95 protein-coding genes, 2 pseudogenes and 3 CRISPR repeat arrays (2 of these 100 only partly in view) are annotated in these 115,343 nt (G+C 43.4%); of the genes and pseudogenes, 80 read left to right on the plus strand and 17 right to left on the minus strand.

The window, feature by feature from the left end; genetic code table 11:
* The 7 genes from tsaB to BN6539_RS07490 form a co-directional block, all read left to right on the plus strand.
* Positions 1 to 684, plus strand: partial view of a tRNA (adenosine(37)-N6)-threonylcarbamoyltransferase complex dimerization subunit type 1 TsaB gene (gene tsaB, locus BN6539_RS07460; RefSeq protein ID WP_067536011.1) — the 3' portion only. 111 nt of this gene lie to the left of the window's left edge; 684 of the gene's 795 nt are visible here — the last part of the coding sequence; its start codon lies beyond the left edge, outside the window; its stop codon occupies positions 682 to 684.
* Positions 685 to 688: 4 nt separating this feature from the next.
* Entirely contained in the window at positions 689 to 1,132 is a 444-nt protein-coding gene (rimI, locus tag BN6539_RS07465; RefSeq protein ID WP_067536014.1) for a ribosomal protein S18-alanine N-acetyltransferase, read from the plus strand.
* Between the two features lie 97 nt (positions 1,133 to 1,229).
* Entirely contained in the window at positions 1,230 to 1,409 is a 180-nt protein-coding gene (locus BN6539_RS07470; protein ID WP_067536016.1) for a hypothetical protein, read from the plus strand.
* Between the two features lie 2 nt (positions 1,410 to 1,411).
* Complete coding sequence (gene tsaD, locus BN6539_RS07475; protein ID WP_067536019.1) at positions 1,412 to 2,428, plus strand: tRNA (adenosine(37)-N6)-threonylcarbamoyltransferase complex transferase subunit TsaD; 1,017 nt, start codon at positions 1,412 to 1,414, stop codon at positions 2,426 to 2,428.
* A 17-nt stretch (positions 2,429 to 2,445) separates the two neighbouring features.
* On the plus strand, positions 2,446 to 4,395 hold the full coding sequence (gene abc-f, locus BN6539_RS07480; protein WP_067536023.1) for a ribosomal protection-like ABC-F family protein: 1,950 nt from the start codon (positions 2,446 to 2,448) through the stop codon (positions 4,393 to 4,395).
* Between the two features lie 96 nt (positions 4,396 to 4,491).
* Positions 4,492 to 4,728, plus strand: coding sequence for an acyl carrier protein (acpP, locus tag BN6539_RS07485; protein WP_067536026.1), 237 nt, complete (start codon positions 4,492 to 4,494; stop codon positions 4,726 to 4,728).
* Between the two features lie 109 nt (positions 4,729 to 4,837).
* Positions 4,838 to 5,506: a redox-sensing transcriptional repressor Rex gene (locus BN6539_RS07490; protein ID WP_067536030.1), complete on the plus strand. Its 669-nt coding sequence runs from the start codon at positions 4,838 to 4,840 to the stop codon at positions 5,504 to 5,506.
* Between the two features lie 92 nt (positions 5,507 to 5,598).
* Here BN6539_RS07490 and BN6539_RS07495 read toward each other — a convergent pair whose 3' ends face one another.
* Positions 5,599 to 5,769 carry a DUF362 domain-containing protein gene (locus tag BN6539_RS07495; protein WP_067536032.1) on the minus strand — a complete coding sequence of 57 codons (171 nt, stop codon included), beginning with the start codon at positions 5,767 to 5,769 and terminating at the stop codon, positions 5,599 to 5,601.
* Positions 5,770 to 5,839: 70 nt separating this feature from the next.
* Between BN6539_RS07495 and BN6539_RS07500 the strand changes: the two genes are divergently transcribed.
* The 24 genes and pseudogenes from BN6539_RS07500 (at position 5,840) to BN6539_RS07610 (ending at position 33,996) form a co-directional block, all read left to right on the plus strand.
* On the plus strand, positions 5,840 to 6,664 hold the full coding sequence (locus tag BN6539_RS07500; RefSeq protein ID WP_067536035.1) for an Asp23/Gls24 family envelope stress response protein: 825 nt from the start codon (positions 5,840 to 5,842) through the stop codon (positions 6,662 to 6,664).
* A 96-nt stretch (positions 6,665 to 6,760) separates the two neighbouring features.
* Entirely contained in the window at positions 6,761 to 7,612 is an 852-nt protein-coding gene (locus tag BN6539_RS07505; protein ID WP_067536036.1) for a DNA-3-methyladenine glycosylase family protein, read from the plus strand.
* Between the two features lie 299 nt (positions 7,613 to 7,911).
* Positions 7,912 to 8,190: a co-chaperone GroES gene (locus BN6539_RS07510; RefSeq protein WP_067536044.1), complete on the plus strand. Its 279-nt coding sequence runs from the start codon at positions 7,912 to 7,914 to the stop codon at positions 8,188 to 8,190.
* A gap of 22 nt (positions 8,191 to 8,212) precedes the next feature.
* Positions 8,213 to 9,859, plus strand: coding sequence for a chaperonin GroEL (gene groL / locus BN6539_RS07515; protein ID WP_067536048.1), 1,647 nt, complete (start codon positions 8,213 to 8,215; stop codon positions 9,857 to 9,859).
* A gap of 238 nt (positions 9,860 to 10,097) precedes the next feature.
* Entirely contained in the window at positions 10,098 to 13,202 is a 3,105-nt protein-coding gene (locus BN6539_RS07520; RefSeq protein ID WP_067536051.1) for an ATP-binding protein, read from the plus strand.
* Between the two features lie 466 nt (positions 13,203 to 13,668).
* The gene (locus BN6539_RS07525; protein WP_067536056.1) at positions 13,669 to 16,281 is read left to right on the plus strand and encodes a hypothetical protein; all 2,613 of its coding nucleotides are present in this window, start codon (positions 13,669 to 13,671) and stop codon (positions 16,279 to 16,281) included.
* 383 nt (positions 16,282 to 16,664) lie between these two features.
* On the plus strand, positions 16,665 to 19,709 hold the full coding sequence (locus BN6539_RS07530; RefSeq protein WP_009273766.1) for an SrtB-anchored collagen-binding adhesin: 3,045 nt from the start codon (positions 16,665 to 16,667) through the stop codon (positions 19,707 to 19,709).
* A 234-nt stretch (positions 19,710 to 19,943) separates the two neighbouring features.
* Positions 19,944 to 20,270 carry a YdcP family protein gene (locus BN6539_RS07535; protein ID WP_004843348.1) on the plus strand — a complete coding sequence of 109 codons (327 nt, stop codon included), beginning with the start codon at positions 19,944 to 19,946 and terminating at the stop codon, positions 20,268 to 20,270.
* Between the two features lie 15 nt (positions 20,271 to 20,285).
* Complete coding sequence (locus tag BN6539_RS07540; RefSeq protein ID WP_004843349.1) at positions 20,286 to 20,669, plus strand: YdcP family protein; 384 nt, start codon at positions 20,286 to 20,288, stop codon at positions 20,667 to 20,669.
* Positions 20,670 to 20,755: 86 nt separating this feature from the next.
* On the plus strand, positions 20,756 to 21,241 hold the full coding sequence (locus BN6539_RS07545) for a DUF6560 family protein (RefSeq protein WP_004843350.1): 486 nt from the start codon (positions 20,756 to 20,758) through the stop codon (positions 21,239 to 21,241).
* A 91-nt stretch (positions 21,242 to 21,332) separates the two neighbouring features.
* Positions 21,333 to 22,724 carry an FtsK/SpoIIIE domain-containing protein gene (locus BN6539_RS07550; protein WP_004843351.1) on the plus strand — a complete coding sequence of 464 codons (1,392 nt, stop codon included), beginning with the start codon at positions 21,333 to 21,335 and terminating at the stop codon, positions 22,722 to 22,724.
* Positions 22,717 to 23,208 carry a hypothetical protein gene (locus BN6539_RS07555; RefSeq protein ID WP_009905022.1) on the plus strand — a complete coding sequence of 164 codons (492 nt, stop codon included), beginning with the start codon at positions 22,717 to 22,719 and terminating at the stop codon, positions 23,206 to 23,208. Before BN6539_RS07550 ends, BN6539_RS07555 begins: the two co-directional genes overlap by 8 nt.
* A gap of 149 nt (positions 23,209 to 23,357) precedes the next feature.
* Entirely contained in the window at positions 23,358 to 24,554 is a 1,197-nt protein-coding gene (gene mobT, locus BN6539_RS07560) for a MobT family relaxase (RefSeq protein WP_025489600.1), read from the plus strand.
* Between the two features lie 33 nt (positions 24,555 to 24,587).
* A pseudogene (locus BN6539_RS07565) lies at positions 24,588 to 24,701 on the plus strand (DUF3789 domain-containing protein); the annotation flags it as partial.
* Positions 24,702 to 24,923, plus strand: a complete 222-nt coding sequence (locus BN6539_RS07570; protein WP_002323342.1) for a hypothetical protein — start codon at positions 24,702 to 24,704, stop codon at positions 24,921 to 24,923.
* A 70-nt stretch (positions 24,924 to 24,993) separates the two neighbouring features.
* Complete coding sequence (locus BN6539_RS07575) at positions 24,994 to 25,620, plus strand: alpha/beta fold hydrolase (protein ID WP_067536058.1); 627 nt, start codon at positions 24,994 to 24,996, stop codon at positions 25,618 to 25,620.
* Between the two features lie 88 nt (positions 25,621 to 25,708).
* Positions 25,709 to 26,005, plus strand: a complete 297-nt coding sequence (locus BN6539_RS21800; protein ID WP_074038079.1) for a conjugal transfer protein — start codon at positions 25,709 to 25,711, stop codon at positions 26,003 to 26,005.
* Positions 25,924 to 26,427 (plus strand): antirestriction protein ArdA, encoded by a 504-nt coding sequence (locus BN6539_RS07580; protein WP_025489601.1) that lies wholly within the window; start codon positions 25,924 to 25,926, stop codon positions 26,425 to 26,427. Before BN6539_RS21800 ends, BN6539_RS07580 begins: the two co-directional genes overlap by 82 nt.
* Positions 26,428 to 26,444: 17 nt before the next feature.
* Positions 26,445 to 26,948, plus strand: a complete 504-nt coding sequence (locus BN6539_RS07585; RefSeq protein WP_067536062.1) for an antirestriction protein ArdA — start codon at positions 26,445 to 26,447, stop codon at positions 26,946 to 26,948.
* Between the two features lie 108 nt (positions 26,949 to 27,056).
* Positions 27,057 to 27,455 (plus strand): conjugal transfer protein, encoded by a 399-nt coding sequence (locus tag BN6539_RS07590; RefSeq protein ID WP_003061368.1) that lies wholly within the window; start codon positions 27,057 to 27,059, stop codon positions 27,453 to 27,455.
* Entirely contained in the window at positions 27,433 to 29,883 is a 2,451-nt protein-coding gene (tcpF, locus tag BN6539_RS07595) for a conjugal transfer ATPase TcpF (protein ID WP_025489602.1), read from the plus strand. Before BN6539_RS07590 ends, tcpF begins: the two co-directional genes overlap by 23 nt.
* Positions 29,883 to 32,072 (plus strand): CD3337/EF1877 family mobilome membrane protein, encoded by a 2,190-nt coding sequence (locus BN6539_RS07600; RefSeq protein ID WP_025489603.1) that lies wholly within the window; start codon positions 29,883 to 29,885, stop codon positions 32,070 to 32,072. Before tcpF ends, BN6539_RS07600 begins: the two co-directional genes overlap by 1 nt.
* A complete protein-coding gene (locus BN6539_RS07605) occupies positions 32,069 to 33,076 on the plus strand; it encodes a bifunctional lytic transglycosylase/C40 family peptidase (RefSeq protein ID WP_025489604.1) in 1,008 nt (335 codons plus the stop codon). Before BN6539_RS07600 ends, BN6539_RS07605 begins: the two co-directional genes overlap by 4 nt.
* Before the next feature lie 17 nt (positions 33,077 to 33,093).
* Positions 33,094 to 33,996 carry a conjugal transfer protein gene (locus tag BN6539_RS07610; RefSeq protein WP_025489605.1) on the plus strand — a complete coding sequence of 301 codons (903 nt, stop codon included), beginning with the start codon at positions 33,094 to 33,096 and terminating at the stop codon, positions 33,994 to 33,996.
* Positions 33,997 to 34,042: 46 nt separating this feature from the next.
* On the opposite strand, the gene BN6539_RS07615 is transcribed toward BN6539_RS07610, so the two are convergent.
* Positions 34,043 to 34,600: a TetR/AcrR family transcriptional regulator gene (locus BN6539_RS07615; RefSeq protein WP_005946872.1), complete on the minus strand. Its 558-nt coding sequence runs from the start codon at positions 34,598 to 34,600 to the stop codon at positions 34,043 to 34,045.
* Between the two features lie 179 nt (positions 34,601 to 34,779).
* Here BN6539_RS07615 and BN6539_RS07620 point away from each other — a divergent pair, with 179 nt between their 5' ends.
* From BN6539_RS07620 to BN6539_RS21805, 3 genes are all read left to right on the plus strand, one after another.
* Positions 34,780 to 34,863: a 23S rRNA methyltransferase attenuation leader peptide gene (locus BN6539_RS07620; RefSeq protein ID WP_001814874.1), complete on the plus strand. Its 84-nt coding sequence runs from the start codon at positions 34,780 to 34,782 to the stop codon at positions 34,861 to 34,863.
* Positions 34,864 to 34,987: 124 nt separating this feature from the next.
* Positions 34,988 to 35,725 carry a 23S rRNA (adenine(2058)-N(6))-methyltransferase Erm(B) gene (erm(B), locus tag BN6539_RS07625; RefSeq protein ID WP_002292226.1) on the plus strand — a complete coding sequence of 246 codons (738 nt, stop codon included), beginning with the start codon at positions 34,988 to 34,990 and terminating at the stop codon, positions 35,723 to 35,725.
* A 145-nt stretch (positions 35,726 to 35,870) separates the two neighbouring features.
* Positions 35,871 to 36,155, plus strand: coding sequence for a topoisomerase C-terminal repeat-containing protein (locus BN6539_RS21805; protein ID WP_002326770.1), 285 nt, complete (start codon positions 35,871 to 35,873; stop codon positions 36,153 to 36,155).
* A 235-nt stretch (positions 36,156 to 36,390) separates the two neighbouring features.
* On the opposite strand, the gene BN6539_RS22285 is transcribed toward BN6539_RS21805, so the two are convergent.
* Positions 36,391 to 36,540 carry a hypothetical protein gene (locus BN6539_RS22285; RefSeq protein WP_156524169.1) on the minus strand — a complete coding sequence of 50 codons (150 nt, stop codon included), beginning with the start codon at positions 36,538 to 36,540 and terminating at the stop codon, positions 36,391 to 36,393.
* A gap of 378 nt (positions 36,541 to 36,918) precedes the next feature.
* On the opposite strand from BN6539_RS22285, the gene BN6539_RS07630 reads away from it, so the two are divergent.
* From BN6539_RS07630 to BN6539_RS07655, 6 genes are all read left to right on the plus strand, one after another.
* Positions 36,919 to 37,554: an ABC transporter ATP-binding protein gene (locus BN6539_RS07630; protein ID WP_003431891.1), complete on the plus strand. Its 636-nt coding sequence runs from the start codon at positions 36,919 to 36,921 to the stop codon at positions 37,552 to 37,554.
* 274 nt (positions 37,555 to 37,828) lie between these two features.
* Entirely contained in the window at positions 37,829 to 38,269 is a 441-nt protein-coding gene (locus BN6539_RS07635; protein ID WP_003431889.1) for an RNA polymerase sigma factor, read from the plus strand.
* Positions 38,254 to 38,487: a helix-turn-helix domain-containing protein gene (locus BN6539_RS07640; RefSeq protein ID WP_003431885.1), complete on the plus strand. Its 234-nt coding sequence runs from the start codon at positions 38,254 to 38,256 to the stop codon at positions 38,485 to 38,487. The genes BN6539_RS07635 and BN6539_RS07640 overlap by 16 nt, the downstream gene beginning before the upstream one ends.
* 314 nt (positions 38,488 to 38,801) lie before the next feature.
* Positions 38,802 to 39,005 (plus strand): excisionase, encoded by a 204-nt coding sequence (locus tag BN6539_RS07645; protein ID WP_002347229.1) that lies wholly within the window; start codon positions 38,802 to 38,804, stop codon positions 39,003 to 39,005.
* 77 nt (positions 39,006 to 39,082) lie between these two features.
* On the plus strand, positions 39,083 to 40,273 hold the full coding sequence (locus BN6539_RS07650; protein WP_025489609.1) for a site-specific integrase: 1,191 nt from the start codon (positions 39,083 to 39,085) through the stop codon (positions 40,271 to 40,273).
* A 461-nt stretch (positions 40,274 to 40,734) separates the two neighbouring features.
* A complete protein-coding gene (locus tag BN6539_RS07655) occupies positions 40,735 to 41,814 on the plus strand; it encodes a site-specific integrase (protein WP_067536063.1) in 1,080 nt (359 codons plus the stop codon).
* Between the two features lie 472 nt (positions 41,815 to 42,286).
* On the opposite strand, the gene BN6539_RS07660 is transcribed toward BN6539_RS07655, so the two are convergent.
* Positions 42,287 to 44,887, minus strand: a complete 2,601-nt coding sequence (locus tag BN6539_RS07660) for a fibronectin type III domain-containing protein (protein WP_067536066.1) — start codon at positions 44,885 to 44,887, stop codon at positions 42,287 to 42,289.
* Between the two features lie 280 nt (positions 44,888 to 45,167).
* Between BN6539_RS07660 and BN6539_RS07665 the strand changes: the two genes are divergently transcribed.
* On the plus strand, positions 45,168 to 46,454 hold the full coding sequence (locus tag BN6539_RS07665; protein WP_067536069.1) for an ATP-binding protein: 1,287 nt from the start codon (positions 45,168 to 45,170) through the stop codon (positions 46,452 to 46,454).
* Between the two features lie 59 nt (positions 46,455 to 46,513).
* Here BN6539_RS07665 and BN6539_RS22290 read toward each other — a convergent pair whose 3' ends face one another.
* The 3 genes from BN6539_RS22290 to BN6539_RS07675 form a co-directional block, all read right to left on the minus strand.
* Positions 46,514 to 46,663: a hypothetical protein gene (locus tag BN6539_RS22290; protein WP_156524170.1), complete on the minus strand. Its 150-nt coding sequence runs from the start codon at positions 46,661 to 46,663 to the stop codon at positions 46,514 to 46,516.
* 225 nt (positions 46,664 to 46,888) lie between these two features.
* Positions 46,889 to 47,467: a hypothetical protein gene (locus BN6539_RS07670; RefSeq protein ID WP_148484462.1), complete on the minus strand. Its 579-nt coding sequence runs from the start codon at positions 47,465 to 47,467 to the stop codon at positions 46,889 to 46,891.
* Between the two features lie 246 nt (positions 47,468 to 47,713).
* On the minus strand, positions 47,714 to 50,707 hold the full coding sequence (locus tag BN6539_RS07675) for a hypothetical protein (protein WP_067536071.1): 2,994 nt from the start codon (positions 50,705 to 50,707) through the stop codon (positions 47,714 to 47,716).
* Positions 50,708 to 50,922: 215 nt separating this feature from the next.
* Here BN6539_RS07675 and BN6539_RS22720 point away from each other — a divergent pair, with 215 nt between their 5' ends.
* Together BN6539_RS22720 and BN6539_RS07685 are read left to right on the plus strand one after the other, a co-directional pair.
* Complete coding sequence (locus BN6539_RS22720) at positions 50,923 to 51,105, plus strand: hypothetical protein (RefSeq protein ID WP_067536074.1); 183 nt, start codon at positions 50,923 to 50,925, stop codon at positions 51,103 to 51,105.
* Between the two features lie 378 nt (positions 51,106 to 51,483).
* Positions 51,484 to 51,778: a CRISPR direct-repeat array (repeat unit 32 nt; unit sequence GTCGCATCCTCATGGATGCGTGGATTGAAATA).
* A gap of 184 nt (positions 51,779 to 51,962) precedes the next feature.
* Positions 51,963 to 53,087 carry a hypothetical protein gene (locus BN6539_RS07685; protein ID WP_067536075.1) on the plus strand — a complete coding sequence of 375 codons (1,125 nt, stop codon included), beginning with the start codon at positions 51,963 to 51,965 and terminating at the stop codon, positions 53,085 to 53,087.
* A gap of 56 nt (positions 53,088 to 53,143) precedes the next feature.
* Here the strand turns inward: BN6539_RS07685 and BN6539_RS07690 are convergent, their stop codons facing one another.
* A complete protein-coding gene (locus tag BN6539_RS07690) occupies positions 53,144 to 55,735 on the minus strand; it encodes a hypothetical protein (protein WP_067536078.1) in 2,592 nt (863 codons plus the stop codon).
* A 215-nt stretch (positions 55,736 to 55,950) separates the two neighbouring features.
* Here BN6539_RS07690 and BN6539_RS22725 point away from each other — a divergent pair, with 215 nt between their 5' ends.
* The 5 genes from BN6539_RS22725 to guaA all read left to right on the plus strand — a co-directional run bounded on the left by BN6539_RS22725 (position 55,951) and on the right by guaA (position 63,096).
* Entirely contained in the window at positions 55,951 to 56,133 is a 183-nt protein-coding gene (locus BN6539_RS22725; protein ID WP_067536080.1) for a hypothetical protein, read from the plus strand.
* Between the two features lie 50 nt (positions 56,134 to 56,183).
* Positions 56,184 to 56,803: a CRISPR direct-repeat array (repeat unit 31 nt; unit sequence GTCGCATCCTCATGGATGCGTGGATTGAAAT).
* Between the two features lie 395 nt (positions 56,804 to 57,198).
* Complete coding sequence (locus tag BN6539_RS07700; RefSeq protein ID WP_067536081.1) at positions 57,199 to 58,992, plus strand: Ig-like domain-containing protein; 1,794 nt, start codon at positions 57,199 to 57,201, stop codon at positions 58,990 to 58,992.
* Positions 58,993 to 59,143: 151 nt separating this feature from the next.
* Positions 59,144 to 59,683: a DUF4352 domain-containing protein gene (locus tag BN6539_RS07705; RefSeq protein WP_067536084.1), complete on the plus strand. Its 540-nt coding sequence runs from the start codon at positions 59,144 to 59,146 to the stop codon at positions 59,681 to 59,683.
* Positions 59,684 to 59,890: 207 nt separating this feature from the next.
* Positions 59,891 to 61,399 carry an IMP dehydrogenase gene (locus BN6539_RS07710; RefSeq protein ID WP_067536091.1) on the plus strand — a complete coding sequence of 503 codons (1,509 nt, stop codon included), beginning with the start codon at positions 59,891 to 59,893 and terminating at the stop codon, positions 61,397 to 61,399.
* Positions 61,400 to 61,554: 155 nt separating this feature from the next.
* Positions 61,555 to 63,096: a glutamine-hydrolyzing GMP synthase gene (guaA, locus tag BN6539_RS07715; RefSeq protein WP_067536095.1), complete on the plus strand. Its 1,542-nt coding sequence runs from the start codon at positions 61,555 to 61,557 to the stop codon at positions 63,094 to 63,096.
* 105 nt (positions 63,097 to 63,201) lie between these two features.
* On the opposite strand, the gene BN6539_RS07720 is transcribed toward guaA, so the two are convergent.
* The gene (locus BN6539_RS07720) at positions 63,202 to 65,064 is read right to left on the minus strand and encodes a helix-turn-helix domain-containing protein (RefSeq protein WP_067536097.1); all 1,863 of its coding nucleotides are present in this window, start codon (positions 65,062 to 65,064) and stop codon (positions 63,202 to 63,204) included.
* Between the two features lie 377 nt (positions 65,065 to 65,441).
* On the opposite strand from BN6539_RS07720, the gene BN6539_RS07725 reads away from it, so the two are divergent.
* Genes BN6539_RS07725 through BN6539_RS07735 form a run of 3 tightly spaced genes read left to right on the plus strand, consistent with a single transcriptional unit; the run spans position 65,442 to position 70,228 of the window.
* A complete protein-coding gene (locus BN6539_RS07725; RefSeq protein WP_067536098.1) occupies positions 65,442 to 67,820 on the plus strand; it encodes a glycyl radical protein in 2,379 nt (792 codons plus the stop codon).
* A 21-nt stretch (positions 67,821 to 67,841) separates the two neighbouring features.
* Positions 67,842 to 68,777 (plus strand): glycyl-radical enzyme activating protein, encoded by a 936-nt coding sequence (locus BN6539_RS07730; protein ID WP_067536102.1) that lies wholly within the window; start codon positions 67,842 to 67,844, stop codon positions 68,775 to 68,777.
* A 38-nt stretch (positions 68,778 to 68,815) separates the two neighbouring features.
* Entirely contained in the window at positions 68,816 to 70,228 is a 1,413-nt protein-coding gene (locus BN6539_RS07735) for a Na+/H+ antiporter NhaC family protein (protein WP_067536104.1), read from the plus strand.
* Between the two features lie 100 nt (positions 70,229 to 70,328).
* On the opposite strand, the gene BN6539_RS07740 is transcribed toward BN6539_RS07735, so the two are convergent.
* Together BN6539_RS07740 and BN6539_RS07745 are read right to left on the minus strand one after the other, a co-directional pair.
* Positions 70,329 to 72,308, minus strand: coding sequence for a PAS domain-containing hybrid sensor histidine kinase/response regulator (locus BN6539_RS07740; RefSeq protein WP_067536107.1), 1,980 nt, complete (start codon positions 72,306 to 72,308; stop codon positions 70,329 to 70,331).
* 29 nt (positions 72,309 to 72,337) lie between these two features.
* Positions 72,338 to 75,022, minus strand: coding sequence for a sensor domain-containing phosphodiesterase (locus tag BN6539_RS07745; RefSeq protein WP_067536110.1), 2,685 nt, complete (start codon positions 75,020 to 75,022; stop codon positions 72,338 to 72,340).
* Positions 75,023 to 75,284: 262 nt separating this feature from the next.
* Here BN6539_RS07745 and BN6539_RS07750 point away from each other — a divergent pair, with 262 nt between their 5' ends.
* Both BN6539_RS07750 and BN6539_RS07755 read left to right on the plus strand, forming a co-directional pair.
* On the plus strand, positions 75,285 to 75,794 hold the full coding sequence (locus tag BN6539_RS07750) for a pyridoxamine 5'-phosphate oxidase family protein (RefSeq protein ID WP_227142718.1): 510 nt from the start codon (positions 75,285 to 75,287) through the stop codon (positions 75,792 to 75,794).
* 15 nt (positions 75,795 to 75,809) lie between these two features.
* On the plus strand, positions 75,810 to 76,394 hold the full coding sequence (locus BN6539_RS07755) for a DNA-3-methyladenine glycosylase I (RefSeq protein ID WP_067536113.1): 585 nt from the start codon (positions 75,810 to 75,812) through the stop codon (positions 76,392 to 76,394).
* A gap of 362 nt (positions 76,395 to 76,756) precedes the next feature.
* On the opposite strand, the gene BN6539_RS07760 is transcribed toward BN6539_RS07755, so the two are convergent.
* From BN6539_RS07760 to BN6539_RS07770, 3 genes are all read right to left on the minus strand, one after another.
* Positions 76,757 to 79,873: an ABC transporter permease gene (locus BN6539_RS07760; protein WP_067536115.1), complete on the minus strand. Its 3,117-nt coding sequence runs from the start codon at positions 79,871 to 79,873 to the stop codon at positions 76,757 to 76,759.
* A 12-nt stretch (positions 79,874 to 79,885) separates the two neighbouring features.
* Complete coding sequence (locus BN6539_RS07765; RefSeq protein WP_330385061.1) at positions 79,886 to 80,587, minus strand: ATP-binding cassette domain-containing protein; 702 nt, start codon at positions 80,585 to 80,587, stop codon at positions 79,886 to 79,888.
* Positions 80,588 to 80,661: 74 nt separating this feature from the next.
* Positions 80,662 to 81,297 (minus strand): TetR/AcrR family transcriptional regulator, encoded by a 636-nt coding sequence (locus tag BN6539_RS07770; RefSeq protein ID WP_067536120.1) that lies wholly within the window; start codon positions 81,295 to 81,297, stop codon positions 80,662 to 80,664.
* A 160-nt stretch (positions 81,298 to 81,457) separates the two neighbouring features.
* Here BN6539_RS07770 and BN6539_RS07775 point away from each other — a divergent pair, with 160 nt between their 5' ends.
* From BN6539_RS07775 to BN6539_RS07785, 3 genes are read left to right on the plus strand one after another with little or no spacing between them, the layout of a single operon-like run.
* Positions 81,458 to 83,269 carry an N-6 DNA methylase gene (locus BN6539_RS07775; RefSeq protein WP_067536124.1) on the plus strand — a complete coding sequence of 604 codons (1,812 nt, stop codon included), beginning with the start codon at positions 81,458 to 81,460 and terminating at the stop codon, positions 83,267 to 83,269.
* 3 nt (positions 83,270 to 83,272) lie between these two features.
* Entirely contained in the window at positions 83,273 to 83,770 is a 498-nt protein-coding gene (locus BN6539_RS07780) for a toll/interleukin-1 receptor domain-containing protein (protein ID WP_067536127.1), read from the plus strand.
* A 55-nt stretch (positions 83,771 to 83,825) separates the two neighbouring features.
* A complete protein-coding gene (locus BN6539_RS07785; RefSeq protein WP_067538163.1) occupies positions 83,826 to 84,182 on the plus strand; it encodes a molecular chaperone Hsp90 in 357 nt (118 codons plus the stop codon).
* Between the two features lie 149 nt (positions 84,183 to 84,331).
* Here the strand turns inward: BN6539_RS07785 and BN6539_RS07790 are convergent, their stop codons facing one another.
* Positions 84,332 to 85,015 (minus strand): helix-turn-helix domain-containing protein, encoded by a 684-nt coding sequence (locus BN6539_RS07790; protein WP_067536129.1) that lies wholly within the window; start codon positions 85,013 to 85,015, stop codon positions 84,332 to 84,334.
* Positions 85,016 to 85,317: 302 nt separating this feature from the next.
* Between BN6539_RS07790 and BN6539_RS07795 the strand changes: the two genes are divergently transcribed.
* From BN6539_RS07795 to BN6539_RS07850, 12 genes are all read left to right on the plus strand, one after another.
* Positions 85,318 to 86,586 (plus strand): MFS transporter, encoded by a 1,269-nt coding sequence (locus tag BN6539_RS07795; RefSeq protein WP_067536132.1) that lies wholly within the window; start codon positions 85,318 to 85,320, stop codon positions 86,584 to 86,586.
* Positions 86,587 to 86,651: 65 nt separating this feature from the next.
* Positions 86,652 to 87,839: a metal-dependent hydrolase family protein gene (locus BN6539_RS07800; RefSeq protein ID WP_067536135.1), complete on the plus strand. Its 1,188-nt coding sequence runs from the start codon at positions 86,652 to 86,654 to the stop codon at positions 87,837 to 87,839.
* A 264-nt stretch (positions 87,840 to 88,103) separates the two neighbouring features.
* The gene (locus BN6539_RS07805; protein WP_067536138.1) at positions 88,104 to 88,895 is read left to right on the plus strand and encodes an SDR family oxidoreductase; all 792 of its coding nucleotides are present in this window, start codon (positions 88,104 to 88,106) and stop codon (positions 88,893 to 88,895) included.
* Positions 88,896 to 88,916: 21 nt separating this feature from the next.
* Positions 88,917 to 89,807 (plus strand): LysR family transcriptional regulator, encoded by an 891-nt coding sequence (locus BN6539_RS07810; protein WP_067536140.1) that lies wholly within the window; start codon positions 88,917 to 88,919, stop codon positions 89,805 to 89,807.
* A 648-nt stretch (positions 89,808 to 90,455) separates the two neighbouring features.
* On the plus strand, positions 90,456 to 91,682 hold the full coding sequence (locus BN6539_RS07815) for an aminotransferase-like domain-containing protein (protein ID WP_067536143.1): 1,227 nt from the start codon (positions 90,456 to 90,458) through the stop codon (positions 91,680 to 91,682).
* The gene (locus tag BN6539_RS07820) at positions 91,676 to 92,449 is read left to right on the plus strand and encodes an HpcH/HpaI aldolase family protein (RefSeq protein WP_067536146.1); all 774 of its coding nucleotides are present in this window, start codon (positions 91,676 to 91,678) and stop codon (positions 92,447 to 92,449) included. The genes BN6539_RS07815 and BN6539_RS07820 overlap by 7 nt, the downstream gene beginning before the upstream one ends.
* Before the next feature lie 21 nt (positions 92,450 to 92,470).
* Positions 92,471 to 93,928, plus strand: a complete 1,458-nt coding sequence (locus BN6539_RS07825; RefSeq protein WP_067536149.1) for a Na+/H+ antiporter NhaC family protein — start codon at positions 92,471 to 92,473, stop codon at positions 93,926 to 93,928.
* Between the two features lie 145 nt (positions 93,929 to 94,073).
* Positions 94,074 to 95,213, plus strand: coding sequence for an exonuclease SbcCD subunit D (locus tag BN6539_RS07830; RefSeq protein WP_067536151.1), 1,140 nt, complete (start codon positions 94,074 to 94,076; stop codon positions 95,211 to 95,213).
* The gene (locus BN6539_RS07835; protein WP_067536154.1) at positions 95,210 to 97,972 is read left to right on the plus strand and encodes an AAA family ATPase; all 2,763 of its coding nucleotides are present in this window, start codon (positions 95,210 to 95,212) and stop codon (positions 97,970 to 97,972) included. Before BN6539_RS07830 ends, BN6539_RS07835 begins: the two co-directional genes overlap by 4 nt.
* Before the next feature lie 76 nt (positions 97,973 to 98,048).
* Entirely contained in the window at positions 98,049 to 98,654 is a 606-nt protein-coding gene (locus BN6539_RS07840; RefSeq protein ID WP_067536157.1) for a class I SAM-dependent methyltransferase, read from the plus strand.
* A gap of 77 nt (positions 98,655 to 98,731) precedes the next feature.
* A complete protein-coding gene (locus tag BN6539_RS07845) occupies positions 98,732 to 99,760 on the plus strand; it encodes an HNH endonuclease domain-containing protein (RefSeq protein WP_074038080.1) in 1,029 nt (342 codons plus the stop codon).
* A 47-nt stretch (positions 99,761 to 99,807) separates the two neighbouring features.
* Positions 99,808 to 100,662, plus strand: a complete 855-nt coding sequence (locus BN6539_RS07850) for a hypothetical protein (protein ID WP_067536159.1) — start codon at positions 99,808 to 99,810, stop codon at positions 100,660 to 100,662.
* Between the two features lie 424 nt (positions 100,663 to 101,086).
* On the opposite strand, the pseudogene BN6539_RS07855 reads toward BN6539_RS07850, so the two are convergent.
* Together BN6539_RS07855 and BN6539_RS07860 are read right to left on the minus strand one after the other, a co-directional pair.
* Positions 101,087 to 101,430: pseudogene (locus BN6539_RS07855) on the minus strand (DNA polymerase beta superfamily protein).
* A 188-nt stretch (positions 101,431 to 101,618) separates the two neighbouring features.
* Complete coding sequence (locus tag BN6539_RS07860) at positions 101,619 to 102,017, minus strand: hypothetical protein (RefSeq protein ID WP_067536162.1); 399 nt, start codon at positions 102,015 to 102,017, stop codon at positions 101,619 to 101,621.
* A 287-nt stretch (positions 102,018 to 102,304) separates the two neighbouring features.
* Here BN6539_RS07860 and BN6539_RS07865 point away from each other — a divergent pair, with 287 nt between their 5' ends.
* The 12 genes from BN6539_RS07865 to BN6539_RS07920 all read left to right on the plus strand — a co-directional run.
* On the plus strand, positions 102,305 to 105,343 hold the full coding sequence (locus BN6539_RS07865; protein WP_067536165.1) for an AAA domain-containing protein: 3,039 nt from the start codon (positions 102,305 to 102,307) through the stop codon (positions 105,341 to 105,343).
* Between the two features lie 196 nt (positions 105,344 to 105,539).
* A CRISPR array of direct repeats spans positions 105,540 to 105,843; the repeat unit is 33 nt; unit sequence GTCTTGCTCCGCATGGAGCAAGTGGATTGAAAT.
* A gap of 86 nt (positions 105,844 to 105,929) precedes the next feature.
* Positions 105,930 to 106,571 (plus strand): hypothetical protein, encoded by a 642-nt coding sequence (locus BN6539_RS07870; RefSeq protein ID WP_067536168.1) that lies wholly within the window; start codon positions 105,930 to 105,932, stop codon positions 106,569 to 106,571.
* 56 nt (positions 106,572 to 106,627) lie between these two features.
* Positions 106,628 to 106,945, plus strand: coding sequence for a nucleotide pyrophosphohydrolase (locus tag BN6539_RS07875; RefSeq protein ID WP_067536170.1), 318 nt, complete (start codon positions 106,628 to 106,630; stop codon positions 106,943 to 106,945).
* Positions 106,946 to 106,963: 18 nt separating this feature from the next.
* Complete coding sequence (locus BN6539_RS07880; RefSeq protein WP_067536173.1) at positions 106,964 to 107,482, plus strand: DUF6933 domain-containing protein; 519 nt, start codon at positions 106,964 to 106,966, stop codon at positions 107,480 to 107,482.
* Complete coding sequence (locus BN6539_RS07885) at positions 107,479 to 108,954, plus strand: sensor histidine kinase (protein ID WP_067536176.1); 1,476 nt, start codon at positions 107,479 to 107,481, stop codon at positions 108,952 to 108,954. Before BN6539_RS07880 ends, BN6539_RS07885 begins: the two co-directional genes overlap by 4 nt.
* Entirely contained in the window at positions 108,954 to 109,661 is a 708-nt protein-coding gene (locus BN6539_RS07890; protein WP_067536179.1) for a response regulator transcription factor, read from the plus strand. Before BN6539_RS07885 ends, BN6539_RS07890 begins: the two co-directional genes overlap by 1 nt.
* Positions 109,662 to 109,765: 104 nt before the next feature.
* Complete coding sequence (locus BN6539_RS07895; RefSeq protein WP_067536182.1) at positions 109,766 to 110,167, plus strand: hypothetical protein; 402 nt, start codon at positions 109,766 to 109,768, stop codon at positions 110,165 to 110,167.
* Positions 110,168 to 110,942: 775 nt separating this feature from the next.
* The gene (locus tag BN6539_RS07900; RefSeq protein WP_067536185.1) at positions 110,943 to 111,554 is read left to right on the plus strand and encodes a response regulator transcription factor; all 612 of its coding nucleotides are present in this window, start codon (positions 110,943 to 110,945) and stop codon (positions 111,552 to 111,554) included.
* Positions 111,551 to 112,528, plus strand: coding sequence for a sensor histidine kinase (locus BN6539_RS07905; RefSeq protein WP_067536188.1), 978 nt, complete (start codon positions 111,551 to 111,553; stop codon positions 112,526 to 112,528). The genes BN6539_RS07900 and BN6539_RS07905 overlap by 4 nt, the downstream gene beginning before the upstream one ends.
* A gap of 77 nt (positions 112,529 to 112,605) precedes the next feature.
* Positions 112,606 to 113,370, plus strand: a complete 765-nt coding sequence (locus tag BN6539_RS07910; protein ID WP_067536191.1) for an ABC transporter ATP-binding protein — start codon at positions 112,606 to 112,608, stop codon at positions 113,368 to 113,370.
* Entirely contained in the window at positions 113,360 to 115,336 is a 1,977-nt protein-coding gene (locus BN6539_RS07915) for an ABC transporter permease (RefSeq protein WP_067536194.1), read from the plus strand. Before BN6539_RS07910 ends, BN6539_RS07915 begins: the two co-directional genes overlap by 11 nt.
* Positions 115,337 to 115,341: 5 nt before the next feature.
* Positions 115,342 to 115,343, plus strand: a 2-nt sliver of a protein-coding gene (locus BN6539_RS07920; RefSeq protein ID WP_067536197.1) for an ABC transporter permease. It continues 1,987 nt past the right edge of the window; only 2 of the gene's 1,989 nt are visible here; its start codon straddles the right edge of the window (only 2 of its three bases are visible, at positions 115,342 to 115,343); the stop codon falls past the right edge of the window.

The following is a 115,343-nucleotide window of genomic DNA, read 5'->3' on the forward strand; positions in this document are numbered from 1 at the left end:
GATTTGATGCCCATGGCGCAGCAGCTGATGGACGAGTGGAAACTTGCCAAAAGTGATCTGTCAGCAGTGGCTGCATCAATCGGGCCAGGTTCTTTCACGGGTATCAGGATTGGCGTATCAACGGCTCGCGCCGTGGCGCAGGCTCTGAATCTGCCGGCCATCTCTGTTCCTACGTTGGATATGTTTAAACAGAGATGTGATGGTATGTCTCTGATTGTGCCAATTTTTAACGCACGCAGAGGACAGGTCTACGGCGGTGTTTTTGGTGAAGCTGGCGATGATATTTTGCGGAGCGGCCCTTACTTACTGACGGAGGTCTTTGAGGCAGTCGAGGCCCACTTGGAAGACGTGCGGTCAGAAATGCCCTGCGGCATGCTGCAGGCCGCTTCGGTAAAATTCTATGGAGACGGCGTAGACGCTTATGCGCAAGAATTGGCTGACTTCAAGGAAAAAATGCTGAAGCTGGAAGGCTGCCGCGTTTTGAATGCGCCAAAGGATGAGCGATATCAGGACGCTGGTATGACAGCACGCGCGGCTGTGAAGAAATATCGCAATGGAGAGCTGATTTCTGCAGATCAGCTGCTGCCTGATTACATGAGAGTGACTGAGGCGGAACAGAAGTTAAAAGACGGCAGCCTGGCAAGAGAAAGGGCTGCTAAAATGGCCAGATTTAAAGCGAGATAGGCTTATGATAAAATTAGTGATCAGAAGAGGACGGTTAGAAGATCTGGATGGCATTGCTGCCTTGGAGCAGGTGTGTTTTGCTTCGCCCTGGTCCAGAGAATCGCTCTATCGTGACATGGCAGAAAATCAGATGGCGATGTATTTCGTGGCTGAACTTGATGAAGAAGTGGTGGGTTACTTGGGCATATGGCTCGTCTCTGAAGAGGGGCATATTAATAATGTGGCTGTATCGCCGTCACATCGCAGACGGCGAATCGGGTCAGCTTTGATCGAGGCCATGCTGGAAGCTACGCAGGCGGAAGGAATTATTGCCCATACCCTGGAAGTACGCACAGGTAACGAGGCGGCTAAGAGACTTTATGAAAAATTCGGTTTTAAAGAAGCTGGCCTGCGAAAAGGTTATTATGAAGATAACGGAGAGGACGCCGTCATCATGTGGCGGTACTAAAAACCGCAGACAGGCAGTAAAATTGTAAAATGCATAATCCCAGGCAAATTAGACCAAAATAGCCTTAAACAACTAGACCGATTGGGAGGATTATGCGATGGAAATGGAAAAACGACCTTACGACGATATAGAAAGATACGGCGGTTTGATGGAGATTTGTACCCATTGTAATCGTTTTGAAAGGAGATATGACTTTGACACCTTTACGATGTCAGACTATCAATCCTGTGAAAACTGCAGGCATTGGGGGCCTGACGACCGGTGCTTAGTGAAATAAATATGAAAGATCAAAAGTTTTTGACGATGGCAATTGAATCCAGTTGTGATGAGACTTCCGTGGCGGTGCTTGCTGATGGCAGGACTGTTCTGAGTAACGTCATCTCGTCTCAGATTGCGATTCATACCGCCTTCGGCGGAGTGGTGCCGGAAATCGCCTCCCGCCATCATCTTGAGAATATGAATAGGGTAGTGGAGCAGAGCCTGACGGAAGCCGGCGTCACCTTGGATGACATCGATCTTTTAGGCGTTACCTACGGTCCAGGCCTTGTAGGCGCGCTGCTGATGGGCGTCGCTACGGCAAAAGCAATGGCCTTTGCCAAAGACATCCCTCTCGTAGGGGTCAATCATATGCACGGCCATATCAGTGCCAACTTCATACAGTATCCTGACCTTAAGCCGCCTTTTATGAGCCTGATCGTTTCAGGCGGCCATACCAACATCGTTGAAATGACGGATTACGGGCAATGCAATGTCCTAGGCGGAACACGCGACGATGCAGTGGGCGAGGCCTATGACAAGGTGGCGAGAGTGATTGGGCTGGGTTATCCCGGCGGTCCTAAAATCGATATAGCTGCGAAGGAGGGAAATTCGCAGGCAATTCACTTTAAACGAGTATTTCTGGAAAAAGGCAGCTTGGACTTCAGCTTCAGCGGTTTAAAGACAGCAGTACTCAATTACTTAAATACAGAGAAACAGGCAGGCAGGGAAATCAGCGTGCCAGACGTAGCGGCCAGCTTTCAGGCGGCGGTTATAGAAGTGATTGTCAAAAAGGCCATTGAAGCGGCCTTAGACAAAAGACAGGACAAACTAGTCCTGGCAGGAGGCGTAGCGGCCAATTCCAAGCTGCGCTGTGATTTACAGGCGGAATGTGATAAGCACGGAATCAGACTCTACGTGCCGGATCCTGTTTTGTGTACAGATAATGCGGCGATGATCGCCTGTGCAGCCTATTACAAATATCAGACGCTAGGGGCAGACGATCTTTATCTGGATGCTTACCCAAGCCTGGCGATATAACATACAGGGAGATTTACATGGTAATTTTATCAGCAAAAGATATAACGAAAACCTATGGCGTGGACACGATTTTAGAAAACGTGTCCTTTCACGTCAATGAGGGAGACCGTATCGGTATTGTCGGCGCCAATGGAGCAGGGAAGACTACTCTGCTCAACATTCTCTCAGGCCAGCTTGCGGCGGACGGCGGAAATTTTTTCATGTCGCAGAATCAAGTCATAGGTTACTTAAAACAGAAGGATAACTTTGACAGAGAGAATACAGTTCTGGAAGAAATCCACAAGATATTCAAACCTCTTGAAGAAATGGAAAAAGAGCTGACGGCGCTTTCTCTTAAAATCAGCGAGCTGGGCGCTGAAGCCGGCTGTGAAATGAACCGCTATGCAGCCTTGACAGAGACTTTTAAAAATGAAGGCGGTTATTCTTACAAAAGCGAGATTTCTGGTATTCTAAACAGCATGGCTTTTGGAGAAGAGTATTATGACAAGAAGATCAGCACCCTCAGCGGCGGTGAAAGAACCAGACTGGCGCTGGCCTGTCTGCTTCTGGAAAAACCGGATATTTTGTTCCTGGACGAGCCGACCAACCATCTTGACATCGGCACGCTGAAATGGCTGGAGCAGTATCTAAAGAGCTATAAGGGCACAATCATCATGGTATCCCATGACCGATATTTCCTCGATCAGATGACAAATCGAATTTTTGAAGTGGAGCACCACAAACTGAAATGTTATGAAGGAAATTACAGTGCTTTTGCTGAGAAGAAGCGGGCCCTTCGAGAAGCCGAAATGCGGGCTTACAATAAACAGCAGACGGAGATTAAGAGGCAAGAGGATCTGATCAGACGCTTTAAGGAGCGGGGCACGGAGAAGCTGGCGAAACGAGCCGCATCCAGAGAAAAACGATTGGATCATATCGACCGGCTGGATCGGCCCGAATCGGAACTGGGCAAGGTAAAAATTCACTTTCGTCAAGAATATCAAAGCGGCAACGACGTTCTTCACGGGGAGGAACTGGCAAAATCCTTCGGTTTCGGCGCCTCTCGCAGAGAACTCTTTGAACATGTGAATTTTGATATCAAACGGGGCGAGCGAATCTGCATCGTAGGTCCCAACGGCGTAGGGAAGACGACACTGCTGCGGGTTATGATGGAGGAGCTTTCTCCGAGTGAAGGATATCTGAAAATCGGACACAACGTGCTGTTCGGATATTACGATCAAGGACAACTGCTTTTAAACAACGAGGCTACTGTCATGGACGAAGTCCATGACTCTTACCGGCTGTATAAGGACAGCGAGATCCGTTCCATCCTAGGATGCTTCTTATTTAAGAACGATCAGGTGTTTCTGAAAGTCGGATCGCTTTCCGGCGGCGAGAAAGCCAGGCTGGCTCTCTTAAAATTGATGATGAGCGGCGCCAACGTGCTGGTCCTGGACGAACCGACCAACCATTTGGATATCGACTCAAAAGAGGTCTTTGAGGACGCTCTCATGGAGTATCCGGGAACCGTCATCGTCGTCTCTCACGACAGATATTTCCTGAACAAAATACCGACCAGGATTTTGGAACTGGAAAAAGAAGGCTTAACTGAATATCTGGGCACTTACGACTATTATGTGGAGAAAAAAGCTTCTATCGAATCGGGCAAGCGGTATTTAAAAGAGATGTCAGAAGCAGAAAAAGTGAATGGGGCAGAAATAGATTTTGACCAGGGGACAAACCTAAGTCCGGCAGAAGAGCGAGCGCTTAAGAAGAAAAAAGAAGCAGAGGAACGGCGCAGGATCAGAGAAAAAGAGAGGCTGGAGTCTTTGATCGAGGAACTTGAAGACAAGATTGGGCAGACCGAAGGTGAAATGTGCAAGCCTGAGAATCTGGCAAATACTGGACTTTTGACAGAACTCGACGAAAAAGTCAAAGATTTGAGGGTAAAATTGGAGGAAGCGTACGACAATTGGATGGAATTGTAATAGATTTAGTAAAAACTTGAAATTTTGTCTTGCATTACATATAGTAGTCAACTATAATAAGTTTTGTAATTTAGTAACGACAAATGGAGGTTAGTTATGGCTTTTGATAAAATAAGATCAATTATTATGGAGCAGCTGAGTGTAGAGGAGTCCTTAGTGACGATGGACACAAATCTGATGAAGGATTTGGAAGCAGACTCTCTTGACGCTGTGGAAATCATCATGGCGATCGAGGAAGAGTTCGATATCGAGATTCCTGACGAAGAAGCTGAAAAATTCCAGTTGGTAGGCGATTTAGTTAGATACGTTGAAGAAAATTGTGAACAGGAATAACAAGGAAAACCCGTCAGCCTCTGACGGGCTTTTTGTATGATAGAAGATATGGAATTCCTATCATTCAAAAAGAAGGTTGAATGATGTCCGATGAAAGGTGGGATGACAAATGAAAAATGCAAAGATATCCAATGCGGTAATTAAAAGGCTCCCGAGATATAGAAGATATCTGATCGAGCTGAGAAAAAAGGGAGTGGAGAAGATATCCTCCAAAGAGTTCAGTAATCTGATCGGATATACAGCATCCCAGATTAGACAGGACTTGAACAATTTTGGCGGATTTGGACAACAGGGCTACGGCTACAGCGTCGATGGCCTTTACGATGAGATCAGTGCGATCCTGGGACTGGATAAAGAATACAGAATGGTTATCATGGGTGCCGGAAATCTGGGACAGGCCATCGCCAAGTATACGCACTTTCATAAACAAGGTTTTAAGGTCTGCGGTGTATTTGAAATCAGCCCGAATTTGATCGGCAAGGATTTGGACGGCATCGAGATTATGGATTATGAGAACATCGTAGAGTACGTGGAGGAAGAAGAAATTGATATCGGCATCATCTGTGTCAATCAGAACAACGCACAGGAAGTTGCCGACAAACTGTCCTTTGCAGGGGTAAAGGGGATCTGGAACTTTGCTCCCACAGATATCGAAGTGCCAAAGCATGTAGCTCTGGAGAATGTACACTTATCTGACAGCTTGCATTCGCTGGCATACCATATGAACGATATCCAGAAAAAGGATCAATCAAAAGAGAAGGCTAAGAAGGAAGAGTAGGCGGCGACGGCTTGTAAGACAATGACGTTGCCGTATAAAAAAATAAGGCTGTTTCAAAAGAAGCAGCCTTATCATTTGGTAATAATGAAATATTAAGCCTCAACTGGAGCATCGACTGGGCAAGCACCAGCACAAGCGCCGCAATCAATGCATTTATCAGCATCGATTACATATGTACCGTCGCCCTCAGCGATAGCTTCAACTGGACATTCTGCTGCACAAGCTCCACAGCTGATGCAAGCGTCTGTAATTTTATAAGCCATGATATATCCTCCTTTAAGACATGTCTTGAATTCGAATTCTATTATAGCAGAAGGGCGAGTATAAGTAAAGATGAAAGTTTATACTTTGACGGGTAAAAGTGGTACTGGAAAGTCATACCAGGCCATCAACCTATGTAAGGAAAAAAACATAGTAAGCATCATTGACGACGGCTTATTTATCTACAAAAATCGAGTGGAAGCGGGAATATCCGCCAAGCGTCAGAAGACAATGGCAGGGGCCATCAAAACGGCGCTGTTCACCTTGGACGAGCATGCATCTTCAGTGGCAAAACGGATACAGGAGCTGAACCCATCGTCTCTGCTGATTATTGGAACCAGCGACCGTATGACAGACAGAATCGTCGCGCGCCTGGAACTGCCGCAGGTCAGCGAGCGCATCTATATTGACGATATTACCACGCCAGAAGAGCGGGATATCGCTGATAAGCAGCGGCACATGCAGGGGAAGCATATCATTCCTGTTCCTACGCTGCAGCTGAAACGCGATTTTGCCGGATATTTTCTGGATCCTCTGCGTATCTTCCGCGGTCTGAACGTTGGCGGCAAAGCCCAGTTTTCTGAGAAAACAGTCGTCCGGCCGACTTTTAGTTATATGGGTGAGTTTTTTATTTCTGACACTGTATTGACAGATATTGCCTCCTGCGTTGCAGGCGAAGTGAAGGGGGTTGTCGAAGTCATAAAAGTTTACGAGAATACGGCGCCAGATAATTTAGTGGTAGATGTTTCTATCACCATTGGAGAGGGCAGCCCCCTTTGGGAGACTGCGATGGATTTTCAGCAGCGCTTGGCGGAGGTGATCGAGTATATGACGGCCTTTAATGTGGTTAAAGTGGACGTAGAAATCAGCGGCATCGCCAGAGGCATTTGGGGCTAAAGCAGATTGTGCAAAGCCCTTTCCAGATGCTGGTCTTTGCTGTAAGGATCGTCTTGTGGTAAGATAAGTAAAACTACATAGAAGGACGAACGAAGGATGGATGAATATATTGTAAAAAATGTAAAGGACTTTCGCTTAGACCATGTCTTTGAATGCGGCCAATGTTTTCGATGGGAAAAGCAGGCCGACGGCTCTTACACCGGGACGGCGATGGATCGAGTGGTCAATATGCAGTTTGTCTGCGGCGATCGAGCCAGTGAGCCTGAGACAACAGGGGATTTGATTATCAAAAACTGCACGGAAGAAGATTTCCTGCAAATCTGGAAACCTTATCTGGATTTAGACAGAGACTATGGGGAGATAAAGAGGACCTTGACGGCTGATGATCTGGTGATGGGCGAAGCGGTGGCATGCGGCCAAGGGATTCGGATTTTAAAACAGGACCTCTGGGAGACCATTGTTTCTTTTATCATATCGCAGAATAATAACATTCCTAGAATCAAAGGCTGTATTGAGAACTTGTCTCAGATGTTTGGACTGCCGGCAGGCGAATACGCGGGCCGGACCTATTACAGTCTGCCCGGACCGCAGAAGCTGGCAAGTCTGACGGCGGAGGACCTGGCGCCGGTCAGACTTGGCTACAGGACTAGATATTTGCTTGAGACAGCAAAGATGGTGTGTGAAAAGGGACTGCCGGAGGATGAAGTTCAGCTTTCGGCATTATGCGGCGTAGGTCCAAAGGTTGCGAACTGTATACTCCTGTTTTCAATGGGCAAGTATGACAGCTTTCCCATCGATGTCTGGATGGCGAGGGTGATGAGTCAATTATATGGCATTGATGAAGGCGATCATAAGGGGATGTGTACTTATGCCCAGGAACACTTTGGCCAACTGGGAGGTTTTGCTCAGCAATATCTCTTCTATTATATTAGGGAAAAAAATAGATGAAACGTGTCGAAAGCTGTAGGCAGTGAATAGGGCAGGGGAGAAGAGGGGAGACTCTTTATGGGGAAAAAGAAGGCAGAAGTAAGGCAGTCTGGATTTTAGACTGCTTTTTTTAAAACATAAAGAAAATTTCACATAAAAATTTGCAAAAAAATATTGACATCAGAGCAAGAAAGACCTACAATAAAGAAGATGATTAGCACTCGAATTAATTGAGTGCTAACAAATCGACACGAAAGATGTGTCAGAACGCAAAAAAAACAGTACATAATAATATCAACATAAACTAGGAGGTAGAGAAAATGAGTTTTGGAATCAAGCCACTTGGCAGCAGAGTTGTGATTAAGAAATTAGAAGCTGAAGAAAAGACAGAAGGCGGTATCATCCTTGCGAGCGCAGCAAAGGAAAAACCACAGACAGCCGAAGTCGTAGCAGTAGGTCCTGGAACAAAGGACGAAGTGATGGAACTTTCTGCAGGGGACAAAGTTGTATTTTCTAAATACGCAGGAACAGAGATCAAATATAATGGTGAAGAATACACAATTATGAGCCAGGGCGATATACTGGCAATCGTAGAATAATTAATCAGGGAGGTAATGAAAAATGGCAAAGGATTTATTTTATGGCGAGGACGCCAGAAGAAAGCTTCAGGTAGGTGTAGATAAATTAGCAGATACCGTTAAAATCACATTAGGACCTAAAGGCAGAAACGTTTTGATCAACAAATCATTCGGATCACCTTTGATCACCAATGACGGTGTAACTATTGCAAGAGAAATTGAACTGGAAGACTCCGTCGAGAACATGGGTGCACAGTTGGTCAAGGAAGTTGCAACAAAGACAAACGACGTTGCCGGTGATGGAACGACGACAGCTACACTGCTTGCACAGATCATCATCAGAGAAGGATTCAAAAACGTGGCGGCAGGCGCAAATCCGATGGTACTGAAGAGAGGCATCCAGGGAGCAGTTGACACAGCTGTTGAAGAAATCAAAAAGACTTCACACAAAGTAGAAACAAAAGAATCTATCGCACAGGTTGCATCTGTTTCTGCTGCTGACGAAACAATCGGCGTTATGATTGCAGAAGCGATGGAAAAAGTCGGCAAGGATGGCGTTATTACAGTAGAAGAATCCAAGACCATGGGTACTACGTTAGATGTAGTAGAAGGTATGCAGTTTGACAGAGGATATCTGTCAGCGTACATGGTAAGCGACACAGATAAGATGGAAGCTGTTTTAGAAAATCCTTACATCTTATTAACCGATAAGAAAATCAGCAACATTCAGGATCTGCTTCCGCTGTTAGAGCAGATTGTAAAACAGGGCAGAAAACTTCTGATCGTGGCAGAAGACGTAGAAGGCGAAGCTTTGACAACATTAGTTCTCAACAAGCTGAGAGGAACTTTCGACGTTGTTGCCGTTAAATCACCTGGATTTGGCGAAAGAAAGAAAGCATTGGTAGAGGATATCGCAGTTCTGACTGGCGCTACAGTCATCAGCGAAGAAGTCGGTTATGACCTCAGAGAAGCGACAGTTGATATGCTTGGTCAGGCAGGCACTGTCAAAGTTGAAAAAGACAGAACTGTTATCGTCAATGGAGCCGGTGAAAAAGCAGATATCGATTCCAGAATCAGCGCTATCAAAACACAGCTTGCAGAATCTGAATCAGAATTTGATAAAGAAAAATGCCAGGAAAGATTGGCGAAATTGGCAGGCGGCGTAGCTGTCATCAAAGTCGGCGCTGCAACAGAAACGGAACTGAAAGAAAGAAAGCTGAGAATTGAAGACGCACTGAACGCAACACAGGCTGCGGTAGAAGAAGGTATTGTAGCAGGCGGCGGCGTAGCGCTCTGCAATGCAATTCCGGCTGTATCTAAATATGTTGAAACTCTGGAAGGTGACGAAAAGACTGGTGCAAAGATTATCGAGAGAGCACTGGAAGAGCCGGTTAGACAGATTGCTGACAACGCAGGCTTTGAGAGCAGTGTAGTCGTTGCAGAAGTGAAGAACCAGAAAGCTGGAGTTGGTTTCAACGCTGCAACAGAAGAGTATGTCGACATGATTGATGCTGGTATCGTTGACCCTGCAAAGGTAACAAGATCAGCAATTCAGAATGCTGCATCTGCATCCGCAATGCTGCTTACGACAGAAGCAGGCATCGTTGAAATCAAAGGAAGCGATCCACTGACAAATGCGATGGCGAATGGCGGCCCTGGCGGAATGGGCGGCATGGGCGGCATGATGTAAGTTAGAATTCCATAAAAACCGCAAGATTCATAGGGGAAACTGCTAGTGACGGCAGTTTCCTCTTTTTATTATGCAGGAAATATCGATAAAATCGATATTGACGCAATATGAAAGAACGTACTTGGCGAAGCGTCAACCCTTGTGAAAAGGTGTTAAGCCGTTTTCGACTGAATAATACATTGCGTTCTGTTACAATCAAGAGTAATATGAAGGTAGAATCTTTGACAGGAGAAAAAATATGGATTGGAAAAGTGCGGCTCCGATATTAGACAATCTGCCGGGAGGCATTGGACTATTCTGCTACGACGGGATAGGCTTTTCTCCTGTGTATATCAGTCAGCAGCTGCTGAAGACAGTGAAGTGCAGTGACTTGACTGAGCTGGAACAGCTGGTTCACCATGAGGACGTTTTTCAGCTGCGCGGCAAAGCAGAGGCCCTTTTGCAGCAGCAAGAACCGCTGATACACGATTTTCGCCTTCTTGATCGAACAAGCGGCGAGTATTTTTGGCTGCGGTTGAAAGCGAATTCCCAGGCTAATGAAGGAAGCGGGCAGATTATCTATGCAGAGGTCACGGACATAGACGCCGAAAAGAAGGCGGAGACCATGCTGACACTGACGGAGAAAACCCTATTTTCTGTCATTGAAGAATCTGGCGTCCAATTTTGGGAATATGACATCAAACATGACAGGGCCTACCTCGGACTTAAATCGCGAAAAGACTATAAAATAGAAGGAATAATTGAAAATTTCCCTGCATCGTGGATAGAAACAGGATACGTACATCCGGACGATGTGGCAGAATATCTCAATATGATGGCCAGATTGAAAAGAGACGCCGGCAGTGTCTGCTTTGATGCGAGAATCTGGAATCCCAACCTAGAAGGTTATGAGTGGAAGAAGATTCATTATACCGCGATTGCAGACGAAAATGGACAACCGGCCAAAGCCTTGGCCATAGCGGTCGACATTCATGATTTTAAACACAGTGAAGAGACGCTGCAGGCGGTCATGGAACAGATGGGCATTACATCATGGGAATATGATATTAACAACAGAACGATTGTTTGCAATGGAGGCTGCGCAAAGACTTTTGATGAGAATGATCTCATTGTCAAAAATATTCCCGAAGCACTTCTGGACAAGAGAGACGTGCATCAGGACGATGCAGATATATTGATGGATGGCTATCAGAAATTGTTTGATGGAGAGAGTCAAGTGAAATTTCAGTGCAGATATTGGGTTTCACGGATCGCACAGTACAAATGGTTTGAAACGGCATACACTGTGATTAGGGACGAAGGCGGAAGCTTTCTGCGGGCTATAGGCACGGCGCGGGATATCGAAAAACAAAAACGAGCTGAGGAACAGTATCAAGACCAGTTAAAGTTTATGAACGACGTCTCAGACGAGACTTTGATTGCCAAAGGCAGACACAACATTTCAAAAAACAAAGTGGAATTTTCTGTAGAACGCAGTTCTTATGCAATACCTGGCATGGAAGGCGAGGCCTATGATCAGTTTATCGAGAAGCTGATCAGACAGCCTTTGAGAGCGCATAAGCGTGAAGAACTTTCCCGCATTTTGTCCCGCAGACAGTTGATTGACTGCTTTGAAAAAGGAAGCAATCACTTTTCTGTTACGTATCAACGGAAGACGAAAGACGGTAAGCTGATCTGGGTGGAGACCACCTTAAGAACTTTCTTGCAGCCAGGCAGTGAAGATATCATCTGCTTTGCTTATACCTATGATCGAACTGATAGCGTGCTGCAGCAGCAGATTGTCAATCGTGTCGCTGACATGGAATATGATTTTCTCGCCATATTAGAGGTAGAATCTGAATCCTTTCGGCTGGTCACAGTAAATGGCAAGGCAGAAACGCAGAAAATGTCAAAGAAGATGCATTCTTTTGAGAGCTACAAACAAGACCTCAAGAAAAGCGTTTTGCCTGAACAACAGCAGCAGGTTATTGCGAATTTGGATTTTAGCTGCATTATTGATAGGCTGAGGGATTCTGATACATATTTCTTTATGTTCTCTTTTATTGAAAACGGCGAGTTAAGAAGGAAAAAGCTGCAATTTGCCTATTTAGATGAAAGCAAGGATCTTATTATGTTTACCCGCTCCGATATGACGGATGTTTACGAAAATGAACAGGCACAACTGCGACGCATAGCGACAGCCTTGAGAGAAGCAGAAGAAGCCAATCACGCGAAAACCGACTTTTTATCGAGAGTCAGCCACGATTTGCGGACGCCGATGAACGCTATTTTGGGCCTCTCTAATCTGGGACTGGAAACTGACGACGTGGCAGAGCTGAAGGGTTATATGGAAAAAATACAGTCCTCTGGTCAATACCTCTTGAGCTTGATTAACGACACGCTGGACGTCAACAGAATTGAGAGCGATCGATTGGAAGCACACCAATCGAAAATGAATAATTTGACATTAATTGAGCCAGTCGTATCTACTGGCAAGATTTTGGCAAAAGAAAAAGAAGTGCGTTTTGTTGTGGATCTCAGCGGAATGACTGCGGGCATGATAAAAGGAGATATCATCAATATCAGACGAATCTTGAACAATCTGGTTTCCAATGCCATTAAGTTTACTGATCCGGGCGGAACGGTGGAATTGAAGGTTGAAGAAGGACCCTCCAACAATTTGCGGCAGAGGGAGTCGATGCTGTATTGCTTCACCGTAACGGATAATGGAATCGGGATGAGCAAATCTTTTATGAAAAGCATGTATGAACCTTTCGCACAAGAAAACGAAGCTTCCTATATGGAGAAGGGATCTGGACTTGGACTGACGATTGTCAAGAAACTAGTCGAATTACTCGGCGGTGAGATTGAGGTAAAGAGCGCCTTAGGCAAAGGGACTGTCTTTAAAATTTATCTGAGTCTGGAGAAACGTGAAACCAGTGCAGAAGAAAAAGAGGAACGGTTTGCTGAAGCTTCGATGGAAGTGCTGTACGGGAAACAGATTCTCGTCTGTGAAGATCATCCACTAAACACCCTGGTGGTGAAGAAGCTCCTTTCCAAAGTCGGCTGCACTGTAACCACTGCAGAAAACGGTCAGCTGGGGCTGGATATTTTCAGGCACTCACCGCCTGAAACCTTCGCTGCGATTCTGATGGACATTCGCATGCCTGTGATGGATGGGTTAGAAGCGGCTAGACAGATTCGTCTGTTAGATGAGGATGTTCCTATCATCGCACTTTCCGCCAACGCCTACGATGTAGATGAAGAAAAGTCGGCAGAAGCAGGTATGAATGCCCATTTATCCAAGCCGATTGAACCGCAGCTATTGTATGAAACCCTACTAAAATATGTAAATTTTCGGTAACAATTGGGTTTAGTACCAAGAAAATTGCCGTATTGACACCTCCGTTTCGGCCGTACAAGCAATGGCTGCATCCCCGCAGAATGGGTATTTTCAGACGTTTTTCGACTTTTAACGAGAAACCGTCTGCAGGACTGGATTAACAAAAAATATCGCCAACCCATAATTTGCTATTGGAAAAGCAGTTGTTTTATGGTATAATGTGAACAAATGAAATACAAGTGCATAATGATGCATGGCCAAACCGGTCCAGATTGTGTACTAGCATTGATACATAAGGCTTTCAAGGTATTTAAAAAAACCAAATTATGGGATATTTTTATCCCTAAAATGTAAAAAATGCTTGCCAAGTTGGGTTGATTTAGGTTATACTCATTGTGAACTATCATTTCATTTGTAAGTTTTGTGCAAAAACGCGCATAACTATAATCTTACAAAACGTACAAAAAAAGAGGGAGGAATTCTTAAAATGAAGAAATTTTTAACAGTGCTTCTTGCATTGTCAGTTGTCTTCACTTACACAGTTGGTACTGCGTTTGCGGCTGAGCCTACATATGCTCAGAGATTAGCCCAGGCACACGAAGCTGTTCTAAGTTCATTGGGGACAAATTATGATAGCATGGTTAAGACTCTTGCTGACAAGACTGTTGATACAGACTATAATGTAAGCAAGGCTGCATGGACCAAAGCTGCTGCTGATGTAAAAACAGCACAGGAAGAATTGATCGGTAACAGAGTTAAGGAGCTGGCTGCTTTGTCTGCTGATGCAAGTTACAAAGATTTGTCAGCCATCGAACTGAGTGATGCAATTCTGGCAGCTGCTGATTCTACAGTAACCAGCACTCAGCCTACAATCAAGGTATCTGAACTGGCAGGTGCAATTGATGAAGACACTGCTGCAAGGTATCAGTTTGATCTTGATAAGGCAGAGTTCTTAAAGAACATCAACACCGTTAACCTTAACGCTTATTCAACTACAACACCAAAAGATGCCACATCATATTATGATCAGGCTAAAAAGGTTGTAGACGATTTGATTGCTGCAGTTAATGCTGCTGCTGTTGCTTCAACGGCAGATGCTGCTGCTGTAAATTCAGCTTATAAAGGCTTAAAAACAACAGTAACAGATGCTACAACAGGTATTAAAGAAAGCACAGTGGAAGGCGTATATGTTCTTACATCCACTACAATCTTAACGATTGACCAGGAAGCAGGTCAGGCTACTACGTTAGAAGCTGCAAAAGCTGCATTAAAAGCTGCAGTAGCAAAAGAAGCTGCCGCTTATGTAGCAGCAGAGATTGCAAAACCTGACTATAACATGACTGAGATTAACAAAGTGAAAGATGCTTTTACTACCGCAGAACTGTATAAAATCGATGCCCTTGAAAAACTAAGTGATGCACAATTATATACAGTTGAACCTATCTCATCAGCGATTGCAGCAAACGTTGTTAAAGTTGTAAATGCTGTTGCTGATTTAAATCAGTACGCTGCAAAGTATAAAGCTGAAAAAGATGCTAGTGGAAACGTTATCAGAGATGCTGAAAAAGTAGATGCCGAAGTGAAGAAGGCTACTAAAACTGCTTATGCAGATTTAACGTCTGATGCCTATAAAGCTGCAATTTCTACTGCAGAAGGTAATATCAAAGATAACTGCAACCTTGCTACATTAGATGCAGATAAGGTTGGAACCGCTAAAGCAACTGTAGAAAAAATTCGCAAAGAAGCTACTGATGCTTACTATGATTTGGAGTTAGCTAAAGTCAATGCAAAGCTGGATGAGCTGATTGCAAAGATTGATGCTGCTAAGACTGATGCTGAACTGGCTAAAGTTACAATTCCAGCAGATCTTGCTGCTGCACAGGCAGCTGGCGCAGTTCTGTATGGAATTAACACCCAGACTCAGGTAAAAGCGTTGTATGATGCAGCATTAAAGACTGAATTTGATGCTTTAACTGGCAAACTTACAAAATACGCTGATCTGCTAAACTCTGGTTTAACTGGTGATGCTGTAAAAGACTTCACTAATTATGACGCAACTTATTGGAAAGATTTCTGTGGTGAAAACGGTGCAAGAACTGCTGCCGAAGTCACTGCTCTATATGACAAGGCAAAATCTGTATTAGATGCTGTTAAGAGCAAAACAGATGTTAAAGCTGAAAGAAAAACAGTTGAAGATAAGATCAAAGCCCTTCCTACAACTATCACAGCTGCAGATGCTGTAGTCGTTGAAGATGCATGGAATGCAATGAATGCATATCTAAAGAACAATAACATTAAGGCTGTTGATAATGACGTTACTAACGCTTATCTGTTGACTAACGCTATTACAGATCTTTATAACGCAGAAGTGAAGGCTGTATCTGATGCAGTCAAAGCATTACCAAAAACAATTACTGCTGCTGATAAAGATGCATTGAAAACAATTGTAGGAATGATTAAAGCAATCAACGATAAGAGAGATCTTGGTAAGATTTTTGAAACTAAAGGAGAAGTCAAAGCGTCATCATTCACTCCTAACGTAGAAACAAAGCTTGCAGATATTAGAGCGGAAGAGTTGAAAGCTGTCAAAGCTGCTATTAATGCACTTCCTCTTAATATCACAAAAGAGGATAAAGATGCTGTAGAGGCTGCAAGAAAATTGTATGATGCATATATTGCAGAATACACTGATTATGCAGCCGGCGATAAACCTGCAACTACTGAGTTAAATGTTGTTGCCAAAGATTTATTCAAAGCTGAAGCAGCGTTAAAGGTTGTACAGGACGAGTATAACGAATACCTGAAGAATGGTGTGAAAATGACTACAGCGAAAGCATGGTCAAAGGCATACAAAGGTAGAACAAGGGTTTCATGGAAGAAGTCAGCAGGATTTAAGGTTGATGGATACCAGGTATACAGATCAACTAAAAAGACTACAGGATACTCTTACATGGGTAAGACTACAAAGACTTACATGGACAACAAGAAGAACCTGAAGAAGGGTACTAAATACTACTACAAGGTTCGCGGTTACAGAACCATTGATGGTGAAAAAGTTTACACTCAGTGGTCAACGCTAGCAATTAGAACTGCTAAATAATGTGAACTAAAATACTCAAAACTTAGAAGGCCGGAATTCCGGCCTTCTTTTTTATTCTAATTTAATCACAGTAATGTAAATATTTGTTTTTTTGAGATAAAAACACAATAAAAATCTGATTATCCGCTAAAACACAGTATCTATCAGCATTTTCAAGGAAACAAACACATCAATTTACTACTTATTTACTACTAACGAATGAGCCTTGATACGCAAGTTTTCCTAGATATGCAAAGATATGGTACAACACATCAGTATTGAAACAAGAAAAAATTGAATAACTTATAGACTATGGAACGCCTAACATGACGTTCCTTTTCTATTTCCAGCCGTTCTTATTGGACGGCTATTTTATTACCCAAAATGAAAGGAGCATTAGATTTATGAAAAAGATGTTAAAACGATTGTGTACTGGCTTCTTAGCTCTTGCAACTGTCGTTACTACTTTACCGACGACACCCGTTCATGCAGAAAGCAAGCAATACTGGACGGAGTCAAAAGAGCGTGTCGGTATCGTTGAAAAAGTAATGAATGACGGTTCGATTGGTTCTACTTTTAACGAGGGACATTTGACCGTCGAGGGCGAGGACGCTTACTGTATCGACATTAACACAGATTTTAGGAATGGCTACAAGACCAGAATTGACGCAAGCACCCGTATGAGTGCCGACCAGATAAGCGACGTTGCCTTATCTATCGAATATGTGAAACAGTACACAGACAGCCACAGCGGAATAAGCAACAATCACGCCTACCTTTTAAGACAGCTTGTTGTCTGGCAGAGATTGAGCGTACATCTTGGCTGGCAATGCGACAACGTGAGAGCTTCTTATGATGAAATTCCAAAGGCAACGCAGGACGAAGTTTTCTCTGGTGCAAGAGCCTTTGTCAAAGAAAATAAAGGACGTTATGAATGTGGCGGTTATATCTACTCTGGCGAGGGGCAGGAATTGGGGCAATTCTGGGCGAAGTTAAATATCGGAAATGCGAAACTTAAAAAGGCTACCAGTAATACCAGCATTACAGACGGTAACGGGAATTACTCTATCGCTGGTGCAACATACGGTGTCTTTTCTGATAAGAACTGCACGAAACAGCTTGCCACTCTTACGACTGATGAAAACGGAAATACAGATGTTGTAGAGGTAAAAGCAGGCACAGTCTATATCAAGGAATTATCCGCACCAGCAGGATATAAAGTAGATAAAACTATATATTCCTTAAAGGTTGAAGCTGGAAAAACAGCGACTTTGAAAGTATCTGATACACCAAAAGTAACGGACACGTTGATTGAGCTTTTCAAGATTGATATGGAAACACAGAAAGACAATCCGCAGGGGAACGCTTCTCTAGCAGGTGCGGAATTTACATGGAAGTATTATGCAGGCTTCTATAATAAAGACAATCTCCCTGCCGAAGCTACTCGTACATGGGTTACAAAGACAATCGCTGAAACAGACAGCGACGGGTCAACCCACTACATCACAAAATTTGCGGACGCATACAAAGTATCTGGCGATAGCTTCTATATGCAGGACGGTAAAGCGGTTCTTCCACTTGGAACGCTAACCGTTGAAGAAACAAAAGCTCCAAACGGATACTTGTTAGACGGTGCATATATGCAGGCTGGCGATAAGTCCGAACAGATAAAAGACTTATACCTTACACAGATTACCGAGGACGGCGACCTTGCCGTATTATCTGGAAGTAACCAGTTTTCCGTATCAGATAAGGTTATCCGTGGCGGTGTGAAAATTCAGAAACGAGATTTAGAAACGGGCGATACCAAACCACAAGGAAGTGCAACTTTAAAAGATACTGCCTTTGACATCATTTCCTTAAATGATAATGCAGTATTGGTTGAGGGCAAGCTCTATAAGAAAAATGAAGTGGTAAAGACAATTCGTACCGATATTGAGGGTATCGCTTCTACTTCTGCTGACCTTTTACCTTATGGAAACTTCCGTATCGTTGAGAGCGAAGCACCAGACGGATATTTGACAGACGGTGCAAAACCGATTGATTTTACAATCACAGAAAATGGAAAAATCGTGGACTTAACCGACGAAGCCCATTCTATCTATAATCAGATTAAGCGTGGAGATATTGAGGGTGTAAAAATCGGTGCAGGCACACACAAGCGTCTTGCTGATGTTCCTTTTAGGATCACAAGCAAGACAACGGGCGAAAATCATATAGTTGTAACTGATGATAACGGGCAGTTTTCCACTTCTTCTGAATGGGCTTCGCATAAGCACAATACCAACGCAGGCAAGACCAGCGAGGACGGTGTGTGGTTTGGAACTTCTGAACCAGACGACAGCAAGGGTGCATTACCTTATGATACCTACATCATTGAAGAAATGCGTTGCGACAGTAACAAAGGCTTTGAACTTATCCCACCTTTTGAAATCGTGGTATCAAGAAATAACCTTGTGATTGATTTAGGAACGTTGACTGATGAATACGAAAAAGAAATCTCTATCCATACCACAGCGACCAGCAAGGACGGCGAAAAAACTATCCTTGCAGGAAAAGAGGTAACAATCGTTGATACTGTCAAATTAAACGGGCTTACAAAAGGCACAAAGTATCAGTTGAAAGGTTGGCAGATGTTAAAGGAAGAAAACGCCGAGCTTATCATTGACGGGAAACGTGTAGAAAACGATTATACCTTTGTCGCTGATGATGAAGAAATGAAAGTGGAAATTTCCTATATATTCAATGCGTCTGCTTTAGGTGGCAAGAACCTTGTTACCTTTGAAGAATTGTATGATTTCAGCAATCCAGACGAACCCGTGAAAGTTGCGGAGCATAAAGACATTGAGGACGACGGGCAGACCGTACTTATCACAGAGCGTATCATCAAAATTCATACGACTGCTACCGATAAGGACGGCAACAAAGAGCTTGAAGCTGGAAAAGAGGTAACAATCATTGATACCGTAACCTTAGAGGGCTTAGAAGTCGGTACACAGTACAAACTGGTGGGCTGGCAGATGTTGAAAAAAGAAAATGCCGAGCTTCTTATCAATGGGAAACGTGTGGAAAGTGATTACACTTTTACTGCTGACAGCGAAACTATGAAAGTGGAAGTTGCCTTTACCCTTGACGCTACTTCCCTTGACGGCAAACAGCTTGTAACTTTTGAAGAATTGTACGATTTAAGCAATCCAGACGATCCGAAGAAAGTTACCGAGCATAAGGATATTGAGGATAAGGGACAGACGATTACCTTTAAGGAAAAGCCAAAAGAACCAGAGAAACCCGAAACACCACCGACACCAGAAAAGCCAAACAGACCGAGCGACAGTCCCAAAACGGGCGATAACACAAACCTTTACGGACTGCTTGCACTTCTTTTGACCTCTGGTGCTGGACTGGCAGGTATCTTCTTCTACAAACGCCGTAAAATGAAAAAATCATAAGGCGGTAACGGTATGAGAAAAGAAAAATCACGCTCTCCGCCGAAGTTGTCAAACGGCAGACTTCCGCTTATTCTGGCTTGTCTGCCAACAACCTGCAAGAACACGGATAGTCAAGGGTGCGTAAGCATTGATTTTACCCTTTACTATCTGTGGGATTGCTGGTACTTCCCAAACCGCCAGAATAAGAAATCACAATCAATTTATCAAAAATAGAAAGAAACGAGGTAAAACAATATGGAAATGAAATATGTCGTGCCAGATATGGTACAGTCTTTTGGAACTCTTGAATTTGCAGGCGAAAGTGAGCCAGTCTTTGAAAGAGATAAAAATAACCGCAGGGTCTTAGCAAGACGAAGCTATAACCTTTATTCTGACGTACAGAAAGGCGAAAATGTTGTGGTAGAAATTCCCGTGCAGGCTGGCGAAAAAAAGTTCAAGTATGAACAGAAAGTAAAACTTGTCAATCCGAAGTTATACGGCAGAGGTTATGCAATCGGGGATATGGGACATACCGATTATGTGTTAGTTGCTGATGATATTGTAGCAGTTGAAGAAAAGTAAAGGAGTGAAGAATTTATGAGATTATCAAACGGGTTTGTTATTGACAAAGAGAAAACATTTGGAGAATTAAAATTTACAGCGGTGCGTGATGTGTTCTTACAGAATGAGGACGGGACACCGAGTACCCAGCTTAAAAAGCGTATCTATGATTTGAAGTGCAGTTTGCATGGTGGAATTATCCCCGTGTCTGTACCGCCAGAAGTACCGTTAAGAGAATTTCCGTACAATGCAGTTGTGGAGCTTGTCAATCCAGTAGCCGATACGGTATCAAGAAAGACCTATACGGGTGCAGATGTGGACTGGTATGTAAAGGCAGAGGATATTGTATTGAAGAATAAAGGCAATCAAAACGTAGGCAGTCCACAGAACCATACACCGCAGGGACAGCCGAAAAAATAGGCTTGCTGAATAGATTTTCGTTGTAGCGGATATATAAAACTGTTATAATATGGGTATGAAAAATTTAATTATAAGGAGTGCTGTTTATGATAAGAGCTATTATATTTGCTGTATTCGTTGTCCCTATTATATCTCTCGTATTAGATAAGACACAAAAAGCAACTAAAAAAGAAAAATTCACAAATACTGTTTTTGTATCACACGCCTATCAAACAGTATGTCATATTTGTTCATTGATAATGGTAGGAATTGCAATAGCTTTAGGATTGTTCATGGGATTTGATAATACGGTGGGACACTCTGTTGTTTTTGCTATTTTTGTTCTATTGATTGAATTTTGTGCGTGGGCATTAAAAAGACATAAGGTAGTAATTGACGGAAATAATTTGCGTATTACTCCTGCTGTTGGAAGAACAAGAGAAATTTCATTTAATGATATTTCCCGTTGCACAGAAAAAGAGCAAATAGGATTGAAAATATTTGTAGGAAACAAAAAAATTTGTACAGTTTCTTGCGACTGTGTTGGATATAAAGAATTTCTTGAAATGTTAAAAGAGAAAAATTTACTCTAATACGTTTCGCCCAAATAAACAGTTATATTATTTTAGCAGTTAGTCTTAGGATTGACTGCTTTTTTCATACCCAGAAAGGAGTGATTGATTTATGCAAAAGATTTTTAACAAAGGACACCGTATCAGAGCCAGCGACAAGCACCTTGTCTACCACTTTTCCATAGGAACGCTTCTGTTTGTATTCGTGGCGGTTCTCCTGCTACTGAATATCAAACAGCTCATGCGTACTGATTGGGAACATTTCAGCTTGTTAGAGAACGGCTTGACGCTTTCCCCTTACAACTTCATAACTATACTGATAGCGACTGGTGTTTGTGCATTGGTCGTTTTTCTGTATTACCACTTCTGTTACGATAGTTTCAAGAAGCTCCTGCACCGTCAAAAGCTGGCAAGAATGGTACTGGAAAATAAGTGGTATGAAGCCGATACCGTACAAGACAGCGGTTTTTTTACTGACCTGCAAAGCAGATCAAGGGAAAAAATCGTCTGGTTTCCAAAGATTTATTATCAAATGGAAAAGGGACTGCTTCATATCCGCTGTGAAATTACGCTGGGAAAATATCAAGACCAGCTTTTACGGTTAGAGGATAAATTGGAAAGTGGCTTATATTGTGAGCTGACCGACAAGACCCTGCATGACGGCTATATTGAATATACCCTGCTTTATGATATGATAGCGAACCGCATTACCATTGATGAAGTACGGGCAGAAAACGGCTGTCTGAAACTGATGAAAAATCTTGTCTGGGAATATGACGCACTCCCTCACGCTCTGATTGCTGGTGGAACGGGTGGCGGTAAAACTTATTTTCTGCTGACGCTTATTGAAGCCTTACTGCATACCAACGCTGTCCTTTACATCTTAGACCCGAAGAACGCTGACCTTGCAGACTTAGGGACAGTTATGGGAAATGTGTATCACACCAAAGAAGAAATGATTGATTGTGTCAATGCCTTTTATGAGGGAATGGTACAGCGAAGTGAGGAAATGAAGCAACACCCGAACTATAAGACGGGCGAAAACTACGCCTATCTGGGACTGCCACCCTGCTTTCTTATCTTTGATGAATATGTGGCATTTTTTGAAATGCTGGGGACAAAGGAAAGCGTGGGCTTGCTTAGCCAGTTAAAGAAAATCGTTATGTTAGGACGACAAGCAGGTTATTTCCTTATCGTTGCCTGCCAGCGTCCAGACGCAAAGTATTTCTCTGACGGTATCAGAGATAACTTCAATTTCCGTGTGGGACTTGGGCGTATCAGCGAATTAGGTTACGGTATGCTGTTCGGTTCAGATGTGAAAAAGCAGTTTTTCCAGAAGCGTATCAAGGGGCGTGGCTATTGTGATATGGGAACAAGCGTGATAAGCGAATTTTACACGCCTTTAGTCCCCAAAGGACATGATTTTTTACAAACAATCGGCAGGCTTGCACAAGAAAGACAAGTCATGCCAGAACAACAAGGAAAGGAAGATGTGATTGAATAAGGACACATTAAATGTTTATCACGCACCCACAGAGAAAAACTACCTCTGTTTGTGCTTGAATACAGATATTTTTACAACGGATTGCAGGAAATATATGTTAGATTGTTTTTTAGATTATTCTGTCAATCCAAATCTGCGATTTCATTCAAGGATAGATAAAATCATTGATGATGTTATTCGTGAAAAAATCAACATTCCTCATAAGTTTAGAATGAGGTTGGAAAGTAGACATTGCGTTGAAAGCAGGATAATCTATTTTCGATTTCGAGTTTTAGATAAGGCTTGTCTGCAATGTAATGTATTTCTTAAAGGGCTGTCTGAAGAAATGAAAGAAGCACTTTCAGATGAAAGAATAGATTTTGCGGTTATCTATGAGGGCATACAAGGTTCACAGCAGGACACAGACACGGACGACAAGGACGGGTTTTGCGGTTCTCAACCGCAAGTTCCGTTCTTGGCGGACGGGGCTTGTCCCGTCCGCTGATAAAACCCCTCGGTATCTAACAGAGGGGTACGTTTGCAAATAGACAATAGACAAAAAACATAGGAAACATAAGGCTTCTGGCATGGTTTCCTAGCAAAAATCGGCTGTGAAGTCGCCTAAAAAAACTTCACACTTTACAGATTGGGGGTATGGTTCTGAATGAAGAACAATGGATAAAAGAATTACGGGAGAAACGGATTGCTTACGGTATCTCACAAGGCAGGCTGGCGGTGGCTTCTGGTATCACAAGAGAATATCTCAATAAGATAGAAAGCGGAAAAATGAAGCCGTCAAAGGAGCTTTTGGAAACTCTGCATAAAGAACTGGCAAGGTTCAATCCAGAAGCACCGCTTACCATGCTGTTTGATTATGTGAAAATTCGTTTTCCCACGCTGGATATACAGCATATCATCAAAGACATATTAAAACTGAATATCAACTATATGCTCCATGAAGATTATGGACATTACAGTTATACGGAGCATTACTCTTTAGGGGACATCTTTATCTATACGTCGGCTGACGAAGAAAAAGGTGTCCTTTTAGAGTTAAAGGGGCGTGGTTGCAGGCAGTTTGAAAGTTACCTGCTGGCACAGCAAAGAAGCTGGTATGACTTTCTCATGGACGCACTCGTAGACGGTGGCGTGATGAAGCGTATCGACCTTGCTATCAACGACCATACGGGCATTTTGGATATTCCAGAGCTTGCGGAAAAATGCAGAAAACGGGAATATATCGGAAAGTCCAGAAGTTATAAGTTTTACCAGTCGGGCGAGCTTATCAAGCATAGAGAGGACGACAGAGAATATATGGGACGCACCCTTTATCTTGGTTCGCTGAAATCAGATGTGTATTTTTGTATCTATGAAAAGGACTATGAGCAGTACGTCAAGTTAGGGACACCGCTTGAAGAAGCCGACATTATCAACCGTTTTGAGATACGGCTTAGAAATGAACGTGCCTATTATGCAGTACGAGATTTGCTGACCTATTATGACGCAGAGCAGACCGCCTTTTCTATCATCAACCAGTATGTACGGTTTGTTGATGAAGAACCCGACAAGCGAAAAAATGAATGGAAACTCAATGACCGCTGGGCTTGGTTTATTGGCGATAACAGACAGAGCTTGAAGCTGACGACAAAGCCAGAGCCTTACACCTTAGACCGCACATTGCGTTGGGTACAAAGGCAGGTAGCACCAACCTTGAAAATGCTGAAAAAGATTGATAAAGGAAACGGTACAGACTACATGGAAACAATCGAACAGCAGGCAAAGCTCACAGAAAAGCATAAAATGATAATCAAACAGCAGACGACCCCTGCAAAAGATTTGGTGGAAAGTTAGGAGTGATAAAAAATGTGGGTATTATTAAAAGATTTCCTGCTGGTATCTATGGGAATGGGTATCGGCGTAGTCTTGATGTGTATTTTGAATGTCGGCAAAGAAGCTGACTATGAAATGAAACAATTAGAAGAAAGTGAGGACAATTAAATGAATTTCGGACAAAATTTGTATCAATGGTTTTTATCAAACGCACAGAGCTTAGTGCTTATGGCGATTGTGGTTATCGGTATCTACTTAGGGTTCAAGCGTGAGTTTTCAAAACTTATCGGCTTCTTGGTAGTTGCCTTGATTGCTGTCGGTTTGGTATTCAACGCTGGCGGTGTGAAAGATGTATTGTTAGAGCTGTTCAATAAGATTATCGGTGCATAAAATTTTATTGTGGTGCTGATATGCGAATGTTATAATGTGGATATGAAACACAGTATCTAGGAGTGATGGAATGAAATATATAATGCTTCACGGTTTGGGACAATCTTCTGAAAGTTGGAGTGATACCGTAAAAGTATTCAATGATGATTTTGAAGTTTTATGCCCTAATTTATCAGATTGGCTTTTTGGAAAAATACCATGTTATGATACATTGTATCGGACATTGGAAACATACTGTGAACAGTTTGAAGAACCGCTAAATATTTGTGGACTTTCTTTAGGTGGTATTCTTGCTATGCAGTATGCGATAGAACACCCAGAAAAAATGAACTCATTAGTGTTAATAGTCACACAATATGAAATGCCAAAGTATCTGTTAAAAATGCAAAATCTGATATTCCGTATTATGCCTTGTTCAGCATTTGAAAAAATGGGTTTTCAGAAAACAGATTTTATCAATCTATGCAAATCTATGACAGAACTTAATTTTAAACATGAACTGAAAAAAATATCATGTTCGGTACTTGTTGTCTGTGGCGATAAGGATAAGATAAATAAAAAAGCTTCTTTAGAATTGCAACAACAGATAGAAAACGCAGAAATAGCTATTATTGAAAATGCAGGACATGAAGTAAATACAGATAACCCAACACTACTAGGGCAAAAGTTAAATGTATTTTTCAAACAATATGTCTGATAAACAATTTCATATCCATACACACAAAGCAGTTAGTCTTAGGATTGACTGCTTTTTTCATACCTAAATTTCAGATTGGAGTGATGAAATGAACGATATTTTTAAGGATATGCAGGCAAAAGTCGGCTGTGAATACATTTCCGACCTGCCCTCTTACAAGCGTAAGGTGTGGCATGAAATGAAACGGCTGAACCCTGCCGACTATGAAGAAAGACAGTTAGAAGATTTTTCTAAATATGTGTTTGGTATCTCATACCAGAACTTAAAAGATGTGATGAACCAACAGAAAGGACGTGAGGAACAATGCAGGAAACAAGGGTACTGGTGGAAACGAGAGGAACAACTGACGAAGAAACAATATCATACTGGTTCGACCTGCCGATAGATGTTGCCGAGTTTGAAGAAAAGTTAGGTATCGGTGCAGAAAGTGGGGATTACTGTATTATCGAAAAGGTGTTGCCTTATGCTGATGAAGTTCACGAACATACAAGCGTGTATCAGCTCAACGAATTAGATTTTATGTACCGCCAGCTTTCAAGTGATATGCAGGAAGAATATGTATCACTTCTGACCGTATATGACAATTTAGAAGCACTTTATATTTGCAGGAACGTGATTACGGTTTATCCTGACTGCAAAAGCATGATAGATGTTGCAAGGCAAAAGCTGATGAACGACCCGACATTTAAGCATTTATCCGAGGACTGTCAAGAATATTACTTTGACTTTGAAGCCTATGCTTCTCACTTGCAGGAACACGGGAAATTTTTAGTAACAGAACACGGTATCTTTGAACTGCCAGAGTAGGAAATGAGGTGGTGGTTATGATTGATGATATGGCGGTTTACATTGCTAATCTTGGCAAATACAATGAGGGCTATTTAGTCGGTGCTTGGTTCACATTTCCCATTGACGAGGAAGATGTGAAAGAAAAAATTGGCTTGAATGAACAGTATGAGGAATACGCTATCCATGATACCGATAACTTCCCCATTGCGATTGGCGAGTATGTTTCCATTGAAGAACTCAATGAGATGTATGAAATGATAGAGGAACTTCCCGACTATATCGTAGAGTGTCTGGACGAATTTATCAGCCACTACGGGTCGCTGGAAGAAGTCGTGGAACATAAGGACGATATTTATTATTATCCCGACTGTGAAACCATGACAGACGTTGCCTACTACTACATAGACGAATTGCAGGCACTAGGGGATATTCCACCCAGCTTACAGAACTACATTGACTATGAAGCCTACGGGCGAGATTTGGATATGGGCGGTTGCTTTATTGAAACAAGCCGAGGTATGTGCGAGATACCATATTAACGCTGGAAGATCAGCGACAAGCATTGTTGCTACTGACAGCGTATTTCTCTTTTAAGGGACAGTCTGAAAATGGCTGTCCTTTTCTATTTTGAAAGGAGCTGAAAGAACTTGAAAAAGATTAAAAGCTACACGGGTATCTGGAACGTGGAAAAAGTCTTATATGCAATCAATGACTTTAACTTACCCTTTCCCGTTACTTTTACACAGATTACATGGTTTGTGATTACGGAATTTATCATCATTCTGTTTGGGGATATTCCCCCACTTTCCATGATTGAGGGAGCATTTCTCAAATACTTTGGTATTCCCGTTGCTCTCACTTGGTTCATGTCGCAGAAAACCTTTGACGGAAAGAAGCCGTACAGCTTTTTGAAATCACAGATAACCTATGCCCTGCGACCAAAAATCACTTATGCAGGAAAAGCCGTAAAACTGCATAAGCAGATATTAAATGAAACAATCACGGCAGTAAGGAGTGTGAACTATGTTCCCGATAAAATATATTGACAATAACCTTGTCTGGAACAAGGACAATGAAGTGTTTGCCTATTATGAGCTGGTACCATACAACTATTCTTTTCTATCCGCAGAGCAGAAATTTATCGTGCATGACAGTTTCCGACAGCTAATCGCACAGTCCCGTGAGGGTAAAATTCATGCGTTGCAGATTGCCACAGAAAGCTCCATACGAAGTATGCAGGAGCAGTCAAAGAAACTGGTAACGGGAAAATTAAAGGAAGTTGCCTACCAGAAAATAGACGAACAGACCGAAGCGTTAGTATCTATGATTGGGAACAATCAAGTGGACTACCGCTTTTTTCTTGGCTTTAAGCTCATGGTTACGGAAGAACAGCTCAATCTGAAGAACATCAAAAAATCGGCGTGGCTGACATTCAAAGAGTTTCTCCATGAAGTAAACCATACGCTGATGAATGATTTTGTTTCCATGCCGAATGATGAAATCAACCGTTACATGAAAATGGAAAAGTTACTGGAAAATAAAATCTCCCGTCGCTTTAAGGTGCGTCGCTTGGAAATCAATGATTTTGGGTATCTCATGGAACATCTTTACGGCAGGGACGGTATCGCTTATGAAGATTATGCGTACCAGCTACCAAAAAAAAAATTGAACAAAGAAACGCTGATAAAATACTACGACCTTATCCGTCCGACAAGGTGTGTGATTGAAGAAAGCCAGCGGTATTTACGCTTGGAACATGAGGACAAGGAAAGTTATGTGTCCTATTTTACCGTCAATGCGATTGTCGGCGAGCTTGATTTTCCGTCAAGTGAAATCTTCTATTTCCAGCAACAGCAATTCACATTCCCCGTTGATACTTCTATGAATGTAGAAATCGTGGAGAACCGAAAAGCATTAACAACCGTACGCAACAAGAAAAAGGAATTGAAAGACCTTGACAATCACGCTTATCAAGCAGGAGGTGAAACCAGCTCAAATGTGGTGGACGCTTTAGACAGCGTGGACGAGCTGGAAACGGACTTAGACCAGACAAAAGAAAGTATGTATAAGTTAAGCTACGTTATACGGGTGTCTGCACCCGATCTTGACGAGCTGAAACGCCGTTGTGATGAAGTCAAAGACTTTTACGACGACCTCAATGTAAAGCTGGTACGTCCTGCTGGGGATATGCTGGGGCTTCATTCTGAATTTTTACCTGCCAGCAAGCGATATATCAATGACTATGTGCAGTATGTAAAATCAGACTTCTTGGCAGGGCTTGGCTTTGGAGCGACCCAGCAGTTAGGGGAAACTACGGGTATCTATATGGGCTATTCCGTTGATACGGGAAGAAATGTGTACCTGCAACCGTCTTTAGCTTCGCAGGGCGTAAAAGGTACAGTTACCAACGCTTTAGCGTCTGCTTTTGTCGGTTCGCTTGGCGGTGGAAAGTCGTTCTGCAACAATCTTCTGGTGTATTATTCGGTGTTGTTTGGCGGTCAAGCAGTCATTTTAGACCCCAAAGCCGAGCGTGGCAACTGGAGAGAAACACTTCCAGAAATCGCCCATGAAATCAATATCGTAAATCTTACCAGCGATAAAGACAATGCAGGACTTCTTGATCCATTCGTGATTATGAAGAATGTAAAAGACGCTGAAAGTCTGGCAATCGACATCTTGACATTCCTTACGGGTATTTCCTCTAGGGACGGCGAAAAATTCCCCGTGTTACGAAAAGCGGTTCGTTCCGTTACCCAGAGCGACAGTCGGGGCTTGCTCCATGTAATAGACGAGCTACGCCGTGAAGATACGCCCATATCAAGAAATATCGCAGACCATATCGACAGCTTCACGGACTACGACTTTGCACATCTGCTGTTTTCAGACGGTACGGTGGAAAATGCAATCAGCCTTGATAACCAGCTCAATATCATTCAAGTAGCCGACCTTGTACTGCCAGATAAGGACACGACCTTTGAAGAATACACGACTATTGAATTATTGTCGGTATCTATGCTGATTGTGATTAGTACCTTTGCCCTTGATTTTATCCATTCGGACAGAAGTATTTTTAAGATTGTCGATTTGGACGAAGCGTGGGCGTTCTTAAATGTGGCACAAGGAGAAACGCTCTCTAACAAGCTGGTTCGTGCTGGACGAGCTATGCAGGCAGGTGTTTATTTCGTTACACAATCTTCTGGGGACGTGGCAAAGGAAAGTCTGAAAAACAATATCGGCTTAAAATTCGCTTTCCGTTCTACTGACATCAACGAGATAAAACAGACCTTAGAATTTTTCGGTATCGACAAGGACGATGAAAACAACCAGAAACGGCTTCGTGATTTGGAGAACGGACAATGCTTATTGCAGGACTTATACGGGCGTGTCGGTGTGGTACAGATACACCCAGTTTTTGAAGAACTGCTACACGCCTTTGATACCAGACCGCCCGTACAGAGAAATGAGGTGGAGTGATGAAAGAAAGGATAAAAGGTGCGTTCACAAAAAGGAAGATACTTCACTTTCTCAAAATGGCTCTGTTCGTGGTGGCACTCTCCCTTATCCTGCTTTCACTTTTGGGGACGGTGGCTCATGCGACGGGGCTTGTGGACGATACCATAAACGCAGAAAATCTTTACTCAAAATATCCCCTTTCCAACTACCAGCTTGATTTTTATGTGGATAATAGCTGGTCATGGTTGCCGTGGAACTGGCTGGACGGCATTGGAAAATCGGTACAGTACGGGCTTTACTGCATTACCAACTTTGTCTGGACGATAAGCCTTTATTTAAGCAATGCCACGGGCTATGTGGTGCAGGAAGCCTATAAACTTGATTTTATTAACGATATGGCAGACAGTATCGGAAAGAGCATACAGACCCTTGCAGGTGTAACCGAGAACGGCTTTTCTTCTACGGGCTTCTATGTTGGTTTCCTGCTTCTCATTATCTTAGTGGTGGGAATGTATGTTGCTTATACGGGACTTATCAAACGGGAAACCAGCAAGGCACTTCACGCTGTTATCAACTTTGTGGTGGTGTTCGTGCTGTCCGCTTCGTTTATTGCCTACGCTCCCGACTACATCAAGAAGATAAATGAATTTTCATCAGACATCAGTACCGCTTCTTTGGACTTGGGAACAAAAATCATGCTCCCCAACTCCGACAGCGAGGGCAAGGACAGCGTGGACTTGATACGGGACAGCCTATTTTCTATTCAAGTGGAACAGCCGTGGCTACTTCTGCAATTCGGTAACAGCAACACAGAAGAAATCGGGGCAGACCGTGTCGAAGCTCTTGTATCGGCAAGTCCAGAGGACGAGGACGGGAAAACCAGAGAGGAAGTCGTGAAAACAGAAATCGAAGATAACGACAACAACAATCTGACGATACCGCAGGTCGTGAACCGTTTAGGCATGGTGTTCTTCCTACTGTTCTTCAATTTAGGGATAACGATATTTGTATTCTTGCTTACGGGCATGATGTTATTTAGCCAGATACTTTTTATTATCTTTGCAATGTTTTTACCTATCAGCTTTTTACTTTCCATGATACCGAGCTATGAAAGCATGGCGAAGCAGGCAATCGTAAGGGTGTTTAATACCATAATGACACGGGCAGGAATAACGCTCATTGTAACGGTGGCGTTCAGCATTTCCAGTATGTTTTATAACATCTCCACGGACTATCCGTTCTTTATGGTAGCGTTCTTGCAGATAGTATGTTTCGCTGGTATTTATATGAAGCTGGGCGATTTAATGAGTATGTTCTCTTTGAACGCTGGCGACAGTCAAAACATGGGACGCAGGATATTCCGCAGACCATATCTGTTTATGCGACATAGAGCTAGGCGTATGGAAAGACGGCTTGCTGGTGCGGTTACTGCTGGCGGTGTTGCTGGTGCGGTGGCAGGTAGCACGATTTCAAACAGAAAACCGACAAGGAACACAGCCACAAAAGACAGTCGGGGCAATACATCTACTTCCAGTATGGGACAGCGTGCAGGCTCAAAGGTGGGTGCTGTCTTAGATACGAAAAATAAAGTGAAAGACAAGGCAAATGCTGTCAAAGAGAATATCAAGGATATGCCGACACAGACCGCTTATGCGGTGTATTCCGCAAAGGAAAAGGCAAAGTCCAGCGTGTCCGACTTTAAGCGTGGCATGGTGCAGGAACAGCAGTCCAGACAGACGGGACGTTTGGAAAAGCAGGAAAAGCATAGACAGAGTATCGCTGACAAGCGTATGGAGCTTCAAAAGGCACAAGAAGCAAGGCAGGCACAGCGAAAGGCTGACGGATCAGCGACAACGGGAGCTACCCGTCCCCATGAGCGACCAGCCACAGCTTCAAAGCCGAGTGCGGAAAAAATGCAGGAAGTCAAACGTCCTGCCACAGCGACCACTTCAAAAGCAAGTGAGCCAGTCAAGACAAATGTTATCAAAGAGCGTCCGTTATCTTCTGGTGCTTCTGATAAGAAAGCGACCCAGTCGGCACAGCCAGTACATAGGCAGAATGTAGAAAAAGTGGTATCGCAGGAAACACGCCAGAATTACACAAAAGACCGCAGGACAAAGGTTCAGCAGACGCAAACCGTCCAAAAGAACCAGCAGACAACAGAGAAAACTCGTAACCTTGTGATGAAGAAAGGACAGAAGAAAAAATGAAACTGAAACATATCGCTATCATTGGCACTCTGTTTCCTATCCTCTTTTCTCTGGTGCTTTTCTTTGGTGTCTTGATTAGTGCGGACAGCGACGACGAGAACAGCAATTTTTCTTCTGGCATTACGGGTATGAACTTATCCGCAGAAGTCTTGAAACATCAGCCTATGGTAGAAAAGTACGCCAGAGAATACGGTATTTCCGAGTATGTCAATGTGCTATTGGCTATCATTCAAGTAGAAAGTGGCGGTACGGCAGAAGATGTTATGCAGAGTTCGGAAAGTCTTGGTTTACCGCCTAATTCCTTAGATACGGAAAGCTCAATCAAGCAGGGGTGTAAGTATTTTGCGTCCCTGCTTTCTTCCTGCAAAAATCAAGGTATCGACGATTTGAATGTAGCGATACAGTCTTATAACTATGGCGGTGGCTATGTGGGATATGTGGCAGGAAAAGGAAAGAAACACACCTTTAATCTTGCAGAGAGCTTCGCCCGTGAAAAATCGGGTGGAAAGAAAGTAACCTACACCAACCCGATAGCCGTTGCGAAGAACGGGGGCTGGCGGTATCAGTATGGCAATCAATTTTACGTCGAATTAGTCAATCAGTATTTAACTGTTCCGCAGGTATCGGGAGAACTGGCACAAAAAGTAATGAATGAAGCATTGAAGTATCAAGGCTGGAAGTATGTATATGGCGGTAGCAATCCTAACACTTCCTTTGACTGTTCGGGGCTGACGCAATGGTGCTATGGAAAAGCTGGTGTTTCCTTACCGAGAACAGCACAAGCACAGTATGACGCCACCCAACATCTTCCACTCTCGCAGGCAAAGGCTGGGGACTTGGTATTTTTCCATTCTACCTATAACGCTGGAAGTTATGTAACACATGTCGGTATTCTTGTTTCGCCGACGCAGATGTACCACGCAGGAAATCCGATAGGATATGCAGACCTAAATAATAGTTACTGGCAACAGCACTTAATCGGTGCAGGACGAGTAAAACAATAGAAAGTGAGGATAACATTATGTTTAAGAAGAATAAGAAACAGACAGAAAATGTCAAAGAAAAAAAGGTGCGTACTGTCAAGGTAGGCACACATAAGAAAACCGTGATTGCGTTGTGGGTGGTGCTTATCGCAAGCGTGAGCTTTGGGGTGTATAAGAATTTTACGGCTATCGACCAGCACACGACCCATGAAAAAGAAATCATTGAACTTCGTTTGCAGGACACCAACGGGATAGAAAATTTCGTGAAGAACTTTGCGAAGTCTTATTACACATGGAGTAACAGCAAAGAAGCGATTGAAGCAAGGACGCAGGCAATCAGCGGTTATCTGACAAAGGAATTGCAAGACTTGAATGTTGATACAATCAGAACGGATATACCGACCAGCTCCACAGTTACAGATGTGATTGTGTGGCATATCGAGCAATCGGGAACGGACACTTTTTCTGCTACCTACGAAGTAGATCAGCAGATAAAAGAGGGAGAACAGACAAGCAATGTGAAAGCGACTTATACTGTAAAAGTCCATGTAGACGCTGACGGGGATATGGTAATCATTCAGAACCCTACTCTTGCACCAGCAATCGAAAAATCAGACTATGAGCCTAAGACACCAGAAGCAGACGCAAGCGTGGACGCTGATACGGTAAATGACGCTACCGCATTTCTGGAAACATTCTTTAAGCTCTATCCAACAGCCACAGAAAAAGAGCTTGCTTACTATGTATCTGGAAATGTGATTGAGCCTATCGGCAGGGACTACCTTTATTCTGAACTGGTAAACCCTATCTTTACAAAGGACGGGGATAATGTGAAAGTTAAAGTAGCTGTAAAATTCCTTGATAATCAGACAAAGGCGACACAAGTATCACAGTATGAGCTTGTGCTACATAAGGATAGCAACTGGAAGATTGTAGGATAAAAGAAAAAGGCTTGCAGTTCTGTATTGATTTGCAAGCCTAAATATATTATTTATACTTCTGGAAAATCCCGACTAATAAAGTATCTATCGCTTCAGCTAATTCAAATCTAACTTTATCTGAGGCAGAAAAAGCGTTTCCTAATTGCAAAGTTGTATAACCGTGAATTATTCCAGTAAGCATATTTAATATTTCAAGTGTTTTGTCTTTGTTAAGACTGCACGATTGGATAAGAGTAGTTAATAATGAAAGATAGTTGTTAAAAATGGTTGCTGTTTCCTCTGTTCCGTGCCACACAGCCCATTGAATTGTTTCATAAACTCCGGGGTGTTCAATCATATAGTTTAGGTATTCGATAGAAACTAACTTAATTGCTTCTTTCCCTATTTTTCCAACGGCAATTTTCATCATTCTTTCATTCATGTCACGCATACCATTATGAGCAACTTCTAAAAGAAGATTATCTAAACTTTCTATGTGATTATATAAAGATGGTGTACGAATGTTTAATTTTTGAGCAACAGCTTTTAACGAAACGTTATTTAATCCTTTTTCATCTGCTAAGTCTGATGTTGCTTTTATTACTGCTTCTTTAGTGGTTTTCATAGTTATGCACCTCATTCAAAATATCATACAAACACAATTCTAGCTAATTGAATTAGTGTAGTCAATAACACAATTAGAAAATTATGATTATTTATTGACTTTCTTAAAATTTTGTGTATAATAGGAATTGAAGTTAAATTAGATGCTAAAAATTTGTAATTAAGAAGGAGGGATTCGTCATGTTGGTATTCCAAATGCGTAATGTAGATAAAACATCTACTGTTTTGAAACAGACTAAAAACAGTGATTACGCAGATAAATAAATACGTTAGATTAATTCCTACCAGTGACTAATCTTATGACTTTTTAAACAGATAACTAAAATTACAAACAAATCGTTTAACTTCTGTATTTATTTACAGATGTAATCACTTCAGGAGTGATTACATGAACAAAAATATAAAATATTCTCAAAACTTTTTAACGAGTGAAAAAGTACTCAACCAAATAATAAAACAATTGAATTTAAAAGAAACCGATACCGTTTACGAAATTGGAACAGGTAAAGGGCATTTAACGACGAAACTGGCTAAAATAAGTAAACAGGTAACGTCTATTGAATTAGACAGTCATCTATTCAACTTATCGTCAGAAAAATTAAAACTGAACACTCGTGTCACTTTAATTCACCAAGATATTCTACAGTTTCAATTCCCTAACAAACAGAGGTATAAAATTGTTGGGAGTATTCCTTACCATTTAAGCACACAAATTATTAAAAAAGTGGTTTTTGAAAGCCATGCGTCTGACATCTATCTGATTGTTGAAGAAGGATTCTACAAGCGTACCTTGGATATTCACCGAACACTAGGGTTGCTCTTGCACACTCAAGTCTCGATTCAGCAATTGCTTAAGCTGCCAGCGGAATGCTTTCATCCTAAACCAAAAGTAAACAGTGTCTTAATAAAACTTACCCGCCATACCACAGATGTTCCAGATAAATATTGGAAGCTATATACGTACTTTGTTTCAAAATGGGTCAATCGAGAATATCGTCAACTGTTTACTAAAAATCAGTTTCATCAAGCAATGAAACACGCCAAAGTAAACAATTTAAGTACCGTTACTTATGAGCAAGTATTGTCTATTTTTAATAGTTATCTATTATTTAACGGGAGGAAATAATTCTATGAGTCGCTTTTTTAAATTTGGAAAGTTACACGTTACTAAAGGGAATGGAGATAAATTATTAGATATACTACTGACAGCTTCCAAGAAGCTAAAGAGGTCCCTAGCGCCTACGGGGAATTTGTATCGATAAGGGGTACAAATTCCCACTAAGCGCTCGGGACCCCTTGTAGGAAAATGTCCTAAGTGTGGCAACAATATTGTATTAAAAAAATCGTTTTATGGTTGTTCAAATTATCCTGAATGTAAGTTTACTTTAGCTGAACATTTTAGAAAGAAAAAACTAACCAAAACGAATGTAAAAGAATTACTGGAGGGAAAAGAAACCCTGGTAAAAGGAATCAAAAACAAAGAGAAAAAGCCCTACAATGCCGTTGTAAAAATTGGGGAAAAGGGATATATTGATTTTATCTCTTTTTCAAAATAAACATAAAAGCCCTTTAAAGGGCGCAATAAATTTGGATGGGGTTAGGTGAATTTGCTCTCCAAAAATTTAAGGGGCGGTATATACCCCAAAACGGTTTATAGCTGATATTGGGCTCAGACAACATTTAGTTGTCTGGGTCCTTTTTTTCAACCATTTTAACGTTTCCGTCATCCTTGTCGATTTCAAAATCAATACCTTTTTCTAAGACCAACATACATCTGTTTCTGAATCGTTTTCAGTTGCGGTAGCCATTGGCTGCTTTTGTAACTAATTTGATGATCGCATTACGATTCTCTATCAGTGCATTGTTGATTCTTTTCTGTTCTACAGTAATTTCTTCTGTGTCTTTTGAAACGATACAACAGTAATTAAAGGCGTGTTTCAAAACAAAATAATCCGATTTTCATTCATATAATCCTGAAAGACATTTATATCTGAATGAAGAATATAAATGTACAACAATAATCTTATATTTCTATAATAGCGTATATTTATCCTCTTGAAAATCAACAATTGTATAGCTACTGGTACCCAAAAGGCCCCAAAATACTTTGGAGCGAATTTTAAGCTGCCTAGCACATTACCCTATGTAATCTTATAGCGTATCTAAACCCTAACTATTTTTATATAGTCGAAATGTATCTGTTGGACGGAGCAAGTGTTCTTGTGTTGATAACGGCTTCTGTTCTGGTATCTGGAATTGTAATACTAAAGAGAAACCCGAAAGATATTTTATCGGAAATGAGTTAGGAGGACGACGAAAATGTTAGAAGTAAAGAATGTAAGCTATGCTTACAAAACAAAAAAAGATAAAACCATTTTGAATAATGTATCTGCTACTTTCGAGGAGGGTATTTTTTATACTATTGTCGGTCCGAGTGGTGCAGGAAAAACAACACTCTTATCGTTGTTAGCAGGCTTAGACACAGCGGTAAAAGGGACTGTCCTTTGCAATGGCGAGGACATTACAAAAAAAGGGCTGAATTACCACAGAAAGCATAATATCTCATTGGTATTTCAAAATTATAATCTGATTGATTATTTGACAACGGTTGAAAATGTCAAATTAGGTGGTAGTGGAAATGCTGAAAAATTATTGGAAGAAGTCGGCATTGGAAAAGAATACTGGCAGAGAAATGTATTGCAACTATCTGGCGGACAGCAACAGCGTGTAGCGATTGCAAGAGCATTAGCCAGCGACGCTCATGTACTTTTGGCAGACGAACCGACGGGAAATCTTGACGAAACTACCGCTGATGAAATCATTGCTTTGCTGAAAAAGACTGCACATGAATTAGGAAAATGTGTTGTTGTGGTTACACACAGTAAGCATTTGGCAGAAGAAGCCGACGAAATCTTAGAAATTAAAAACGGTGCAATTTCTTTTCTGTCTGATTAAATTAGAATAGTGCCGTAAAGGAGTTGTCATTATGGAATATTTTAGATATACCTCGACGCAATCAGTTTGAACCTAACGGCATTTTTATAACAACTGAATATAGCACAGTTTTAAAAGCTCGTACAGACTATATGTTTTGTGCGGGCTTTTTTCATGCCAGAAAAAAATTTTTTAAAGTTTTTTCGATTTTGGTTACGCTGTCCCCCACTTTCAACGCGGTATATATGAAAAGGGGCAGACACCTCTTTTCGACTAGCGAAAGGAGGTGAGGAAAATGAAACCGTCAGAACTACAAGAAAAAACCTGTCATCAATTCGATTGTGCTATTAAAACAGTTATACGTCATAGAGCGATTGACTTCTATCGAGCGATACGTCGTTCAGAGAAAAAAGAAATGCCATTCGCCGAAATTATGGACGACCTCTTAAATTCCATAGGTACAGAAGATACATATTCTACGGATTATGTTGCGGTATTTGAAGTCTGTGGAGAAAAAGTATCAATCGAAGATGAACAACTGGCTCGTGCATTGAAAGCTATTGAAGAACGAAAGCGTAATATCGTTTTACAGTATTTTTTCATTGGCGACACGGACACTTACATTGGGAAAATGCTTGACTGTTCCAGAGCGAATGTAACGAAGTGCAGAATACAAGCACTAGACAAGTTAAAGCAACTGATTGAGGAGGAAAAAGAAAAATGCCAAAAGAGCTGACACCGACTTTCACGGTTATTTCCAAAGCCTGCGACGGCGACGAAACAGCAATTTCAAAAATCTTGGAATTTTATGACCCATATATCAATCAGTGCTGTATGCGTCCGTTTTACGACGATAACAACAACTTACGTCTTGCGGTAGATTTGGAAATGAAAGGTTTTATCAAAGAAGCGATTATTCGTAAAATCTTAAACTTTGATATTAAACGCTTCTAATTCATATTGGGATTGATTATGCCCGTCTGGTCTTTGACAACTGAATAAAGCAGACAGATACGTTTGTGAGATAGCAAGCCACGGGGACTGTACGCCATGACCTTTCCAAAAGAAAGCGAGCGACCCACGCAGTGATCCGAGAGCGACTGTTGGAATAGTCGTTTTGCCACGACCTATCCTCACAGAATAATGATACGTCCGCATGGTGCGGTTCTGCCCACAAGAATGGGAATAGTTGAGATACTAACGGAGCTTTCCAAAGCCGTTTGTCTGCTTGTAAAAAAATGACACACAGTAAAGGGGGTGCATAGATTATGAACAATACTGATGTGCCTATCTGGGAAAAATATACGCTGACGATTGAAGAAGCGTCTAAATACTTCCGTATTGGCGAAAAGAAATTGCGTAAATTAGCCGAAGAAAATCTTGACGCTGGCTGGGTTATCGTGAACGGTAATCGTATTCAGATTAAGCGAAAACAATTTGAAAAAATCATAGATACATTGGACGAAATCTAATGTCATTGAGCCGTAGATATGGTATAATATTAGTAGCGTATCACGGCTCATTCCATGACGGAAAGGAGCTTTACACTATGTCTAATGTGAAACGAAAAGACAGTAAAAATCGCAATTTGCGTAATGGAGAGAGCCAGCGAAAAGACGGAAGATACGTTTATAAATATACCGATATATACGGAAAGCCACAATTTATCTATTCTTGGAAACTTGTACCGACAGACAAGACACCTGCTGGAAAGCGTGATGATATATCGTTGAGGGAAAAAGAAGCACAGATAAAAAAAGACCTTAACGACGGTATCGACACAGTCGGCGGTAAAATGACAGTCTGCCAGCTCTACGACAAGAAGAACAGTCAAAGAAAGAACATCAAAAGGGCTACTGAAAAAGGACGACAGTATCTTATGAACGCTTTGAAAAATGACCCATTAGGTATGAGGGCGATTGATACGGTTAAGCAGTCGGACGCTAAAGAATGGGCTATCAGAATGAGCGAAAAAGGATATGCCTATAAAACGATTGATAACTATAAACGTTCCTTGAAAGCGTCATTTTACATGGCAATACAAGACGACTGTATCAGAAAGAACCCATTTGAATTTAAGTTAAGTGATGTTCTGGAAGATGATACCGAACAGAAAGTTATCCTTACACCAGAGCAGGAAGAACACCTGCTTGCCTTTATGGAAAAGGACAAGATTTACAGTAAGTATTATGATGAGGTTGTGCTTCTGCTGGAAACGGGACTTCGTATTTCTGAATTTTGCGGACTGACGACGCATATTGATATGCAGAACAGAATACTCAATATAGACCACCAGTTATTGAAAGATAGCGAAATGGGCTACTATATTGAAACACCAAAGACCAAAAACGGAAAACGGGAACTTCCATTGACAGAACGGGCTTATCAAGCAATCCAAAGAATACTAAAGAACAGAGGAAAGGCACAACCGCTGATTGTAGGTGGTTACAGCAATTTCCTATTCCTAAATCGTGAGGGCTTGCCTAAAGTTGCAGGAAACTATGAGGGCATGGTGCGAGGACTGATTAAGAAGTATAACAAGTATCACACGGACAAGTTACCGAACATCACGCCACATTCATTCAGACATACTTATTGTACGAATATGGCAAACAGAGGAATGAACCCAAACACTCTGCAATATCTCATGGGACACGCTAACATAACCATGACACTTGGCTATTATGCACACGGCACATTTCAATCTGCAAAAGCAGAACTGGAAAGGCTGGCTTGTTAATATCGGAGCTTATATTTACTACTCATTTACTACTTTTGGTTGCATTTTCATGCTGGTAAATGCCAGCTTATGCAAGGTATCTTCCGAAAAGAAAATACCGATAAAGCCCTAAAATACGGGATATATCGGCATTTACCAACTTATGAAAAGATAATCAGAAATTTAGTAAGTTTTTATAAATAAATATATATAAAATGTAATAATAATTAATTGACGTTTTTTCTTAACTGAATAGCACTTTTAATCTTTACATCGTTTATTTTTAAACAATTTTGTCTTTCTTTAGAATTAAGATGATTAGTACTTTTTTAGTACATTTCCCCCCTTACATGACATTGCTTTATTACTTTTTTTAACATTTTTATAAAATACCATAAATTCTATTTTTTTGCTGATAAATTTTGGTATATAATAGATTTAAAACCCAATTACTGAAATATTATAGGCAAGGAGGAATGTTTATGCCCGCATACAAAAATGTGAATGGAACCTGGTATGTTTCATTCTATTATAGGGATCTAAACGGAAAAAATGTAAAGAAAAAGAAAACAGGTTTTGTCACCAAGAAGGAGGCTCTAAAATGGGAGCGAAAGTTTATCGAAACTAAATCAGGCACCCTCAATATTACCTTTGCGGCTTTTGTTGAAATCTATACGCAGGATATGAAACCCAGGCTTAAATATAATACCTGGATTACTAAGGAGCACATTATTAGGCAAAAGCTGCTGCCTTATTTTGGCGCAAAATGCATATCTGATATTACCGCTGCTGACATCATTAAATGGCAGAATATCATGATTGATTACCGTTCTAAAGATGGACATGGGTACGCTGATACCTATCTTCGAAGTATCCACAATCAGCTCAGTGCCATTTTTAATCATGCTGTAAGGTTATATAATCTTACGACAAACCCAGTGCGCAAAGCCGGTAGCATGGGGCGTGAAAAGGCAAAGGAAATGCAGGTTTGGACTAAGGAGGAGTATATAAAGTTCTCTGATGCAATCAAAGACAATCCAGATTCATTTTATGCCTTTGAAATTCTTTACTGGTGTGGTGTGCGTATTGGAGAATTACTCGCATTAACGGGTAGAGATTTTAACTTTGAAGCTAAGACGATGACTATAAACAAGTCTTATCAAAGGCTTGGAAAAAAAGATTATATTACGGCTCCAAAGACGGAGAAAAGTAATAGAATTATTTCATTACCAGATTTTCTTTGTACAGAATTGCAGAAGTTTTTGCGTAGAAAAAGACGAATAAACTCAAAGAAAAGAATATTTACGATGTCCAGAAACTTTCTCCACACGGAGATGAACAGGGGAGCAAAAGCAGCTAATATCAAGAGGGTTAGAATCCATGATTTGCGTCACTCCCATGTTTCTCTTCTCATCTCCATGGGGTTCACACCCGTAGACATTGCCGGACGTCTAGGGCATGAAAGTATAGATATAACTCTTCACTATGCCCATATGTTTCCTACACGTCAGACCGAAATGGCTGAACGTTTGAATATGGAAGTTTCAGGAAACAAATTTTGAACAAAATAAAGTGAAAAGTACTAACATAGTACCAAAAAAGGAGGCGCTAATTTATGCCTTCTTTATTTGGTATATAGCCAATTCTAAAAATAATGGCTAGTCACTATAGAAATAAATTGCAAATTTATAATTATTTAAATAGCTGAATTATTACTAAAAAAATACCATATTATGTTAATTAAAAAAAGATTAATAAAGTACTAAATTATTTTATATATTATACTTGTTATTGTTAGGTATATTAGGCAAACATCTGTCATTTTCAATGTAAGAGTTTTGTCTTTATTATATAAGAATTTTATAATATTTTATATGGTCGATATATAGCTAATACGCTACAATTTGTTTGCAATTTCAGTCATGAAAATAAGATATCGAATTCACAGCTATATGTAGTCCGTTATTATTTAGTGCATAAAAAGAAGGCCGGAATTCCGGCCTTCTTGATTTTTTGTAAATATTAAGCTTTTAATTATTTGTAGTATCTGTTAGCCAGATTAGAATAATCTGAGTAGTAAGTCTTGCCATCTACTACTTTGTAAGCTCTTACTTTGTAGAAGTATCTCTTACCCTTCTTCAAGTCCTTTTTATTGTCCATGTAAAGTTTTTTAGTTTTACCCATGAACTTGTAGCCACTGTTCATCTTAGTTGACTTGTAAACTCTATATCCGTCTATTGTTGAAGCATCACCATCTGCAACTCTCCAGTTAACACGGATCTTCTTGCCTTTGTAGAGCTTGGAAGAAGCCTTAATCTTCAGAGATTCAACTGCCTTAATTTCAGAATCTCCGAAAGCTGCCTCAGCAGCAACCAATTTCTTCAGAAGTGATTCGCTAAATGCTTCTTTCTGTGCGTCAGTCAGAGCATCATAAGCAGCTCTAGCAGCTTCTACTGCAGCTTTGTCAGCAGCAGTGATGTTGATAGGAAGTTCAGCAATTTTCTTTGCTGCGTCAACAAGCATTGCATTTTCAAGTCCTGCTTTTGCAGTTTCAAGCTTTGGTGCATTGCTTGCAGCCAGATATCCATAGTCATATGGAGCTGTGTTATACTTTCCATAAGTATCATCATAAGCTTTCAAAGCAGCGTCAGCAGCTTCAATTGCTTCTTTGTCACTTACTGTTACAAGCTTTGGAAGCGCACTGATTTTAGCTTCCACAGCTGCCTTTTCCAGAGTAATCAACTTAGTCATATATGCTTCCAGCAGACCGCTGTTTGAAATGTTTGCAATGTCAGCACCTGGAGTGTTTACAAATGCTTCCAGGGCTTTTTGTGCAGCAACATATTTATCTTTGTCTTCCAGTGATACTACAGTTGGAAGCGCATTAATTGCGTTGATAACTTCTGTTTCAACTGTTTTCAGTTCAGCATCAGTCTTCAGTCCGCTCATGATGGCAAGTGCTTCCGCATAGTTTGCTTTTAGGATTGTCTGGATAGCTGATTCATTAGTCTTCTTAGTTGCATCAATATTGTTTACCACTTTATCAACCAGGAAGTCCACTGCAGCAGTTGCAGTATTCTGCAACAACGTGTCGCTGTAAGCTGTAGGGTTCTTTGCAGCCAGTGAAACTGCGTGTTGCATCAAAAGCCCTTCTGGTGCGGCTTTCGTTCCTACTGCACCAGCAGCGCCTGTATAACCCAGTGTTTCCATCTGAGCCTTTGTCAGAGTTTTCAAATCAGCCACGTCTGCAGTTTTTACAATTTTGTCAAGTGCAGCTTTTGCAGCAGTCTCTACCTTTGTTACCTCTGCAGCAGTTGCAGCAGCTTTGATCTTTGCAGTATATTCATCCTGCACTGCTTTCGCTCTGTCTGCATTATCACCAGACCATTCAGTTAATGCATAGCCCATTGTAGTAATAGCAGTAATTGCAGTTGTTTTTGCAGTTTCAAGGGCTGCCTTTTCTGCAACAGCAGTTTGAAGCTTTGGAGCGGTAAAGAATGCATCTACTTTAACAAAAGTATCTGCAGTACCTGCATAAATGTCTGCGGTAGCATCAGCCAACGCTTTATCTACGGAAGCAGTATTGTATTTTGCAAGTCCTGTGGATGTGTCATATTCTAATTTTTTCTGTTCAGCGGTAGCTTTTGCATACTCGAGTAACATAGTAGTTCCTCCAAGTGCATCGGCAGCATCTTCATATCCTGCCAAAGCCGAAGTTGCAAATGTAGTCGCCGCTTTTGTTGATACAGCATCTACAGCATCCTTGTTGGCTGTTGATACTCCAGTGTATGCTTTTTCACTGTCATATTCTACAGCATCAATCTGCGCACCATACATTTCTGTAAGAGTTGCAATTGTAGCATCAAGAGCATTTAATCTTGCTTTAGCTTCAGCAACTGCAGTTGGTGCTGAGGCATTGTTGTCGATTACTTTATTGTATTCGCTGACAGCATAAGTCTTAAATGCGGATGCAGCGGATGCGATATTGCTCTTTGCTTTGGACTTTACGGAATCCAAGTCAGCTTTGAAAGCAGCTTTGGTCTTAAAATCCTTTACAGCTGTATCAAAAGCATCTCTAGCTAACGCTAAATTATCTAACGCAGTCTTGTCTGCAGCAGCAGTTGTAGCCGTAGTAATAGCGGATTTTACAGTATTAATAGCAGACTCTAAAGCACTCTGATTAACCTCAGGATAGTCACTTACAGTATAAGTCGCTAATTTAGCATTGAGCGCTGCAACTTCGTCAGCAATAACTTTGGTATACAAATCTGTTGCATTGTCAGTAAAAATTACTCCAGCAAGTTTTGCATCAGTGTCGATATCAGCCCATGCAGCCGCAAGGTCTGTACCTGCATTATCAGCTTTGATGATTTCTCCCTCGTATTTGGAAATCACTTTGTTGATAACTGCATCAATCGCAGTCTTTGTAAGGTTCTTGTCCGCAGGATTAAGTTCTGGCGCCGAACCAAGTTTACCGCTTGCATCATAACTGATTCTGCTAGCGTAATCTGTTACAGCAGTCTTCATTTTTGCTTTCTCAGCGCTCACTTCGTCAGGTGTAGCCGCAAACGCAGTACCAACTGTGTAAGTGAAGACAACTGACAATGCAAGAAGCACTGTTAAAAATTTCTTCATTTTAAGAATTCCTCCCTCTTTTTTTGTACGTTTTGTAAGATTATAGTTATGCGCGTTTTTGCACAAAACTTACAAATGAAATGATAGTTCACAATGATCTCGGGGGATGGGTGTGAAAGCGTTAGAATTGCTGTACCCATTATGCTTAGTTAAAATTTTAGTAGTGAAAAAAGGTTTTATCTTCAAAAAAAAGAGATATTATGATTAAATATCTTCAAAAATAGTGAAATAACTGTTTGAGTGGGGTATAATATAAGAAAAGCAACAAAAGGGGGATATTATGGAACGACAGATCATGGAGGAACTTATCCTGTGGAAGAGAAAGAAGAACCGGAAGCCTCTGATTCTAAAAGGTGCCCGCCAGGTGGGGAAGACTTGGATCATGAAGGAATTCGGAGTCAGGCAGTTCAAGAATGTGGCCTATGTCAACTTTGACCGCAATTCCAGGATGCAGCGGGTGTTTGAAGGCGACTTTGATATCAGGAGCATCATCCAGGCCATCAACATAGAGACAAAGGAAGCTGTCCGTCCAGAAGATACGCTGATCATCTTTGATGAAATACAGGAGGCGCCCAGGGCGATTTCTTCCTTGAAATACTTCTGTGAGGAAGCGCCGGAATATGCCATCGTAGCAGCAGGCTCCTTGCTGGGCGTGGCAATCCACGAAGGCACGTCTTTCCCAGTGGGGAAGGTTGACACGCTGGACATCTATCCCATGAACTACAGGGAGTTCCTGACTGCCATGGGTGAGGAACAGCTCGCGTCATTGCTGAGCCAAAAGGATTACAGGATGATCGATGCCTTTTCTGAGAAATATATCAGATGGCTGAAGCTTTACTATTACATTGGAGGCATGCCTGAAGCCGTAGCCAGCTATGTTGACGAAGGGGATATCGTAGAAGTCCGTTCAATCCAGAAGGCTATCCTGGAGATGTATGAGGATGACTTCAGCAAGCACACGGACAAGGACATGCTGCCGCGGATCAGGATGGTGTGGAACTCGGTACCCATCCAGCTGGCCAAAGAGAACAGGAAATTTTTCTTCGGACAGGTCAAAGAAGGCGCCAGGGCCAGGGATTTTGAAACGGCTATCGAGTGGCTTCTGGATTGCGGACTGATCAGCAAAGCCTATCGAGTGCAGAAGCCGGCCATACCATTGAAAGCATATGTGGAGTTCTCCGTCTTCAAGATCTTCCTGCTTGATGTAGGGCTGCTCGGTGCCATGAGCGATCTGGATGCGGAGGCAATCCTGGAAGGGAGCAGCATATTTACAGAATTCAAGGGCGCACTGACCGAGCAGTATGTACACCAGCAGTTGGTCTCCGATACTGAATATATCCCGTATTATTATTCTGCATCATCCCATAACGAGATCGACTTCATCATACAGTGCAGGGGGCAGATTGTACCCATAGAGGTCAAGGCAGAAGAAAATCTGCGTTCCCGGAGCTTGAAAGCATACTGTGACAAATTCCATCCGGAAACTGCCGTTAGGACATCTATGGCAGCCTACAGGGAACAGGATTGGTTGGTCAACATTCCATTGTATGCAGTCATGACAATTTGAAATCAAGCACTAAAAAGAGGCCGAAATCCCGGCCTCTTTTAATAGATTCCATATGCAGATTATTTGTAAATTCTGTTTGCTTTGTTGGAATAGTCGGAGTAATATGTCTTACCATCAATTACTTTGTAAGCCCTTACTCTGTAGTACATTCTCTTGCCCTTCTTCAGGCCTTTCTTGTTGTCCATGTAGAGTTTCTTAGTCTTGCCCATGAACTTGTATCCGCTGTTGGCCTTGGTTGACTTGTAACCCTGATAGCCATCGATCTTAGTAGCATCAACGTCAGCAATTCTCCATTATACCTGGATTTTCTTGCCTTTGTACAGCTTGGAGGATGCCTTGATTTTTAAGGACTCAGTTGCCTTGATTATTGACTCTGAATCCAATATGGAAATTGCAGCTTCTGCAAGCGCTAATTCTTTATACTTTGATTCAACTTACTTAGCTGCATCGTAAGGAAATGCATAATCAGTCCAATCTTCGACAAATGCATAGTAAGCGGCTCTTGCCGCTATAACAACAGCCTGATCCGATAATGTCACATTTAGTTGTATTGCATTGATAGCTTTAATTACTGATGCTAGTTCAGCGTCACGAACATTCCCCAGAGTTGTGGTAATAATTGTCTTGAACGTAGAATCATTGCCGATTCCGTTTCCAAAGAGGTTATCCTTCTTTGCCAACTCAACAGCTGTTTCAATTTTTTCCTTCAATTCTTTTACAGCTACCTTGTTATTCTTATCGAGCTGATCATAAGCAATTGTCAAGTTTTTCAGCATATCTGTTTTAACTAGGTCTTTTGCATCATTCAGCTTAGTTGATAATTTAGCATCTATTTTTCCACCAATATCCTGGTATTCTTTAAGGGCCTTCCAGGCAGCTTCTACAGCAGCAAGGTTAGCTTCTGTTGCGTTTGCAGGCAATGCATTAATAGTATCTTCTACAGTTTTCTTTGCAGAAGCTTTTGCACCTACGGTTGGAAGAGGTGCAGCTACAGCAGTCGTATCGTTCTTCATTGTTTTGATTTCATTATCAGTGCGCGCGCCGGCTTCACCATAAATTTGAACGAGAACAGCTTTCATCTGAGTTTCAGTGAGTTGAAACGACGGGGTTTTGATGTATATGTAGGTCAGACTGAGAATGGAGAGGAAGCTCAATGCTTTGGATTGGATTCTGGGGAAAGTTAAATAATTAGCCTATAGGAAAAAAGAAGGCCGGAACTCCAGCCTTCTTTAAGTTTTAAAGTATTCAGTTTTGCTAAATTATTTAGCAGTTCTGATTGCCTTTAATGACCACTGGGTGTAAACTTTTTCTCCATCAATGGTTCTGTAGCCACGAACCTTGTAGTAGTATCTGGTACCCTTCTTCAGGTTCTTCTTATTGTCCATGTAAGTCTTCTTTGTGGTACCCATCTTAGTATATCCGCTGTTTCTCTTAGTGGATCTGTATACCTGGTATCCATCGACTTTGTATCCATAGGACTTCTTCCAAGATACTCTGGTTCTGCCTTTGTAAGCTTTGGATGTGGCTTTCAGAGTAGTAGCTTTCACGCCTAACTTCAGAGTCCTGTTCTTATCTTTATCCACTATAGCTAACTTAGCTTCTGCTACCATTAGTTTTTCCAGATACAGCTTAGACACTGAACCGTTAACAATTTCAGCCTGCTGTGCTGGTGTAAGTGCGTCAAAAGCAGCTCTTGCGGCCTTCACCGCTTCTGCATCTTTTGATGTAGGCTCGGCTGGAACAGCAGCTAACGCATCAATCACTTCGTTAACCTGTGCTTTGCTAAGCTTTACTTCGAGACCTGTATTATCCGCAGACAAGCTATCCTCTGTTACTTTTGTAGCTCCCATTGTTTCTGTTACAGTATAGAGGTCACAGTATGCGTCAAAACCTGCCCTTAGAGCCTCTATAGCGTCTTTATCAGCAGTAGTAATTTTTGCTTTATCATTTAATGCTTTCAATTGTGCCTCAAGTGCATCAGATTCAAGTTTCTGAAGTGCTCCAATAGCTGCATTATAAACTGTACTCGTGTATTCAGTTACACCTGGCAACTTGTTGTATTCTTCAATTGCATTCTTAGCGGCAACAATTGCGTCTTTTTGTGCTAAAGTTACTGGTGATTTAATTGCAGCTACTAATGCTTTAACAGCCTCAAGCTTAGTATCTAAATCTTTGTCACTAATAACAACGCTATCAACGTATTTTTTAGCTTCGGCTACTTTTGTAGCAATATCGCTAGCCGATGACGCTTCTTTAACAATCGCATATGCGTTGAACGCAATCTTTCCTTTTTGATCTGCATAACTGTTCCACTTATCACCAACAGTTACTGTTGTGACATAAGTACCTACTGCTGCATTTACTTTGGAATAATCTGAAGCTTCAACTCTTCCAACTACATATGCAATATACTTATCAAGATCAGTAGCATAGTTCTTTATAAATTCATTATAAAGAGATGCACCTTTCTCCCATTTTTTCTGAAGCTGTTCTGTAGTTGCAATCGCATCGTATTTCGCATAAGCATCAGTGTACACTTTCTTCAGTTCAGTTACGTCTTTTGTCGCAAGTATAGATTTTTCAGTATCTGCAACTAAAGCCTTTAAAGCTTCAGCGCTTTCTTTTGAATAGACATCAACTTTTGCGCTAGCATCTTCTCCGTAGTTGGCCACACCGCTTCTTTTTTCAGTAGGTGTATTCCATGGATTTGTTGTCTTTCCGGAAGTACTTCCGTCGTCAATCTTGATTTCATCAAGACCGCCTTTTGCAGCGTCTTTACCGTTAATAAAAGCAATATACTGGCTCTTCTTTGCGATAAGTCCAGTGCTTACTGTTGCTGTACCCTCCAGAGCTGTAGTAACAGCTGTACCATCAGCTTTAACATAAGTAGCTTCTATGTCTTTATTAAGATTGTCTGCCAAATCTGCCGCATCATAGTATGGTGCCCCATAAATATCAGTTAACTTTGACATTCTGTCAGCAAGCGCCTTTACTTCTTTAACAGCGGCAGAAGTTTTCGCATAGTTTGTCAATGCTTTAGTAGTAACTGCTAACTTACCGCTAGGGGTAGCATAATCAATTGCATTCCCGGAGTTAAATGTCCAAGCATTAATGATATCTCTGATATCGCTTGCTTTATCATTTACAGCTTTTGTTGTCTTCTGTGCATTAATCTGTGCAGTAAATGCTTCTAATGCACCAGCTTTTTGTTCAGCAAGCGCAGCCAGTTCATCATTGAGTAGCTTTAATTTTGCAGTGTCTACTTTTGCCTGTTTGTTTAATTCAGAGATTCCATCATTCAATTCTTTTTCAAGATCTACAAACTTAATATTGATTGCTGCCGAAATCTGGTTAATTGCTGCAGATTTTGCTGCCTCAACAGTCTTATCACTTGAAAGATCGTCCTTAGTAGGAAGCTTTTCGATATAGTAATCCTCTGGAGCTGCTGCAATCTTGTGGCCATCAATGTAATCCTTCACAACTTTTGCAGCAGTCTGATATATTCCTATTTTTTCTAAATCAGTGCCAGTTGCAGTGTTGATCTCTTCAATCTGAGCCTTTTTTAATGCCTTTACAAAATCATAAGCACTGTATTCTCCAGCTGTGATTTTAAGTGTATCTGCACCATATTCACCTTTAGTGTTTCCTGCAATGACTGTTACTTTATATTCTTTCATGTCTGTAGAATACTTGTTTTCGTCATATGCATTAATCGCCGCTATTGCGCTTGTTTTTGATACAGGCGCAGCCTCTGCAAATAAGTCATCCATTGGATAAAAAGCGTTTCCACCATCCAAGGCACCAATTACAGCTACAACATCCAATTTGTCAATTTCGGCAAGACCGGCTTTTCTTACAGCTTCTATTGCTGCCTTTAAAGCGTCGTCTGAAACATCTGCGTCAGCAGACATATTTTTGATTTCGTTATTTGCAGCCTCGTCTACAGCTGTTTTAGCTGCATCTGCTGCTTTTTTAATCTTTGCTTCTATGACTGCCTTAGCAATAAGGCCAGCACCCTCATCTTGAGCATTTCCTAGTTTCTTTGTTCCGTCACTTACCTTATCAAGGTATCCGTCTACAAATTTAAACTGGGATGTCAGGCTGGTTGCAGCTTTATCGATATCTTCTTTACTCTGTGTCACTTGGTTTGCGATAGACTGGGTTGCATCAACTTTGCTAACAGCAAACGCAGTACCAACTGTGTAAGTGAAGACAACTGACAATGCAAGAAGCACTGTTAAAAATTTCTTCATTTTAAGAATTCCTCCCTCTTTTTTTGTACGTTTTGTAAGATTATAGTTATGCGCGTTTTTGCACAAAACTTACAAATGAAATGATAGTTCACAATGATCTCGGGGGATGGGTGTGAAAGCGTTGAACGTGAAATGATTCGTTGTGGGATTGGTGAGACAGCACGTAATTGTAAGGGAGATATGGCAGCGTCGATCAAATGTTGCAGAAGATTCAAATGGAAGACCATTTTGGTGAAATCTGTGGTAGAATGGAATATATAGCAAGCGCACAGTCACTGAGAACGCCCAGGTGCGAAAGGCAAGTGAACATGGAATCCCCGGGTCTTTCGCACCTCAATATGGTGAAATGTGCAGGATATATGGCAGTGAATTATCATTTGGAGGACGTGGCAGTATAAAGGATCCCTGTATTTAGTACGTGTTCCGCCTATGATTACCATATATTGCGGTCGCATCCTCATGGATGCGTGGATTGAAATAACCTCAAAGTGCAGGTGGTCTCCTGTAGATATGTCGCATCCTCATGGATGCGTGGATTGAAATACGGCACGCCTGTATTTATCNATCTGTGGTAGAATGGAATATATAGCAAGCGCACAGTCACTGAGAACGCCCAGGTGCGAAAGGCAAGTGAACATGGAATCCCCGGGTCTTTCGCACCTCAATATGGTGAAATGTGCAGGATATATGGCAGTGAATTATCATTTGGAGGACGTGGCAGTATAAAGGATCCCTGTATTTAGTACGTGTTCCGCCTATGATTACCATATATTGCGGTCGCATCCTCATGGATGCGTGGATTGAAATAACCTCAAAGTGCAGGTGGTCTCCTGTAGATATGTCGCATCCTCATGGATGCGTGGATTGAAATACGGCACGCCTGTATTTATCGTAATACACTTCGATGTCGCATCCTCATGGATGCGTGGATTGAAATTATATTGCTACAGTGTGTAGGTGTAATTCCTCCTGTCGCATCCTCATGGATGCGTGGAATGAAATCAATCTCCCATCCGCTTATAGTAGACTGCGGCAGCGAGTCGCATCCTCATGGATGCGCGGATTGAAATTCATAATGATTTTAGGGGAAGGGAGGATAGAGGCGTGTGATTGACAAAGAAAGAATAGATTTATAACACAAAGTATAGAATAGAAGGAGTATAAGGTCAGATATATTTATCTTGGGAAGATGATGCCTGAAGTGTGCTTTTGTGTTATAATCAAATTACAGATAGGATGCGGAGGAGAACGATTGATGTTTTATACTTTGATGAACATGGGAAGAGAGATAGTCAGATTCAGGACTTACAGAAATGAATATGGGACGGTTCGTGCAGATGATGTCAAGGTATTGCAACAGGATCTGCTTCCGCAGGAATACACAGGTGATGTCATCCGCTTTATTGAAGGAAGGAAAGCGCCAAAGCACAGAAAGCATGTTCGAAGCATATTGAAGCAGTTGGGAGCGGAAGATGTAGAAGGGTTTATCAGAGTAAGCAGTGCAGCATCTCTTACAGATACGTTCTGGGTAAGAGATGAAGAAGCACCAAAAACCTGGGAAGAGGTATCCCTCTACCGGAATGACTTTGATGAAAATATCGCTCGCATTGCATTTGAAGGCGGATCAGGGACTCTGAGTACAACCACACCAGAACTTAGCGTAGATGGCAACTATGCTAAGTGTTGGATCAAAGAAGATCAGGGCCTGTTTCTACTGAAGCGGGGGAGCGAGACTTACGGCAGGGAGGTTTTTGCTGAATACTATGCGTCTCAGTTGGCAGAAGCCGTCTGCAATGAATCAGTTATATACGATCTTGTCCAACATCATGGGCATCTCGCAACAAAATGTGAAATTTTTACCAGTGAGGCCAAAGGATTTTCGCCGATGATGTATCATGTGGAGAATCCTCATTCCGTATCAGTTAAGGAAGCTTTAGCTATTATTGAAAAATATGGAGATGGGGACAACTTTAGACGAATGATGGTATTTGATGCACTGACCCTGAATATCGACCGTCATTTGGGCAATTTTGGTCTTCTGATGGAAAATGAGAGCCTCACTCCTCTAGGCATGGCACCAGTCTTTGATCATAATCGCTCAATGCTGTTCAACCTCAGTGACGAACGATTCATGGCGCAGGATATGGACGGCCTAATAGATATCTATCCCCGCCTAATGGGTGAATTTAATCTGAACGCCAATGATATGTTGACTGACGAAATCATAAGCGATCTCCGAAATCTCTCAGGATTTCAATTCAGCAGGCATGGTAGATTTGACTGGCCAGAGGAAAGGCTTAGGAAATTTGAACATTTTATAGATAGACAGATAGACAAGATTTTGAATAGGGAGAAACTGTTTATAAGCAGGTTTGAGTAATAAAAAGAAGGCCGGAATTCCGGCCTTCTAATTGTTTTAATATGAACTATTACAAATTATTTAGCAGTTCTAATAGCCTTTGATGACCATTTTGTATAAACTTTTTCATCACCAATGGTTCTGTAGCCTCTAACCTTGTAGTAGTATCTAGTACCCTTCTTCAGATCTTTTTTATTATCCATGTAAGACTTCTGTGTTCTGCCCATGAATTTATATCCAGTATCTTTTTTAGTAGATCTGTATACTTCATATCCATCGACTTTGTATCCATATGACTTAGTCCATGAAACCCTTGTTCTGCCTTTGTAAGCCTTTGAAGAAGCTTTCAAAGTTGTACTCTGTACGCCTACAGTCAATCTAGCATCCTGGATTTCCTGCAGTGCATCTACTCTCGCTTCAAGAAGGATTAACTTAGCAATATTCGTAACCTTTGCCTGTTGACTAGCTTCTAGTGCGTCATATGCCTCTTTGGCAGCCTTGACTGCATCCTTGTCAGCTAATTTGACATCATCTGCATCAGGGAGAGCAGCAATCATTTTGATTACTTCATCAACTGCAATAGAATTCAACTTATCAATTGCATTATTAAGGGCTGTTAACTTTGCTCCAGCGATGCTAAAGTTTGCAGCACCGTATTCTTCAACATAAGCGTCATAAGTCGATTTTGCAAGCTCTATGGCTTCCTTACTATCCTTTGTAACAGTTCCGATTGCATCAATAAGATCTTCTACCTTCTTAATCTCCAGCGCTTTTACATCTCTTTCTGCATTTGTTAGAACTGAAACGTAATCCGTACCAACTTCAACAGATTTACCAGGCATAGCATTGTATGCATCTAAGGCTTTCCTAGCAGCGACAATCTTGTCTTTGCTGTCAAGTATAACAGTATTGTCAATAGCTAAGATTAATGCCTCTACAGCAGATTTTGCTTCGAGCAGTTGTTCTGGAGTTTTCAAGGCGTCAATCATTGCTTTTACTTCTGTGAATTTTGTTGCCATTTCGTCTTTGGTGTAAGCCTTCATCATTTCAGTGTATAATGTTCCGCTTAAACCATCGGTAGCTAACAAATCATCTTTGTCTGCAGCTGGTTTCACGCTAGCTTTTGTATAGAAATCATTCAAGTATGAAAGAAGCTGTGCTTTGTATTTTACATCGTATTCTTTGAACAATTCGCCATTTGGACTGGCAATTTCCAAAGCATGCATCTGGTTACTGATTACGGCAGCCTTTGCATCTTCAGCAGCTTTAACAGCGGCATTAATCTCTGCAACCGTCTTGGCAGCTTTAACAGCAGCAACGCCATCTTTAACAATCTGTTTTACTTCATCAATTCTTGAACCACTATATAAAGCGTCTACGTCAGCTTTAAGCGCTTCTACTGTCCCTACTGCCGTAGCTCTTACACCAGATAAGCTTGCCTTGCTGTCAAATGCAGCCAGTAGCGCCTCTTTAGCCTTTTGTTCAGTAGTATAAGTATTTGTAGTGTAAATCTCAACAACTAAACTGTCGAGTTCTGCCTTAGCGACTGTTGCATCATATTTTAAGCTTCCATCGCTTTCAGTAGCATACGCTAGAATTGCAGCATATTCCTTTACTGCATTTGCAATAGCAATCTTTGCAGCATTGTCATCAAAACTGTTCCAGTCAATATTGGCTTTTACGTCAAACTTTTCTACGTCTACTTTCACTGCTATTTTATTGATTGCAACAGTCTGCACAGCAACAATTGCATCAATGTTTCCTCTTAAGTTTGCAACAGCAGCTTTGGCTGCATCAAGTGTTGCCTTGTTTGCATCACTCTTGTCTGCATCATATGCTTTCTGAGCAACGGCAACAGCAGCATTTGCATCAAAAAGTTGAGCAGCATATTCAACTTCTGCATAGTTTTTCAGTTCAGCAATTTTTGCTTCCTTAGCATCAGCAAGTGCCTTTGCATCTGCATCCTCATCTGTTAGAGACTTTACAGCCGCGGCCTTGGCAAGCACTGCATTGATTCCTGTACTGTCAGCCACAATTAACTCAATGTCAGCACCTTCGCCAGTTGAAGCATACTTTTTAATTGCTTCAAGTCCGCTGGCAGGATCTTCGATGATAGCTTTTAGTGTTGCTGCATTAGCAGCAGAATAACTCGCATAATTATATGCGCTTAGTGTATCTACTGCCTTGTCTCTAGTGACTACAAGTTCTGCAGCAGCCAATTTATCATTGGTAACTAAAGCTGTCCACTCAGCTACAGTATCATACTTTTCGTATTCGGCAGTAATGTCCGCCAATTTACCCTGCGCTGTTGGAACATCATCGGCCGCCTTAACGGCAATTACTTTTGCATCAATTGCGTCATTTATCGTAGCAATTTCTTCTGTAAGTACTTTATCAAAAGCATCTTTTGATGTATTTACAGTTCCGCCATTGGTAGCAGTTAACTTTAAGTCACTACATCTTTCAACTCCGGCAGAATCTTTGACAAAGTTCTTGTTTGCATAGATATTTTTCACAGAGTTTATCGAGTTTTTATAGCTCTGTGCCATTGCTTCTGCTTGCTTGATTACGTCTTCTTTTGTCGGTGTACCAGCAGCCGCAAACGCAGTACCAACTGTGTAAGTGAAGACAACTGACAATGCAAGAAGCACTGTTAAAAATTTCTTCATTTTAAGAATTCCTCCCTCTTTTTTTGTACGTTTTGTAAGATTATAGTTATGCGCGTTTTTGCACAAAACTTACAAATGAAATGATAGTTCACAATGATCTCGGGGGAAGGGTGTGAAAGCGTTGAACGTGAAATGATTTGTTGTGGGATTGGTGAGACAGCACGTAATTGTAAGGGAGATATGGCAGCGTCGCTCAGATGTTGCAGAAGATTCAAATGGAAGACCATTTTGGTGAAATCTGTGGTAGAATGGAATATATAGCAAGCGCACAGTCACTGAGAACGCCCAGGTGCGAAAGGCAAGTGAACATGGAATCCCCGGGTCTTTCGCACCTCAATATGGTGAAATGTGCAGGATATATGGTAGTGAATTATCATTTGGAGGACGTGGCAGTATAAAGGATCCCTGTATTTAGTACGTGTTCCGCCTATGATTACCATATATTGCAGTCGCATCCTCATGGATGCGTGGATTGAAATTTGAACTAACCAATTTTAATACAGAAATATCTGGTCGCATCCTCATGGATGCGTGGATTGAAATATAGGTTGGATTTTTTGTTGCTGCAGTATCACCCCGTCGCATCCTCATGGATGCGTGGATTGAAATGCCGTAAGGTGTACTGTTCACGACTCCACGATCAGGTCGCATCCTCATGGATGCGTGGATTGAAATCATTTTAACAACTGGGGAAGTCAATTGCAATCCGGTCGCATCCTCATGGATGCGTGGATTGAAATCCATATGTCTTATAGGCGTTTGGGGAATACTTATAAGTCGCATCCTCATGGATGCGTGGATTGAAATTGGTTCGGTTATATATTAATAAGCCGTACTCGTGTCGCATCCTCATGGATGCGTGGATTGAAATTGTGTCTTGCTGATTTTGATGCCTAATTGCCAAGTCGCATCCTCATGGATGCGTGGATTGAAATACTGCCGTACTCTGCGGTCTGTTCTTTGCGTTTTTGTCGCATCCTCATGGATGCGTGGATTGAAATGAGTTATGACAACGCGCATGGGTTTCTTCCGATTGTGTCGCATCCTCATGGATGCGTAGATTGAATTTCACAATGATCTCGGGGGAAGGGAGGGCGCTATATAACAAAATTTCTGCAATGATACGACATCAAGTAAAAGTATAGTGCAAAAACATAAAAAAAGGTCAAGTGGGTATCCTTGACCTTCTTTCGCTATTAAAACTGCGTAACCCCCAAGTTACATTTTAATAGCTATTGGTGTTTGCTTTGAACAAAAGCAATTTATAGATTGTGAGACCAGTGTAATATCTGCAATCTATAATCATATTATACAGAAAAATCTAAAAAAGAAAAGACCATGTCTAAAATTGGAACATTTTGTTTGCATTTGACTACATAGGATTGGGTTTATTTGTATAGGTGACAATAAAAATAATTTGTGTTAGAATAATTACATTGATAAAACAAGAAAGGAAAGAAAACATGAAAAAACTAATGGCGTTAGTATTATCAGTTGCGATGGTGATCTGTGCATTGCCAGCGGCAATTTTTGCCGATGATACAGCAGCAACTGCAACTGACTTAAGCACTGCGACGATTGCCGCTATTGCAGATGTTACTTATACTGGTAAAGAAATCATACCAGAGGTGAAAGTAACATTAGACGGAAAAGAGGTAGAAGCAGCAAACTATGATGTTGCATACGAAAGCAACACAAATGTTGGTGAAGCGAAGGTAACGATAACGGGAAAAGCACCCGCTTATACCGGCAGCGTTACAAAGAACTTCAACATTATAGCAAAAGCTTTCAGTAACTCAAATAAGCCGACAATCAACATACCGACACAATTGACAGGTGCCGATACAATTCGAGGGGTGAAAATCACTTGGAATGGAAATACTCTTGCAGAAGGAACCGATTTTGCAGTAGAGCAGCCAAAAGAAGCACTTGCCGCAGGAACAGAAACAGCGACAATTGAATTCAAAGGAAACTATGCTGGCACAGTTACACATCAATTCAACGTAGTGACCAACGATTTCGGCAAAGCTGCTGTATATTTTGAACAGATCAACCAGACATACACTTTTGATGGTACTGAGCAGAAACCTGCAGTCAGAGTGGAACTGGGCGGCAAAACCCTTGTAGAGAATACAGACTATACCGTAGAATACATGAATAATGTGAACGCTGGAACTGCTAATATTGTTGTAACGGGAGCAGGCTCCTATGCGGGAACAAAAGGTGTTTCTTTTACCATCAATAAGGCAAAATTAGCAGATGCTGTTTTGACAATCAGTCCGGATTCCTATGGCACTACAGGACAGCCTATCATGCCTACTTATACAGTAAAGCTCGGAGGTTATGACCTAAAAGCTACAGATTATACAGCAAAAGCAACGAATAATGTGAACACAGGTACTGCGACATTGACTTTGTCTGCAACAGATGCAGGTAACTTTACTGGAACAATCAGTGGTACATTTACAATTGCTGGTAAAGATGTTTCAACATTAGACATCGCTTTGACCGGCGCCGATGATTTAAAGTATGACGGAACTGCAAAAACACCAGCAGTTACTGTAAAAGATGGAGCCAAGACTCTCGTCCTGGGAACTGATTACACGGTTACTTATGAGAATAATGTAAACGCAGGTACTGGTAAAGCCATCGTCAAAGGCATTGGCACATACGCAGGCGAAAAGACTTTGGAGTTCAAGATCAAAGGTGCAGCCAGCAAAGTGATCACAGGATACACCACCTATACGAGATATACGAACAGCGTTTCATTCAACCTAAATGCCAGAATTTCAACTGCTGAAGCAGGTGTTACTTTCAAGTACACTTCAGATGATCCTGAGGTTGCAACTGTTGATGAAGACGGATATGTGACCATCGTAAACACAGGTGTTGCAAAGATTACTGTTGAAACTGTAGGAACAAAGACTTCCGATCCTGCATCAAAAGTAGTAACTGTCAAAGTGAAACCTGTAAAACCAGGAGTAGCGCTTTCAAAGCCTGCCAAGAAGCAGATCAAAGTACAGATTACAAAAGTTAAAGGCGCAACAAAATATGAAGTTAGATACGGCAGAAACGGTAAGTATTATTCAAAATACGTTAAACATATCGACAGCAAGTACACTAAGACTTCAACAACTTTGAAGAACCGCACGTCAGGTAAGACGTATTACGTCAAAGTTCGCGCGATTAAAGTACTGGATAACGGAGATACCTTAGTCGGTAATTGGTCCGCTAATAAAAAGATCAAAGCAAAATAACTCACTTCAAAATTCATAACAAAACACCAAAGCGGCCGCTCCTTCGGAGCAGCCGCTTTGCATATCTTCACAAAAATCTCATTTGCATTCAATAGAATTTTCAAGTTATAATGATATTATAACTACGAGATGACAGTGATAGGAGAAAGATATGAAACACAAAAAATTACTACCAGTTTTGCTTGGCATCATGTTGATTCTGACCTTTACGGCTTGTGGAAGTGACGATAAAGAACCCGGGCCGCTTTTAAATGAACTGAAAGAAGCAGAGTTTTATCAAGGTGAGCTTACTACGGGCATGGTCGGCGACACCATGAAGAATTCCTTCTTCGAATGGAAGGTGAACTCCGTCAAGACGGAGACAGAACTAAATGGAAAGTCTGTGGGTGCAGGTAAGAAATACGTAGTTGCTAATATTTCGGTGAAGAATACCACAAAAGAAACCTTTGTAACAGGCAACTATGACTTTATCGGATACATGGAAGCATCAGAAGACGGACACTTGGACACGGCTGACAGTTTTTACGACGATATGTACCCGGATGAAACCGAACTGGCAGCAGGGAAGACTTTGACGGGAGATATCGTGTTTATCGTAGATGAAGATGTGGACGAGATCGTCATGGACTACATGGAGTTTTATGGGGACGAGAGCATAGGTAATACCAACTGGGTAGATCTCAAATTATAACTGGATTTTTCGTCTTTCAGGCCGGTACTCAGTTACCGGCCTGAAATATTTTGTCTTTGATCTGCGAAAGGGAAAATTTACCCTTGCAAATGAGTATAAAATAGTATAAAATAATTGGAAACATAAGACGGCACGCGCGATTAAAAGCCGTCTATTTTCATAAGTAATTTGTATTTTAATATTATTTTTAGGAGAGGAGAACAACACATGGCCCACTATTTTAATGAACCATCAAGAACTTTCAACGAGTATCTGCTTGTACCAGGCTATTCATCAAAAGACTGCAGAATTGAGAATGTCAGCCTGAAAACCCCTATTGTAAAATATAAGAAGGGTGAAGAACCCAAGATTACAGCGAATATTCCACTGGTTTCAGCAGTGATGCAGGCCGTATCAGACGATAAGATGGCGGTAGCACTTGCAAAGGAAGGTGGAATTTCTTTTATATTCGGTTCACAGAGCGTGGAAAACCAGGTAGAAATGGTGAAACGCGTAAAGTCCTACAAGGCTGGATTTGTTAAGAGCGACACCAACCTGAGACCGGATCAGACTTTGACAGATGTACTGGAACTGAAAGCCAGGACAGGCCATTCCACCATTGCGGTAACAGAGGATGGAACAGCAGAAGGCAGAATTCTCGGTCTGGTAACCAGCAGGGACTATCGTGTCAGCAGAATGGATCCGGACACGAAGATCAGCGAATTCATGACGCCTTTTGAGAAACTGATTTATGCAAAGGAAGGCTGCTCGCTGAGCGAAGCCAACGACATTCTTTGGGACAATAAGCTTAATGCAGTCCCTGTCATCGACGACAACCAGAGACTGACCCATTTCGTGTTTAGAAAAGACTACGACAACCACAAATCAAATCCTAACGAACTTCTCGATTCTCACAAGAGATATGTGGTAGGAGCAGGTGTCAATACCCGCGATTACGAAGAGAGAATTCCGGCTCTTGTTGAGGCAGGCGCTGACGTGCTCTGCATTGACTCTTCCGAAGGATATTCCGAGTGGCAGCTGGACACAATTAAATGGGTGAGAGAAAGATACGGCGACACCGTCAAAATCGGCGCAGGCAACGTGGTAGATAAGGATGGATTCAACTTCCTGGCAGAAGCGGGCGCAGACTTTGTCAAAATCGGTATCGGCGGCGGTTCCATCTGCATCACGAGAGAGCAGAAGGGTATCGGCCGCGGCCAAGCTTCTGCAGTAATTGAAGTGGCAGAAGCGAGAGACGAATATTTCAAGAAAACAGGCGTTTACGTGCCAATCTGCTCAGACGGCGGCATCGTTTACGATTACCATATGACCTTGGCTCTGGCTATGGGAGCAGATTTTATCATGCTGGGCAGATATTTCGCCAGGTTCGATGAATCTCCTACGAACAAGTTGAACATCAACGGAAACTATGTCAAAGAATATTGGGGTGAAGGCTCCAACCGTGCCCGTAACTGGCAGAGATACGACCTGGGCGGCGACGCTAAGATGAAGTTTGAAGAGGGCGTGGACTCCTATGTTCCGTATGCCGGTTCACTTCACGATAACGTAAATCTTTCATTGAACAAAGTAAAAGCAACCATGTGCAATTGCGGCGTTGTGAGCATTCAGGAACTGCAGAGAGATGCCAAGTTGACATTGGTATCTGCAACATCTATCGTAGAGGGCGGAGCTCATGATGTTATTCTGCGTGACAGCAGCCAGAACGCAATCAGATAGTACTCAAAATTGTCTTTAACGGTGTTGGCTTCAGCTGTGCACTCCTCACGTACCTACAAGTACGCTCCGGGGCGCACAGCTTTGCCGCTTTGTTACAAACAATTTGTGAGCATGATCTGCATATATTTAGAAGCTAATTTAACATAGGAGTGTGTATGAACAAAGAACTGATTATCGTTTTGGACTTCGGAGGTCAGTACAACCAGCTGATTGCTCGCCGCGTGCGTGAATCTGGTGTATACTGCGAAGTTCATCCTTATAAAATTTCTATAGAAGAGCTGAAAGAAAAGAATCCGAAGGGTATCATTTTAACTGGAGGACCAAACAGCGTTTACGGTGAAGACGGGTTAATTCCAGATGAAGGTCTTTGGGAATTGGGCATTCCAATTCTGGGTATTTGCTACGGTGCACAGCTGATGACCCATGCGCTGGGCGGTAAAGTGTCTTTGGCATCGAGCAAAGAGTATGGCAAAACAAAGATTTTGATCGACTCTAAAGAGAACCTGTTTAAAGACTTTGATGATACGACGATTATGTGGATGAGCCACAGCGACTATATTGAAAGACTGCCAGAGGGCTTCTGCGTCACTGCCCATACAGCGGCTTGTCCGATTGCGGCCATGGAAAATGCGAGCAAGAAGATGTACGGTGTGCAGTTCCATCCTGAGGTGATGCACTCGGTCAAAGGCAAGGAGCTGCTGGCTAATTTCGTTTACGGTCCGTGCGGATGCAAGGGCGACTGGAAGATGGATTCCTTTGTGGAAGCGACCATTAGCGAGATCCGAGAAAAAGTCGGCGATGGCAAAGTGCTGTGTGCTTTGTCCGGCGGCGTAGATTCTTCTGTTGCGGCGGTGCTTCTGTCAAAGGCCGTTGGCAAACAATTGACCTGCGTATTCGTGGATCACGGCCTGTTGCGCAAAGACGAGGGCGACGAGGTAGAAGAGGTGTTCGGACCTGCCGGTTCCTATGACCTGAACTTCATCCGTGTCAACGCCCAGCAGCGCTTTTACCATAAGCTGGCCGGAGTGACAGAACCGGAGGCAAAGAGGAAAATTATCGGTGAGGAGTTTATTCGGGTCTTTGAAGAGGAAGCTAAGAAGATTGGCGCCGTGGACTACCTGGTGCAGGGCACAATTTATCCGGACGTGATTGAGAGCGGCCTGGGCGAATCCTCTGTCATCAAGTCTCACCACAACGTGGGCGGACTTCCTGATTATGTAGATTTCAAGGAAATCATCGAACCGCTGCGCATGCTGTTTAAGGACGAAGTGCGTCAGGCTGGTCTGGAACTTGGAATTCCAGAGTATCTAGTGTTCCGGCAGCCATTCCCTGGTCCCGGTCTTGGAGTGCGTATTATCGGTGAAGTGACAGCAGAGAAGGTGAAAATCGTTCAGGATGCAGATGCAATCTACCGGGAAGAAATCGCTGCTGCCGGACTGGACAGAGAAATCAACCAGTACTTTGCAGCGCTGACCAACATGCAGTCTGTTGGTGTCATGGGGGACTTCAGAACCTATGACTATGCTGTAGCGCTGAGGGCAGTGACGACTTCCGATTTTATGACCGCAGAAGCAGCAAAGCTTCCGTGGGAGGTGCTGGAGAAAATCGCCAGCAGAATCGGCAACGAAGTGGATCACGTCAACAGAGTGTTCTATGACTTGACCGGAAAACCGCCGGGAACCATAGAGTTTGAATAGATAAAATAATAAAGTGAAAACCACAAACCCCTTGCTCTTTCAAGATGTTTGTGGTTTTGTTTTAGTTGACGTTTCTTCTAAGACTATGGGATAAAAATGATAACTTCAAGAAACTGCAGCTTTATTTATCACGATAACATTTATTCCTGCTCCGGCGATGGAAACGCTGATATTGAGCTTATCTTCGATATTTTCGATGCTGACTTGGGTCTGCGGTTCGGTGTTCAACAGGTGAATCCACCCGTCTGGCAGGGGGAAACTCTCAGGAAACCCAAGCTGAGACATATGAGTGAAGATGGAATTGGCGTTGGACAAGGCATATTTAGCGATGACGTATTGTCCGGAGCTGACCGGAATGCTGAAATCTACATTGAGTTCGTCCATAAAGCCATTAATGACGTCGTTTGTTTCATACAGCCCTGCGCTTCGTGTGGACAGATGCTGGATATCTTCATTGTAATTTAAAACAATGATTGTATAGGAGTCTTCCTGCTCCAAATCGTTTTTTATCACATAATAATACTTTCCCCAATAAAGCAAAGTGCCCTTGATATTCTGAAGCAAGCGGTATGCATAAAAAGCCGGCTTAGGAACCAGAGCCGAAGTCAGACAGCCGGGACAGCCCTTGAGGATTTTCAATGACGCTCCTTGATCGCGCAGCCGGCAATGGAGGTTATTCTCTTTTGATGCAAAATAGGTTTGAAAGATCTGTATCGCAGCAGCGATTGAATCGTATCCCGAAGAAGAACTGCCGCAGCCGCTATTTTCAAAATAGGTTGAAACATCATACCCTGAGAATGTCAGTCTGTTGGAAATCAAAGCCGTAGTGGTTTCGCTGTCACCCTGGCGAACCGCGAGTACGACTTTTGAGGCATTTAGTTCGTACAGCATGTTGAACAGCCTTTCGCCCATGACGCTGTAATCCTCGTGGGTGATTACAATTTCCAGTGAAGGGTGTATTTTCATAATCGAGTCAACCTCTGGAAGTACCTCGACATTCAGGTGGAGTCGGTTGATGACAGAGGAACTGTTTTCTTGGTCGCTGACAGCTGACAGGCATCGCCGTATGCAGCTGACAGCTTGATTTTCAGACAAACCCTTAAACCTTGCAGGCCTTGTAGGGCTTAGAATGTGCGATGAGAACTGCTTTCGGTGCTCTTCAGGTGTATGTCCAAACCACTTGATAAAAAACTTTTCGTAGTAGGATGTGGTAGAAAATCCTACATCTCTTGCCACGACACTTACTTTTCGGTCGGTCTGCAAAAGGAGTATTTCTGACATCTCAACCCTTGCAAAGCAGAGAAACTCTTGAAAACTGATGCCCATATAGTCTCGTATGAGATGTGAAAGATAGAATGTGCTCAGGTGTTCCATTTTGGCCAGGTCATTGAGAGTAATCCTGTCCGCATGGTTTTCATACACATAATTTATGATACGGCTGATGCGTTCAACGATAACAGGATTGTCGTTTTTAAAATGAATGACAACCTGGCCTTCAAAGGCGAACAAATTGAAATACTGGTTGAGGTATTTGATGACTTCAATCATTTGATAAATACAGGTTCTTTTATAATTAAAATTTCTTCTTGAATAGTCCAGCAAAATGTGCAGCAGCATTTTACGGAGCGTATCCAGCTTAGGGTGCTTATCATTATTCACATATGTCATGAAACAAGCCTTATTCAGAGTCGGAAAATACTGTGTAAAAAAGCGGTTGCTGACCTGTATGATTGCCACGACATTTTCTTTATCTGTGGCAGTCAGACCGTGAACTTCATGCCCATTGTTAGTAAAAATATCTCCTTCTTTCAAAAGATAGTTAGAACATACGTCTTTCGCACGAATTTCTCCTTTCAGAACATAGACGAACTCGACATCTTGATGATAATGAAAAGGATATTCTGTAACTTTTGCAATTCTTATGTTTATTGGAAAATCATCAAGATATGTAGTTTTTTCAAATAGCAAGTCAAACACCTCCTTAGAAATACATTATATACCAGACCAGAAAAGGGAGAAAAGCTTTTCCTCGTTTTTTTTAGCAAAGTAATCAAGGTTTACAGCAAACTAATATCGAGTGTTTTAGTGAAGCAGAATGTAACCGAAAAAAGCCTTTTGCTCGGTAAAGAACAGGATAATTCTGTGATTTCTTTGATTTAGACAGATATGTGGCCGTAAATTATGAGAATCTTCCAATCATTTTACGGCGCAGCATTGCGTTATTTATTTAAATTATAGCCTTTTCCTTGCAACAACACAATTGGAAATATCAGCAAGGCAATTCTTGTCTTCCAATCTAACATATTATATGATGAAAGAAGTTGAAATAACGGAAGGAGTACAATATGTTAACACCGAGAGTGAAGCGAATGAAGGAAAAGTATTTTGATACCATTCCACAAATCACGGCAGAGAGACTGGTATTAGCAACTGAAGCATATCAGAAGTTTGCCGGCGATGCGGTCCCTATTTTTAGAGCCAAGGTCGTTGACTACATCATGGAGAACATGACCACACTGATTCTGGATGATGAGCTGATTGTAGGAACAGCAACCAATGCATATAGAGGCGCCAGCCTGCACCCGGAATTCCAGTCAAGTTCATGGTATATCAGTGATATTGATGAATTCGGAACAAGAAAAAAGGACCCGTATTATATTTCTCCGGAAGATAAGGTGACGATTCTGGAGACCCTAAAATACTGGGAAGGAAAGTCAATGGAAGACCTGTCACAGACAGCGATGCCTGCCAAAATTCGCGAGCTTGAAAAGGATGACATCATTTGCGTAGGTCTTGAAAATGGTGTTTCAGGTGAAACGACATGTGACCACGAAAAGATTCTGACAATAGGGCTGAGGGGATACATCGAAGAGTGTCAGAGAAATATCGACAGCACGCTGCCGCAGACCATGGAAGAACAGGCTAAGGTGGATTTCTGGAAGGCATGCATCATTCAGTGCCAAGGACTGATTACTTATGCGCACAGAATGGCGGACGAAGCCGAAAGGAAAGCTTCTGCCTGCACCGATGAGAAAAGAAGACAGGAGCTTCTGACGATTGCAGAAAACTGCAGAATCGTTCCGGAGCAGCCGCCGCAGACCTTCCAGCAAGCCCTGCAGGCAGTTTGGTTTGTACACGTTTATTTCTATATCGAAGTATGTACGACTGCATGTGGATTCGGCAGATTTGACCAGTATATGTGGGAGTTTTATAAAAAGGACGTAATTGACGAGAAGAGCATCACACGGGAAGAGGCTCTGGAAATGCTGGAATGCCTCTACCTCAAAACCTGCGAAGTCTACGAAGTGAGAGACAGTTGGTACGCGACCGCATTTGCAGGATATCCGATGTGGCAGATTTTAGTCGTCGGCGGACAGACACCAGACGGCAAAGATGCCTGCAACGATCTTTCATACCTTTGTTTAGAAGCGGCAGATGAGCTTCAGGTCAAACAGCCTGTCATGGCACTAAGAGTTTGGGAAGAAACGCCAGAGGATCTAATTCAGTTTGGCTGCAGAATGATTCAGGAGGGACAGGCAAATCCAGGTTTCTTCAATGACGACACTGCAATCAAGATTTCTCTTGGCAAAGGAAGAGGAAGTACCATAGAAGAAGCAAGAGACTGGACGATTGTGGGCTGCATCCAGCCAGGACCTGGCGGCGGCGGAACAGACGGTTCGCCTGATGCCGGTTACGTGAACATGGGCAAGATGATTGAATTCGTTCTGCACAATGGCGTTGATCCCGCCACAGGCAAACTGGCGGGGCTTGAAACCGGCGATCCTAGAGAGTTTAAGAATATAGAAGAATTTAAAGATGCGCTCAAGAAACAGATTCTGCATCATTACGATCTGATTAGAACAGGTTATAACCTGATGCAGAGCATCCATATGAACAGATATCCTGTAATTTTCGCGTCCATGGTAACGAAGGGCTGCGTAGAAAGCGGAAAATCCGTGCAGCACGGTGGAGCAAAGTATTCGACTGCTGGTCTTTATGTCACTGGACCTGCAAATCTGGCTGACTCCATTGCAGCAGTGGAAAAGTGCGTATTCGAAGATAAGGATTTGACAATGGATGAGCTGATTAAGGCCTGCGACTCCAACTTCGAAGGACAGGAAAGGCTTCGCCAGCTTCTGCTGAACAAGCCGGAGAAATATGGCAACAATCAGCAGCACGTCGACGGTATCTACAAGGAAATGATGGACTATATTGCAGATCACGTTCAGAAGTGGAACGACGCCAGAGGCGGTTATTATGCATTTGGCATCGATTCCCAGACGATGAACATTCCTCACGGTCAGGTAACGGGAGCACTTCCTGATGGGCGACTTGCAGGGGAACCCCTTTGCGATGCTTCCTCACCGATGATGGGCAGAGATATAAACGGTCCGACAGCGACAGTAAAATCCGTTGCCAGCATGGTAGACGAAGCATTACATGAGGGCGCTCTGTACAACCTGCGTTTTGATCCAAAGGGCGTCCAAGGAGAAAACGGCCTGAACATTATTGAAGGCGTGATCAAAACCTATTTTGAAGACGGAGGCCAGCATATACAGATCAACGTAGTCGATAATGAAACTTTGAAGAAAGCCCAGGAAAAGCCGGAGAACTACAAAGGACTGATGGTTCGTGTAGCAGGCTATATGGCATACTTTACAGAACTTGATAAAAGCGCACAGGATGCGATTATCTACAGAACTGCGCACTTATCGCAGAATTAGGATAGCGGGGAGGATGTTTTAATGAAGAATGCCCCTGAAAGCGTTTTTGTGGGAAGCCTTCAGAAGTTCTCTGTAGAAGACGGGCCTGGAATCAGAACTACTGTCTTCATGAAAGGTTGTCCCCTCCGCTGTAAATGGTGCCACAATCCGGAACTGATTGACTCACAGCAGCAGCTGATTCAGTCACCAAACAATTGTATCGGATGCGGATACTGTGTCGAGATATGTCCGCAGGGGGCAGTGACCATGAGCCCGCAAGAGGGCGTTGTAATCGACAGGAACAAATGCGATGTGTGTCTTGTGTGTGCAGACGGGTGCTATGCAAAGGCTTTAAGACCTGTGGCAAAGTGGATGACCATAGATGAAATACTCTGCGTAGCGGAGCAGGATAAAGGTTTTTATGATAACACAGGCGGCGGTATTACAGTCAGCGGAGGAGAAATCCTCCTGCACGCCGAATTTGTAAGCAGGCTCATCGACGAAGCGGGCAGGCGAGGCATTAACGTGTGCATAGATACATGTGGTTTTGGAAATGCACAGGCGCTCATGGAGATGGCCCTTAAGGAAAACGTCACGGACATTCTTTACGATATGAAGTCCATTGACGAGGCCGTACACAGAACATACACCGGCGTCAGCAATCAGCTGATTCTTGATAACCTGAGAATGCTGGCGGCAGATGGGAGAACTGTGGATAAGCTGACCATGAGAATGCCCCTCATGAAAGGGGTAAATGACACTGACGACATCATAACGCGCACAGGTGAATTTTACAGAGAAATAGGCGTAAGGCGAGTGAACCTGCTTCCATACCACAATCTTGGAATCAGTAAGAAAAGAAATGTGGGCGGCACGCAGGAAGAATTTGAACAGCCAACAGAAGAGCGTTTAACAGAAATAGAAATTTATTTTAAAAATGAAATAAATTTAAAGGTGGAAATTTTGGGTAGAGTATAAAAAATTATTTATTGCTAGTTTAATAGGAAGGAAACACTATGGACGGAACTAATTTAGGAATCATCACCTTAATTCCAGCAATCAGCTTCTTAGTATTCGCGCTGGTAACTAAGAAGTGTATTCTAAGTATCATGTTATCTGGTATACTTGGATACATATTTTACTACAAGGCAGCGTTTTTCATGCCAATGATGGATGCATTACAATCAGCAGCATGCGATGCAGACAACAACTATATCGTAATCATTTGTCTGTTATTTGGATGTTTCGTACAGCTGCTTAGACAGTCACAAGGCGCCGTAGCAGTAGGCAACTTGGCTAGAAAATATGTCAAGTCAGAAAAACAAGTACTATTTTTGACCTGGTTATGCGGTATTATCATCTTCATCGATGACTATCTCAGCATTCTGGTTACTGCAAACTGTGTAATGACTCTTTCAGACGAACATAAAACGCCGAGAGAAATGCTCTGCTACATCATCAATACAACCTCGGCGCCAGTTTGCTTAATCATACCGATTTCCGCATGGGTCGTATTCTTCTCTGGCGTCTTTGAACAGCAGAAAGAAGCTGCAGTGGTTGGCGACAGTGCAATGAGTATTTACTATCATATCATGCCATATTTCTTCTATCCATTCCTATGTGTCATCTTCGTACTCCTGGTGATTTGGGGAGTCGTGCCAAAGATGGGCGGTATTAAGAAAGCATATCAGAGAGTCGCAGAAACAGGACAGCTTTGGCCGGCATCGAGCAACATGCAGAACCAGGGCGACGAACTGGGTGAAGTCATGGGTGCGATTAGTGACGATAGTGCAAAAGAAGAAAAAGAAGTAACGCCGCATCTTTGGGCATTTGTTGTACCGATGGCGGTGGTCATCATCGTAACCTTGTGGTTAGATGATATTCTTTACGGTGTAAGCTGCGGCATCTTTGCCTGCTTCCTCCTGTTCGTTCCAACAAGAATGATGAGCCTGGGAAAATTCTGTGACGCCTGCTACAAAGGTCTTGAGGATATGTTGTTTATAGCAGTGGTACTGGTTACTTCATTATTCTACAGAGAGTCCATCGGTCTCATCGGGTTACCTGATTACCTGATCGATGTTGCAGGCCCATATATGAGTGCAGAATGGCTTCCGGCAATTGCATTCATCCTCATCGGCTTGGTTTGCTTTGCAACGGGTAATATCTGGAGTGTACCGGCAGTATGTACCCCGATTATTCTGCCCCTAGCCGCTTCCAGTGGCGCCAGCATTCCGCTGACGCTGGGAGCAATTATTTCAGCGGCGTGCTTTGGCGCACAGGCCTGCTTCTATTCAGACGTAACGCTGCTGTCAGCTTCAGCTTGCCGAATCAATAACGTAGATTATGCAGTTGCACAACTGCCGTACATAGGAATTGTTACAGCAGTCTCCTTTATCGGATATGTAATCGCTGGTTTCGTTATGGCCTAAATAGCCGCAGGAAATACTGCTGGTAATGATAAAAACTTTAATGGAAAGATTCCGGTCAATTGATTGCTCAATTGGCCGGAATCTTTCTTTCTCTTCCACCCTATAAGAACCTGCCGATTTCTTTACGCAGGGAATCCAGGTTAAAAGGCTTCGGTAGATGACTGTTCATTCCTGCTTTTCTGGTTGCTTCTACATCCTCTGCAAAAGCGTCTGCGGTCATTGCAATAATTGGGATGGCAGAAGAATCCTGGCGAGGCAGGGTCCTAATCTGGCGAGTTGCTTCATATCCATTCATATTAGGCATTTGTACGTCCATCAGGACAAGGTCGTAATACCCTTCACTAGACTGGCGGAACTGTGCTACGCCTATCGCGCCATCGGCAGCAGTCTCCACCGATGCGCCCAGTGAGGACAATAACTCAACGGCAATTTCTCTATTAAGCAGATTGTCTTCAACGAGCAGAATCCGTCTGCCTTGCAGTTGAGGCGAGGTGATTTTTTGCAAAACAGGCTGCTGGCCTGCCAAATAACGCTGAATTCCTGAGCACAAGGTGGATTTAAACAAAGGCTTTTGCAAGAAGCCGTTGACACCAGCACTTTTTGCCTCCGCTTCAATGTCCACCCAATCATAGGCGGAGGTAATTAAAATAGGCACATCTGCATCTGCCTGTCGTCGAATCGCAAGGGAAGTCTGCACGCCATCCATACCGGGCATCTGCCAATCCAGCAGTACGAGATTAAACTTTTGACCTGACAGACGTTCCTGCGCCACCGTCTTTACAGCATCGGCTCCGTTCCAGCACCAGAGGGCTTCTGCGCCCAATTCCGCAAGGGTCTGTGCCAGGTGCTTGCACACGTCGATATCGTTATCTACCACCAAAACTTTTAGACCTTCACAGCTGATTGGTTCCCACCCAAGGGAGTCAATTTTTAAGGGCAATTCAACACAGAAGGTGGTTCCTTCGCCTAGTTGGCTTTTAACGCTGATTGTGCCGCCAAACAGTTCGGTCAGTTTATGGGTAATTGCCAGTCCCAGTCCGCTGCCTTCGGTTTTGTCCACACGGCTGTCGCGCTCACGCGTAAAGGCATCAAACAGATAGGGCAGAAACTCAGGCTTAATGCCCATGCCAGTATCAGAAAAGGTAAAACGAAACAGGGAAGATTCTGGAATTTCACAGGAAAGCTCTTCAATTTCAAATGTAATTTTGCCGCCTTCTGGTGTAAACTTGGAGGCGTTCGATAAAATATTAATAAAGATTTGACGCAGCCGCAGAGGATCGCTGAACAATTCTTCATGCTCTACATGCAGAAGACGGACATCAAATTGCTGTTTTCGTTCCTTGACGGTGGGCTGCATAATCGCCACGACGTTTTCCAGTATGCTAGGCAGCGACACATGTTCCAAATTAATCACTATATTGCCGCTTTCAATTTTCGACATATCCAGCACGTCGTTGATGAGACCCAAAAGGTGCTGAGAGGACAGGGCGATTTTTTTCAGGCAATCTTGTGTTTTCGTCGGGTCGTTGATGTGCATCGCCGCAATCTCAGTCATGCCGATAATTGCGTTCATGGGTGTGCGGATGTCGTGACTCATTTGCGACAGAAAATTCGACTTTGCCCGATTGGCGCTTTCTGCCAGTTTCAGTGCCTCTGAAAGCTTCCGCTGCATTGCCTTGAGATCAGTGATATCCGTATATATCGTATAGATGACAGGAATCCCTTCAAATATTTCGTCGGTGAAGCGCCCCGTCACTCGTATCCAGGTCGTCTTTCCACTTTTCACTTGCATGGGACATTCAAATTCATAGCCAGGTTCCTGCTGCTGGTATGCTTTTGTGATGATTTCCCCCATAAGGGCGACGGCGTCGGGATCGTTTTTAAAATATTCGTCCACGTGATTATGAAATAACGCCTCATATTCGTCCTTTGTATAACCAATCAGCCGATAAAAATAGTCGTTAGCCCAGAGGACGGTAAAATGCTCATCAAAGAGGTGCTTGCTTACACTGACGTTCATGAGCGTCATAAAAGCGTTATACTCATAATCCATTACCTTGTTCGCATAGTTTTTTATCATTTATACAGTCTCCTTATTACAGTGTAACACTACAGGTATTTTTTCTCGTATTCTCCAATAGGGATCGGTTTGCTGAACAGAAAACCTTGGACTAGTTCCACGCCGCATGCCCGCAGCACATCCAACTGTTCTACCGTTTCAATTCCTTCCGCTACCACCTCAATGTGCATTCTCCTGCAGATTCCTATAATTGTTTCCACGACGGTCCTTGCCTTTGCGTTGTTGGCCACATCGTCTATCAGACTTTTATCCAGCTTGAGAACATCGAAATCCACTTTAGATAGCAGTGCTAGGTTGGCGTACTCCGTTCCAAAATCGTCGATGGAGACTAAAAATCCTTCCTGCCTGAGTGCTTGAATCAGATTCTGCAGATCCAAAAAGTCTGCCACCTGGGCAGTCTCCGTAAGCTCTACCTCCAGGCAGTGTTTTTCTACGCCATACTTCTGGCACAAGGCAGAAAGCTGAGCAACAAAGTCTGGCTGAGAAAGAGAGCAGCGGGAAAAGTTGACCGAAATGGGGAGCGTGCGTACGCCTCTCTTTTGCCATTCCTGCAGCTGCACACAAATTTGTTCAAAAACATAAAAATCTATCTGACTAACTGTCTGACTCTCCTCCAATAGCGGGAGAAAATTGCCCGGCAGCACCAGAGAGCCGGAGCGTGAATAATAGCGGATCAGAGCTTCTGCACCCACGGCGGAACCCTGAAAGGAGACTTTAGGCTGCAGATAGACCACAAATCGATCCTGGAGGATTTCCTCTCGCAGAATTTCCGGATCTGAGAGTCGCAATACCTCGTCACTGTGATGACGATAACGTTTGCTGGCAGGATTTTTGCGATAAAAATCCTTCTTGTCCTCGTACATCTGTGCATCGGCATCGGCCACAAGCTGCTGTACATCCTGATACTGGGTGGTCCACTGGGAGCCAATTGCAGCGCGGCAAAGCCCGCCGTTTCTAAAGCGGCTGCGCAAAATAGAGACTTGATACTCGAAAGTGTCTCGATCCAGATTTGGGCAAATAATGACAAATTCATCTCCGCCTATACGATAGAAGTCAGCCGCTTGAAAGACTTCTCGCATCTGTCTAGCACACTCCGCCAGCACCTGATCTCCAAAAGCATGTCCTTTTTGGTCGTTGATATCCTTTAGGCCGTTTATATCCAAATATACGACCCCCATTGGACCAGACATATCGGAGAGTCTGCTGCAGTCCTCCATGTACCGATTGCGATTATAGAAGGAAGTGAGAGTATCATAGTAGCTCAAATGATATAGTTTCTGCTCATCCTCTGTGCGGCGGTAGGCAAGCATAAGGAAATAACACAGTGTCTGTAACAGCGATGCGATGCTCCTTATGCGCTCCGGCGGCGGGTTGTCCACGCCTACCAGGCCAAAAAGCTGGCCATCCAGTTCCATAGGAGCGGCTACAAGGCTGTGGATACCTTGGCCGTGCAATAGCTGGTATTCTTCTGGATAAGTTTGCCGCAGCTCTTCCAGGTCCTCTAGTATCACGCACTCCTGCCTGCTAAAGGCAGGCTGCCAGCTTTCGATGGAGGACATTGGAAGCGCCTGGAGCATCTCCTGCTGGGGAGAAACGCCGTCTCTGCACCATTCATAATCATTGTATAGCAAGTTGTCGCGCACTGTTGCCAGGTAGGCGCGGTCTGCAGCTAAAAATATGCCAAGGTCCTTTAGCACAGCTGGAATGGATTTTCCGATATCCTGTTCCCGGTACAAAGTGCGTACACACGCCATAATCATGGATTCTGCGTCCAGAGCCGTTTTTAGAGACTGCTTTTCCGCCTCTGTCTCCGTAATATCAAAGGCAATCTCTAACCGCGCAGAACGTCCTTCCCACTGAATCAGACGGTCTTTCAGCAGGTAGTGCCTTTTAGTGAGCGGGTTAGTAGTCTCCCAGGTATAATTCTCCCCGGATTTAAGAAAAGAGGTCGTACAGAAGTCACAAGGAGCGTCTTTTCCCTGTAGAGCTGTGTAACACTTCTGTCCGGATAGCTCTGTAATACCAAAGGTTTTTCGTCCCGCTTCGTTTATGTACAGCAGTTCGTAGGTTATTGGATCGGCAATATACATCAGTTCAGAGACCTGATCCATCGGAGCGCGCAAATCCTGAGACATCTGTTCTAATTTTTCACTTTCTACTCTGTTGGCATCCTCTGCTTGAATCAGCACCTTCTGTCTGCGAGACTGTATCCAAGCCAGCAGAGCCGCTAGCAGCAGAAAAACAGCGCCAAAGACAATCAGGATTAACTCTGCCTGCTGTACCTGTTTCTCTGCATAAATCTCCGCAGCCAAGACGGCTTGGTCTGCCAAAGAAAAGTAGTTTTCACTGAGTGTATAGAGCCGTGTGCCATTCGCCCCCTGGCGTACTGCTCGGATTTCGTCCTTTAAACTATCCCATTGCGTCTGCATCTGATCGATCAGTTCCTGATAGTCATCGTCATCAAGATATTCCAGGCTGTTTTTTCCCTTGCCGGAAGCAAGTTCTGTAAGGATGCCATCTAGCCGCTGAAACAGCCTATCGTTGGGCTCTCCATGCAGTTCCTGCTTGACCAGCCGCTGGGTAGCTCCCCGCACTACGCCCGTATAATTGATGATCCGTGCATTTCCCTGAAGGCTATGGATTGTCAAAATCGAGAGCAGGCTGGAAACAAGTAACGCTATGGTGAGAAGCGTCGGTATAATTCGTCTTTGCATTACATCGCCTCCGATTAATTAGATTATTGTTCTCTAGTATCAGTTCATCGAGCAAAATACCTTGCTCATGTATATATGTCTTTGCGTTTTATTATAAAGCATTTAGCTGAATAAATAAAGCCCGGTTCAAAAATATTTCTCTATGTCAACGGCATTGCTTACAAAAGATCTAAAAAAGAAGTGCAGATTGATTTCGGTCTTGCCAGCAAGTATAATATAAAGTAATGAATCGAACTCTTTTTAGAAGAAGTGGAGAATGAATATGAATAGAGGAATTACCCGCCGTGAACGTGAAGTAACAGACAGAGATGAGATGATAGAAATCCTGAAAAAATGCAGGATTTTGCACTTGGGCCTCGTAGATGGCGATACACCTTATGTGGTGCCCATGAACTACGGCTATACCATGGAGGAGGGCAAGCTGACCCTGTATCTGCATGGAGCAACCCAGGGACGCAAGATTGAGGTGATGCGGAACAATCCAAAGGTATTTTTTGAAATGGAGTGTGATGTTCTAGCCTTTGACGGAAACGCAGCCTGCCAATACGGCACCTCCTACGCTTCTATTATGGGAGAAGGCAGGGCGGAGATTTTAGAAGATACGGAAGAAAAGAAAGAAGCTCTCTCCATTTTCATGAAATCTCAGACGGGCAAAGACTTTGTCTTTCAGGACAAGATGGTTTCTGTGGTTCATGTAATCAAAATACATGTCGCAGAATATACGGCAAAACGGCGGCCGCTGCCGCCTGCAATGCAGAAAGCGACAGAATAGAGGAGGAATCTGAGCATGAGCAAATGTACATGGTGTCAATCTGACATCCTTTCAGAAGCCTATCACGATGAGGAGTGGGGTATTCCGCTCCACGATGACCGTAAACACTTTGAATACTTATTGATGGAAGTCATGCAGTGCGGTCTAAGCTGGAATTTAATGTTAAAGAAGCGGGAGACTTTTCGAATGTGCTTTGACGATTTTGACTATGATAAGATTGCGTTATATGACGAACAAAAGATCAGGTCCATCATGCTGACAGAGAATATGATCAAGTCGGAACGAAAGATTCGCGCAATTATCAACAACGCGATACAGTATAGGAAGATCATAGACGAGTTTGGCACTTTTGATGAATTTCTATGGGCCTACAGCAAACACAAGACCATTGTATATCAAAGTCATCAAAAACAGCATGTAGCAAGCAACGAGCTGTCTGACCTAGTGAGCAAAGAATTGAAACAGAGGGGATTTAAGTATCTGGGTTCGATTACGGTTTACTCCCATCTGCAGGCCTGCGGTATCATCAACGATCACGAAAAGAAATGTTTTCAATATCAATATATTATGGAGAATTATCCTGTGGAAATTCAAGAATGAAACGAAAAGGACTGTCTGCATAACTGTATTACCGTATACTGCGTAAACTATCGCGTTTATATACAAGTTTCCGCGAGCAACAGGGATGAGTTATTTAATGAGTTGCAGAACAGGAAGAGCAATATTGGGGAACGATGAAAGAGAAAAGAAAACGTCCGCTTGATAAATTTGCTAAGACTTTAGATAACATCTGTACGATTGGACAGATACTCTGTTTTATTACTCTTTTTATTCTTGTAATTTTGTCATTTGCAAGACCGTCGGCTATAATGAGGAATACACAAGGAATAAACCTAAAGAGACAGCGCTCTAACAAAAGAACGCCCTCTTTAGGTTTATTCCTTTCTTCCATTCTCTATTCTCTATTCTCTATTCTTTAACACATCTACCGGTGCCAGCTTTCTGAGCCGTCTCATTAGAACAATACGAATCATCAGATAAGACAAGAGGATGCTGATATAGACGATTCCATAAAGTACAGGCGGCCAGGTCATATCGATTCCACAGGCTACGTTAGCGATGAAGAACGGATAGACGGCATCCATGAGCAGCTTCGCTATGGGGATGACAGCCAGAGCGCCTACTGCAACCAAAAGGAAGTTGCCGTCAAGATAGAGTTTGCGGATTTCTCGGCTTCGATAACCGAAGATTTTCATCAGCGCGATACTTTCTGCAGACCTATTTACCATGACCTTCATCATCTGATACATGACAATCAAAAAGAGCATCAAAGCGACCGTAATCAGCATGGTTACCAGTGGTGCCATGATATCCATGAAAATTTCTGCACTTTTTTTGATATCATCTTTGGTAGTGACAGAATAGAGCCTGCCTGCATCTATATCCAATTCACGATTGGCATAGACCACATTGTAATAATCATCTTCCTGGCCGAAAAGGGCACGCATACTATCCAAATCCATGAAACAGGAAAGTCCCACCGAATAAGGAACGACCTCCTTTACAGTAAATCCAAAGTCCCTCTCATTGATCTCATCGCTGAAGAGAACCTTGTCGCCGGCAGACAGACCGTACTTTTTGGCGACAGAAGAAGATATGCTGATTTCATTCTTGCGCTGGCTTTTGATAACCGGAAAATATGGGTTTGTTTCGTCAATTCCGATGAAGCTGACTTCCTTATTATAGCCGTATACTTCTTTCTTCAATCCTTCTACATAAGCGCCATGTCCGTCAGCAGGTATAGTTTTGTCGGGGTATTTGTACTGATACATATAGGTATACTTCGTGTCCTGGATATTCTGTACTTTTACGTTATGGCAAAGGGCATAGCAATTGAGGCCCAGTATTAAAATCAGCAGTGAAACGAACATGCCGGCAAGGACGGCCAGACAACTGCGTTTTTCCCGCAGAAACTGCCTTATTTGAAAGGCTCTCATAAAACCAAAACCGGACAGCTTTACTTGATTGACCTTTTTGACCGGCTGCTCTTTGCGCAGCAGAGAGAGTGCGCTGCGGTTCAGTCTCTTTCGGATGACTAATTGGTTGACGGCAAAAGCAATCAGCGGTGGCAATAGAAGTCCATAGGCGAGCAGATAAGGGCTGTAGGCGATTTCCACCGCAGGGATTGAGAAATAGGTGCGTGATTGATCTGCCATCAAATAGATGCCAAAGTCTGAGTAGCCCAGCGCTGTTCCCAGGATACCGCCGAAGAGGCACAGCACGACAGGCAGCATGGTGTAGTGGAGCATGAGCTGACGACGTTTTGCTCCCAAAGCATAAAGGGCGCCAATCACGGTGCTTTCACGATCGATAGAGTGGATTACGAAGACAGAAATCACGTAAGTAATCAGAATCAAGACGACGATGCCAGCCATAATGCCGATGTTAATATTGACCTGCACATCGTTGTTGGCACCTTTGATTCTTGGATTATCTTTCCCTAGGACGAAATCTGTAAGATTGTGAATCTCAAAAGGAGCGTATTGATTCAGCAAACCATTTGTCTTTGTTTGCAGCGCTTTTGTTGCCGAATAAAATGCACTGCTATTCTCATACAGTGATTTTGTAGTGTCTGTCAAAGCTTGAGATCCCTCTGCAATCTGTCTGAAGCCGTCAGAAATCTGAGAAACACTGTCGGCGTAGGCTGAAATACTGTTGTCTAGTCGTTCATATTCCTTTCGCAGATGTGTCACTGCATTGCCCAATTTCTTAAGATCGGCATCAAACTCTTTTAGGGCTTTGGACAAGGAGGCCATGGAAATATCAAAGGCTTTGAAGTTTTTGCTCAAGTCTGCAGAGCCTTTTGCGGCTTCTGTTAAATATGTGCTGACATCTGTCAAATAAGATTCCATGGTGCCAAGCAGAATCTGCGCATCATGCGACAGCGCTGAAGGATTCATCCCCGCATCTCTTAGAGTCGATTTAGCCATCGACTCAAAATTAGCAAAGGTTACTTGGCGGGAACGCCTCTGCAGAGTAGTATCCAATTTCTGCGTACCTGTCAGAAGGCGAGCAGACACATCACGCATCTTTTGAATAGAAGAAGAGGAGAAAGAAAGCTTGTTTACTGCTGATTCCAGTTTTTTCAATGCAGAGAGAATTTCTTTAGAGCCACTCGTCAGACTGCCGTTATTTTGCTGCAGCGCAGAAAGACCTGCGTATACCTGCTGTATGCCGGTATTTAAGTCAGTTGATCCATCGGAAAGGCCTTTCAGGGCGTCGTCTATTTCCTCTGCGCCCTCAGAAAGCCGCTTAACATCTTCAGAAATTTCTTCCCGACCGGCAGACGAATCTTTCACCATCTGTCTAAAGTAGGGGTTCTTTACCTGGTTTGGGACAATTTGAATTTCTGCTAAGTAGTCCTGCAATTGGGCAGCTTTTGCACCGCGGCCCAGACGATAGCTATAGCGGTATTCTTCACCGCGCATAATTTCCTTGCTGGATGTCAGCTTTGCATAAGCCTCTGGTGTCACAAAGGCGGTGCCAAAGGCTTTTCCATCTGCGGAAACAGCGGACATGGTCTGCAGACAGCAGTCATAGTCAGGGGAGGTGGCGATGCCTGTAATCGTATAATTTGTGCCGGAGACAGACAGCGTATCGCCAGGCGAAAGGCCGTGAGCGTCAGCATAAAGCCGCTCGAGAACAATCTCCCTGTCAGCTGCCGCCTGATGGCCTTGTTCCAGTTCTAAAAGATTGATTTTTTTACGATTCCTCATAACCCGCAGGATGGAATCGTCTTCCATTGCTAGATCAAGTGAGAAACAGGCCTCCAAGGTAATACCCATGGCTTCAATCTCTGAAATTGCGACCGGATCTAAAGGAAGAAACAGACCGAACTGACCGTCTTCCAGATGGTTTTTCGCTGCTTTTTGGTTCACTGTCGTTATGACACTTTTTGCTGAAGCCACGGTGCTGATTACAATGAACATGGAAAGCACAATGAGCAAAAAAAGGGTCAGATAGCGGAACAGATTGGCTTTTAGATCGCGCACGGTGCGCCTGAGCAATATCTTCTGCATAGCGGCCTCCTTTTACCATTCCAGCTTTTCAGCAGGAATTCGATTGGTATTAACATATTCTTCATAAATCTGGCCGTCTCTGATTTTGATGACTTTATGTGTCATGCTGCTGATGATATCATTGTGGGTAACAATCAGCATGGTGGTTTTAAATCTCTGATTAATATCTTCCAAAAGCTGCAGTATTTCTTTTGCTGTTTTAGAATCCAGAGCGCCAGTCGGTTCGTCGCAGAGAAGCAGCTTTGGCCTTTTAATCAAGGCGCGAGCCAAAGAGCAGCGCTGCTGCTGACCGCCGGAGAGCTGAGAAGGAAATTTACTTCGATGTTCGGTCAAACCCAGAATTTCCAAAAGCTCGTTTATATCCAGCGGTGATTCTGAAAGGTAACTGCAGACTTCAATATTCTCCTGCACTGTCAGGTTTGGAATCAAGTTGTAAAATTGAAAGACAAATCCTAAAGTATCGCGGCGATAGTCCGAAAGGGCGTCCTGCGACAGAGTCGTGATGTCTCTATTCTCGATTTGTATACTGCCGCTGTCAACTGTATCCAGGCCGCCGACAGCATTTAGAAGAGTAGATTTACCGGAGCCGGATGGCCCCAGGATCGCGCATATTTGGCCTTTCTGAACTTGTGTAGTGATGCCGTCTAATACCTGGACGAAGCTGCTGCCTTCGCCGTAGCTTTTCTTAATGTTATTTATGGTTATGTACATCATAAAACCTCCTCGAAATAAAATAACAATGTTATGTTAATGTTATTTAAAAAGGACTCTGTGGTCCTTCATATAGTTTATATTGTGCTCTCTGAAAGCAGAGACAGCATGCCGCCACGCAGAAAGCGGGTAATAATTTTTAACTGTTCTTTCGCTCGCGGCTCGTCGAAATCGTGGGAGAGGATATGGATGACGGAATCAATCAGCATATGGGAAAACCAGTGAACCGTACACTCGTTAAAGATGGGGCTGTCTGAAGAATCAGGCGCAAGTGTTTTCAGCAATAAAATTGTTTGGCGGTTCATCAATTCTGTCAGCTGCTCAAAAAATTCCTTTACTGCCGGATGCTCTTGATTGTCTAAGACGATGTTAACTAGTATTTTGTTCCGGTAATAGAACTCTATAAATTCCTCTCCGGCTCGTACATCTTCTCTTTCGTCTGTAATCAGTTCCTCAGCGTCGCTGGCAAGTTCCGTTTCGTAGTGCTCTTTCATCAAGGTCAGAACATTGTTCGTCACCGGGGCGACAACGCTAGTAAACAAATCTTCTTTATCTTCAAAAAAGAAATAGAGCGCTCCTGTAGTGACGCCAGCTTTAGCACAAATGCGTCGCAAAGAAGATTTTTGGTATCCATGTTCTGCAAATTCACTAATTGCAGCTTTTATAAGATTTTTTTGCGTGTCCTCTGATACTGTGCCCGCTTTTCTCGACATCTGCTCACCTCCAAGTAAATAACAATGTTATTTTAACCCGGTAGAGATGAATTGTCAACTGAAAAAACCAATTGGGCACCAAATGACTATATGTATTCAAATACATATTGATTTTTCTCAGCTTATATGGTATAGTTTGACTAACAAGGAGGAATTCGCATTGAAAAAACGAGTGGAATGGATATGGAATCAACTTGAGAAAAAGCTTACAGCAGAACAAGTATTTTATCTGTTGCTTATGTTGCTGTTCTCTAGTTATTTTGAACATAAATTAATTGGTCATAATCCTGACGTTAACCTTTCAGAAGGAGACTTAAGAAGCTTGTTTAAACAAGTACATCCGGCAGCCCGTCGATTTGCTGAAAGAGTGGATTGGAATACGATAGACTGTGATCTTGAAGTGCAAGTAACAATACAAGAAGTAAGACGAACCTTCTCTTATTTTATGTTAGAACAAAATAATACCTGTGCAGAGGAACAGCAATTAATTATTGAGAAATTTGACATCTTGCTCAGCCTTATATTAGAATTAGCAGGAAATATGGGATTATTTGTTGCTACGCCTAGCAGTACTGTGCATTTAATAACAAAATTATTGAGGGAATCTAAACCAAATGCTATTGCAGATTTCTGCAGCGGATCAGCTGCAGTTGGATTAAAATTATGGAAACATTATAGTAAAAATGACAGTGAGAGGTTCTTGTATTGCACTGACATTGATCCGATTCTTTGTGACATAGCGACGGTTAATTTATGTGCACATGGTGTACAAGCTTATAAAGTTGAAAAACGAGATTTATTGGCAAATCCGCAAAAGGTCCATCCCAGACTATTTGATCTTCTTGTTATGGACATTCCACGAGGGAGAAATAAAAGTCTTCCTAATTATGAGAATGATCCTCGTATCAGTGACATTAAAATAAGCAATATTTATTCAGATTGGATATTTATCCAAGACGCACTGTATCATTTAAGCAATCATGGTCAGGCAATGATTCTGGCCACAACGAGTACCTTAATTCGCGCAAATGAGAAGCCCTTGCGTGAAGAGATTATATTAAAAGATTGGTTAGAAGCTGTTATTACATTACCGCCTAATTTATATTCTAATACAAGAACAGGAACTGAACTTTTAATTTTTAATAAGAAGAAGCGTGCTGAACGACAAGGCAAGATACTATTTATCGATATTAGCAAGTATTATTATCGTCAACAGAGAAATGCATATGCCATATCTGAAGAAGGTCTTCAATATGCTTGTGAAAGTTTCTTGAATTATAGGGACATTGTGGGAATTAGTGCAATTCAAGAGACTAGTATGCTAAGCCCTAACACTTGTTCCTTTAAACCGTTGCAATATATACAACAAAGATCAGAGTTACATGATCCGCAATCTGTTCGCCTTGAGGATATTTCTAAAATAGTGAGAGGCGCACAAGTTGCATCAGTAAACGATAGTACAGGGAATGGCGATGCCTATTTTATCAATATCAAAGATATTCAGGACGGCAGAATTATATATGAAACTGCTGAAAGAATCGACCCTGCACATCCAGCATATCGAGAGAAATTTCGCATTTGTGAAGATGATATTCTAATAACGTCCAAAGGTACTGCGATTAAAATGACCATTGTTGAAAACGATCCTCCGCTAGCATTTATAAGCGGCAATATTACGATAATTCGTGTAGATAACTGCAAATATGATCCATATGTGCTTTTTGAATATCTTAATTCAGAAACGGGCCAAGTCAATTTAGACCGAATCCAGTCAGGCACGACAATAAAAATATTGAGCAATGGAAACCTAAAAAATCTACAGATACCTTCTTTTGAACTGCTGAAAATGCAAGAAGTGGGTAAACAGTTAAAGGAAAATAGAAACGAATTTTTCAGAGTATGGCGAGAGTTAATCAATAACTATCAGGAGAAAAAAAAGGAGTTGTCAGAACTGATATTTAAGGAGGAGTAAAAGATGGCCAAGGCATTTATTAGCTATAGTACAAAAAATAAAACATTAGTGCAGGTTTTTAATGAATTTCTACAATTAGGTATGGGTGTGAATAAAGATGATATTTTCTGTACTGATTTTTCAGAATCTCTAGCTACTGGTAGAATTTTTTCTGAAAGAGTAAAAAAAGAATTAGCAAGCTGTGAAATTGTTATTTCTTTAATAACAGAAGAATATCTACAGAGTAAATATTGCTTAGTAGAAATGGGAGCTGCCTGGGGAATGAACAAACATCACTTTCCTCTAATTTCAGTGCCTTTTGAGCAGTTAAGCGACACGCCTTTGCAGGGAATGCAGATGCGAAGATTAAACGACAGCAGTGATATTAGTATGGTTTATGACGAACTGCTTGAATATGACATTAGAAAAAAATCACAAACCGCAGAGTTTAATAAGAGACTTCCTGGCTTTATAAAAGCGGTTAATAAAATATGTGATTGTGCAAAAGTGAATTTGCAATGACTGGATAAACATGGTAAAATGTAGACAAATATTAGTAGAAAGAGGGCGAATGATTATGAATAAAGAAGTTTTAGATTTTGTCATGGAAAAAACCCATGAGCTGATTGACGCTGCAACCTGCAGCAGTGAGACAAAGGCGGCGGCAGAAAGCTGGCTGGCGGCAGTAGGAACAGACCGAGAGGCAGAAGAAACAAAGAATTATGTAGCCGAGCTGGAAGAAGATATCATGCCTATTGACACTTTAATCGCCTTTGCAGAATCCGACGCAGGAGCGCAGGTTTTTGGAGCAGATGCCGCAGGTGTAGCAGCCCACGCAAAAGAAATCAAGTCTGCGGGAGCAAATTATTGCGACTGCCCAGCCTGCAATGTTGTGGCTGAAATCCTTGAGAAAAAGGAACTGCTTCTCAAATAAAAGCCACAATAATTTAATCATTTCTTTTATAAACTAGCGAATGCCGATGTAACCTGCTTTTATAGGTTTTGTCGGCATTCGTTCTTTCGTCAGATGCAGTTAGTACATATGATCTGGATCATTCCCGCCGCGTACTTTTTAGATTACTCTTATACGATAAAAAAGTTAGTCTGTTTCATGTTTTTAATTTCATCTGGGGTAAGCTGGAGCTTGCTTACGAGGTAGTCCCTATCTGTGATAGGGACCTTGGAGGCTAGAGTTTTAATTGCATTTGGCTGATAGAAAAAGGTGATTGTAGAAATCAAGCCAATTTTGTAGTATTGATCTTTTGTGAGGAAGGGCATGCAAAATGTCAGCAGATCAAAGGGCGGCGCCGTATTGTAATAGACAAAGTATGTGCTGGCATCAGTGTAGGTAACATGGCCATTATAAATAAAGTCCGCATCATAGAAATTATTCTGATCATTCACATCAAAATAGAACATTGACTTCATAGATACATTGTCATTTTCAATGACGTGGCAATGTATTTTGCGTTCTCCGCCTTTATACCAATATAAATAGAGCCGGTCCATAAAGTATTTTTCATAGCGAGCGGCGTGAGAACCTTCTTTTTCGACAGTGCCTGGCAATAAGGATGCAATATCAATCTCTAAATAGCGGCACCAATCGATGAGAACTTCTAAATCTATTGAAATTTCCCCCTTTTCGTACTTTCCAACGGTAGCGAGACTTTTGTTGAGCACTTTAGCGAGATCACTTAAGGTAAGCTGTTTCGCCTTGCGGTAAGTCCGAAGCTTGAGTCCGAGAGTCTCATAAAATGAATGATCCAATAAAATGACACCTCCTTTTTGTCTGCATAAACAAAGCACAGAAACATTTTATATTATTTTAACATTGATTATCCGTCTTTGCCAGCGGATTTGTCGAAAATTTCTCTTAATAATAGAAAAAGCGTTAAAAATAAAGGTGTTTGATAACTGATTAAATCGAAACCCTGAATAAAAACACAATTTATCGTATTACGAGAATTTTATGAATAAATTTTGCATTGAGAGTAAAACGGTGTGATTTTAACTGCAGCAGAAGTTAAGTTATAATTCTTAACAACAAAGCTTTGGAGTACTTACTACTTATGAACACGATAAAAGGAGAAACGATCATGAGCACTGACTCAAAGTTAAAGAAGAATATTTGGAAGCTAGTTCTATTGACTGCTGCAGGTTCACTGATTTACGGACTGCCGTACTTTCGATCATACTATTATGACGCATATCTTGACGTTTACAATTTAAGCAACACACAGATGGGGATGTTTGGCTCCATGTTTGGAATCTTCGGTGCAATTTCTTATCTATTCGGAGGCGTATTAGCAGACATCATATCTCCGAGAAAGCTATTGTCTGTTTCGATGGTCTTATCTGGCTTAGCCGGTCTGTTGCACCTGTTGAATCCTAGTTACGGTATGCTTCTGGTGATTTATATGGTATGGGGATTCACAAGTCTGTTTGCATTTTGGCCAGCTCTGTTAAAAGCACTGCGGGGTTTAGCCAGTGAACATGAACAGAGCAAAGCCTATGGTTTTATGGAAGGCGGAAGAGGTGTCGTTAACGCTATCCACTTGGCAATTACTTTGGCAATTTTTAATTATTTTAGTAAGACCGCCAGCAATTTAGCGGGATTAAACGGAGTTATCATTTTTTATTCCGCCATCGTGATTTTATTGGGCATTTTTATCTTTATCCTGATGAAAGAAGAGAAAATGGAGCGCAGCGGAGAGAAATTCAACTTTGGACAAGTTCTTACCGTGCTGAAAATGCCAGCTGTTTGGATTCTTTCACTGATTCTTTGCTGTACGTATACGATGAATATTGCCTTTTACTATTTCACGCCTTATGCAACGTCTGCATTTGGGGTTACAGCTACAGGCGACGCCATGGTGACCATGCTGGCACAGTATATTCGTCCATTTGCATCGGCTGGCGGCGGTATCATAGGCGACAAATTAGGCAGAGGATCCACAATGGTAGTCGGTTTTGGACTGATGGCTGTCTGCACTTTTGTCATTGCACTAATGAACGGCATGTCTACACCAATGTTTATTATTGTCTGCGCTGTCATTTACTTTGGTATGTATTTTAATTACGGACTGGTATTTTCCATGATGGACGAAGGCGGTATTCCTACCAACGTGGCAGGTACGGCAATCGGAGTTGTCTGTACCTTAGGATACCTGCCAGAGGTTTTCTGCCCGATTATTGCAGGTCGTTTCTTAGACACTTATCCAGAAACCGGGTATCAATACTTTTTCATATGTGTTGGCGCTATGCTGGTACTCGGTATTTTTGCTCTGGGTCTTTGGAAGAGACATCTGAAAAAAATGGGAACTCTAAAAGTCGTATAAGAAGCGCTTGCTGGAAAAAAGGAAAACTTTAATATAAGAAGATAGGAATCATGAGGAGGAAAAATATGTTAGTATTAAGAAACGCAAGGCTGATTCAAGAATTGACAGAAGGATATGAAGATGGGCAGGGAGATATCGTCATAGAAGACGGTGTGATTCAGGAAATCAGGCCAGCGAAAACCGTTACAGCGCCAGAAGAAATGACCATGGACATGACAGGAAAAACGGTAATTCCGGGACTGATTGAAGGACACCTGCATTTGGATCTGTGTGGTATGGACACTTGGGAAGAAAACGTGCAGCCAGATGCTTACCGGACCATGCGTTGCTTACGTTTAGCGCAGGATAATTTAAGAATGGGCTATACCACTGTCCGAGATTTGGGCGACCGCAATAATATCGTGCTCAGCGTCACAAAAGGCATTCGGGAAGGGATGGCCGTAGGACCTGATATCTTAGCCAGCGGCATGATATTGTCGCCGACAGAAGCTGGCAACGATTTCTTTGGCGGGATGTATACCGAAGCGGACTCACCGGACGAATTTACAAAAGCGGTCCGTCGCCAGTATCAGCTGGGAGCAGATTGGATTAAAATTATGGGAACTGGCGCGATTATGAATCCAGGTGCAGTTCCAGGCACGCCGATTCTCTATGAGGAAGAATTGCAGGCAGCCTGCCGGGCAGCCGCATATGTGGGCCTGCCAGTAGCCGTGCATTGCCACGGCGAAGAAGGTACAAAGATGTGTATTCGCTGCGGCGTCAGAACTGTAGAACACGCTTCGCTGCTGGATGATGAATGTATCAGGATGTTCAAGGATAGTGAGCAGACTTTTCCGATGCTGACACTGTCGCCAAACGTTAACTTTCTGGAGTTTTCTGAAGGCAAACCGAAGCACTATGTCGAAAAAGCAAGAAAAATGTGGGAAAGACAGCGTGAAAGCTGGCAGGCGTTACGAGAGGCAAAAGTTAAAATTGGTTGGGCCACGGACGCAGGGGTTTACGAGGGCAGCCACGGAAACGGTATTTATGAGTTCCGTGCAAGAGTTAATATGGCAGGATTTACGCCCCTGGAATGTTTGATACAGGCAACCAAAAACAATTCTGAGATTTTAATGATTGATGATCAAGTGGGGACAATTGCCTGTGGCAAGAGGGCAAACCTAGTGGCCTTAGAAGGCAATCCGGACGAAAATATCGAAGTATTGAACCAAGTCGCACTTGTATTAAAAGCTGGCCAGGCTGTGCAGCGATAACTAGTGAAATAGGAGTGTATAGAGGAGTTAAGTCTTCTATACACTCGTTTTTAATTTGGGCCTGTTTGGAACATAGTTTATGAAAAACATGGTTACAGAAGTGAGAGAAGTGATATAATGTTATCAGCTAATCAGTATTATCGTGGATATCATATTGTCGACGATGATGGATGATATAAATAATTTATGCAATTACTTCGTGTGATTTTGAAGAAAGAGATGCATTGCAGAGATGAGCAGAAAAGTAAAAAATAGGGGGATAAAATGAAACAAAAATTTGCAGTTGTGACAGGGGCGTCTAAAGGTATCGGTTTTGCTGTTGCAAAGTTTTTGCTTGCAGAAGGTTATATCGTCTACGGGCTTTCGCGAAAGGCTGGCAGCTTGGAGGGAGTAAGATGGCTGACCTGCGATGTGACGCAGAAGGAGAGCGTAGAGAGCGCCTTTGCCCAGATCATGGAGGAGGCAGGGCGAGTGGATCTGCTGGTCTGCAATGCGGGAATCGGCATTTCGGGAGCGGCGGAATTTACCTCGGCAGAAGATTATACACGTCAGATGGAAGTCAACTTTGTGGGCACAGTCTGCTGTGCATTGCAGGCCGTGCCTTTGATGCGTGAGCAGAGAGCTGGCAGAATACTCTTCATTTCGTCGCTGGCGGCCATTTTCCCTCTGCCTTTTCAAAGCTTTTATTCGGCCAGCAAAGCTGCGGTCAACGCTTTCAGCGATGCGCTGGGACTTGAACTGCAACCCTTTGGGGTAGAGACCTGCACTTTGATGCTCAACGACGTAAGGACAGAATTCACAGATAACCGCCGAAAAACCGCAGAGGGCGACGCCGTCTATGGCGGCAGAATCAGCGCATCAGTAGGGAAGATGGAAAAGTCAGAACGAAACGGCATGTCACCTGATCAAGTAGCAGAGACGGCGTGTAAACTGCTTAGAAGAAAACATCTGCCCTCTCATAAGATTGTAGGCATATCTAACGAATTTCTCGGATTTTTGTGCCGCATATTGCCGACAAACCTGATGCTGTATCTGCTGGGAAAAATCTACGGCTGATGATTACGAAAGGAGCAGGGTATGACGCTTTACCCATGGTATGTATTTATTACGGTAGCAGAACAGAAAAGCTTTGTAAAAGCTGCCCGCATATTGAACGTTACACAATCAGCGGTGAGCCACACCATCGCGAAACTGGAAGCGGAGTACGGCTATTTCCTCTTTGTTCGAAATAGAAACAACGTGGAACTGACCACAAACGGAAAGCTGATGATGCCCTATGTGCGCAACCTGCTCGCATGTATGGAGTCTTTGGACCAGGAAATCGCCAACCTGGGCAATATCAGCAAAGGACAGGTGAAGGTGGCAGCATTCAACAGCGCAACCCTGTCCTGGATTCCGGAGATTTTGAAGGAATTTCAGAAGGAGTATCCCGGTATCAGAGTGATTGTAAGACAGGCAGGGGATAAGAATATCCAGCGCATGATTCAGGCGGGAGAAGTGGATCTGGCCTTTGTCTCAAAAGACATGATAGACAGTAATACTCTGTTTTTTCCGCTGCACAAGACGCCCCTGGTCTGCCTGACACCGAAGGAGTATACGCCGATCAACGGCAAGAGTATTACGGCGGAAGATTTGAGAGGAAAGCCTCTGATTCTGCAGTCAGAAGGATATGATACGGAAATGATTAAGTTTTTACGACAGAACAAACTGCCTGTCAAAGCTGATTTTAGAATCGAAGTAGATGCGACTTGCCACGCCTATGTGGAGAAAGGCTTCGGCTTCTGTATTGCACCGCTGATGACCTTTCACTGTAACCCGAGAGACGTGAGCGTGTGGCCCATCGAACCTGCTTACATGCGTATCATTGGCCTAGTGACCGTCTTCCCCGATTTTATTTCTCCTGCTGCCAGCCTGTTCAGAGACCGCATTATCAGATATATGTCTGAGTCACAATTGATGAACGTATAGAATTGTATTACAAAAAACTGCTTCAGTTTAAGCCGCTGAGGCAGTTTTTTTGTCCTCAAAAGGCCAATGCATGAGAATTTACTCAACTTAGCATGATTTCTTGATGTATCTGGCTGCTGGCGATTTGCAAGGGTGCGTTACGCAAGATTGGATAAAATCGCTCTTTCGGTTACGGAGACTGCCCGGTCAAAGGCGGTTTTGCGTAACTGCAGCCGCCTGGGCAAGGGTGAGTTACGCAGATTGGGCTGATTTGGAGAGTTTTGTTAAGCAGCCCGCGGCAGAGTGCCTGCAAATGCGTAACAGCCCCAGCCTGTGCTAATGCCAGTTACGCAGATTGGGCTGATTTGGAGAGTTTTGTTAAGCAGCCCGTGGCAGAGTGCCTGCAAATGCGTAACAGCCCTAGCCTGTGCAAGGGTGAGTTACGCAGATTAAGCTGGTTTGCGCAGTTTTGTTAAGCAGCCCGCGGCAGAGTGCCTGCAAATGCGTAACTGATGCACGCTAGAGTGCTATGTCAGAGCCAATAGATGAGTAATTACTCATGTTTACATGGTTATAAATGCGCTTTTCTACAAGAAGAAATGCGCTTATAATAATGATAGCGACAGAAGATTCAGATAATTGGACTAAAAACACAAGGAGGTTATGATTATGAGTGAATTTTCAAAAAGAGTTTCTGTGATGGCAAATGAGGTGAAGAATTTAAAGGTTTTGACGGAGTCTTTAGTCTCGCCTGACATCATTTCTTTTGCCGGCGGCGCACCGGCAAAAGAAGCTTACCCCTTTAAAATCATCGGCGACATTGCCAAGGAAGTGTTCCAGCCGGACGCCAGAGGGTTCGGATCAGTGGTTTATGGAACGACCATGGGCGTAGTCGCCTTAAGAGAAGCTGTGCGAGATATTCTCCTAAAGCCCCGCGGCCTTGATGTGGATATCGACAACATCATGATTACGGCGGGCGGTATCCAGCCGATCAATATGCTGTGCCAGCTGTTCATCGACCCCGGCGATACCATTTTAGTGGAGACGCCTACCTTTGTGCACACCAGCATGATTTACAAGATGTTTCAGGCGAATCTGGTGCCATGCGAAATGGATGATGACGGACTGGTCATCGCTGACGTAGAAGCGAAAATCAAGAAATACCACCCGAAGATGATCTATACCGTGCCGACTTTCCAGAACCCGACAGGTGTTACCCTCGCACAGGAGAGGAGAAAACAGCTGGCGGAACTGGGCAGCAGATATGACATCATCATTTTGGAAGATGACCCTTACAGAGAAATCAGATACAGCGGTGAGGAACTGATTCCAATCAAAGCCTTTGACCAGACCGGAAACACCATCTTCGCAGGCAGCTTTTCCAAGATTTTCTCACCGGGCAGCCGGCTGGGTTTCATGGTGGCAAGTGACGAATTTATGGATAAACTCTGCAACATCAAGCTGGGCACGGACACCTGCACCAATACTATGACCCAGACCATCGCCGGCGAATTCTTTAAACAGGGGCATTATCCGCAGCACCTGGAAAATTTGAAAAATTTGTATAGAAGCAGAAGAGATGCTATGGTAAAAGCTTTAGACGCTTACTTTCCGGAAGGGACAAAACATACCTATCCTGACGGCGGGTATTATGTATGGGTGGAACTGCCGAAGGAACTGGATACAGGAAAACTGGCGCCGGAAGTGGCAGAGAAGCTCAACGTCTGTTACGGAGACGGCTCCATCTTCTTCAGTGAAGGAAATCCGGAAGGTGCGGGCAGCAACTGCATGAGAATGAACTTCAGCGGGCAGCCCGAGCAGGTTATCACCGAGAATCTTGAAAAACTGGGCAATTTTTTCAAAGAGAAATTAGAGCAGGGAGGCACATCATGTTAAATCGTTTGAGAGAAAAGTTTGAGAAGGGCGAACAGGTCATCGGTACATTTTTCTGTATGAGCAACGTGGCGGTGATGGAGTGCCTGGGCTATACGGGGCTGGATTACGTCATCATCGACACGGAACATGGCGTTTTTGACACCCAGCCCATGAGCGACCTGATCAAAGCTGCTGAAAACGGCGGTATCACGCCCCTGGTTCGCATCGCGGATGTGACCCACAAGGAAATCCAAAGAGCCGTGGACAATGGCGCGGGCGGTCTGATTGTTCCGTGCCTTCGGGATATCGAAGACATCAAGAAGCTGGTCGACCTGGCAAAGTTTGCCCCTATCGGAAACAGAGGCTTCATCAAAAGCCGTGGCTGTGGGTTCGGCAATGAGCCATGGGCAGCGGGGACGCTGGAAGAGTACATGGCAAACAGCAACGAAAAGGTTTTGGTGCTGCCTCAGTGTGAAACTGTTGAGTGCCTGGAATCCATCGAGGAGGTCGTCGCTATAGACGGTGTGGATGGCATCTTCATCGGACCTTTTGACCTGTCTATCACCATGGGGATTCCCGCTAAGTTTGACAAACCGGAGTTCAAGGCGGCGGTGGGTCGCATTTTGGAGGCCTGCAAGGACGCTGGAAAGCCGTGCTTTATCTTTACCAACAACGCCGAGGAATCCAGGAGATACCTGGACGCTGGCTTTGACGCAGTAGCAAACAGCATCGACTCGGTAGTCATCACGGAGGCGTACCGGTCCTTCGTGAACAAAATCCGCGGCTAGCGGATGGGAAAGGAGGAAAAAATGGAAGAGAAAAAATATCCTCTCGTATTCAGGGGCAGTAAAGGAATGAGTTTGATTCCCCTGGTCGTCATGATTGCCTTCGCAGTCTACTTCTTTGGATTTGCGGGCGTTTACGACACCTTGGCGCTGGCGCTGGGGGGACTGGTGGCACTGATCATCGGCAGCTTCTTTGCTAAAAATATTATATCTTTTTGGGACGCAGCCATCGGCGGTATGGCTGACGAACTTGGCAATGTCCTCGCGCTGATCCTGCTGGTAGTCGGCATCTTCGGCAAGATGATGACGAGAGGGCATATCGCTGAAGGCTTTGTCTGGATCGGCGACTCCCTCAACGTCAGCGGCAGCACCATCTGCGTATTTGCCTTTATCGTTACTGCCATCATCGCAACATCCACGGGAACGTCCATCGGTACGATTTTGACCATGGTTCCCATCTTGATGCCTGTCGCTGCCATTATGGGAGCCAACATGAACGTTTTGATCGGCGCGATTATGAGCGGCGCGCTGTTTGGGGACTCCATCGGTCCGGTATCTGACGTCACTATCGCATCGTCACAGACCCAGGAGTTCAGGGGCGGCAGCAGGCCGGATATTGGCGGTGTGGTGAAAGCCAGGATCAAATATTCCCTCATCGCGGCAGCCCTGTCCATCGTGCTGTTCTTCGTATTCGGAGGCGGCGGAGAGATGACGGCAGAGAGCAAAGCATTGCTGACCCAGTATTCCGATCCGAAGGGGCTCTTGATGCTCATTCCGATGATCGTTCTGCTGTTGGTTGCTTTTAAGACAAAGAGTATTTTCCTGGCGGCTACTATCGGCATTGTCACTGGCACGATTGTGGGCCTGGTTTCTGGCATCATGCATCCGTCGGACATATTGATGGTGGAGGACGGCGCTATGAGCGGCTTTATCATCGACGGCATCAACAATATGATCGGAACGGTTCTGGCGGTATACATGATCGTGGCGATGATCGGCATTCTCAAGAGCTGCGGCATGATGGATTCCATAGTCACCAAGCTGACAAACAGCAAAGCCGGCAAAAGCCCGCTGGGTGCAGATCTGATGATCGCACTGGGCACGGCGCTGACCAGTCTGATGCTGGGATCCATGAACGGCCCTTCTTGCTTGATGTACGGACCCATTGCCAACGAAGTGGGCAAAGGCGCAGGCTTACATCCTTATAGACGTGCGAATCTGTTGGCCTGCTTCTCATCGACCCTGCCGACTATGAATCCATTTTCCAGCGTATTCGTTATCTTGACTTTGGGCGGTGTCAGCGGCGTAGTTGAGCAATATAGCTTTATCGATCCAGTCAGCCCGATGTCACTGCCTGGCGGCATGTTCTACTGCATGATGTTCCCTCTGGTATTCTTCGTTACCATGTTCACCGGCTGGGGGAGAGAATTTGAAGGAGAGAACGGGGAAATTGTGAAGAGAAGAAGTAAAAAAGCTGCATAACCCTCGTTAGTAAAATAAGTGAAAGGCATTGTCCGACAGTTATAAGACAGTAATTGGACAGTGTCTTTTTCTTTTTGCTGCTAAAATACCTCAATCTGTGGTAAGATGAAAAGAAGAAATCATTAGAAAGATAAAGGGAGAAACCATGAAATTCATGCATTTATCTGATCTTCACCTGGGGAAGCGAGTCAACGAGTTTTCCATGATCGAAGATCAGCAATATATTTTAAATCAGATTGCAGAGATTGCAGACAGGGAGAAGCCGGACGGGGTGCTCATCGCAGGAGACGTCTACGACAAATCCGTGCCACCTACAGAGGCAGTGCAGCTCTTTGACGATTTTCTCGTTGATCTGGCAGAGCAAGGCCTGCCGGTGTTCATCATCAGCGGCAATCACGACAGCGCGGAGCGAGTCGCCTTTGGCAGCCGGCTCATGATCAGCAGCGGCGTCTATCTGTCGCCTGTTTATGATGGGTCAGTAAAACCTGTGACCTTGGAGGACGGCTATGGCAAAATCGATGTCTATCTGCTGCCATTTCTGAAGCCGGCTCACGTGCGCCGTTTTTTCCCTGATGAGGAAATTGGCAGCTATACCGATGCGATGAGAGTAGCGATAGAGTATTTAGATTTAGATTTGGGCAGGCGGAACATTTTGATCACCCATCAATTTGTAACAGGTGCAGTGCGCAGTGAATCAGAGGAGATTTCCGTAGGCGGGGCTGACAATGTAGATGCCTCCGTCTTTGAAGCCTTTGATTATGTGGCTTTGGGGCACCTTCACAGAGCACAGAGCGTGACCAGGGAGACGATTCGTTACTGCGGGACACCGCTGAAGTATTCTTTTTCTGAGGCAGATCACGAGAAGTCGGTGACTTTGGTTGAATTAGGTGAGAAAGGACAGGTGTCGGTAGAGACACTTCCCCTTGTGCCGCTTAGGGACATGCACGAGATCAAAGGCACGTATGAAGAGGTGACATTAAAGCGTTTCTATGAGGAAACGGATTATCAGGAATCCTATATGCACATTACCTTGACCGATGAAGAGGATATTCCCGATGCGCTGGGGAAACTGCGGGCCATCTATTCCAATATCATGAAGCTGGATTACGATAATGAACGAACCCGCACCAATGGGAAATTGGACGGGACAGATCGGGCAGAGCAGAAATCCCCCATAGAACTGTTTGCAGAACTCTATGAGAAACAGAATAAACAGCCTATGAGCCAGGTGCAGCAGGATTTCCTGGAAGGGATAGTTGAAGATATTTGGGAGGAGCAGCGATGAGACCGACAAAACTGACGATTTCGGCCTTCGGGCCTTATGCCGGACGGCAGGTCCTGGACTTGGACAAGCTGGGGACAAAGGGGATCTACCTGGTGACCGGGGATACCGGAGCGGGAAAGACCACGATTTTTGATGCCATCACCTTTGCCCTCTATGGGGAAACCAGCGGAGACACTCGCAGGAGCGACATGCTGAGGTCGAAATACGCGGCAGACGACGTGCCGACGGAGGTGGAATTGATCTTTGCCTATGGCGGCAAGGAATATACGGTACGCAGAAATCCGGAATACCAGCGACCGTCAAAGCGGGGAGGCGGTATAGTCACCCAGAAGGCAGATGCTCAGTTAACATATCCGGACGGCAATATTGTGACCAAGAGCAAGGATGTGACGGCAGCAGTGGAGTCGATACTGGGTGTAAACCGAAATCAATTTACCCAGATCGCCATGATCGCCCAGGGGGAATTTTTGAAACTTCTTTTGGCGCCCACAGAAGATCGGAAGAAGATTTTTCGCAAGATTTTCAAGACGGAGTTGTTCCAGGAACTGCAGGATCGCCTCAAATCGGAATCAGGAAAGCTGTCACAGCGGCTTGAGGAGATAAAAAACAGCATCGGCCAGTACATCGACGGACTGGAGATTGAAGGAAACGAAGAATTGCTGAAAAATGCAAAAGAATCCGATATATTGTTAGCTGATTTGATTGGAAAAGTTGACGATGTAATTGCCAGTGACCAGGCAGAGCAAGATAAAATCGAGGGCGATATCGCCAAAATTGAAAAGCGGCTTACCCAGGTCAATGTGGATCTGGGAAAGGCAGAAGAAGTGGAACGGATTAAGGCCGCCCTGCAAGAGGCGAGTTCCGCTTTGGGGGAAAAGAAGGAGAGACTGCAGCTTCTTTTGGCAGAGTACGAGGCAGAGCAGAAGCGGGAGCCGGAGCAGTCCGCTCTGCGCCAGCAGATCGCTTTGGCGGAGAATGAATTGCCCCGATACAATGAGCTTGACCAGGTGCGAAAAGAGCTGGATGCCAGGAGAGATGCGCTTAAGGCGGCATTGGACCAGAGAGAGGAACAGAAGAATCTGCAGGATAAATGCGCATTGTTGTTAAACGATGCAAAGGAAAAAATGGAAGCAATCAAGGATGCGGGCAGAGAAGAAGCGGTTTTGGAAGGCAGGCTGCAGCAGGCAGAAAGCCGGCTGCACGCCGTAGAAGCCTTGGGCGGCGCATTGAAAGAATGGGAAAGCCTTTCGAAGCGATGGGAAGAGGAGCAGCAGAAGTATCTGGCCGCTGCAGCAAAGGCGGAGAAACTGCAGCAGAAGTATCAGCAGATGAACAGGGCATTCCTCGATGAACAAGCCGGGATTTTGGCGCTGGCTCTGGATGCAGGCATGCCGTGCCCGGTATGCGGTGCGACGGAACACCCGTCCCCTGCGGAGAAGACGGCTGATGCACCTTCTGAATCCGATTTGGAAAAGGCAAAGAAGAAGAGTGAAACGGCACAGGCTGATGCCGCTTCTTGTAGTGCAGAGGCCAGTACCCTTGGGGGCAAGGTCACTGCGAAAGAAGAGGAACTCAAGAAGAAAGGCGCGGAGCTCTTTGACGAGGTGGTCTTTGCAGAACTCGGTATGAAAATCGCAGGTGAAGTGAAGGAAATTAAATCGCAGATTGGCGATTTGAAAGAGCTTTTGCGACTGGAACAGGAAAAATTGCAGCAGAAAGCAAGGCTGGAGGCGCAGATCCCAAAACTGGAGACAGAGCTTCAAAAACGGCAGGAGACACTGGCGAGCCTGGATCAACAGTCGGCGGCCTTAGAAGGTGAAAACAAGGAGAGCGAGAAGACTTTGGCTTCTGTGGCGGGCAGGCTGAAATATGAGAGCAAGGCTCAGGCAGAGAGGCAGATTAAGAAACTGCAGTCAGAGGCGGATGCGATACAGAAAACCTTGGAGAAGGCAAGGGATGGCTACACCGCCTGCAAAGAGGAAGTAAGCACTCTGCAGGGACGGGTGGAAAGTCTTTCTGGGCAGCTGGAAGCGGCGCCGGAGTACGACGTCGGCGTCATGCGACGCAGGCAGGCTGAACTGACAGAAGAGAAAAAAGCCTTGAGCGAGTCTTTTACGGCAATCTCGGCGCGGATTGGGTCTAACAGAGCAGCCCTTGAGAAAATCCGCAGGCAGGCAGAAAACTTGACAGAGGTCTCAGAAGAATGGGGCTGGGCCAAGGTTCTTTCCAATACTGCAAACGGCAATCTCGGCGGCAAAGAGAAAATTATGCTGGAAACCTACGTGCAGATGCGGTACTTCGATTTGGTCATTCAGCGCGCCAACAGGCGGCTGATGGTCATGAGCGATGGGCAGTACGAGCTGAAACGACGCAATGAGGCAGAGAACAACCGCAGCCAGAGCGGTCTGGAACTGGATGTCATCGACCACTATAACGGGTCACAGCGCAGCGTGCGCACCCTGTCCGGCGGTGAATCCTTCAAAGCCTCCCTATGTCTGGCTCTGGGTCTTTCTGACGAAATCCAGTCCTCGGCAGGGGGTATCCGCCTGGACACCATGTTCGTGGACGAGGGTTTCGGTTCCCTGGACGATGAATCTCTGCAGCAGGCCATCAAGGTACTTTCCGGTCTGTCCGAAGGGAACAAGCTGGTGGGCATCATCTCCCATGTGGGCGAACTGAAAGAAAGAATCGAAAAGCAGATCGTGGTGACGAAGGACAGAGCAGGAGGCAGCCGGGCGGAAATCAGAGTGGAAGCGTAATTGAAGGCTGTAAATTGTTTGAAATTTGTGATAAAATAAATGTAAGAAGACGCGATAACTGGAGTAACTGGAGACAATGAATAATCCAACTTTAACTTACTATAATGAAAATGTTGATGCATTTTTAAGTTCGACAACGACGGTAGACCTTAGTGAAATTCAAGATCAATTTTTATCCTACCTAAATCCTGGTGATAGAATCCTGGATTTAGGGTGCGGTTCAGGCAGAGATACGAAGTATTTTTTGGATGAAGGCTTTGATGTGGATGCGGTGGATGGTTCTGTCGAATTAGTGATTCGAGCGTCGTCATATACAGGAATTCAAGTAAAGCGGATGCTCTTTGACGAATTGGCCTGCATAAATAAATACGATGGGATTTGGGCTTGTGCGTCCCTGTTGCATTTGCCCTATAGTCAGTTATCCCCGATGTTGGACAAAATTGCGAGAGCGTTGAATGAGCATGGAATTTTTTATGCTTCTTTTAAATACGGAGAGTTTGAAGGGGAGCGGAACGGCAGATACTTCACAGATCTGAACGAGGAGAGATGCAGGGAACTGATTGGTAATAATGGGAAGTTTCATATTGAATGTTTATGGACTACAGGTGATACACGTCTAGAAAAAGGTGAGGAAAAATGGCTGAACATGATTTTAATCAAAGACTTCCAAAATCAGAGATAGTCGAATCAGGGTATCTGGAGAGCATGTTGGACAACTTTGCGTCTAGTTATAAGTTGTTTTGGTTTAAGGGGATTTTTATGGAAATTCAAAAAGGCAATACAACTTTGGAGTACAGAAGAATCGTTGCCCGCATGATAGCAGAGGCGTGGTATCCAGTTGTATTTTATCATCTCAGCTTAGGATTTTCGGATAAGCTGGCAGATGCCATACATTACATGCAAGAGGAACTGCATATCCCAAGAGAAGAAAAGGCGAATAGGATTGTTGAATTTGTCTGCACGACTACAGACAAGAAGCTGCTGCAGATGGTCAAAGATTTCACTAATTTTGTTCCCTATAGATTGATCAGACCGTTCTATCAGAGAGAAATTGAATTTGAGCGTAAGAGAGATTTGACATTTCGCGATAGCAGAATTAATCGGATTATTGAGGAACATAATCAAAACGATCGAAATAACGCGCTTTATGTGATGAATCGAATTGATGGGATTCTGACTATTTCGCCAAAGTGGGAACAGTATTTGAAAACAAACGCGATAGTAGTGGAAGGATGGCTCAACTATAAACTGATTAAATATATCCAGCAGCGTAATCCTAATGTTCCAGCCATTCCATTTAAACTTTTTCCGCCGACGTCAAAAGATCGTAATCTATCAGAGGCGACAAAGTTTTGGAAATCCATTCAGACAAAGATGAAACTTTTTGATCTTTATACGGACAAAGAGTTCACAGAAGAGAATTTTGAGCAGTTTGGCAGTTTTAGCGTAGATCATTTCATTCCTTGGAGTTTTGTCTTACATAATGAGATATGGAATCTCTACCCGATGTTTAAGAATATCAACAGCAGCAAAAATAGTATGCTGCCTGATAAGGAACGCTATTTGGACAAGTTCTGTGAATGCCAGTACCAAGCATTTCTAAAGACGAAGGAGCTGCAGGTGTCAAAAAAAGTCATGGAACAATATCTGAACGTGAAGCGAGACATTTTCAGCATTGGCGAAAGTGATATCGGACACGATGTATTCTTGCAGGCCATGAAGCAAACCATTGAGCCGCTGTATCAGATTGCAAACAACCAAGGATATGGAATTTGGTGGTATGAGTGAAGCGTCATACTATTAAAGGTACTTAGAATTAATCGAAGGAGAAAATATTGAAAAAGATTTTTGTTTCAGAAGTAGAAGCATATGACCCAAGAACTCCATTAGAAAAGATTTACTGTGTTTTTAAGGAGAACACGGCTCAATTTGTTTTAATTATCCCTTTCATATATGGGACTTTAAAATTCATTTTTAATGTTATATTATATCAATGCCAAAAAGGATATTATAACTATTTTAATATTGATGATATTTTTATAGACTTTGATTCAAAAATCAGTTTATATAATATTATGGTGACGGTTGGACTTGGAGTAATCATAATTCTATATTCTGTTTTTGCAGTTTTAACAATTCGTCTCAAACGACCAGTAGCAATAGCCGTTTTCTGGGGTGTGATACCTTTATTAGTAGCACTTATTACTGCTAAATATTTTTACTTATTTAGCAGCAAAGCTTATTTGCGGATTATTCTAATAGTATACTCTATGTGCAATGTAATTGTTTTTGCTTTAGGTGGATGTATGTTTAGAGAGGTACTTGATTACATCGCGCCAATTAGAAAACCTAAAAATACGCAAGGTAAACCTAAAAAAAGTTATATATCAGATAATGCATGGCGTTTAATAGGGGTACTACTAATTACTCTAGGATGTGTAGCTGCTGGTATAAATGGCTATAACATGGAAAAAAGTAAAGCTGCTGATATAAGAACTTTTGATATAATTCAAGTTGACAATAAGAATTACGCACGAGTTTCCATATATCAGGATTATTATTATATGATCAGTTGCCAGAGAACATCTAAAGATACTTTAACTTTAAATACAAATTTATATAGATTAGAATCTCTAAATAAAATGGAGGTCAGTAGGGAAACATTTAAGAATATTATTATAAAAAATTAATGTTGTTATAATAATATTTATGTTAGATATTTAATGAAAAGAATAGATGGAAAATTCTAAATTATCCAAATTAATTTTAGGTTTTATAAGAAATAGGTAATAGGAGCCACATTATATTTTTAATTGAAAAGGAATACCATTAAACAAAGCTCAGATTCAGGCATCTTTAGTACACAGAAAAGCAGGGCTTTATCGGCTTTCACCATTGAATCATCCCAAGAAAGCATTGATTCAGCACCCCCTCCGTCGTAATTGCTGTCTGGTAATTCAGACGCTAACTGCTTTACTTTTTCAAGGTTCTCTGAAATAAAGGTATCCTTGGAGGTAAATCTACTTTGGGGAGTTCCTGCTTCAGCTGTAGTAAACGTTCAACCTCATAGTTTCAATTCTAATTCCAATTGGGCTTCAGTCAGGTTCATAAACTTTATCGTTGCCAGCAATGGGCGTAGGGTATAAAAGTTTTTTTCAATCGGACTTGATCTGCTTTTAGATGATTGTCATAAGTATGCGCCGCCATGTGCCAATAGTGATATAGGTTTTTCTTACCTGAGAAATAGTGTGGTAGAAGTCTTTCAGCTTTTCAAATTCAGGACTGGTTCTATAGACGATGAGCGATGCGCACCATTCAAAGATCGTAGGGGTTGATTTGTACAACAAATGTAGGGTTTTATGTAGATTCCAGCCATTGATATCCAGAACTTCGGTAAGCTGCCATTCAATTACATCTCTCATTGGAGCAAGGCTCAGATAGTCTTCTGCTTTTTTCACATAGATAGACCTGACATCATAATCATTGTCGGGCGAGGCAAAACCCTATGCGCGGCTTCTGGATTCAACAGCTGTGATAATCTTGATATTTTCTTTGCTTTCAATCTCCTGCAGCTTTTCTTTGATGATTTAATTCATGTTCCATTCCTGCTTTTCGATACTTCAGTCAGTGCTGTTTAATAGTGTAATTACATTTCTTTAAGAATATTGATTGCTATTGTATTATCATTTACTTTTTCTACAGCATATCTGCTCGTCGAGGTTTCTTTAGTTTCGCCAAAAAATTTTTTTATAAGTGGTTTCGAGTTAATATTAATTCCCTCAACGATTTGTCCTTTATACTTTCTTCTCAATGCTCGCAATGAATTTTTCTCTTTGGTTTTTGTAAATCTAAGTCCTATCATTACCACCTTGTTGCCGTCTTTACCTTGTAATATATTAACCCATTCGTAAGAGTATATGTTATCCAATAGACTACAAGCTGCTGAACTTAGTGAAATCCGTCCTTGACCTATGCTGGCAAATTTCTCTCCTGAAGAATGTGAAGATTGTTTAATATCTACAGATTCCCAAACTATATTTGACATGCGTGTTCCTCCTATTTCGTTGTGTACATATTATAATCTTTTGTGATTCCTGTGTCAATACGCTATGCAAAATATAGGCTTTATGCTAAAATAAAACTTAGATTTTACTATGTGCATTATTGCGCGCTATGTTTTTGTGCTAAATTGCGTTTGCAAAATGCATCACGAATAGTAGATGGATTGATATTACGTTATATTTAATTTCTTTTAATTTTCAGCTCCGCTATTCTAGACAAATTTTTTTTACCATATTAAAATAGACCTATCAAAACAGACGGAGGGGGTCTATGACAAGTATTAATCGTGATATTTTCCGCGCCATCCACGAAGGCAGGTGGATCAGCATCGAATACCGCAACAAGGCGGGTCAGCTCACAAAATATTGGATTGCCGTCAGGGATCTGAATCCCAGAAACAAGACGCTCTCTGTAGAGGGGCTTCATATCGGCCAATATACCATAGATCAATTTCCTCATATTCACATAGACGCCATCACGTCATCCCAGGTGATAGATGGTTCCTATTACCCGGTCAATGAACGCCTCGTCAGGGACATCGCAGAGAATCCTCATAAGTATCAAAGTCTCTTTGACCATGCTGCAAACCTGAAAATCCTCAGTTATCTGGAAGAATGCAGCCGCATGGACAGAACGCCTTATGAGGCGGATTTTGCACTGATCAGATTTCTGGATCGAGACCGCATAGCAGGCGGCGACTATCTGCTCAGTGAAGAGCAGTTCCGTCAGATTGTCAGGCATTTTCAGCGAAAGGCGGAGGATGACAAAAAAGCAAAGCAGAGATTTCAGCTCAAACGGCTGGCCATGAACGTGCTCAGTGTGCATACACCAAAAGGACTCTATGTGCTCGCCTATCGCAAGCTGGATTTGGACGTCAAAAACAAAAGGCTCCGCCCAGATGAGGATATTACCATTTGTACGGAATTTACGATCAATGGGGAAAAAGAAAGCATCCGTCAATTCCTGGATGCGGAGGACTATTTGCTTCTGGAGGACTTCGATGCTAATCAGGAGCGGATCAAAGACCGGATTACGGAGAGCAATCGTCACATCAATGGGGTAGACGACATGCCTTACGTGATCGGCCTCGGTATGGATCTGGTGCTGGATCTGCACGAGGAATACGGCGCTATCATCGACATGTACCACGAGGAGAACATTTCGGTGCCCCTGCAGGCATTCTTTGGCGGATTGCTGAACAGGCCTGTCAGACGAAAAGCTTATCCCATTACGCTGCTCAATCGGAGGGTCAATCTGGATCAGCTTCTTGCCATTAACAACGCTATGAAATATCCTCTCGCCTACATCCAGGGCCCGCCTGGAACGGGCAAAACCAATACCATCATCAACACCATCGTGACGGCGTTTTTCAATGAGCGAACCGTCTTGTTTGCATCCAATAACAACCATCCCATTGACGGTGTTTATGAAAAGCTGTCCCACCTCAAATACAATGGCAGGGAGATCCCCTTCCCCATAGTCCGTCTAGGGAATAACGACAAGGTGGAAGAAGCGGCAAAGACCATCAAGCGGCTGTACCTTGAGACCAAAGACATCAAAATCTTCGATAGGACTTTGGACAGGAACAAAGGCGACCGCACTCAGAGAGCCAGGGAACTGGCGAAGCTGCTCAAGCGATACGAGGATGTGTTGGAACTGAGGGAACGCAGTGAGACCATCGACCGGCTGCTGGATTTTGAAGGAAGGCAGGAGTCCAACATTCATCTCATTCCCTTCCAGATGGACATCCGCCAGCGGCAGCACCGCTGGATTCAGGAAGAAATCGAGAAGCGGGGCGACATTACTGATGAAGACGCCTTTGCACTTTTGACCGATGACATAGAGGACTTTAAGAAATACCTCTATTATACGTCTGCAAAATATATCAAAAGACTGGATGAACCGAAGTATGGTGATTTGAAGGAGATCATCCTGGATCTCACGGGAAAAACGCAGCGGGAAGCGCTGAATCACTACCTCAGCGAAGGCGAAAATCTAAAGAAGTTCCTGCGTATCTTTCCCATTGTAGCGACCACCTGTATTTCGGCCCACAAATTGGGCGAGCCTGGCCGCTATTTTGACATGACCATCATGGATGAAGCCAGCCAGTGCAATGTAGCGGTGTCTTTGATCCCGATTTTGCGAGGCGAAAACCTGATGTTGGTGGGAGATCCGCAGCAGCTGAATCCTGTGATTTTGCTGGATGAACTGACCAACAAAAAGCTGCGAAGGAAGTACCGGGTGTCGGAGGAATATGACTACCTAAAAAACTCTATTTACAAAACGTTTCTGACCTGTGATTCTGTCAGCGATGAAATTTTGCTCCACAACCATTATCGCTGCAACCAGCAGATTATCGAGTTTAACAACAAAAAATATTACAATGATAAGCTTGCGATTCTCTCAAAGAGTGAAGAAAAGGAACCTTTGGTATTTATTGATGTGGCGGATCAAATCAGCGGCAGTAAGAACACTGCGCCAGGTGAGGCAGAGGAAATCGTCCGCTATGCAGCGTCTCATCCGGAAAAATCCATCGGTATCATCACGCCTTTTGTCAATCAAAAGAAAATGATTCAGCAGAGTCTGGAAGCGGCAGGAATTGATAATGCCGTCTGCGGGACAGTCCACTCTTTTCAGGGCGACGAGAAGGACGTGGTTTTGTTCTCCACCGCCATTACGGGCGCTACCCATGAGACGACCTACCAGTGGCTTAGGAACAACAAGGAACTGCTCAACGTTGCAACCTCCAGGGCGAAGGATAAGCTGATTGTCCTGGGCAGCCTCGAGAATCTGCATCGCCTGCATCAAAGGAATGAAGAGGATGATCTTTATGAGCTGGTGGAATATGTGAGAACCAATGGAAGGTCAGAGGTGACGCCAAAATCTGCCGCTTCCAGGGCGCTGGGCGTAAAACCCTTCAGCACAGCTACAGAGGAGGCTTTTTTGCAGAATATGCATCATGCCCTGGAAAACATCTGGCTTTCTCACAATCGTTTCGTCGTGGAGAAAGAGGTGGGCATCGCCCATGTATTTCAGGACAATACCACCTGCAGTGACTTGTTTTATTCCGGCCGGTTCGATTTTGTGGTCTACGAAAAAGTCGATGAGAATCACAAGCTGCCTGTTTTGGTCATTGAACTGGACGGACGGGAGCATTTCGAGGATGAAGTGGTAAAACGCCGCGACGCACAAAAGAAGGAAATCTGCCGGGCACACCAAATGGAACTGATTCGGGTGGAAAATTCCTACGCAAGGAGGTATAATCATATTAAGGATATATTGGAGAACTACTTCAAGGCACTGCGGTAACACAAAGAAAATACCAAACTGTTCTGTTTTACGCTGGTGCGAAAGGCAAGTGAACATGAAATCCCCAGGTGTTTCGCACCAAAATCTTTGCGCGTAAAATGACATAGATGGGTAATAATGGGAGTTAGCTTGCTGTTAAAAAGAGAAAAAGCGCTAAGAAATATAAATATTTCTAGAATATTGGAGATATTTTGCAGTCTTGCTCCGCATGGAGCAAGTGGATTGAAATATTCTTGAATCTATCAGATTGCTTCGCCTTTTCGGGTCTTGCTCCGCATGGAGCAAGTGGATTGAAATCTCCGTTTCCAGTTCCTCCGTTGTCGGTTCTGTCGGGTCTTGCTCCGCATGGAGCAAGTGGATTGAAATCCCTCTATACTTGACTACGTAACACAAAGCGGGAAGTCTTGCTCCGCATGGAGCAAGTGGATTGAAATCTCTATGAGTTCAGGCGTGATACTGCTTATTTCGTCTTGCTCTGCATGGAGCAAATGGATTGAAATGAAGAAATACGGATTTAACCAAACGAAGGTCGCAACCCTGCAAGGGTCGCGTAGATTGAAATACAGATTGAAAGGGTTACCCTGGTATGAGTATAAAAATCAAAGATAAAAATGGTTTTGAAAAAGAATATATTAGAATCGAGCAATCACCGCATGCAAAACTTGCTGAGAAAGACACAGAGATAAAGCGAAAGGACGGAACAAAGGTAGAATATATCAACTCTTCGCAGGTCGATGAAGAAGAAATGCATCAACTACTTCGTCAAGCTGAGATTCGTGAAACCATTGCGAGAAATGAAAAAATAGAAAAGCGCATTGAAGAAAGAATACAGAAGGAAGCCAAGAAAGAAAAGAAGATAAGGGATGCAGAACAACAGAAGCAAGCGCGCCTAGCACTTAAACGAAATAAGACTGCCAAAAGCAACCAAAATAAAAGGGACTGGTCAGATTGCATTAAAGCTGTCCAGTATTTAGGCGCGGAGGTAGTCGGTGGCGGAATGGCATACAAATACAATAAAGGAAGTGCAGTGTTACGGAGTTTAATTGGCAGCAGTTTTGGCCCCGTCGGTGCTTTCCTAGGTGCCGCCTCTGCAGTCGAGGAAAAACAGATACCAGAAAAGGTATTTCATAGACTTTTCATCTTATATAAAAACGGCAGTTCCAAAACGATCATCGTACAGGAAGGTACGCAAAAATTTCGAGACTTAATGACTTTAAGTATGAGATAATGTATCTTGCAGTAAGTAGTAAGAGGCAATACAAAATTTGTATTCGGAGGACAATTATGAACGACATCAAAGAACAACTGAGAATTTTTAACGAGGAGCGGGATTGGGACCAGTTCCATTCGCCGGAGAATTTGGCAAAATCCGTCGCCATAGAAGCAGGAGAACTTTTGGAATGCTTTCAGTGGAACAACGACTTTGACCAGAGAGCTGTTAGCGACGAAATCGCAGATGTAATGATGTACTGCATCATGCTTGCCGACAAAATTGACATCGACCTGGAGCAGGAAATTCTCAGAAAGCTGGAACAGAACAAGGAAAAATATCCTGTGGAAAAATGCAAGGGAAGCAGCAAAAAATACGACGAGTTCGATTAAAATATAAGGAGACAAATCATGGAACTGGGTATCACGATTCCACTACAGAAACATCTAAAAATAAAGGAACTGAATTACGGCGGCATCACAGACCTCTTCTTCTGCTGGGAACTCCACATCATCCGTTTCGAAAAGAAAAACCTGCTGATCGTGGTTAATGCCAGCAATCGATTTTGCTGTATCATGGCGGGTATGATGGCAAAGGACTGGAAGATAATCGCACAGCGGGCAGAAGAGGCGATTCGATTGGGATTCGCCAGTGAGGGATATACAGAAGAACAAATTGATCAGTATTTTGCCATGGCAGGCGATGCAGTCATGACCAAAACCCACGGCAGAAGGCCTGTCGCCGGACTGAATCGTGCTATTGAAGGGCTTTATTACGTACCGACACCTGCTGAAGAGCAGCTATATCAAAACTTTTGGAGCCATGAAGTGAACCGCGATCTATGCCACGCAGCCGGCTTCACGGGCTGTGGCTACGATAACCCGTGGAGCTTTTTAAAGAGAGATATGCAGAGAGTGGGAATCCTATGACCATTAAGAAAAAAATATTCATTACCAATACGGTCATGATATTGGCTGCCCTGTTGGTATTGCTAGGAGTGGGGAGCCTTTTGCTGACGATTTTTCAGCATACCTTTCTGACCCACCAAAGCGAAAACGCAGAACTTTCAGCGCACACGACGCAGGTACAGCAATTGCTGGAAGAGGACCCAGGTTACGGCGAGGACTGGCAGCAGTGGGCCGATGCCTTGGACAGCTATGACTTTCGGCTGGCAGTGCGGGATCAAGATGGAGAGACCGTCTATTCCAACCTGAGTCAAACAGAGACAGAAAGTGTGGATTCCATCGGTGAGCAAGACGATAGCGATACTGAATCAGGACACCATGGCCATGACCACGCATCAGAGATTACCGTGAGCACCTTCTTTATCAACAGCGTGACGGTGCTTTCCGCAAGGTTTCCTGCGGACGACACAACCTATCAAATCTATGCCGCTAGCAACGCAGTCGAAGAATCTCTTTTTAGTACGGACAGACGCGTCTTTCAGTTATTCCTTTTGCTATTTATCACTATTGGTGCATTTGTGATTCTGGCGATTTTGCTCGCCAGCCGCATGTTCACAAAAAAACTGGTCCGCCAGATTATGGAGCCGGTGGATCAGCTTGCCGCTGCAGCTTCGCGTATCGAGAGCGGAGATCTGACTCAGCCGGTCGTGTACCCGCGAGACGACGAGTTTCGCAATGTTTGTGACAGCTTTAATCAGATGCAGAGACACCTCAAAGAAGGCATAGAACAAAATGCGGCATACGAAAAGGCGCGTACCGAAATGATCAGCGGCATCTCCCACGATCTGAGAACGCCGTTGACTTCTGTCAAAGGCTACATCAAAGGTCTGCAGGACGGCGTTGCCAATACAGAGGAAAAACGCAGGCAGTATCTTGATATCGCCTATAGCTGTGCTTGTGATATGGAAGGATTGCTGGCAAAACTGTTCTATTATTCCAAGCTGGAGACGGGAAACATGCCGTTTTATAAACAGAAAACGGATATGGGAGAATATCTCGGGCGTTATGTGGAAGGGAAAAAAGATTTAATCGCAGAAAAGGCTTGTTTGGAGTTCCAAAGCATTTGTCAAGGGGACTGCTTCCTCGATATCGACCTGGAGCAGATGAAACGCGTCTTCGATAACTTTGTGGAGAACAGTCTCAAATACGCCCATGCGGAGCCTTTGATCATGAAAATCACGCTGGAGAAAGAGCAGGATGACAGCCTGACAATCGCTTTCTGTGATAACGGTGTCGGTGTGCCGCCTGCAAAACTGCCCCATCTGTTTGAACAGTTTTACCGGGGAGATGAGGCACGAAGCGATGGAGAGGGCAGCGGACTTGGTCTCTACGTCTGTCAATATATCGTCAAAGCGCACGGCGGCACCATTAGGGCGGAGAATCAGGGAGGACTGCATCTGATCATGAATTTTCGAAATGAAAAGGGGGAAGTGTGATGGCACACATTTTGATCGCAGAAGACGACAATCGAATCGCCATGTTGGAAAAAGACTATTTGGAAATCGACGGCTTTCAAGTGACCATCGCCAGTGACGGCAACGAAGCATTGAAGCTGATTTTGGCGGAAGACTTTGATCTGCTTCTGCTGGATATCATGCTGCCGGGGAAAGACGGCTATGATATCTGCCGGGAGGTGAGAGACAAAATCGACATACCTATTCTGATGGTGACGGCAAAGCAGGAATCCATTGACAAGATCAGAGGGTTGGGGCTGGGCGCAGACGACTACATCGTCAAGCCTTTTGATCCGGCGGAACTGGTGGCAAGAGTCAAGTCTCACCTGGCAAGATATGAACGATTGACGGCAGGCAGATCTGCACATGGGGATGTGGCGGAGGACTACCTGATTCAAATCGGCGGACTCAAAATTCTAGCTAAAAGCTGGAAGGTCATTAAGAACGGAGAGGAGATTCATTTCCCTAACAGAGAATTTGAACTGCTCAAATACCTGGCTCTGAACCCTAACATCGTTTTTTCAAAAGAGCATCTCTTTGAGAAGATTTGGGGCTATGACTATGTGGGAGACAGCGCGACTGTGACGGTGCATATCAACCGCATACGAGAAAAAATCGAAGAAGATCCAAAGAATCCCCAGATCATCGAAACCGTATGGGGTGCCGGATATCGGCTGAATCTTTCATGAGTCGAAAAGTTTAGAATTTGTTTAGAAATAACCTCTAAAGTGTTTATAACAGGGGATTATACTGTTAGCAAATAAAAAGTATAATTGACCTGGAGGAGATAAAATTGAAAAAAGTAATGAAAAAGAAATGGATTGTATTGGCGCTTGTACTCACAATTGTTGCTGTGGGTGCGGTATCACTGACTGCTTTCGGTGCAGATAATCAGCGGGTGGATTATCAAAGCCAGATGCAGAAAAAACAGCCCATCTGTACGGTAAATCAGGATTGCTTCAAAAGAGGCGTTCATCATGCAAAGCAGAACCGTGTCTCACCAGTGACTTCAACGGCGAACACATCTGCGGCTTCTACAGCAAGTACCTCTGCGGCTCCAGTTTATGGAACCTGTCAGTATCCTGACTGCGATGGAACCCACGCAAACCACCAAAATTACGGCCATCATAATAGTGGTCAAAATCACCATGGTTCCTCCCACGGAGGCGGGCACCATGGCGGATGGCACGAGTAAGCGCTTTATTGAGACTGCTGTCAGCGAATAAGAGATTCGCTGATGGCAGTTTTTTTGTGCGGTAATTTCAACCTACGCCTGGCATCCCAGGCACTCCGGTTACGCAGAATGGGTCGAAAGTGCCAAATCGGTTACAGAAAATTAGGGCTAAGCAGAAAGAATGCGTAACGGGCGTGCGTCCTAGGCGCCCCGGTTACGCAGAATAGGCCGAAAACGCCAAATCGGTTACGGAGAATCAGAGCTAAGCAGGCAAAGTGCTTAACGACCCTGGGCACCAGACGCCCCAGTTACGCAGAATAGGCCGAAAACGCCAAATCGGTTACGGAGAATTAGGGCTGAGCAGAAAGAATGCGTAATGGGTGTGCGTCCCAGACGCCCCAGTTACGCAGAATAGGCCGAAAACGCCAAATCGGTTACGGAGAATCAGAGCTAAGCAGGCAAAATGCGTAACGAGCCTGGGCACCAGGCGCCCCGGTTACGCAGAATGGGCCGAAAACGCCAAATCGGTTACGGAGAATCAGAGCTGAGCAGGCAAAGTGCGTAACGGATCCGCATGCCAAGCTCGTATCCCGGATCCACGTCCTGGATCCGCATCCCAGGCTCGTATTCCGGATCCACGTCCAGGATCCGCATCCCAGGCTTGTATCCCGAACTCATGTCCCGGGGCTCGCATTCCGAAGCCTGCCGTATCCCAGCCGCCCACTTGAACCAGGTATTTTGCAGAGTGCTATTTTGTGATATACTGATTGTAATATGGAGACGGTAGGAGGAAGAGATGGAAAAGATCTTAGTGGTAGAAGACGATAATAGCATTCGCGAGGAGCTTTGTACGCTGCTTCGCGCTAACGGCTATATGCCAGTCAGCGAGGCCCCTTGTGACTTGGCGCTTCTGGATATCAATTTGCCGGGAGAAAGTGGATTTGAAGTGTGCCGGAAACTGCGCCTGCATTCTGATGTGCCGGTGATTTTCCTAACAGCCAGAGATTCAGCCGATGACGAACTGTTGGGGTTTGGCGTGGGCGCTGATGACTATATCCGCAAGCCCTACAATTCCTCTGTGCTTTTAGCAAGGATCAGCAGACTGCTGAAGCGCAAGAGCAGTCCTGTCCTCACGGTGCGTAATCTGACTCTGAACCTCTCTGACATGACCGTCCACTATGACGGGCATTCTCAGGAACTGACCAAAAATGAGACGAGGATTCTGGCGTGCCTGATGCAAAAAGAACTGTGTACCAGGGAGGAAATTATCGAAGATCTTTGGCGCAACAGTTTGTATATCGACGAGAATACCCTTTACGTCAATGTCAACCGGCTCAGGGATAAACTGAAAAAAATGGGCGCGGAGGAATATATCCGCACCGTCAGGGGAGTGGGGTATCGCTTATGAAATTCAGAGATTACTTATACGCAAAGACAGTCACACTTTGCTTTGTCTGTATCGGCGCGCTGCTCGCCGGTGTTTTTCTGGCATTTGCAGAGGTAAGCGCTGCGTTGATTGCCGTCATAGAACTCTTCCTTTTGCTTTTGACCGGCAGTTGGCTGCTGGTCAGCTTTGTCATGGAGCGAAAACAGATCCGCCGCTTGCAGAAGCTAGAAGAAGAATTAGAAGACAAATATCTGCTCGGAGAGATTTTGCCGCAGCCGACGGGGTATCTTGAGCAGCAGTATTACCACATGCTCAGAACGATTTCCCGATCGGCAGTGGGGCTTGTAGAAGAAGCAAGACGGGAAAAAGAGGAATACTGTGACTACGTGGAAAGCTGGATTCATGAGACTAAAACGCCTTTGACCGCATGTTCCCTCATTTTGGACAATGATGGCGATGTCAGAAAGCTGAGGCGGGAGTTAAAGCGAGCAGATAATCTGACGGAAAACATACTCTACTATGCAAGACTTCGCAGTGCCGAGAAGGACACCAAGATCAAAATCCTGCAGGCGGCAGACGTGATTGAGGAAGCGGTGAAAAGTCAGATGGAACTTTTGATCGCATCGAAAATCAGTGTGGAGACGGCGGGGAGTTTTACCGTCTGTACAGACGACAAATCTCTTTGCTTTATTTTAAAGCAACTGCTGATTAACAGTGCGAAGTATTGCCCTGGCTGTCATGTGAATATCACTGCAGCAGAGGGGAAGATGATCTTTGAGGACGACGGCATCGGAATCCCCTCCCATGAAGTCAGGCGTGTCACGGAGAGAGGCTTTACGGGCAGCAACGGCAGGCAGATGGGTCGCAGCACGGGAATGGGATTGTACATCGTAAACGAACTATGCAAGAGATTGGACATCGAGCTGCAAGTTGAATCGGAAGAAGGAAAATTTACCCGGATTACGCTTTTCTTCAGGAATCTAACAAAATTGTAAGATTGATACCCTGCCTGTGTTAGACAAGATATGGCCTTTTCATGCTAGTATTAGAATGAAAAGGAGGAGACGATCAAATGAATGAGATTTTAGAGATTAAAAATGTAACGAAGTATTACGGCAAGGGGAGTGTAGTGACAAAGGCGCTGGACGGTATCTCTTTTTCCGTGGAGAAAGGGGAATTTACGGCAATTATGGGAGCGTCGGGCTCCGGAAAAAGCACCCTGCTCAACGTGATTTCGACCATCGACCGCGTCAGCAGCGGTGAAATTTTCATCGAGGGAGCCAGGCTGACAGAGATGGAAGAAAAGCAGCTGGCCAATTTCCGCAGAGACCAGCTTGGTTTTATCTTTCAGGAATACAACTTGCTCGACACTTTGACTATTGGTGAGAATATTTTGCTGCCGCTAAATTTGCAGAGGAAACCTCATGAAGATGCGGACAGAGAGCTGGTGCGAGTATCGGAGGCTTTAGGTGTTTCCGATCAGCTATCCAAGTTTCCTTATGAGCTGTCTGGGGGACAGCGTCAGAGGGCGGCATGTGCCAGGGCGATTATCACGAACCCGGCGCTGGTTTTGGCAGATGAACCGACAGGCGCTTTGGACTCCAAGAACTCAAAACTTCTGATGGAAACCTTTCAGATGATGAATCAGTCACTGGGTTCGACGATTCTCATGGTAACCCATGATCCGGTCGTAGGCTCCTACGCCAATCGAGTATTGTTTTTAAAAGACGGCAAAATATGGAACGAAGTGAATCGGGGACAGCGGAAGAGACAGGAATTTTACCAGGCGATCGTATCTGTTACAGCGGCGCTGGGAGGTGAGCTTGATGTTCACTAAACTTGCGGTGCGGAATGTCAAGAGACAGTTAGGGAATTATCTGATTTATTTTATGACCGTTTCCCTGACTGTTTCTTTTATATTCGCGATAAACAACGTAATCTATAGTCCGCAGCTTTTGCAGTGGGTGGAAGAAGCGAGTTCCATGAAAATCGCGTTAATCGGACTTACCATATTTATCGCATTGATCGTCGCTTTTGTGCTGGGGTATGCCACCGCATTTATGCTGAAATTGCGCAAGCGGGAGTTCGGTACTTACCTGACATTGGGCATGACTAGAAAAAATATTCTCTCCATCTTTGTTTCGGAAACGATGATCATGTGTTTTACGGCACTGGGACTGGGGATTTTGCTGGGATTGTTTATCTATCAGGGGCTGATTATGATCATGACCAATTTGATGGAAATGGAATTCACCTTTGCCGATTATTCTGCCAAGGGTCTGCTTTGGACCGTCGTGCTGGTGGCGGCCATGTTTGCCATATCGTCCATGGCTTCTGCTCGTTATCTGAAAAAAGTCAGCATTCATGAGCTGATCCATGGCGATCAAATGGTAGAAAAAAGGGTAAAACACCCAACCCTTTGGCTGCTTCTGACTCTGATTTCTCTGAGCGTCGTCATCGGTAGCTGCGTCATGTTCTGCAAGCAGGTAGATATTCTGCTTTTGAAAGACGCTTCAAGTCTGGGCTCTGTTTTCATCAGCTTGTTTGTATTGGCGGGCGGTCTGATTTTATTCCATACGGCAGTTTCCAGAAGTATCGTGAACCTGCTTTTGAAGAGGAAACATTTTTGCAGCAGTGGCAGCCATACCTTCGTTTTGCGCCAGCTCAGCGCATCCCTTCGTGCAAATTCCATAATGATCGGAATGATTGCTTTTTTGATGGCATTTGCAGTCATCGGCGCCAACGCATCCTTCGCCCTGCGAGCGAATACGCGCGCAGTTCTGGACAGAGACATCCCTTTTGACGCTCTCTATATAGAAGAGCAATCTGATGCCGACAATCAATATAGTCCGATTTCCGTGGACGAAGGCGAGAAGATGATTGAAAAATACGCAAAAATTGTCGAAAGACTTCCCTTTGCGTTCTATACGACGGGCAGAGATGATTTGCACAACTGTACAGAATGGTCCGGGGAAGACGATCTGTTCATAACAGAGAGCGATTTTAACAAAATATGCCAGTCTCTGGGATTTGATCCAGTTCAGTTGAATCAGGAATACCTGGTGATCGCAAACGACGCATATACCCTGCAATTTGATTTTTCCCAGACGGAGATTGGCGCTGGTGGCAGAACTTATCGCTACGGCGGCATCAGTCAGGATTACCCTCATTTTGCCTACGTATATTTTTATGTAGTCATACCAGATGAAGCGGTGAAAAATATGGAAACAGCTACGAGATGCGTCGCCTATGATCTGGCAGACGGAAAGTATGATGGCAATCGCCTGAAAGAAGAGTTGAGTTATACCGTGCCAGGTGATGATGAAAATGACGGGCCATACGAGATGTGCAATTATGTATTAAAAGAGTATAACCGAATCAGGAGTAACAGCATTCTTGCAGTTTTTGTCGTCGGCGCCCTGTACATCGCTGCCATATTTCTCTTTATGGCCATGGCGATTCTGGCTTTAAAAATATTATCCACCCTCGCTGAAGACAAAAAGAGATACCGCGTTTTATACCGTCTGGGGGCGGATGAACAGGAGCAGAGCAAAGCGCTGTTCCAGCAGACGTTCAGTTTCTTCTTCCTGCCTTTTGCAATACCTATACTATTGAGCATTCCTACCGGATGGATTTGCGGAAGAATCATGAAGCTGACCGGTTTTGCGGCGCAGCAGACAGAGGTATATCTCATTGCGGCTGTCATCGCTCTTGTCATGATACTGATCTATGTGTTGTATTTTACAGCAACCTATCAGATTGCCAAGCGGACGGTGATCGTAAATAACCAATCGGGGAGGTGATGGAGAT

This window comes from Emergencia timonensis, from assembly GCF_900086585.1.
Lineage (GTDB): Bacteria > Bacillota > Clostridia > Peptostreptococcales > Anaerovoracaceae > Senimuribacter > Senimuribacter timonensis.

Excerpts from the sequence above, each read along its gene's own strand:
- rimI (WP_067536014.1), top strand. The coding sequence starts at position 689 with ATGATAAAATTAGTGATCAGAAGAGGACGGTTAGAAGATCTGGATGGC.
- BN6539_RS07470 (WP_067536016.1), top strand. The coding sequence starts at position 1,230 with ATGGAAATGGAAAAACGACCTTACGACGATATAGAAAGATACGGCGGT.
- tsaD (WP_067536019.1), top strand. The coding sequence starts at position 1,412 with ATGAAAGATCAAAAGTTTTTGACGATGGCAATTGAATCCAGTTGTGAT.
- abc-f (WP_067536023.1), top strand. The coding sequence starts at position 2,446 with ATGGTAATTTTATCAGCAAAAGATATAACGAAAACCTATGGCGTGGAC.
- acpP (WP_067536026.1), top strand. The coding sequence starts at position 4,492 with ATGGCTTTTGATAAAATAAGATCAATTATTATGGAGCAGCTGAGTGTA.
- BN6539_RS07490 (WP_067536030.1), top strand. The coding sequence starts at position 4,838 with ATGAAAAATGCAAAGATATCCAATGCGGTAATTAAAAGGCTCCCGAGA.
- BN6539_RS07495 (WP_067536032.1), bottom strand. The coding sequence starts at position 5,769 with ATGGCTTATAAAATTACAGACGCTTGCATCAGCTGTGGAGCTTGTGCA.
- BN6539_RS07500 (WP_067536035.1), top strand. The coding sequence starts at position 5,840 with ATGAAAGTTTATACTTTGACGGGTAAAAGTGGTACTGGAAAGTCATAC.
- BN6539_RS07505 (WP_067536036.1), top strand. The coding sequence starts at position 6,761 with ATGGATGAATATATTGTAAAAAATGTAAAGGACTTTCGCTTAGACCAT.
- BN6539_RS07510 (WP_067536044.1), top strand. The coding sequence starts at position 7,912 with ATGAGTTTTGGAATCAAGCCACTTGGCAGCAGAGTTGTGATTAAGAAA.
- groL (WP_067536048.1), top strand. The coding sequence starts at position 8,213 with ATGGCAAAGGATTTATTTTATGGCGAGGACGCCAGAAGAAAGCTTCAG.
- BN6539_RS07520 (WP_067536051.1), top strand. The coding sequence starts at position 10,098 with ATGGATTGGAAAAGTGCGGCTCCGATATTAGACAATCTGCCGGGAGGC.
- BN6539_RS07525 (WP_067536056.1), top strand. The coding sequence starts at position 13,669 with ATGAAGAAATTTTTAACAGTGCTTCTTGCATTGTCAGTTGTCTTCACT.
- BN6539_RS07530 (WP_009273766.1), top strand. The coding sequence starts at position 16,665 with ATGAAAAAGATGTTAAAACGATTGTGTACTGGCTTCTTAGCTCTTGCA.
- BN6539_RS07535 (WP_004843348.1), top strand. The coding sequence starts at position 19,944 with ATGGAAATGAAATATGTCGTGCCAGATATGGTACAGTCTTTTGGAACT.
- BN6539_RS07540 (WP_004843349.1), top strand. The coding sequence starts at position 20,286 with ATGAGATTATCAAACGGGTTTGTTATTGACAAAGAGAAAACATTTGGA.
- BN6539_RS07545 (WP_004843350.1), top strand. The coding sequence starts at position 20,756 with ATGATAAGAGCTATTATATTTGCTGTATTCGTTGTCCCTATTATATCT.
- BN6539_RS07550 (WP_004843351.1), top strand. The coding sequence starts at position 21,333 with ATGCAAAAGATTTTTAACAAAGGACACCGTATCAGAGCCAGCGACAAG.
- mobT (WP_025489600.1), top strand. The coding sequence starts at position 23,358 with ATGGTTCTGAATGAAGAACAATGGATAAAAGAATTACGGGAGAAACGG.
- BN6539_RS07570 (WP_002323342.1), top strand. The coding sequence starts at position 24,702 with ATGAATTTCGGACAAAATTTGTATCAATGGTTTTTATCAAACGCACAG.
- BN6539_RS07575 (WP_067536058.1), top strand. The coding sequence starts at position 24,994 with ATGAAATATATAATGCTTCACGGTTTGGGACAATCTTCTGAAAGTTGG.
- BN6539_RS21800 (WP_074038079.1), top strand. The coding sequence starts at position 25,709 with ATGAACGATATTTTTAAGGATATGCAGGCAAAAGTCGGCTGTGAATAC.
- BN6539_RS07580 (WP_025489601.1), top strand. The coding sequence starts at position 25,924 with ATGCAGGAAACAAGGGTACTGGTGGAAACGAGAGGAACAACTGACGAA.
- BN6539_RS07585 (WP_067536062.1), top strand. The coding sequence starts at position 26,445 with ATGATTGATGATATGGCGGTTTACATTGCTAATCTTGGCAAATACAAT.
- tcpF (WP_025489602.1), top strand. The coding sequence starts at position 27,433 with ATGTTCCCGATAAAATATATTGACAATAACCTTGTCTGGAACAAGGAC.
- BN6539_RS07600 (WP_025489603.1), top strand. The coding sequence starts at position 29,883 with ATGAAAGAAAGGATAAAAGGTGCGTTCACAAAAAGGAAGATACTTCAC.
- BN6539_RS07605 (WP_025489604.1), top strand. The coding sequence starts at position 32,069 with ATGAAACTGAAACATATCGCTATCATTGGCACTCTGTTTCCTATCCTC.
- BN6539_RS07610 (WP_025489605.1), top strand. The coding sequence starts at position 33,094 with ATGTTTAAGAAGAATAAGAAACAGACAGAAAATGTCAAAGAAAAAAAG.
- BN6539_RS07615 (WP_005946872.1), bottom strand. The coding sequence starts at position 34,600 with ATGAAAACCACTAAAGAAGCAGTAATAAAAGCAACATCAGACTTAGCA.
- BN6539_RS07620 (WP_001814874.1), top strand. The coding sequence starts at position 34,780 with ATGTTGGTATTCCAAATGCGTAATGTAGATAAAACATCTACTGTTTTG.
- BN6539_RS07630 (WP_003431891.1), top strand. The coding sequence starts at position 36,919 with ATGTTAGAAGTAAAGAATGTAAGCTATGCTTACAAAACAAAAAAAGAT.
- BN6539_RS07635 (WP_003431889.1), top strand. The coding sequence starts at position 37,829 with ATGAAACCGTCAGAACTACAAGAAAAAACCTGTCATCAATTCGATTGT.
- BN6539_RS07640 (WP_003431885.1), top strand. The coding sequence starts at position 38,254 with ATGCCAAAAGAGCTGACACCGACTTTCACGGTTATTTCCAAAGCCTGC.
- BN6539_RS07645 (WP_002347229.1), top strand. The coding sequence starts at position 38,802 with ATGAACAATACTGATGTGCCTATCTGGGAAAAATATACGCTGACGATT.
- BN6539_RS07650 (WP_025489609.1), top strand. The coding sequence starts at position 39,083 with ATGTCTAATGTGAAACGAAAAGACAGTAAAAATCGCAATTTGCGTAAT.
- BN6539_RS07655 (WP_067536063.1), top strand. The coding sequence starts at position 40,735 with ATGCCCGCATACAAAAATGTGAATGGAACCTGGTATGTTTCATTCTAT.
- BN6539_RS07660 (WP_067536066.1), bottom strand. The coding sequence starts at position 44,887 with ATGAAGAAATTTTTAACAGTGCTTCTTGCATTGTCAGTTGTCTTCACT.
- BN6539_RS07665 (WP_067536069.1), top strand. The coding sequence starts at position 45,168 with ATGGAACGACAGATCATGGAGGAACTTATCCTGTGGAAGAGAAAGAAG.
- BN6539_RS22290 (WP_156524170.1), bottom strand. The coding sequence starts at position 46,663 with ATGGGCAAGACTAAGAAACTCTACATGGACAACAAGAAAGGCCTGAAG.
- BN6539_RS07670 (WP_148484462.1), bottom strand. The coding sequence starts at position 47,467 with ATGAAGAACGATACGACTGCTGTAGCTGCACCTCTTCCAACCGTAGGT.
- BN6539_RS07675 (WP_067536071.1), bottom strand. The coding sequence starts at position 50,707 with ATGAAGAAATTTTTAACAGTGCTTCTTGCATTGTCAGTTGTCTTCACT.
- BN6539_RS22720 (WP_067536074.1), top strand. The coding sequence starts at position 50,923 with ATGGAAGACCATTTTGGTGAAATCTGTGGTAGAATGGAATATATAGCA.
- BN6539_RS07685 (WP_067536075.1), top strand. The coding sequence starts at position 51,963 with ATGTTTTATACTTTGATGAACATGGGAAGAGAGATAGTCAGATTCAGG.
- BN6539_RS07690 (WP_067536078.1), bottom strand. The coding sequence starts at position 55,735 with ATGAAGAAATTTTTAACAGTGCTTCTTGCATTGTCAGTTGTCTTCACT.
- BN6539_RS22725 (WP_067536080.1), top strand. The coding sequence starts at position 55,951 with ATGGAAGACCATTTTGGTGAAATCTGTGGTAGAATGGAATATATAGCA.
- BN6539_RS07700 (WP_067536081.1), top strand. The coding sequence starts at position 57,199 with ATGAAAAAACTAATGGCGTTAGTATTATCAGTTGCGATGGTGATCTGT.
- BN6539_RS07705 (WP_067536084.1), top strand. The coding sequence starts at position 59,144 with ATGAAACACAAAAAATTACTACCAGTTTTGCTTGGCATCATGTTGATT.
- BN6539_RS07710 (WP_067536091.1), top strand. The coding sequence starts at position 59,891 with ATGGCCCACTATTTTAATGAACCATCAAGAACTTTCAACGAGTATCTG.
- guaA (WP_067536095.1), top strand. The coding sequence starts at position 61,555 with ATGAACAAAGAACTGATTATCGTTTTGGACTTCGGAGGTCAGTACAAC.
- BN6539_RS07725 (WP_067536098.1), top strand. The coding sequence starts at position 65,442 with ATGTTAACACCGAGAGTGAAGCGAATGAAGGAAAAGTATTTTGATACC.
- BN6539_RS07730 (WP_067536102.1), top strand. The coding sequence starts at position 67,842 with ATGAAGAATGCCCCTGAAAGCGTTTTTGTGGGAAGCCTTCAGAAGTTC.
- BN6539_RS07735 (WP_067536104.1), top strand. The coding sequence starts at position 68,816 with ATGGACGGAACTAATTTAGGAATCATCACCTTAATTCCAGCAATCAGC.
- BN6539_RS07740 (WP_067536107.1), bottom strand. The coding sequence starts at position 72,308 with ATGATAAAAAACTATGCGAACAAGGTAATGGATTATGAGTATAACGCT.
- BN6539_RS07745 (WP_067536110.1), bottom strand. The coding sequence starts at position 75,022 with ATGCAAAGACGAATTATACCGACGCTTCTCACCATAGCGTTACTTGTT.
- BN6539_RS07750 (WP_227142718.1), top strand. The coding sequence starts at position 75,285 with ATGAATAGAGGAATTACCCGCCGTGAACGTGAAGTAACAGACAGAGAT.
- BN6539_RS07755 (WP_067536113.1), top strand. The coding sequence starts at position 75,810 with ATGAGCAAATGTACATGGTGTCAATCTGACATCCTTTCAGAAGCCTAT.
- BN6539_RS07760 (WP_067536115.1), bottom strand. The coding sequence starts at position 79,873 with ATGCAGAAGATATTGCTCAGGCGCACCGTGCGCGATCTAAAAGCCAAT.
- BN6539_RS07765 (WP_330385061.1), bottom strand. The coding sequence starts at position 80,587 with ATGATGTACATAACCATAAATAACATTAAGAAAAGCTACGGCGAAGGC.
- BN6539_RS07770 (WP_067536120.1), bottom strand. The coding sequence starts at position 81,297 with ATGTCGAGAAAAGCGGGCACAGTATCAGAGGACACGCAAAAAAATCTT.
- BN6539_RS07780 (WP_067536127.1), top strand. The coding sequence starts at position 83,273 with ATGGCCAAGGCATTTATTAGCTATAGTACAAAAAATAAAACATTAGTG.
- BN6539_RS07785 (WP_067538163.1), top strand. The coding sequence starts at position 83,826 with ATGAATAAAGAAGTTTTAGATTTTGTCATGGAAAAAACCCATGAGCTG.
- BN6539_RS07795 (WP_067536132.1), top strand. The coding sequence starts at position 85,318 with ATGAACACGATAAAAGGAGAAACGATCATGAGCACTGACTCAAAGTTA.
- BN6539_RS07800 (WP_067536135.1), top strand. The coding sequence starts at position 86,652 with ATGTTAGTATTAAGAAACGCAAGGCTGATTCAAGAATTGACAGAAGGA.
- BN6539_RS07805 (WP_067536138.1), top strand. The coding sequence starts at position 88,104 with ATGAAACAAAAATTTGCAGTTGTGACAGGGGCGTCTAAAGGTATCGGT.
- BN6539_RS07810 (WP_067536140.1), top strand. The coding sequence starts at position 88,917 with ATGACGCTTTACCCATGGTATGTATTTATTACGGTAGCAGAACAGAAA.
- BN6539_RS07815 (WP_067536143.1), top strand. The coding sequence starts at position 90,456 with ATGAGTGAATTTTCAAAAAGAGTTTCTGTGATGGCAAATGAGGTGAAG.
- BN6539_RS07820 (WP_067536146.1), top strand. The coding sequence starts at position 91,676 with ATGTTAAATCGTTTGAGAGAAAAGTTTGAGAAGGGCGAACAGGTCATC.
- BN6539_RS07825 (WP_067536149.1), top strand. The coding sequence starts at position 92,471 with ATGGAAGAGAAAAAATATCCTCTCGTATTCAGGGGCAGTAAAGGAATG.
- BN6539_RS07830 (WP_067536151.1), top strand. The coding sequence starts at position 94,074 with ATGAAATTCATGCATTTATCTGATCTTCACCTGGGGAAGCGAGTCAAC.
- BN6539_RS07835 (WP_067536154.1), top strand. The coding sequence starts at position 95,210 with ATGAGACCGACAAAACTGACGATTTCGGCCTTCGGGCCTTATGCCGGA.
- BN6539_RS07840 (WP_067536157.1), top strand. The coding sequence starts at position 98,049 with ATGAATAATCCAACTTTAACTTACTATAATGAAAATGTTGATGCATTT.
- BN6539_RS07845 (WP_074038080.1), top strand. The coding sequence starts at position 98,732 with ATGGAAATTCAAAAAGGCAATACAACTTTGGAGTACAGAAGAATCGTT.
- BN6539_RS07860 (WP_067536162.1), bottom strand. The coding sequence starts at position 102,017 with ATGTCAAATATAGTTTGGGAATCTGTAGATATTAAACAATCTTCACAT.
- BN6539_RS07865 (WP_067536165.1), top strand. The coding sequence starts at position 102,305 with ATGACAAGTATTAATCGTGATATTTTCCGCGCCATCCACGAAGGCAGG.
- BN6539_RS07870 (WP_067536168.1), top strand. The coding sequence starts at position 105,930 with ATGAGTATAAAAATCAAAGATAAAAATGGTTTTGAAAAAGAATATATT.
- BN6539_RS07875 (WP_067536170.1), top strand. The coding sequence starts at position 106,628 with ATGAACGACATCAAAGAACAACTGAGAATTTTTAACGAGGAGCGGGAT.
- BN6539_RS07880 (WP_067536173.1), top strand. The coding sequence starts at position 106,964 with ATGGAACTGGGTATCACGATTCCACTACAGAAACATCTAAAAATAAAG.
- BN6539_RS07885 (WP_067536176.1), top strand. The coding sequence starts at position 107,479 with ATGACCATTAAGAAAAAAATATTCATTACCAATACGGTCATGATATTG.
- BN6539_RS07890 (WP_067536179.1), top strand. The coding sequence starts at position 108,954 with ATGGCACACATTTTGATCGCAGAAGACGACAATCGAATCGCCATGTTG.
- BN6539_RS07900 (WP_067536185.1), top strand. The coding sequence starts at position 110,943 with ATGGAAAAGATCTTAGTGGTAGAAGACGATAATAGCATTCGCGAGGAG.
- BN6539_RS07905 (WP_067536188.1), top strand. The coding sequence starts at position 111,551 with ATGAAATTCAGAGATTACTTATACGCAAAGACAGTCACACTTTGCTTT.
- BN6539_RS07910 (WP_067536191.1), top strand. The coding sequence starts at position 112,606 with ATGAATGAGATTTTAGAGATTAAAAATGTAACGAAGTATTACGGCAAG.
- BN6539_RS07915 (WP_067536194.1), top strand. The coding sequence starts at position 113,360 with ATGTTCACTAAACTTGCGGTGCGGAATGTCAAGAGACAGTTAGGGAAT.